At 36.9% G+C, this 115,343-nt stretch carries 121 protein-coding genes, 1 pseudogene and 1 other annotated feature (2 of these 123 cut by a window edge); of the genes and pseudogenes, 90 read left to right on the top strand and 32 right to left on the bottom strand.

The features are described from left to right. From M014_RS0122790 to M014_RS0122780, 3 genes are all read right to left on the bottom strand, one after another. Positions 1 to 1,040: the beginning of a nitrate reductase subunit alpha gene (locus tag M014_RS0122790; RefSeq protein WP_026593755.1), read on the bottom strand. Its footprint begins 2,644 nt before the window's first position; the window shows 1,040 of its 3,684 coding nt (coding positions 1-1,040); the start codon lies at positions 1,038 to 1,040; its stop codon lies off the left edge, out of view. A gap of 214 nt (positions 1,041 to 1,254) precedes the next feature. Next, complete coding sequence (locus tag M014_RS0122785; protein ID WP_026593754.1) at positions 1,255 to 1,947, bottom strand: Crp/Fnr family transcriptional regulator; 693 nt, start codon at positions 1,945 to 1,947, stop codon at positions 1,255 to 1,257. A 167-nt stretch (positions 1,948 to 2,114) separates the two neighbouring features. Beyond that, on the bottom strand, positions 2,115 to 2,786 hold the full coding sequence (locus M014_RS0122780; protein WP_026593753.1) for an NAD(P)H-dependent oxidoreductase: 672 nt from the start codon (positions 2,784 to 2,786) through the stop codon (positions 2,115 to 2,117). A gap of 139 nt (positions 2,787 to 2,925) precedes the next feature. On the opposite strand from M014_RS0122780, the gene M014_RS0122775 reads away from it, so the two are divergent. The 3 genes from M014_RS0122775 (at position 2,926) to M014_RS0122765 (ending at position 5,521) form a co-directional block, all read left to right on the top strand. Continuing rightward, a complete protein-coding gene (locus tag M014_RS0122775) occupies positions 2,926 to 3,252 on the top strand; it encodes a winged helix-turn-helix transcriptional regulator (RefSeq protein WP_026593752.1) in 327 nt (108 codons plus the stop codon). A 225-nt stretch (positions 3,253 to 3,477) separates the two neighbouring features. Further along, positions 3,478 to 4,491, top strand: a complete 1,014-nt coding sequence (gene moaA / locus M014_RS0122770; protein WP_026593751.1) for a GTP 3',8-cyclase MoaA — start codon at positions 3,478 to 3,480, stop codon at positions 4,489 to 4,491. Positions 4,492 to 4,507: 16 nt separating this feature from the next. After that, entirely contained in the window at positions 4,508 to 5,521 is a 1,014-nt protein-coding gene (locus M014_RS0122765) for a molybdopterin-synthase adenylyltransferase MoeB (RefSeq protein ID WP_026593750.1), read from the top strand. Positions 5,522 to 5,551: 30 nt separating this feature from the next. Here the strand turns inward: M014_RS0122765 and moaC are convergent, their stop codons facing one another. Next, positions 5,552 to 6,043: a cyclic pyranopterin monophosphate synthase MoaC gene (moaC, locus tag M014_RS0122760; protein WP_026593749.1), complete on the bottom strand. Its 492-nt coding sequence runs from the start codon at positions 6,041 to 6,043 to the stop codon at positions 5,552 to 5,554. Between the two features lie 95 nt (positions 6,044 to 6,138). Here moaC and M014_RS0122755 point away from each other — a divergent pair, with 95 nt between their 5' ends. From M014_RS0122755 to M014_RS0122735, 5 genes are all read left to right on the top strand, one after another. Further along, entirely contained in the window at positions 6,139 to 7,428 is a 1,290-nt protein-coding gene (locus M014_RS0122755) for a molybdopterin molybdotransferase MoeA (RefSeq protein ID WP_026593748.1), read from the top strand. Next, positions 7,392 to 7,913 carry a molybdopterin-guanine dinucleotide biosynthesis protein B gene (gene mobB, locus M014_RS0122750; RefSeq protein ID WP_026593747.1) on the top strand — a complete coding sequence of 174 codons (522 nt, stop codon included), beginning with the start codon at positions 7,392 to 7,394 and terminating at the stop codon, positions 7,911 to 7,913. The genes M014_RS0122755 and mobB overlap by 37 nt, the downstream gene beginning before the upstream one ends. Beyond that, entirely contained in the window at positions 7,910 to 8,380 is a 471-nt protein-coding gene (locus M014_RS0122745) for a molybdenum cofactor biosynthesis protein MoaE (RefSeq protein ID WP_026593746.1), read from the top strand. Before mobB ends, M014_RS0122745 begins: the two co-directional genes overlap by 4 nt. Beyond that, on the top strand, positions 8,377 to 8,610 hold the full coding sequence (moaD, locus tag M014_RS0122740) for a molybdopterin converting factor subunit 1 (RefSeq protein WP_026593745.1): 234 nt from the start codon (positions 8,377 to 8,379) through the stop codon (positions 8,608 to 8,610). The genes M014_RS0122745 and moaD overlap by 4 nt, the downstream gene beginning before the upstream one ends. A 91-nt stretch (positions 8,611 to 8,701) precedes the next feature. Next, positions 8,702 to 9,871, top strand: coding sequence for a nitrate/nitrite transporter (locus tag M014_RS0122735; RefSeq protein ID WP_026593744.1), 1,170 nt, complete (start codon positions 8,702 to 8,704; stop codon positions 9,869 to 9,871). Between the two features lie 84 nt (positions 9,872 to 9,955). Here M014_RS0122735 and M014_RS0122730 read toward each other — a convergent pair whose 3' ends face one another. After that, positions 9,956 to 10,450: a CarD family transcriptional regulator gene (locus tag M014_RS0122730; protein WP_170833606.1), complete on the bottom strand. Its 495-nt coding sequence runs from the start codon at positions 10,448 to 10,450 to the stop codon at positions 9,956 to 9,958. Between the two features lie 231 nt (positions 10,451 to 10,681). Between M014_RS0122730 and M014_RS0122725 the strand changes: the two genes are divergently transcribed. The 4 genes from M014_RS0122725 to M014_RS0122710 all read left to right on the top strand — a co-directional run bounded on the left by M014_RS0122725 (position 10,682) and on the right by M014_RS0122710 (position 12,113). After that, entirely contained in the window at positions 10,682 to 10,918 is a 237-nt protein-coding gene (locus M014_RS0122725; RefSeq protein ID WP_026593742.1) for a DUF2553 family protein, read from the top strand. Position 10,919: 1 nt separating this feature from the next. Then, entirely contained in the window at positions 10,920 to 11,102 is a 183-nt protein-coding gene (locus M014_RS0122720; RefSeq protein ID WP_026593741.1) for a sporulation protein Cse60, read from the top strand. Between the two features lie 258 nt (positions 11,103 to 11,360). Continuing rightward, a complete protein-coding gene (locus M014_RS0122715; protein ID WP_026593740.1) occupies positions 11,361 to 11,789 on the top strand; it encodes an SRPBCC family protein in 429 nt (142 codons plus the stop codon). Further along, complete coding sequence (locus tag M014_RS0122710) at positions 11,790 to 12,113, top strand: ArsR/SmtB family transcription factor (protein ID WP_026593739.1); 324 nt, start codon at positions 11,790 to 11,792, stop codon at positions 12,111 to 12,113. Positions 12,114 to 12,179: 66 nt separating this feature from the next. Here M014_RS0122710 and M014_RS0122705 read toward each other — a convergent pair whose 3' ends face one another. Next, entirely contained in the window at positions 12,180 to 13,610 is a 1,431-nt protein-coding gene (locus M014_RS0122705) for an MDR family MFS transporter (RefSeq protein WP_026593738.1), read from the bottom strand. 107 nt (positions 13,611 to 13,717) lie between these two features. Continuing rightward, the gene (locus tag M014_RS0122700) at positions 13,718 to 14,989 is read right to left on the bottom strand and encodes an NAD(P)/FAD-dependent oxidoreductase (protein WP_026593737.1); all 1,272 of its coding nucleotides are present in this window, start codon (positions 14,987 to 14,989) and stop codon (positions 13,718 to 13,720) included. Positions 14,990 to 15,139: 150 nt separating this feature from the next. On the opposite strand from M014_RS0122700, the gene M014_RS0122695 reads away from it, so the two are divergent. Continuing rightward, the gene (locus tag M014_RS0122695; RefSeq protein ID WP_026593736.1) at positions 15,140 to 16,792 is read left to right on the top strand and encodes a putative polysaccharide biosynthesis protein; all 1,653 of its coding nucleotides are present in this window, start codon (positions 15,140 to 15,142) and stop codon (positions 16,790 to 16,792) included. 42 nt (positions 16,793 to 16,834) lie between these two features. Beyond that, entirely contained in the window at positions 16,835 to 17,569 is a 735-nt protein-coding gene (locus M014_RS0122690; RefSeq protein WP_026593735.1) for a pseudouridine synthase, read from the top strand. A gap of 82 nt (positions 17,570 to 17,651) precedes the next feature. Here the strand turns inward: M014_RS0122690 and M014_RS0122685 are convergent, their stop codons facing one another. Then, entirely contained in the window at positions 17,652 to 17,873 is a 222-nt protein-coding gene (locus tag M014_RS0122685) for a DeoR family transcriptional regulator (protein WP_000805512.1), read from the bottom strand. 357 nt (positions 17,874 to 18,230) lie between these two features. Here M014_RS0122685 and pepV point away from each other — a divergent pair, with 357 nt between their 5' ends. The 4 genes from pepV (at position 18,231) to M014_RS0122665 (ending at position 24,068) form a co-directional block, all read left to right on the top strand. Further along, the gene (gene pepV / locus M014_RS0122680; RefSeq protein WP_026593734.1) at positions 18,231 to 19,637 is read left to right on the top strand and encodes a dipeptidase PepV; all 1,407 of its coding nucleotides are present in this window, start codon (positions 18,231 to 18,233) and stop codon (positions 19,635 to 19,637) included. Between the two features lie 105 nt (positions 19,638 to 19,742). Then, positions 19,743 to 20,297, top strand: a complete 555-nt coding sequence (gene thpR, locus M014_RS0122675) for an RNA 2',3'-cyclic phosphodiesterase (protein WP_026593733.1) — start codon at positions 19,743 to 19,745, stop codon at positions 20,295 to 20,297. Between the two features lie 350 nt (positions 20,298 to 20,647). Continuing rightward, on the top strand, positions 20,648 to 22,789 hold the full coding sequence (gene pulA / locus M014_RS0122670) for a type I pullulanase (RefSeq protein WP_026593732.1): 2,142 nt from the start codon (positions 20,648 to 20,650) through the stop codon (positions 22,787 to 22,789). Between the two features lie 481 nt (positions 22,790 to 23,270). Next, the gene (locus tag M014_RS0122665; protein WP_026593731.1) at positions 23,271 to 24,068 is read left to right on the top strand and encodes a phosphotransferase family protein; all 798 of its coding nucleotides are present in this window, start codon (positions 23,271 to 23,273) and stop codon (positions 24,066 to 24,068) included. A 5-nt stretch (positions 24,069 to 24,073) separates the two neighbouring features. Here M014_RS0122665 and M014_RS0122660 read toward each other — a convergent pair whose 3' ends face one another. Next, entirely contained in the window at positions 24,074 to 24,352 is a 279-nt protein-coding gene (locus M014_RS0122660; RefSeq protein WP_026593730.1) for a YtzH-like family protein, read from the bottom strand. A gap of 274 nt (positions 24,353 to 24,626) precedes the next feature. Between M014_RS0122660 and trmB the strand changes: the two genes are divergently transcribed. The 7 genes from trmB (at position 24,627) to M014_RS0122625 (ending at position 31,407) form a co-directional block, all read left to right on the top strand. Beyond that, on the top strand, positions 24,627 to 25,280 hold the full coding sequence (gene trmB / locus M014_RS0122655) for a tRNA (guanosine(46)-N7)-methyltransferase TrmB (protein WP_026593729.1): 654 nt from the start codon (positions 24,627 to 24,629) through the stop codon (positions 25,278 to 25,280). Positions 25,281 to 25,354: 74 nt separating this feature from the next. Next, on the top strand, positions 25,355 to 26,218 hold the full coding sequence (locus tag M014_RS0122650) for a YtnP family quorum-quenching lactonase (protein ID WP_026593728.1): 864 nt from the start codon (positions 25,355 to 25,357) through the stop codon (positions 26,216 to 26,218). Between the two features lie 307 nt (positions 26,219 to 26,525). Then, complete coding sequence (locus M014_RS0122645) at positions 26,526 to 28,094, top strand: fatty acid--CoA ligase (RefSeq protein WP_026593727.1); 1,569 nt, start codon at positions 26,526 to 26,528, stop codon at positions 28,092 to 28,094. After that, complete coding sequence (locus M014_RS0122640; RefSeq protein ID WP_026593726.1) at positions 28,094 to 29,233, top strand: acyl-CoA dehydrogenase family protein; 1,140 nt, start codon at positions 28,094 to 28,096, stop codon at positions 29,231 to 29,233. Before M014_RS0122645 ends, M014_RS0122640 begins: the two co-directional genes overlap by 1 nt. Continuing rightward, the gene (locus M014_RS29420; protein WP_155924361.1) at positions 29,230 to 29,370 is read left to right on the top strand and encodes a hypothetical protein; all 141 of its coding nucleotides are present in this window, start codon (positions 29,230 to 29,232) and stop codon (positions 29,368 to 29,370) included. The genes M014_RS0122640 and M014_RS29420 overlap by 4 nt, the downstream gene beginning before the upstream one ends. Before the next feature lie 16 nt (positions 29,371 to 29,386). Beyond that, entirely contained in the window at positions 29,387 to 30,259 is an 873-nt protein-coding gene (locus M014_RS0122630) for a 3-hydroxyacyl-CoA dehydrogenase family protein (protein WP_026593725.1), read from the top strand. Further along, positions 30,256 to 31,407 carry a thiolase family protein gene (locus M014_RS0122625; protein ID WP_026593724.1) on the top strand — a complete coding sequence of 384 codons (1,152 nt, stop codon included), beginning with the start codon at positions 30,256 to 30,258 and terminating at the stop codon, positions 31,405 to 31,407. Before M014_RS0122630 ends, M014_RS0122625 begins: the two co-directional genes overlap by 4 nt. A 157-nt stretch (positions 31,408 to 31,564) precedes the next feature. Here M014_RS0122625 and M014_RS0122620 read toward each other — a convergent pair whose 3' ends face one another. Further along, positions 31,565 to 31,876, bottom strand: coding sequence for a PepSY domain-containing protein (locus M014_RS0122620; RefSeq protein ID WP_026593723.1), 312 nt, complete (start codon positions 31,874 to 31,876; stop codon positions 31,565 to 31,567). A gap of 142 nt (positions 31,877 to 32,018) precedes the next feature. Here M014_RS0122620 and M014_RS0122615 point away from each other — a divergent pair, with 142 nt between their 5' ends. The 13 genes and pseudogenes from M014_RS0122615 to M014_RS27425 all read left to right on the top strand — a co-directional run bounded on the left by M014_RS0122615 (position 32,019) and on the right by M014_RS27425 (position 45,612). After that, the gene (locus M014_RS0122615) at positions 32,019 to 33,092 is read left to right on the top strand and encodes a M42 family metallopeptidase (RefSeq protein WP_026593722.1); all 1,074 of its coding nucleotides are present in this window, start codon (positions 32,019 to 32,021) and stop codon (positions 33,090 to 33,092) included. Positions 33,093 to 33,405: 313 nt separating this feature from the next. Continuing rightward, complete coding sequence (locus M014_RS0122610; RefSeq protein ID WP_026593721.1) at positions 33,406 to 33,915, top strand: DUF84 family protein; 510 nt, start codon at positions 33,406 to 33,408, stop codon at positions 33,913 to 33,915. Between the two features lie 83 nt (positions 33,916 to 33,998). After that, positions 33,999 to 34,313 carry a thioredoxin family protein gene (locus M014_RS0122605; protein ID WP_026593720.1) on the top strand — a complete coding sequence of 105 codons (315 nt, stop codon included), beginning with the start codon at positions 33,999 to 34,001 and terminating at the stop codon, positions 34,311 to 34,313. A 79-nt stretch (positions 34,314 to 34,392) separates the two neighbouring features. Beyond that, positions 34,393 to 35,205, top strand: a complete 813-nt coding sequence (locus M014_RS0122600; protein ID WP_026593719.1) for a DUF1444 domain-containing protein — start codon at positions 34,393 to 34,395, stop codon at positions 35,203 to 35,205. Further along, positions 35,202 to 35,816, top strand: coding sequence for a YtpR family tRNA-binding protein (gene ytpR / locus M014_RS0122595; protein ID WP_026593718.1), 615 nt, complete (start codon positions 35,202 to 35,204; stop codon positions 35,814 to 35,816). Before M014_RS0122600 ends, ytpR begins: the two co-directional genes overlap by 4 nt. Before the next feature lie 235 nt (positions 35,817 to 36,051). After that, the gene (locus M014_RS0122590; RefSeq protein WP_026593717.1) at positions 36,052 to 36,999 is read left to right on the top strand and encodes an N-acetylmuramoyl-L-alanine amidase; all 948 of its coding nucleotides are present in this window, start codon (positions 36,052 to 36,054) and stop codon (positions 36,997 to 36,999) included. 47 nt (positions 37,000 to 37,046) lie between these two features. After that, positions 37,047 to 37,214: pseudogene (locus M014_RS28815) on the top strand (aminoglycoside phosphotransferase); the annotation flags it as partial. Positions 37,215 to 37,745: 531 nt separating this feature from the next. Continuing rightward, positions 37,746 to 41,492 (top strand): DNA translocase FtsK, encoded by a 3,747-nt coding sequence (locus M014_RS0122580; protein ID WP_026593716.1) that lies wholly within the window; start codon positions 37,746 to 37,748, stop codon positions 41,490 to 41,492. Between the two features lie 60 nt (positions 41,493 to 41,552). Next, entirely contained in the window at positions 41,553 to 42,671 is a 1,119-nt protein-coding gene (locus M014_RS0122575) for a nicotinate phosphoribosyltransferase (RefSeq protein ID WP_026593715.1), read from the top strand. A gap of 251 nt (positions 42,672 to 42,922) precedes the next feature. Further along, a complete protein-coding gene (murC, locus tag M014_RS0122570; RefSeq protein WP_026593714.1) occupies positions 42,923 to 44,233 on the top strand; it encodes a UDP-N-acetylmuramate--L-alanine ligase in 1,311 nt (436 codons plus the stop codon). 119 nt (positions 44,234 to 44,352) lie between these two features. Further along, positions 44,353 to 44,901 carry a GNAT family N-acetyltransferase gene (locus M014_RS0122565; RefSeq protein WP_026593713.1) on the top strand — a complete coding sequence of 183 codons (549 nt, stop codon included), beginning with the start codon at positions 44,353 to 44,355 and terminating at the stop codon, positions 44,899 to 44,901. Continuing rightward, positions 44,898 to 45,389, top strand: coding sequence for a GNAT family N-acetyltransferase (locus M014_RS0122560; RefSeq protein ID WP_026593712.1), 492 nt, complete (start codon positions 44,898 to 44,900; stop codon positions 45,387 to 45,389). The genes M014_RS0122565 and M014_RS0122560 overlap by 4 nt, the downstream gene beginning before the upstream one ends. A gap of 31 nt (positions 45,390 to 45,420) precedes the next feature. Next, the gene (locus M014_RS27425; RefSeq protein ID WP_035415693.1) at positions 45,421 to 45,612 is read left to right on the top strand and encodes a hypothetical protein; all 192 of its coding nucleotides are present in this window, start codon (positions 45,421 to 45,423) and stop codon (positions 45,610 to 45,612) included. Between the two features lie 137 nt (positions 45,613 to 45,749). Here the strand turns inward: M014_RS27425 and M014_RS0122550 are convergent, their stop codons facing one another. Then, positions 45,750 to 46,865, bottom strand: a complete 1,116-nt coding sequence (locus M014_RS0122550) for an aminopeptidase (RefSeq protein ID WP_026593711.1) — start codon at positions 46,863 to 46,865, stop codon at positions 45,750 to 45,752. A 143-nt stretch (positions 46,866 to 47,008) separates the two neighbouring features. Here M014_RS0122550 and M014_RS0122545 point away from each other — a divergent pair, with 143 nt between their 5' ends. From M014_RS0122545 to M014_RS0122510, 8 genes are all read left to right on the top strand, one after another. Next, entirely contained in the window at positions 47,009 to 47,557 is a 549-nt protein-coding gene (locus M014_RS0122545) for a DUF948 domain-containing protein (RefSeq protein ID WP_035415657.1), read from the top strand. Position 47,558: 1 nt separating this feature from the next. Beyond that, on the top strand, positions 47,559 to 47,885 hold the full coding sequence (ytxJ, locus tag M014_RS0122540) for a bacillithiol system redox-active protein YtxJ (protein WP_026593709.1): 327 nt from the start codon (positions 47,559 to 47,561) through the stop codon (positions 47,883 to 47,885). Positions 47,886 to 48,176: 291 nt separating this feature from the next. Beyond that, a complete protein-coding gene (locus tag M014_RS0122535; protein WP_026593708.1) occupies positions 48,177 to 49,247 on the top strand; it encodes a bifunctional 3-deoxy-7-phosphoheptulonate synthase/chorismate mutase in 1,071 nt (356 codons plus the stop codon). 272 nt (positions 49,248 to 49,519) lie between these two features. After that, entirely contained in the window at positions 49,520 to 50,518 is a 999-nt protein-coding gene (gene ccpA, locus M014_RS0122530; protein WP_026593707.1) for a catabolite control protein A, read from the top strand. A 519-nt stretch (positions 50,519 to 51,037) separates the two neighbouring features. Further along, positions 51,038 to 51,349 (top strand): hypothetical protein, encoded by a 312-nt coding sequence (locus tag M014_RS0122525; protein ID WP_026593706.1) that lies wholly within the window; start codon positions 51,038 to 51,040, stop codon positions 51,347 to 51,349. Between the two features lie 72 nt (positions 51,350 to 51,421). Beyond that, positions 51,422 to 53,452 (top strand): hypothetical protein, encoded by a 2,031-nt coding sequence (locus M014_RS0122520; protein WP_026593705.1) that lies wholly within the window; start codon positions 51,422 to 51,424, stop codon positions 53,450 to 53,452. Between the two features lie 2 nt (positions 53,453 to 53,454). Then, complete coding sequence (locus tag M014_RS0122515) at positions 53,455 to 54,102, top strand: putative bacteriocin export ABC transporter (RefSeq protein WP_026593704.1); 648 nt, start codon at positions 53,455 to 53,457, stop codon at positions 54,100 to 54,102. A 249-nt stretch (positions 54,103 to 54,351) separates the two neighbouring features. Next, entirely contained in the window at positions 54,352 to 54,624 is a 273-nt protein-coding gene (locus M014_RS0122510; RefSeq protein ID WP_026593703.1) for a DUF3917 domain-containing protein, read from the top strand. Positions 54,625 to 54,674: 50 nt separating this feature from the next. On the opposite strand, the gene mscL is transcribed toward M014_RS0122510, so the two are convergent. After that, positions 54,675 to 55,073 (bottom strand): large conductance mechanosensitive channel protein MscL, encoded by a 399-nt coding sequence (mscL, locus tag M014_RS0122505; protein WP_026593702.1) that lies wholly within the window; start codon positions 55,071 to 55,073, stop codon positions 54,675 to 54,677. A 267-nt stretch (positions 55,074 to 55,340) separates the two neighbouring features. On the opposite strand from mscL, the gene M014_RS0122500 reads away from it, so the two are divergent. The 3 genes from M014_RS0122500 (at position 55,341) to M014_RS0122490 (ending at position 58,824) form a co-directional block, all read left to right on the top strand. Beyond that, on the top strand, positions 55,341 to 56,798 hold the full coding sequence (locus tag M014_RS0122500) for a sensor histidine kinase (protein WP_026593701.1): 1,458 nt from the start codon (positions 55,341 to 55,343) through the stop codon (positions 56,796 to 56,798). Between the two features lies 1 nt (position 56,799). Continuing rightward, positions 56,800 to 57,489, top strand: a complete 690-nt coding sequence (locus M014_RS0122495) for a response regulator transcription factor (RefSeq protein WP_035415654.1) — start codon at positions 56,800 to 56,802, stop codon at positions 57,487 to 57,489. 249 nt (positions 57,490 to 57,738) lie between these two features. Then, on the top strand, positions 57,739 to 58,824 hold the full coding sequence (locus M014_RS0122490) for a hypothetical protein (RefSeq protein WP_026593699.1): 1,086 nt from the start codon (positions 57,739 to 57,741) through the stop codon (positions 58,822 to 58,824). Positions 58,825 to 58,853: 29 nt separating this feature from the next. Here M014_RS0122490 and M014_RS0122485 read toward each other — a convergent pair whose 3' ends face one another. The 4 genes from M014_RS0122485 to acuA are packed head-to-tail and all read right to left on the bottom strand — an operon-like array spanning position 58,854 to position 62,222. Continuing rightward, the gene (locus M014_RS0122485; protein WP_026593698.1) at positions 58,854 to 59,711 is read right to left on the bottom strand and encodes an alpha/beta fold hydrolase; all 858 of its coding nucleotides are present in this window, start codon (positions 59,709 to 59,711) and stop codon (positions 58,854 to 58,856) included. 53 nt (positions 59,712 to 59,764) lie between these two features. Further along, the gene (locus tag M014_RS0122480; protein WP_081811109.1) at positions 59,765 to 60,931 is read right to left on the bottom strand and encodes an acetoin utilization protein AcuC; all 1,167 of its coding nucleotides are present in this window, start codon (positions 60,929 to 60,931) and stop codon (positions 59,765 to 59,767) included. Next, positions 60,928 to 61,572 (bottom strand): acetoin utilization AcuB family protein, encoded by a 645-nt coding sequence (locus M014_RS0122475; protein WP_026593696.1) that lies wholly within the window; start codon positions 61,570 to 61,572, stop codon positions 60,928 to 60,930. Before M014_RS0122475 ends, M014_RS0122480 begins: the two co-directional genes overlap by 4 nt. A 17-nt stretch (positions 61,573 to 61,589) precedes the next feature. Beyond that, positions 61,590 to 62,222 carry an acetoin utilization protein acetyltransferase AcuA gene (gene acuA, locus M014_RS0122470; protein WP_026593695.1) on the bottom strand — a complete coding sequence of 211 codons (633 nt, stop codon included), beginning with the start codon at positions 62,220 to 62,222 and terminating at the stop codon, positions 61,590 to 61,592. A gap of 177 nt (positions 62,223 to 62,399) precedes the next feature. On the opposite strand from acuA, the gene acsA reads away from it, so the two are divergent. From acsA to M014_RS0122450, 4 genes are all read left to right on the top strand, one after another. Further along, entirely contained in the window at positions 62,400 to 64,118 is a 1,719-nt protein-coding gene (acsA, locus tag M014_RS0122465; RefSeq protein ID WP_026593694.1) for an acetate--CoA ligase, read from the top strand. A gap of 99 nt (positions 64,119 to 64,217) precedes the next feature. Continuing rightward, positions 64,218 to 64,775, top strand: a complete 558-nt coding sequence (locus M014_RS0122460) for a maltose acetyltransferase domain-containing protein (protein ID WP_026593693.1) — start codon at positions 64,218 to 64,220, stop codon at positions 64,773 to 64,775. Positions 64,776 to 64,968: 193 nt separating this feature from the next. Then, positions 64,969 to 65,194 (top strand) — a binding site (T-box leader). A 67-nt stretch (positions 65,195 to 65,261) separates the two neighbouring features. Next, a complete protein-coding gene (tyrS, locus tag M014_RS0122455) occupies positions 65,262 to 66,518 on the top strand; it encodes a tyrosine--tRNA ligase (protein WP_026593692.1) in 1,257 nt (418 codons plus the stop codon). Between the two features lie 127 nt (positions 66,519 to 66,645). Further along, complete coding sequence (locus M014_RS0122450; protein ID WP_026593691.1) at positions 66,646 to 66,777, top strand: hypothetical protein; 132 nt, start codon at positions 66,646 to 66,648, stop codon at positions 66,775 to 66,777. Positions 66,778 to 66,901: 124 nt separating this feature from the next. On the opposite strand, the gene rpsD is transcribed toward M014_RS0122450, so the two are convergent. Continuing rightward, positions 66,902 to 67,504 (bottom strand): 30S ribosomal protein S4, encoded by a 603-nt coding sequence (rpsD, locus tag M014_RS0122445; protein WP_026593690.1) that lies wholly within the window; start codon positions 67,502 to 67,504, stop codon positions 66,902 to 66,904. A gap of 349 nt (positions 67,505 to 67,853) precedes the next feature. On the opposite strand from rpsD, the gene megL reads away from it, so the two are divergent. Continuing rightward, positions 67,854 to 69,044, top strand: coding sequence for a methionine gamma-lyase (megL, locus tag M014_RS0122440; protein ID WP_026593689.1), 1,191 nt, complete (start codon positions 67,854 to 67,856; stop codon positions 69,042 to 69,044). Between the two features lie 41 nt (positions 69,045 to 69,085). On the opposite strand, the gene M014_RS0122435 is transcribed toward megL, so the two are convergent. Continuing rightward, positions 69,086 to 69,565 carry a GAF domain-containing protein gene (locus tag M014_RS0122435; protein ID WP_026593688.1) on the bottom strand — a complete coding sequence of 160 codons (480 nt, stop codon included), beginning with the start codon at positions 69,563 to 69,565 and terminating at the stop codon, positions 69,086 to 69,088. Between the two features lie 149 nt (positions 69,566 to 69,714). Between M014_RS0122435 and refZ the strand changes: the two genes are divergently transcribed. Further along, positions 69,715 to 70,353 carry a forespore capture DNA-binding protein RefZ gene (refZ, locus tag M014_RS0122430; protein WP_026593687.1) on the top strand — a complete coding sequence of 213 codons (639 nt, stop codon included), beginning with the start codon at positions 69,715 to 69,717 and terminating at the stop codon, positions 70,351 to 70,353. Between the two features lie 46 nt (positions 70,354 to 70,399). On the opposite strand, the gene M014_RS0122425 is transcribed toward refZ, so the two are convergent. Further along, positions 70,400 to 71,344 carry a DMT family transporter gene (locus tag M014_RS0122425; RefSeq protein ID WP_026593686.1) on the bottom strand — a complete coding sequence of 315 codons (945 nt, stop codon included), beginning with the start codon at positions 71,342 to 71,344 and terminating at the stop codon, positions 70,400 to 70,402. 138 nt (positions 71,345 to 71,482) lie between these two features. Between M014_RS0122425 and M014_RS0122420 the strand changes: the two genes are divergently transcribed. From M014_RS0122420 to M014_RS0122385, 8 genes are all read left to right on the top strand, one after another. Beyond that, a complete protein-coding gene (locus M014_RS0122420; RefSeq protein WP_026593685.1) occupies positions 71,483 to 72,310 on the top strand; it encodes a LysR family transcriptional regulator in 828 nt (275 codons plus the stop codon). Between the two features lie 223 nt (positions 72,311 to 72,533). After that, positions 72,534 to 74,243, top strand: coding sequence for a septation ring formation regulator EzrA (ezrA, locus tag M014_RS0122415; protein ID WP_026593684.1), 1,710 nt, complete (start codon positions 72,534 to 72,536; stop codon positions 74,241 to 74,243). Positions 74,244 to 74,453: 210 nt separating this feature from the next. Beyond that, positions 74,454 to 75,596 carry a cysteine desulfurase family protein gene (locus M014_RS0122410; RefSeq protein ID WP_026593683.1) on the top strand — a complete coding sequence of 381 codons (1,143 nt, stop codon included), beginning with the start codon at positions 74,454 to 74,456 and terminating at the stop codon, positions 75,594 to 75,596. A 6-nt stretch (positions 75,597 to 75,602) separates the two neighbouring features. Next, positions 75,603 to 76,814 (top strand): tRNA uracil 4-sulfurtransferase ThiI, encoded by a 1,212-nt coding sequence (thiI, locus tag M014_RS0122405; RefSeq protein WP_026593682.1) that lies wholly within the window; start codon positions 75,603 to 75,605, stop codon positions 76,812 to 76,814. Positions 76,815 to 77,052: 238 nt separating this feature from the next. Then, positions 77,053 to 77,250: an alpha/beta-type small acid-soluble spore protein gene (locus M014_RS0122400; protein ID WP_017153881.1), complete on the top strand. Its 198-nt coding sequence runs from the start codon at positions 77,053 to 77,055 to the stop codon at positions 77,248 to 77,250. A gap of 154 nt (positions 77,251 to 77,404) precedes the next feature. Then, positions 77,405 to 78,991, top strand: a complete 1,587-nt coding sequence (gene mbcS, locus M014_RS0122395; RefSeq protein WP_026593681.1) for an acyl-CoA synthetase MbcS — start codon at positions 77,405 to 77,407, stop codon at positions 78,989 to 78,991. 119 nt (positions 78,992 to 79,110) lie between these two features. Next, positions 79,111 to 79,536, top strand: coding sequence for a VOC family protein (locus M014_RS0122390; protein WP_026593680.1), 426 nt, complete (start codon positions 79,111 to 79,113; stop codon positions 79,534 to 79,536). Between the two features lie 90 nt (positions 79,537 to 79,626). Next, a complete protein-coding gene (locus M014_RS0122385; RefSeq protein WP_026593679.1) occupies positions 79,627 to 81,189 on the top strand; it encodes an amidohydrolase in 1,563 nt (520 codons plus the stop codon). A gap of 69 nt (positions 81,190 to 81,258) precedes the next feature. Here the strand turns inward: M014_RS0122385 and M014_RS0122380 are convergent, their stop codons facing one another. Then, entirely contained in the window at positions 81,259 to 82,062 is an 804-nt protein-coding gene (locus M014_RS0122380; RefSeq protein WP_026593678.1) for an NAD kinase, read from the bottom strand. Between the two features lie 193 nt (positions 82,063 to 82,255). On the opposite strand from M014_RS0122380, the gene M014_RS0122375 reads away from it, so the two are divergent. From M014_RS0122375 to M014_RS0122355, 5 genes are all read left to right on the top strand, one after another. After that, on the top strand, positions 82,256 to 82,894 hold the full coding sequence (locus M014_RS0122375; RefSeq protein WP_026593677.1) for a DUF2953 domain-containing protein: 639 nt from the start codon (positions 82,256 to 82,258) through the stop codon (positions 82,892 to 82,894). 9 nt (positions 82,895 to 82,903) lie between these two features. Continuing rightward, positions 82,904 to 83,299 carry a GerW family sporulation protein gene (gene ytfJ, locus M014_RS0122370; RefSeq protein WP_026593676.1) on the top strand — a complete coding sequence of 132 codons (396 nt, stop codon included), beginning with the start codon at positions 82,904 to 82,906 and terminating at the stop codon, positions 83,297 to 83,299. A gap of 180 nt (positions 83,300 to 83,479) precedes the next feature. Then, positions 83,480 to 83,980: a thiol peroxidase gene (gene tpx / locus M014_RS0122365; protein WP_026593675.1), complete on the top strand. Its 501-nt coding sequence runs from the start codon at positions 83,480 to 83,482 to the stop codon at positions 83,978 to 83,980. A gap of 217 nt (positions 83,981 to 84,197) precedes the next feature. Then, positions 84,198 to 85,184: a class I SAM-dependent methyltransferase gene (locus tag M014_RS0122360; protein WP_026593674.1), complete on the top strand. Its 987-nt coding sequence runs from the start codon at positions 84,198 to 84,200 to the stop codon at positions 85,182 to 85,184. Between the two features lie 296 nt (positions 85,185 to 85,480). Beyond that, a complete protein-coding gene (locus M014_RS0122355; RefSeq protein ID WP_026593673.1) occupies positions 85,481 to 86,674 on the top strand; it encodes an acetate kinase in 1,194 nt (397 codons plus the stop codon). 22 nt (positions 86,675 to 86,696) lie between these two features. On the opposite strand, the gene M014_RS0122350 is transcribed toward M014_RS0122355, so the two are convergent. Beyond that, entirely contained in the window at positions 86,697 to 87,134 is a 438-nt protein-coding gene (locus M014_RS0122350) for an NUDIX hydrolase (RefSeq protein WP_026593672.1), read from the bottom strand. Between the two features lie 109 nt (positions 87,135 to 87,243). On the opposite strand from M014_RS0122350, the gene M014_RS0122345 reads away from it, so the two are divergent. Continuing rightward, positions 87,244 to 88,077 (top strand): EcsC family protein, encoded by an 834-nt coding sequence (locus tag M014_RS0122345; RefSeq protein ID WP_026593671.1) that lies wholly within the window; start codon positions 87,244 to 87,246, stop codon positions 88,075 to 88,077. A gap of 29 nt (positions 88,078 to 88,106) precedes the next feature. Here M014_RS0122345 and M014_RS0122340 read toward each other — a convergent pair whose 3' ends face one another. After that, positions 88,107 to 88,757 (bottom strand): YitT family protein, encoded by a 651-nt coding sequence (locus tag M014_RS0122340; protein ID WP_026593670.1) that lies wholly within the window; start codon positions 88,755 to 88,757, stop codon positions 88,107 to 88,109. A gap of 868 nt (positions 88,758 to 89,625) precedes the next feature. On the opposite strand from M014_RS0122340, the gene M014_RS0122335 reads away from it, so the two are divergent. Next, positions 89,626 to 89,832 (top strand): hypothetical protein, encoded by a 207-nt coding sequence (locus M014_RS0122335; RefSeq protein ID WP_026593669.1) that lies wholly within the window; start codon positions 89,626 to 89,628, stop codon positions 89,830 to 89,832. Positions 89,833 to 89,845: 13 nt separating this feature from the next. Here the strand turns inward: M014_RS0122335 and M014_RS0122330 are convergent, their stop codons facing one another. Next, positions 89,846 to 90,163 carry a radical SAM protein gene (locus tag M014_RS0122330; protein ID WP_026593668.1) on the bottom strand — a complete coding sequence of 106 codons (318 nt, stop codon included), beginning with the start codon at positions 90,161 to 90,163 and terminating at the stop codon, positions 89,846 to 89,848. 166 nt (positions 90,164 to 90,329) lie between these two features. Between M014_RS0122330 and M014_RS0122325 the strand changes: the two genes are divergently transcribed. The 4 genes from M014_RS0122325 to M014_RS28800 all read left to right on the top strand — a co-directional run bounded on the left by M014_RS0122325 (position 90,330) and on the right by M014_RS28800 (position 94,707). Beyond that, positions 90,330 to 91,535, top strand: coding sequence for an argininosuccinate synthase (locus tag M014_RS0122325; protein WP_026593667.1), 1,206 nt, complete (start codon positions 90,330 to 90,332; stop codon positions 91,533 to 91,535). Then, complete coding sequence (gene argH, locus M014_RS0122320) at positions 91,532 to 92,920, top strand: argininosuccinate lyase (protein ID WP_026593666.1); 1,389 nt, start codon at positions 91,532 to 91,534, stop codon at positions 92,918 to 92,920. Before M014_RS0122325 ends, argH begins: the two co-directional genes overlap by 4 nt. Before the next feature lie 214 nt (positions 92,921 to 93,134). Further along, on the top strand, positions 93,135 to 93,476 hold the full coding sequence (locus M014_RS30395; protein ID WP_026593665.1) for a serine hydrolase domain-containing protein: 342 nt from the start codon (positions 93,135 to 93,137) through the stop codon (positions 93,474 to 93,476). Then, positions 93,445 to 94,707: a serine hydrolase domain-containing protein gene (locus M014_RS28800; protein WP_081811108.1), complete on the top strand. Its 1,263-nt coding sequence runs from the start codon at positions 93,445 to 93,447 to the stop codon at positions 94,705 to 94,707. Before M014_RS30395 ends, M014_RS28800 begins: the two co-directional genes overlap by 32 nt. A 44-nt stretch (positions 94,708 to 94,751) precedes the next feature. On the opposite strand, the gene M014_RS0122305 is transcribed toward M014_RS28800, so the two are convergent. After that, positions 94,752 to 95,321: a DinB family protein gene (locus tag M014_RS0122305; RefSeq protein ID WP_026593664.1), complete on the bottom strand. Its 570-nt coding sequence runs from the start codon at positions 95,319 to 95,321 to the stop codon at positions 94,752 to 94,754. A 346-nt stretch (positions 95,322 to 95,667) separates the two neighbouring features. Between M014_RS0122305 and M014_RS0122300 the strand changes: the two genes are divergently transcribed. Next, positions 95,668 to 96,009: a zinc ribbon domain-containing protein YjdM gene (locus M014_RS0122300; RefSeq protein WP_026593663.1), complete on the top strand. Its 342-nt coding sequence runs from the start codon at positions 95,668 to 95,670 to the stop codon at positions 96,007 to 96,009. 70 nt (positions 96,010 to 96,079) lie between these two features. On the opposite strand, the gene M014_RS0122295 is transcribed toward M014_RS0122300, so the two are convergent. Continuing rightward, positions 96,080 to 96,259, bottom strand: coding sequence for a hypothetical protein (locus M014_RS0122295; protein WP_026593662.1), 180 nt, complete (start codon positions 96,257 to 96,259; stop codon positions 96,080 to 96,082). A gap of 169 nt (positions 96,260 to 96,428) precedes the next feature. Beyond that, on the bottom strand, positions 96,429 to 96,887 hold the full coding sequence (locus tag M014_RS0122290; protein WP_026593661.1) for a universal stress protein: 459 nt from the start codon (positions 96,885 to 96,887) through the stop codon (positions 96,429 to 96,431). A 149-nt stretch (positions 96,888 to 97,036) separates the two neighbouring features. Here M014_RS0122290 and M014_RS0122285 point away from each other — a divergent pair, with 149 nt between their 5' ends. From M014_RS0122285 to M014_RS0122245, 9 genes are all read left to right on the top strand, one after another. After that, positions 97,037 to 97,828, top strand: a complete 792-nt coding sequence (locus tag M014_RS0122285) for an SDR family oxidoreductase (protein WP_081811117.1) — start codon at positions 97,037 to 97,039, stop codon at positions 97,826 to 97,828. 136 nt (positions 97,829 to 97,964) lie between these two features. Further along, complete coding sequence (gene ald, locus M014_RS0122280) at positions 97,965 to 99,098, top strand: alanine dehydrogenase (RefSeq protein WP_026593659.1); 1,134 nt, start codon at positions 97,965 to 97,967, stop codon at positions 99,096 to 99,098. A 245-nt stretch (positions 99,099 to 99,343) separates the two neighbouring features. Further along, positions 99,344 to 99,778: a hypothetical protein gene (locus M014_RS0122275; protein ID WP_026593658.1), complete on the top strand. Its 435-nt coding sequence runs from the start codon at positions 99,344 to 99,346 to the stop codon at positions 99,776 to 99,778. Then, complete coding sequence (locus M014_RS30390; protein ID WP_255301461.1) at positions 99,768 to 99,899, top strand: hypothetical protein; 132 nt, start codon at positions 99,768 to 99,770, stop codon at positions 99,897 to 99,899. Before M014_RS0122275 ends, M014_RS30390 begins: the two co-directional genes overlap by 11 nt. Positions 99,900 to 100,152: 253 nt before the next feature. Continuing rightward, on the top strand, positions 100,153 to 100,587 hold the full coding sequence (locus M014_RS0122265; protein WP_026593657.1) for a hypothetical protein: 435 nt from the start codon (positions 100,153 to 100,155) through the stop codon (positions 100,585 to 100,587). 323 nt (positions 100,588 to 100,910) lie between these two features. Then, positions 100,911 to 101,243: a cupin domain-containing protein gene (locus tag M014_RS0122260; RefSeq protein ID WP_026593656.1), complete on the top strand. Its 333-nt coding sequence runs from the start codon at positions 100,911 to 100,913 to the stop codon at positions 101,241 to 101,243. Then, positions 101,240 to 102,034: a GNAT family N-acetyltransferase gene (locus tag M014_RS0122255; RefSeq protein WP_026593655.1), complete on the top strand. Its 795-nt coding sequence runs from the start codon at positions 101,240 to 101,242 to the stop codon at positions 102,032 to 102,034. The genes M014_RS0122260 and M014_RS0122255 overlap by 4 nt, the downstream gene beginning before the upstream one ends. A 2-nt stretch (positions 102,035 to 102,036) precedes the next feature. Beyond that, the gene (locus tag M014_RS0122250; protein ID WP_026593654.1) at positions 102,037 to 102,381 is read left to right on the top strand and encodes a DUF6176 family protein; all 345 of its coding nucleotides are present in this window, start codon (positions 102,037 to 102,039) and stop codon (positions 102,379 to 102,381) included. Positions 102,382 to 102,762: 381 nt separating this feature from the next. Continuing rightward, on the top strand, positions 102,763 to 102,969 hold the full coding sequence (locus tag M014_RS0122245) for a hypothetical protein (protein WP_026593653.1): 207 nt from the start codon (positions 102,763 to 102,765) through the stop codon (positions 102,967 to 102,969). 12 nt (positions 102,970 to 102,981) lie between these two features. Here M014_RS0122245 and M014_RS0122240 read toward each other — a convergent pair whose 3' ends face one another. Continuing rightward, positions 102,982 to 103,815, bottom strand: a complete 834-nt coding sequence (locus M014_RS0122240; protein WP_026593652.1) for a DUF2785 domain-containing protein — start codon at positions 103,813 to 103,815, stop codon at positions 102,982 to 102,984. A gap of 429 nt (positions 103,816 to 104,244) precedes the next feature. Then, the gene (gene pepQ, locus M014_RS0122230; RefSeq protein ID WP_026593651.1) at positions 104,245 to 105,342 is read right to left on the bottom strand and encodes a Xaa-Pro dipeptidase; all 1,098 of its coding nucleotides are present in this window, start codon (positions 105,340 to 105,342) and stop codon (positions 104,245 to 104,247) included. 148 nt (positions 105,343 to 105,490) lie between these two features. Between pepQ and M014_RS0122225 the strand changes: the two genes are divergently transcribed. Beyond that, positions 105,491 to 106,174, top strand: coding sequence for a metal-dependent hydrolase (locus M014_RS0122225; protein WP_026593650.1), 684 nt, complete (start codon positions 105,491 to 105,493; stop codon positions 106,172 to 106,174). 40 nt (positions 106,175 to 106,214) lie between these two features. Here M014_RS0122225 and M014_RS29800 read toward each other — a convergent pair whose 3' ends face one another. After that, complete coding sequence (locus M014_RS29800) at positions 106,215 to 106,373, bottom strand: hypothetical protein (RefSeq protein WP_090687867.1); 159 nt, start codon at positions 106,371 to 106,373, stop codon at positions 106,215 to 106,217. 247 nt (positions 106,374 to 106,620) lie between these two features. On the opposite strand from M014_RS29800, the gene M014_RS0122215 reads away from it, so the two are divergent. Beyond that, positions 106,621 to 107,934 (top strand): DRTGG domain-containing protein, encoded by a 1,314-nt coding sequence (locus M014_RS0122215; protein ID WP_026593649.1) that lies wholly within the window; start codon positions 106,621 to 106,623, stop codon positions 107,932 to 107,934. A gap of 406 nt (positions 107,935 to 108,340) precedes the next feature. Beyond that, positions 108,341 to 108,601: a DUF3949 domain-containing protein gene (locus tag M014_RS0122210; RefSeq protein WP_026593648.1), complete on the top strand. Its 261-nt coding sequence runs from the start codon at positions 108,341 to 108,343 to the stop codon at positions 108,599 to 108,601. Positions 108,602 to 108,615: 14 nt separating this feature from the next. Here M014_RS0122210 and M014_RS0122205 read toward each other — a convergent pair whose 3' ends face one another. Beyond that, on the bottom strand, positions 108,616 to 108,921 hold the full coding sequence (locus M014_RS0122205; RefSeq protein ID WP_026593647.1) for a YtpI family protein: 306 nt from the start codon (positions 108,919 to 108,921) through the stop codon (positions 108,616 to 108,618). A 275-nt stretch (positions 108,922 to 109,196) separates the two neighbouring features. Here M014_RS0122205 and M014_RS0122200 point away from each other — a divergent pair, with 275 nt between their 5' ends. Further along, positions 109,197 to 110,129 carry a DHH family phosphoesterase gene (locus tag M014_RS0122200; protein ID WP_026593646.1) on the top strand — a complete coding sequence of 311 codons (933 nt, stop codon included), beginning with the start codon at positions 109,197 to 109,199 and terminating at the stop codon, positions 110,127 to 110,129. A 44-nt stretch (positions 110,130 to 110,173) separates the two neighbouring features. On the opposite strand, the gene ytrI is transcribed toward M014_RS0122200, so the two are convergent. Both ytrI and M014_RS0122190 read right to left on the bottom strand, forming a co-directional pair. After that, the gene (gene ytrI, locus M014_RS0122195) at positions 110,174 to 110,677 is read right to left on the bottom strand and encodes a sporulation membrane protein YtrI (RefSeq protein ID WP_026593645.1); all 504 of its coding nucleotides are present in this window, start codon (positions 110,675 to 110,677) and stop codon (positions 110,174 to 110,176) included. Further along, on the bottom strand, positions 110,674 to 111,012 hold the full coding sequence (locus M014_RS0122190) for a YtrH family sporulation protein (RefSeq protein WP_026593644.1): 339 nt from the start codon (positions 111,010 to 111,012) through the stop codon (positions 110,674 to 110,676). Before M014_RS0122190 ends, ytrI begins: the two co-directional genes overlap by 4 nt. A gap of 117 nt (positions 111,013 to 111,129) precedes the next feature. On the opposite strand from M014_RS0122190, the gene dnaE reads away from it, so the two are divergent. Further along, positions 111,130 to 114,459 carry a DNA polymerase III subunit alpha gene (dnaE, locus tag M014_RS0122185; protein WP_026593643.1) on the top strand — a complete coding sequence of 1,110 codons (3,330 nt, stop codon included), beginning with the start codon at positions 111,130 to 111,132 and terminating at the stop codon, positions 114,457 to 114,459. Positions 114,460 to 114,592: 133 nt separating this feature from the next. Further along, on the top strand, positions 114,593 to 115,343 hold the 5' portion of the coding sequence (locus tag M014_RS0122180) for an NAD(P)-dependent malic enzyme (RefSeq protein ID WP_176527668.1). Its footprint extends 458 nt past the window's final position; 751 of the gene's 1,209 nt are visible here — the first part of the coding sequence; it begins with the start codon at positions 114,593 to 114,595; its stop codon lies beyond the right edge, outside the window.

Genomic DNA, 115,343 nt, shown 5'->3' with positions numbered 1-115,343 from the left:
TTGAGTGTGACAAAGAATGGGAAATCAGTATATTGTTTTGCGTAATTTGTGAAGTATTCCACTTGTTTATCTACGTAAAACTCTTGTAGGATGACGTGCCCCATTGCCATCGCAAGTGCACCGTCTGTACCTTGTTTTACGCTAATCCAGTCATCAGCAAATTTTGTGGATTCCGCAAAGTCAGGGCTTACGGAAACAACTTTCGTTCCTTTATAGCGCACCTCTGCTAAGAAGTGGGCATCTGGTGTTCTTGTCATTGGTACGTTTGAACCCCAAGTCATAATGTAACCTGAGTTATACCAATCACTACTTTCTGGTACGTCGGTTTGATCACCCCAAATTTGCGGGGAAGCTGGTGGCAAATCAGCGTACCAATCGTAGAAGCTAAGCATCGGTCCACCCATAAGCTGCATAAAGCGACTACCAGCAGCATGGCTCAGCATTGACATGGCTGGAATTGGTGAGAAACCAACGTTTCGGTCTGGACCGTACTTGATTACTGTATAAAGTAAAGAAGCGGCAACAAGTTGTAATACTTCATCCCAATTTGCACGGATGAATCCACCTTTACCACGTGCCTGCTTGTAAGTACGTGCTTTTTGAGGGTTTTCTACGATACTTTTCCAAGCGTCTAATGGTGATTTATGATTTTGTAGCTCCTCTTGCCACATATTCCAAAGAACACCGCGTACATATGGATATTTCACGCGAAGCGGACTATAGATGTACCAAGAAAAACTTGCTCCACGCGGACATCCCCTTGGTTCGAAGTCTGGCATATCAGGACCAGTGGATGGGTAGTTAAGTTCTTGACCTTCCCAAGTCACAATTCCATCTTTTACGTAAATATTCCAACTACAAGAGCCAGTACAGTTAACGCCGTGTGTAGAACGGATTACTTTATCGTGTTGCCATCGTTTTCTATACACATTTTCCCATTCGCGATCTTCGTATGTTTCTTGTGTATGATTATCGTTATAGCGATCTATTGGAGAAAAATATTTTAAACGTTTCATTAATGCTGAAGGTTTCTTTTTCATACTGTTCACTCCTTTATTGCGTCTCTCTTGCTTACTTTCACTATAAGAGAGCGTGCAAAATAGAGATGTGATATCTATCACAGTTCAACAGATTGTCAAAAAATCAGATTCGTAACATTTTATGGGAAAGGTGTGATATTTTACACATCACAAAATGTAGGTTTTTTGTAGAATCAAGGAGAAAGAAAAAAGAGTAGCATCTCAAATAGAGAGGCTACTCAATACTACAAATAGAGGCAGGACAATCTTCACAAGCAATTTCACATTTTAAAAATTGCAAATTATGAATCGTAATCTTTCCCTTATGAATAGAAATAATTCCTTGTTTTTTTAAATCATTTAACATACGGTTTACACTTTCACGTGAGGTTGCACAGAAATTCGCAAGCTCTTGGTTTGTTAAAGGTAGATCGATAAGAATGCCATTCTCTTTTAATATTCCATAACTGTTTGTCATGCGAATAAGTGTGGAGTAAAGAGCTCCTTTTTTTCCATGTAACACTAAATCACGAAATTTTGTTTGCATCCTTCGTAAATGTTCACTAATCCATTTCATAAATTCAAATGCGAGAGCAGGTTTTTGAAGCAATGCCTTTTCTAAAGCATCTCGTTTAATGACGCCAACCTCAACATCCTCGAGGCATTTCGAATTCAATAAATATTTTGCATTCTCCGTAAATAATGTTAATTCTCCAATAATATCGTGTTTCGAACAAATGCGAAGTGTTAACTCTTGGCCATCAGCGCTAATTTTACTAATTTGTACTTTTCCAGAGTGAATAATATAGAGTTCTTTCGCTTCCACGCCTTCTTGGAAAATATAATGTCCTTTATTAATCTGTGCTTTATATTCAACAGATGCAAGGAGTTCTTTTAAATCGTTTGATAATGCCGTACGGTTTGTCACAGCAATCACCTTTCTTTTTAAAGCAGTCTACTTCTTATTGTGGATGTAAACATGGTGAAAATGCAAGAAATTTCTTTTTATTTATAAGTGATAAAGTGATTTTTAGCTGTGAACAAGTTTGCTTTTCATGCGGAAAAAAGAGTGTCTTTTGTAGACACTCTTTTACATTACTTAATCCATTCAACAATCGTATCCATTGATTGACGAGTTTTATCATGTTTCGGTTCTTCTGCGCGATAACCGAAAGCAACTAGAACAGAAACACCGAATGATTCATCTGAAAGAATACCTTCTTCCTTTAAAACAGCTTCTACTTTTTCTTTATTGAATCCTTCAATAGGACAAGAATCAATGCCGATTTGGGCAGCGGCAGTCATCATATTTCCGAGAGCGATATAGGTTTGTCTAGAAGCCCAATCAAACATGGCACGGTCGCTTTCTAGTAATTGAAAATCAGACTCTTGAAATTCTTTATAAAAACCACGTTTCATCGTTATCACTTCTTCAGGGAGGTGTTGAATGTTTTTCATAAAGTTAGAAATATAGGATGAGTTATAAATCATCTCTTCTTTTTTACGAGCTAATATAATGACAAAGTGACTTGCTGTTGGTAATTGTTTTTGTGCACCCCATGCTACAGGGAGTAGTTTGTTGCGCAATTCTTGGTTTTGAATGACAACAAATCTCCAAGGCTCGAAGCCGAATGAACTTGGAGAAAGACGACCAGTTTCTAAAATAAAATGAAAATCCTCATCAGAGATTTTTTTATTTACATCAAATTCTTTACATGCATGTCTAAATTGATACGCTTTTAAAATTTCTTCTTTTGTAGGTTTCATTTAAACAACCACCTTTTTTAATTTACTTTTTTATAGTAAGTTGATTACAAAATTGATTCTACAATAGTACAATGAATGATGTAAGTACGCACATTTTTAGCATATAGTATCAATTTGTATACTAATGGAGAGTGAAAATATGGAACAGAAACATATAAATCGTTGTTCAGTAGAAGTAACGCTTGATGTAATCGGTGGAAAATGGAAAGGTGTTATTTTGTTTCATTTGATGAATGCTGAAGAGATACGCTTTAATCAATTTTTAAGATTGATGCCTGGTATTACACAACGCATGTTAACAAGGCAGCTTAGAGAGCTCGAGGCTGCAGGTGTCATTCACCGTGAGGTATATAAAGAAGTTCCACCAAAAGTGGAGTATTCTTTAACGAAATTCGGAAAATCTCTTACACCAATTATTACTCTTATGCGTGAGTGGGGAGAAGAATATCGTACACAAATAAAGTAGTTGTATCTGAAATGTGAATAAAATTTGAACGAATTTGTGAAGAATTTTTGAATGAAGAAGGCGATGTGAGAAATATCACAACGTACCTTCTTCTTCTTTTCTATGATGGAGGCAACTAAAAAACATAGAAAATGAATAAAGAGCTTAAGCAAAAACATCGCAGTTTAAAAATATATTATAATAGAATGAAGACAGATAGAATTTAGCAGAAAAGGAGGGGTGACGATGCACGAGAAGATTACAGATTCTTTAGGGCGTCCACTTCAAGATTTACGCATCTCTGTCATTGATCGTTGTAATTTTCGGTGTACATATTGTATGCCAGCTGAAGTATTCGGAACTGATTATGCATTTTTGCAAGAAGAATTTTTGCTTACATTTGATGAGATTGAACGATTAGCAAAATTATTTGTAAACCTAGGTGTAAAGAAAATTAGATTAACAGGCGGTGAACCGCTGCTCAGAAAAGATTTACCCAAGCTTATTGAACGGCTTGTGAAGCTTGAAGGTTTAACGGATATTGGACTTACAACAAATGGTATTCATTTAACAAAACAAGCAAAGGCGTTAAAGGAAGCGGGATTACACCGAGTGAATGTTAGTTTAGATGCGATAGAAGACGAGGTATTTCGCAAAATTAACGGCCGGAATATTAGTACAAAACCTGTGCTAAAAGGGATTGCAGCAGCAAAAGAAGCTGGACTTGATGTGAAAGTGAATATGGTTGTGAAAAAAGGAATGAATGATAGTCAAATTCTTCCGATGGCCTCTTATTTTAAAGAGCAGGGAATTCCGCTTCGCTTTATCGAGTTTATGGACGTTGGCAGTACGAACGGATGGAATTTTGAACAGGTCATTACGAAACAAGAGTTGATTGAAAAGATTAGCAGGGTATATCCGATTGAACCTGCAGAACCTCATTATTTTGGAGAGGTTGCGAAGCGCTATCGTTATGCCAGAAGTGATGCGGAAGTTGGATTCATTACCTCAGTTTCTGAATCTTTCTGTTCTTCTTGTACAAGAGCACGGATTTCGGCAGAGGGGAAATTTTATACGTGTTTATTTGCAACGAAAGGAAAGGATTTACGGACGCTCCTTCGAACAGGAATTTCTGATTCCGATTTATTAGAGGCAGTGAAAGCTGTATGGGAATACCGGACAGATCGGTATTCTGATGAGCGAACTGAAGAAAGTGCAAATAATCGTCCGAAAATTGAAATGTCTTATATCGGAGGATAAGAAAGGGGGATGCAGCGTGCAGGAGCGTTATTCAAGACAAATATTGTTCTCGGGAATTGGCGGGACAGGACAAAGGAAAATAAGAGAAAAGCATGTACTCATTATTGGTGCCGGTGCACTAGGAGCAGCAAATGCAGAGGCGATTGTGAGGGCGGGAATTGGAAAACTGACGATTGCAGACCGCGATTATGTTGAGTGGAGCAACTTACAAAGGCAACAGTTATATACAGAAGCAGATGCAAAAGAGTATAAGCCAAAAGCAGTTGCAGCGGCTGAACGTTTAAGGCAGTTTAATTCTGAAGTAGAAATCGTACCGGTTGTAACGGATGTAGCGGTGCAAGAAATGGAAGAGCTCATTCAGAATGTAGATTTAATATTAGATGCGACTGATAATTTTGAAACACGTCTTCTCATTAATGATATTTCACAAAAATACAATATTCCTTGGATATACGGAGGATGCGTTGGAAGCTACGGCGTCACATATACAATTATTCCGGGGAAAACACCGTGTTTTCGTTGTTTGATGGAGCATCCATCAAGCGGCGCGACATGTGATACGGCTGGAATTATACAGCCAGCTGTACAAATAGTTTCCAGTCATCAAGTGACAGAGGCACTTAAAATATTGGTAGAAGATTTTGGGGCGCTTCGTGAAACGATGCTGTCATTTGATCTTTGGAACAATCAGTATATGGCGTTTAAAGTAAATAGACAGAAAAAAGATACGTGTTTATCTTGTGGAAAACTGCGCACGTATCCAAGTATAGCGTTTGAATCGCAAATGAAAACCGAAGTATTATGTGGACGAAATACGGTGCAAATCCGTCCGGGAGTGCCACAAATTCTTAACCTAGAAGAAATTAAAAAGCGCTTACAAAAAAGTGTGGATGTACAAATGACACCGTACTTATTATCGTTTCTGATTGATGAATATCGTTTTGTGTTATTTACAGATGGTAGAGCGTTTATTCACGGAACGAATGATACGACGGTGGCGAAGGGATTATATGCAAGATATATAGGATGAACCTAAAGGAAAACCTTTAGGTTCAAAGGATTAGGAATGTGGATTTCTCGCGTAGTCTCCACTCTTCCCGCCTGTTTTTTCAAGTAAATATGTCTCGCCGATAATCATACCTTTATCAACAGCTTTACACATATCATACACAGTAAGAGCGGTCGCAGAAGCTGCTGTTAAAGCTTCCATTTCAACGCCAGTACTACCTTCTGTTTTGACCTTTACTTCAATAAGCAGACGATATTGTTCTTTCGCTGTTTCCCAGTCGAAGGAGACATCTACTCCTTTTAGAAGTAAAGGGTGGCACATCGGAATAATATCAGAAGTGCGTTTTGCAGCCATAATACCAGCAATTTGTGCGACGGCTAATACATCGCCTTTACCAATTTCATTACGGGAGATTTTATCATAAATTTCTTTTGTAACTAAGATGCTAGAACGAGCAATTGCTGTTCGCACTGTTACTTTTTTATCGCTAATATCGACCATTTTTGCACGGCCTTGGTCATTAAAGTGAGTGAATGAAGACATGGGATTCCTCCTTGAAGTAATTGCTATTATGATTAGCATTGTACAATATAAAGTGTAATCAAGATGTGATATTTTGCAAATATGGGGTGAAAACAATGTTAGAAAAACGAGTACCAATTCCAGTTGCTGAAGCAGTAGCGAGGGTGATGAGGTATGCTGAGCAAGGTGAAACAGAAAAAGTTTCTATTACCGAAAGCTACGGGAAAATTCTTGGAGAAGATGTTGTAGCAGATCATGATGTCCCTCATTTTGATCGTTCTCCCTATGACGGATTTGCGATTCGAGCAGAAGATACGAAAGAGGCGAGTCAAAATCATTCGATTGAGTTTGAAGTGATAGGAGAAATCGGAGCTGGTTCTGTTTTTACAGATGAAGTAAAGAGCTTCGAGGCAGTTCGGATTATGACCGGGGCAGCGATTCCAAAAGATTGCGACGCAGTTGTTATGTTGGAGCTGACAGAAGGATTTGAAAGAAACGGAAAAACATATATGAAGTTAAAACGTTCTTTTCAAGCTGGTGATAATGTTTCATTTAAAGGTGAAGATGTAAAACAAAATCAAATACTTGTGAAAAAAGGCACGAAGATTAACCCTGGTGTAGCGGCGCTTTTAGCTACATTTGGCTATAGTTCAGTAAACGTGATAAAACAGCCTGTAGTTGGGATTATAACAACTGGAAGTGAATTGTTAGAAGTACATGAACCACTTCAGCCAGGAAAAATTAGAAATAGTAATTCTTATATGATTGCAGCTCAAATCACTAAAGCCGGCGGGAAAGTCAAATATTATGGGCAACTTGCTGACGATTTAGAGGTTTGCTATGAAGCTGTAAAAGCGGCACTGGATGAAGTGGATATATTGATTACAACGGGCGGTGTTTCGGTAGGTGATTATGATTACTTGCCTGAGATTTATGAAAAATTAAATGCCAATGTTCTTTTTAATAAAATTGCGATGCGACCAGGGAGTGTAACGACTGTAGCTGAAGTAACTGGGAAGCTGTTGTTTGGGTTATCCGGTAACCCGGCCGCTTGTTATGTCGGATTTGAATTACTTGTTCATCCGGTTATGCAAACATTCCTTCATGCGAAAGAACCACATGCATATCGTACAGATGCCGTATTACAGAAAGATTTTCCAAAGGCAAATCCATTTACACGATTTGTAAGGGGAAAGGCAGAGTTTATGAATGGCCAGCTACAAGCTATGCCAGTAGGACTCGACAAATCAAGCGCAATTTCTTCTCTTGCGGAAAGCAACGCTTTAATTGTACTACCAGGAGGAACAAGAGGATTTGAAGCTGGAATGATAGTTTCAGTGTTATTACTAGAATCAAGCCAAGGAAGTGAGTGGCCGTGGGCAGAACCGCTCCAATCTTACAAATAGTCGGCTATCAAAATAGCGGCAAAACGACGCTCACTGAGAAATTGATTGAAGCTTTTTCACATGAAGGTATGAAAGTTGCCACAATTAAGCATCACGGACATGGGGGCTATCCTGAGGTACCGCAAAAGGATAGTGAACGTCATAGGCAAGCGGGTGCGATTGTTAGCAGTGTAGAAGGAGCTGGATTACTATCACTTTCTTCTCTTCGGGATAAGTGGTCTTTGCAGGAAATCATTCGATTATATGAGTTTTTTGAAATAGATCTTATTTTAATTGAAGGATATAAAACAGAAAATTATCCAAAGGTAGTTTTGCTTCGTTCAATTGAGGATATTTCTTTATTAAATCAAGTAGAAAATGTGATGGCGGTTATCACCTGGAATGACGCCATAGAAGGTTTACGAGAAACATATAAAACTTTCCATATAACAGAGGAAGAAACTTATATGAAATGGCTCGTACAAACAGTAAGGGGTGCAAGATGACACATAGGTATTATGAAGTAGTAGATACACCAATTTCAATTGAAGAGGTTACAAATAAAGTCATTCGCCGTGAATGTGGTGCTGTGACAACTTTCACTGGTACTGTAAGAGAATTTACGAAAGGGCGCCGTACGTTATATTTAGAGTACGCAGCCTATAAGACAATGGCTGAAAAAATGCTTGCAAAAATTGGAGATGAAGTGAAAGAGAAGTGGCTTGGGACACACGTTGCGGTTACACATCGCATCGGCACACTTCAAATTTCGGATATCGCCGTTGTTGTTGCTGTATCAACACCGCACCGGAAAGCTGCGTATGAAGCGAATGAATACATCATGGAACGCATTAAACAAATTGTTCCGATTTGGAAAAAAGAGTTTTGGGAAGATGGCGATTCATGGATTGGTGATCAATTAGAAAAAACGCCTTATCCAAATGGAGAACCTGGAAAGGAGATGAGAAAATGATTCAAGTATTATTATTTGCGCATTTACAAGAAGAAGCCGGAACAAACGAGCTAAAAATGGACTGTGAAAATATTACCGTTGCAGAATTAAAGGATATGATTGCAAAAGAACATCATATCGCAGTTTCAGAGCAAATTATGGTTGCTATCAATGAGGAATATGCAAATGAAGATGACAAAATACAATCTGGTGATGTTGTCGCATTGATTCCGCCAGTGAGCGGTGGTTGATTTTTTCCAGTCTAATCACGGAAGTACGTGATTAGACTGGAGGGAATTAACACATATTGTGAAATATTGAACAAAATAGGGGGCGGAAAGGATGAAAAGTCCGAATTTTCAGTTAGGTTTGCAAACTTCTAATCTTATTATTGGCTTTATGGTATGGGTGATTTTATCTTCGCTAATGCCATTTATTAAAGCAGACATTGCGTTAACAGCAGGACAAATTTCCCTTGTTACAGCAGTACCCGTTATTTTAGGATCGGTGCTTCGAATACCAATTGGTTATTGGACCAATCGTTACGGAGCGAGAAAATTATTCTTTATAAGCTTTATTATTTTACTATTCCCTGTCTTGTATATTAGTATTGCGAATTCGATGATGGATTTAATTATTGGCGGTTTATTTGCAGGGATTGGCGGAGCTGTATTCTCTGTAGGGGTAACGTCCTTACCGAAGTATTATCCAAAAGAGCGTCACGGTTTTGTAAATGGTATTTACGGTGTAGGAAATGCAGGGACAGCAGTTACATCTTTCTTAGCACCTGTTATTGCGACTTCATTTGGATGGAGAGCAACTGTCCAATCCTTTTTAATCTTACTTGCTATTTTCGCACTTCTGAATTTTTTACTAGGTGATCGTAATGAGAGAAAAGTGAACACACCATTAATGGAACAGTTAAAAGGTGTATACAAAAATGAAAAACTTTGGTTCTTATGTATTTTCTATTTCTTAACTTTTGGCTCATTCGTTGCATTTACAGTATACTTACCAAATTTCCTAGTATCTCATTTCGGACTTGAAAAAGTAGATGCAGGTATGCGGACAGCTGGATTCATCGTATTGGCAACGATTATGCGCCCAATTGGTGGTTGGCTCGGTGATAAATTTAATCCATTTAAAATTTTAATCTTCGTATTTATTGGTCTCACATTATCTGGAATTATTTTATCGTTTATGCCAAGTATGAACGTATATACATTTGGTTGCTTACTAGTCGCATTCTGCGCTGGAATTGGAAATGGAACAATCTTCAAACTAGTACCAATGTACTTTTCTGAGCAAGCAGGGGTTGTAAATGGACTTGTCGCAGCTTTAGGGGGTTTAGGAGGATTTTTCCCGCCATTAATATTAACGTTACTATTCCAACTAACAGGTCATTATGCAATTGGATTTATGGCACTGTCAGAAGTGGCGCTTGCATGTTTAATTATTACAGTGTGGATGTACAGTCAAGAGAAGTTGTTAGTGATGTTAAATGGTAAATAATACAAGAAAAAGATGTCTGTAAGTAGACATCTTTTTCTTGTTTAGGCAAAAAAAAATAGCCGAATGCTATTTTAAATTTGTATATTAATGATTGATTGTATCTTGAAGGAAATCAGTTGCTTGATTTTCTGAAAGATCTTGCACAAGTGCAACTTCACTAACTAAAATTCTGCGCGCGTTGTCTAACATTTGTTTCTCACTTGCATTTAACGCTCTTTCTTTATTGCGGTGAATTAAATCACGAACAACTTCAGCGCCGTCTAGGAGATTCCCGTTTTTCATCTTCTCCATGTTTATATTGTATCTTTGTTTCCATGAGAGTGAGTGGTCAGGTTCGCCATTATGAACATCAACTAATACATCGTTTAATGTATCTTTGTCAACAACAAAACGTATACCTGAACTTTTAACTTTATCCACAGGAATCATCACTTGCATATCACTAATAACCATGTGTATTACACAGTACTGACGTGTTTGTCCTAACACTTCTTTATCCTCAATTGCTTCGACTATTCCTGCTCCATGCATAGGGTAAACAATCTTATCACCAATTTGAAACAAATCATCCACCTCCATATGTGGTAACTACTCTTAATGATAACACATGTGTATAAAAATGTCAAATTTTATATAATATCATAAAAATGACATTCGAGTCAATAATTTTTGTGGCGATTTTTAGGGTGTTTTTTGTAAAAGATAATTGTTCGTAAAAATAAGAGGCATATCCACTCATTTTTAATCATAAAATGCAAAATCGTTAATACAATATACCTAAATCCGTTCTTTTTAAAGGAGGGAGAGAAGGTGGGGCGCACAATTAAAATTGATATTACGAATAGGGTAGTAGCAAGATTTAAATCAAATTATTTAGAATTATATACAAGTAAATTTATGATAGGTAAGTTTTATGTCTATACTGAAGATAAGCAATATGTATTAGAAGACGGATATATATATGAAGATGGTAAGTTTTATCGCATCATAGATACGCACCGTGGCAATAATGGAGCGGCGGAGAGCTGTGATCTAGGATGGTGTTAACATGATCCGCGTTAAGGTGTTTGATGAAAGTCATGAAAAGGACTTAGAAGATTCCGTAAATGTGTTTTTGAAGAAGCTGGATGATGAACAGTTTGTAGATATTAAATATCAAGTTGGTGTATCGATTAATGACGATGAAAATCAAATTTATTGTTTCTCGGCGATGGTAGTCTATAAAACATAAAAAAGAGCTGGGGATCCAGCTCTTTTTTATGTTTTAAGTAGACATTATATGGATTGGTAAAGTGTTCATAATGGATTGTAGGGCCAGTTTTTCTTTTCTAGCTGGAACTGTTTCACTGGTGTTTGTCCTGTTGAAAAAATGTTGAGAATTTCTCAACAGGCAAATGGAGATCTCTTGACGTGAAACTAAAAGGTGTTATATTATAAAGCGAAACCAAAAGGTGTTACATTGTAACAGCCTATATAAAGGAGAAATAGTATGGATCAGCAAAATACATTACAAGATATTAAACAAACAGTTATTTTTGAAGCGCCTATTCAAAAAGTATGGAATGTAGTATCAACTTCAGAAGGGATTACGTCTTGGTTTATGCCAAATGACTTTGAGCCGAAGGTAGGACATGAGTTTCATGTACAATCACCTTTTGGACCATCTCCATGCAAGGTGTTAGAAATTGATGAGCCTTATCGTTTATCTTTTTCATGGGATACAGATGGTTGGATCGTTTCATTTATTTTGAAAGATTTAGGGGATAAAACGGAGTTTACTCTTATTCATGGTGGATGGAAGCAGCCTGATACAATTCTTCCGAAAGCAAACGAGAAAAGTTCTATTATTCAGGGTAGAATGGCAGGCGGCTGGGTAGCGATTGTAAATGAAAAACTGAAAAGGGTTGTTGAAGGATAAGTGTCCTCATCAGCAGCGAAATATGATGTCTTTCAAGCAATTGCTGATCCAACCCGTAGAGAAGTACTCCGGTTATTAACAGAAAAAGAATTACCAATTTCTAAAATAACAGATCACTTTCCAATGAGTCGTACAGCTGTAGCGAAACACCTTTACATTCTTTCAGAAGCGAAATTAGTAAGCGGAAGAAAAGTTGGGAGAGAAAAGATATATAGGTTGCAACCTGAGCCGTTAGCTGAATTACAAGAATGGCTTTCCTATTATGAACAGTTTTGGAACAATAAATTGTCCATGCTGAAATATGTGGTGGAAAATGAGGAATAAGTGTTGTGAAATATGAACGCTTGATAAATAGAAAAGGATGATCGTTATATGCGATCATCCTTTTTTTTACTGTTCAGCCGTCTGACTGCTAGGCTTTAATAGAAGCCAACCGATAAATAGTGTAAGAAGTGCGAGCACAAATGTACTCATATAAATAACATGGACACTAGAAGCTAATGCTTCTTGTGATTTTGTTACGACATTTGCTGTGCCGTGCCCGCCTGAGATAAGGTCCACGTTTTGTATTCCTTGTTTATGAATCATCGTATTAAAGATTGTTCCGAAGATAGCGGCACCTAATGTTTGGCTAAATGTATTAATAAATGTGTTTAAGCCGACTGCTGTACCGCGTGTATGTGCAGGAACAGCTGCTTGTATGGTTACCATATAAATTGGTGTAATAAGCCCCATTCCTAGGCCGAATAGTCCAACAGCAACATAAATTAGAAATGCTGGTGAATGAATTGATAATGTGAATAATAAGAAGGTAGCGACTGATAAAATGCTAGCTCCAAGTAAAATGATTTGTTTCGTTTGTAACTTACCAACTAAATTCCCAGAGAAAATTGCACCGAATGTCCACATAACAGGAATTGGCATAAGAATAAGTCCTGCTTCTGTTGCATTTTTTCCTAATACACCTTGGCTCCAAATTGGAAGGTACATTGTAATACTAATAATCATGGCGCCAGCAATCAATGTTAGGATGTTTACAGTTGATAACGTACGATTAGAGAAAAGTGTTAACGGAATTAATGGTTCCGGGGATTTTCTCTCAACGAATAAGAAAATAAGGAATGAAACAGCCGCAAAGATTAAAAGACCTATAATTGTAATGTCGCCCCAGTTTTGCTTACTGCTTCCTGTTAAGAGTGCATAGAGTAACGCGATTGTACTTAGTGAGAAGATGATTGCACCAGGATAATCGATATGGTGTTTTGCTGGTTTGATTGACTCTTTGTAAGAAATTGCAATCATCGCACAAGCAAGAATTCCAAATGGAACGTTTAAGAAAAAGATGTAGCGCCAAGAAAGAGAATCAACTAAAAATCCACCTACTAGCGGTCCAACAACACCTGAAACGCCCCAAACAGCACTCATCCAGCCTTGTGCTTTTGCACGGTCTTTCGCTTCACTATATAAGTCTCCGATAATCGTCATTGTAATTGGCATAACAGCGCCGGCACCTATACCTTGAAGAGCGCGAAAGAAGATTAATTGTTCCATCGATGTCACGATTCCGCATAGTGCAGAACCGATTAAAAAGATGGCTGCGCCGATGAGCAGTACTTTTTTACGTCCGAATAAATCGGCTAGTTTTCCGTAGATTGGAGTCGAGACTGCAGTTGCGAGCATATAAATCGCATATACCCAGCTAACAAGTTCAACGCCTGATAAATCACTCGTTATACGAGGGATTGCTGTACTAACAATCGTTCCTTCCACAGCGGAAAGAAACGTCATTAACATTAAAGATATCATGACTTTTTTTCTCATATGTTTTCCCCTTTATAATATTCAACAATATAAAATATAAAGCTACTAAGCTACATAAGGCAACAAAAAAGAAACAGGAGTGGAAAAAATCCCCTCTTGTCTCTTTTTTAGTACTGCACTTTTGCATTTTGCCCAGCAGTTGTTCCGGCAATCCGGCCTGTCACAAGAGCGGAAGTAATATTATAGCCGCCTGTATAGCCATGAATATCAAGAACTTCTCCGCAGAAGTATAAGCCATTCATTAATTTAGAAGACATTTCTTTCGGGTAAATTTCTTTAACAGAAACGCCGCCGCCTGTTACGAAAGCTTTTTCAAGTGGCTGTGTACCGTTTACTGTTACTTTGAATTCTTTAAAGTCTTTCACAAGTGCGCGAATCTTTTCGTGAGAAACTTGCCCAGCTTGTTCGCTACCGTCAATTCCGTTTCTTTCTAATAAGAATAGGAAATAACGTTCAGGAACATATCCTTTTAACACATTTTTGATTCCCTTTTTCGGTTCTTCTTTCATTTGTTTCATCATGCGCTGGAAGAGCTGTTCACTATTTTCTTCTGGCAGTGCATCGATGCTCATTTCGACCGCACGCATTTTAAATTTTTTCATCGTTTTTACAACGAATTGGCTACAGCGAAGAGCAGCTGGACCAGAAATGCCAAAGTGGGTAAAGAGCATGTCCATTTTATGAGAAATGACAATTTTTCCTTTTGGATTTAATACGCTTAAGTTTACATCGCGTAAAGCAAGACCCTGCAGTGTACGGTCACGGATAAATGGTTCATTTGAAGTAATTGGTACCTCTGTTGGGAAAAGCTCAGTAATTGTATGCCCAGCTTTTTCAGCCCAAGCGTAACCATCTCCAGTTGAGCCAGTATGAGGAACAGATTTCCCGCCAACAGCAACTACCACATGATTTGTTTCAAGCACTTCACCTGTTTGGAGTACAACGGCTTTCGTTTGTCCGTTTTCATATTCAACAGTTTCAACGGGTGTATTTGTACGCACCTTAACACCGAGTTCTTTTAGACGTATTAATAACGCATCAACAACAGATTGCGCTTTATTAGATACAGGGAACATGCGGCCATGGTCTTCTTCTTTTAGCTTTACGCCAAGCTTTTCGAAGAATGTAATAATATCTTCATTATTAAAAATAGAGAAAGCGCTGTATAAAAAGCGACCGTTTCCTGGTATATGTTTTACAATTTCATCAAGTGGTAAACGGTTTGTGACATTACAGCGCCCGCCGCCAGAAATTGCAAGTTTACGTCCTAATTTATTTCCTTTATCAAGAAGCAAGACACGCGCGCCTTCTTCCGCAGCACCGATTGCGGCCATTAATCCTGAAGGGCCGCCCCCGATGACAATCACATCATAATGCATAGTATATCGACCTCATTTTCTACATTTCCTGCCTAAAAGAATAGCATGTTTTCGTAGAAAAGAAAAATTCAGTGAGGTACTGTTTCTCTGAAAAATTGTGGTACAATACAAAGGTTAGAGTTCAGCGTTATATATGTAGGAGGATCATCTATGTCCGATTCAAAATTTCTGCGCGGAACGCTTATTGTGACGTTAGGAACTTTTTTAGTTAAGTTCTTAGGCATGATTTACGTCTTTCCATTTCATGCATTAGTTGGCACAGAAGGCGGAACGCTCTATACGTATGGATACATTCCATATACAATCTTTTTAAGTATTGCAACGGCGGGAGTGCCGCTTGCTGTTTCAAAGTTTGTTTCCAAATATAATGCACTTGGAGATTATAAAACGAGCCGGAGAATGTTCCGTTCGGGAATGGTTATGATGATTGCAACAGGGATTCTTTCTTTCCTAGTGCTTTACATGACTGCGCCATTATTTGCACACGCAATGCTCGGGAAACAAAGTGTACACAATAATATAGAAGACGTTACAATGATTATTCGTCTCGTAAGTTTTGCGCTTATTGTTGTACCTGCAGCAAGTTTAATTCGTGGTTTCTTCCAAGGTCATCAATCAATGGGACCGACGACAGTTTCACAAATTATTGAACAAATTATCCGCATTGTCTTTTTACTAGCGGGTAGTTTTATTGTTATTAAAGTGATAGGTGGCTCGGTAGCAACCGCTGTTGGAGTGGCAACTTTTGCAGCATTTGTTTCAGCTGTGGGAGCGCTTGGTGTGTTGATTTGGTACTGGTTAAAACGTAAAAAACATCTCGATCAATATTTAATTGAACAAACTGTACCAGAATCAACAGTAAGTACACTTCAATTATTTAAAGAATTATTTGCATATGCAATTCCTTATGTTGTCATTGGATTAACAATTCCTTTATATCAACAAATTGATACATTAACATTTAACTCTATTATGCAAGCGATTGGACAAGGGGATATTGCAGAGAGAGCACTTGGTATTTTTACGATGTGGACGCATAAGTTAATTATGATTCCTGTGTCGCTTGCAACGGCGTTTAGTTTAACGCTTGTTCCAGCAATCACAAAATCATTTACAGAAAAACAATTTCGTTATTTAAAATTACAAATTACGCAAACATTCCAGGCAAATATGTTTTTAACATTACCAGCGGTAGTTGGTATTTCTACGCTTGCGTATCCAATTTATACAGCGTTTTATGAAAAGGATCCATTAGGTGGACAAATCCTTATGTGGTATGCACCAGTTGCGTTATTATTTGCTTTATTTACAGTGACTGCGGCAATCTTACAAGGGATTAACCAACAAAAACATGCGATTATTGCGCTTGGCATGGGCGTTGTTTTGAAGTTTTTATGTAATGTGGTTTTAATCCGTTACTTCGGTACAATTGGAGCTGTTTTAGCAACAGGTATTGGATTCTTAGCTTCTATTTTATATACGAATAAACAAATTCGAAAACATGCACACTATTCATTCGGTGTTGTATATAAACGAACATTCCAAATTGCAATATTAACAATTGTGATGGTCGTTGTCGTAAAACTATCACAAGGACTTCTATCCTTTGTGATTTCACCTGAGAGCCGATTTGGTGCACTTATTACCGTTGCAGTTTGTGCAGGGATTGGTGGCCTTACTTACGGACTTTTAGCAATCCGCACAGGAGTACTAGAAAGAGTATTTGGCGGGGAAGCTTTAGAAAAGATACAGCGTAAACTTGGTCGTAGATTGAAATTAAAGATGAAGTCAAAAGGGGCGTAATACACGTCCCCTTTTCTATGATAAATAAAGAAGGTGAAAGAATTGAGATTAGATAAATTGTTAGCAAACATGGGATACGGAAGTAGAAAAGAAGTAAAGAAATTATTAAAGGATGGCGTTGTAAAAATTGATGGAATGCCAGTAAAAGATGCGAAGTTTCATGTGAATGTAGAGGAGCAAGAAGTTACAATTCATGGAGAAGTTGTTGAATACAAAGAATTTGTATATTTAATGATGCATAAACCACAAGGCGTTATTTCTGCAACAGAAGATGACAATCATGAAACAGTTGTTGATTTATTAGAACTTGAAGATGCGATTTTTGAGCCGTTTCCAGTTGGAAGACTTGATATTGATACAGAAGGTTTTCTACTATTAACAAATGACGGTAAATTAGCGCATCAGTTATTATCTCCGAAAAAGCATGTGCCGAAAAAATATTATGCACACGTAGCTGGAGTTGTAACAGAGAAAGATATAGAAGAATTTGCAAAAGGTGTTATTTTAGATGATGGCTATGAAACAAAGCCGGGCGATCTTACCATTTTGAAAAGTGACGATGTTTCTGAAATCGAGCTTGTGATTACAGAAGGGAAATTCCATCAAGTGAAGCGTATGTTTGAAGCGGTTGGGAAAAAAGTTGTCTACTTAAAGAGAACAGAGATGGGACCTTTAGTATTAGATGAAGAATTAGAGCTTGGTCAATACCGTGAATTAACAGATGAAGAAGTAGAAATGTTAAAAACGTATCAAATTCAAACAGAGAGTCAAGAGTGAGACCGATTCCAAAAATAGAAAGAACCCCTTTCTGATTTCACAGAAAGGGGTATGTATTATATTTTAGATACAATTGTTTTCGTTACGAGGTCATTCTCACTTTCTTTCCTGTTGTTGTCCACTTACCGCGGCAAGGGCTATACACGAGTTCATTAAATTGCAACACATTCAGATCACGTTGTATCGTTCGCGGTGTGATCCCGAACTCATCTACAAGGTCTTTCGTCGTTACCGTACCATTCTCATTGATGTACATATAAATTGATTTAATGCGTGTTAGCATACGAGTAGTCGTAGGTTTCAAGAGAAAACCACTCCTCTACTAGTTTTTTTGACCCCATTCAGGAAAGAAGGTCTTTACTTCCATTGTACTCCACTAGACAAATTTCATGCTTAAACCTAGTTAAATTTTACAAAAGTTTAACAAATATGAAAATAGAAAAATATTGGTAGTTGACATTCTATGTCTCTTCTATCAACTATCACATAAATTTCTACGTAAACCGCCAAATTCCTGCAAATTTTTTTAAAAAATAAAAGAAAAATTAATGTGAAATATCTGAAATATTGTAATTGTTCGTCATTTATTCTTCTCTTATTGGCATATCTGATTTTCGTTTGCTATGATGAAGGGGAGAATATAGAAGAAGGTGAATACGTGATGACAGCAATTAATTGGACAGAAGAAGTTGAAAAACGAAAAAATGAATTAATTCATGACGCACAACAATTTTTGCAAATTAAAAGTGTATGGGAAGAAGAAACAGCAAAAGAAGGTGCACCGTTTGGAGAAGGTGTAGCGAAAGCACTATCCTTCATGTTACAGAAAGGGGAAGTAGAAGGATTTACTTCTAAAAATTTAGAAGGGTATGCAGGGCATCTTGAAATGGGACAAGGAGAAGAATTGGTTGGTATTCTTTGTCATGTTGATGTTGTTCCAGAAGGAGATGGATGGACAACACCTGCATATAGCGCTGATATTCGTGATGGAAAGATTTTTGCACGTGGTGCAATTGATGATAAAGGGCCAACAATGTCTGCTTACTATGCAATGAAAATTGTAAAAGAATTAGGCTTGCCGCTTTCAAAACGCGTACGCATGATTTTAGGAACGGATGAAGAAAGCAACTGGAAATGTGTCGATCATTATTTTAAAAATGAAGAAATGCCAACGCTTGGGTTTGCACCAGATGCTGATTTTCCTATTATTAATGCGGAAAAAGGGATTTCTGATATACAAGTTGTGCAAAAGAATAGTGAAACACAAGGCGGGGAATATGAACTTGTTTCATTTTCTTCAGGGCGTCGTTTAAATATGGTTCCTGATTTTGCAGAAGCAGTGATTACGACCGAAAAGGTAACGGAACTTCGCGCTGCTTACGAACAATACTTACAAACTGTTAAGAAAACAGGAAAAGCAAATGTAGAAGGAAATACTGTGAAGTTACAAGTGGAAGGGATTTCAGCTCACGGTTCTACTCCTGAAAAAGGTGAAAATGCAGGTCTCTTATTAGCGAACTTTTTAACAACGCTTGCTCTTGATGGTAAAGGTGCTTCATTTGCGGCATTTGTTACAGAAACATTTACGAATGATACGCTTGGAGAAAAAGCAGGGATCTCTTATAAAGACGAAATTAGCGGACCGTTAACGATCAATGTAGGTCGCCTTTCTTTTACAAAAGAAGAAGGTGGAAACTTAGGTTTAAATGTACGCTATCCAGTAACAACTAATTTTGAAGAGACAGTGCAGAAATTAAAAGACTATGTCGGTCAGAAAGGCTTCCAAGTAGCTGATTACTCTAACTCACGTCCACATCACGTTGATAAAGATCACGTTTTAATTCGTACATTGCAACGTGTATATGAAGAACAAACAGGAGAGAAAGCAGAGCTATTAGCAATTGGTGGCGGTACATATGCTCGTTCATTAAAAGCTGGTGTTGCATTCGGTCCACTATTCCCTGGAAAAGAAGAACTTGCGCATCAAAAAGATGAGTATATTGAAATTGAAGATCTATTAAAAGCAACAGCAATTTATGCGCAAGCAATTTATGAATTAGCGAAATAGGCTGATTGTATATTGAGATATGACCGCTCTCCATTCGGAGGGCGGATTCTTTTTTGAATGAGATACAAAAGAAAAGCAACAATAACAAGAAAGGAGAAGATATAAATGGTTCCACATTATTTTTTAGCAGTTACCTTACCGGATCATATAAAAGAAATACTTGCAAATTATAAAGAGGAAGTGAAGGACAAGTTACCATTTCGCTCGTGGGTACATAAGGAAGACTACCATATTACACTTGCTTTTTTAGGGAGTGCGGCGCAGGAACAATTGCAAGGAATAGAGAAAGGGTTACAAATCCTTGTGAATACAGCAGAATTAGATCTGACGCTACAAAATTTTTCTACATTCGGTCTAGTGGAGAGTCCACGTATATTTTGGGCTGGATTAAAAGAAAATCGAGCATTATTTGATTTGCAAAAACAGGTGCATGCTATTTGTGAGAGAAATGGTTTTTCACTTGAAACACGTCCTTATCATCCGCACATTACTGTTGCTCGTAAGTGGGGTGGAGAAGAAAATTTTAATCTTAAAGATCTGAAGCAACTGGATGCAGTGTTGTTTCAGGCGGATACCATTACATTGTACGAGTCTCACGTCCATCAAATTCCAAAGTATAAGCCAATTTATGAAATAAAGTTACAGAAACTTAAAGTATAAAAACGTTTCTTACGAATGTGAATATACTATAGAAAATAGTAAGCTTGTGTGTACATGAATACGAATTGAAAGACCAACATAAAACTATTCCTTATACGGGAGAGAGGATCTGCTTAAGGATAGAAACGGACAGTGCTTTTTTTAGCCCCCCTGCCATGTGAAAACAGAAGTAGAAAATGAGTGGAAATCTCTTTCTGTTCGACATAGCCGCAATTTATCCTCTTTATACGCGGGCGGAAGATCTCTACCTCAAGATTCAGAGAGAAATAAGAAAGATAGGTGGGGGATGAATTCTCCCATCCCCGCTTATGGAAGTTTCATTTTAATTTCGAGAATGATGGTGATTTTTTATGCTGAAAGTAAAGCGTCCATTTGAAGCCTATTTAGATGAAATGAATAAAATTACAATTTTGCTCCCGCATGCGTACGGAACCAGCCGAACATTTTGTATGCAGGAAGGAAATCATGTATGGGAGCTTAAAGTTTCTCAAATCATTTCTCTTCCAGATGCAACGAAGTATGAATGCTGTGTAGAATATCCACTTGATGTGGGGAAGTATTACACAGTGAGAGATGAGCGAAATGAAGAAACAGACTTACAAATTGGAGCGGTTATTCGAACAGCTGTATTTGATGAAAAATACTATTATGCTGGTGGAGACTTAGGAGCTTGTTATAGGAAAGAAGAAACAGCTTTTAAAATGTGGGCACCCACTGCAAGACTTGCGAAAGTAAGGATTTATAAAAATGATAAAGAGTATGCGGATTATGAGATGCAAAGAGGAGAAAATGGTGTTTGGTCTTATATTTTACAAGGAGACTTGGAGCTCGCTAGGTACACATTTCTCGTTTGTATTAATTTAATTTGGAATGAAGCTGTAGATCCATATGCAAAATCCGTATCAGTCAATGGTAAGTATGGAATTGTGATTGATCCTCTAAAGACATATATAAAAGAACAAACTGCATTACCTAAACTGGAATCTTTCGCTGATGCAATCCTTTATGAATTGCATATTCGTGATGCCACTATGCATCCAAATAGTGGCGTAGCAAAAAAGGGGACATATGCAGGGTTAACAGAAGAGAATACGAAAGGAAAACTTGGGACAAAAACGGCCTTCTCCTATATAAAAGAATTAGGAGTTACACATGTTGAAATTTTACCTCTTCATCATTTTGCTGGAGTAGATGAAAAACGGCCGTTTGCGGCGTATAACTGGGGCTATAATCCACTATATTTCAACGTACCAACGGGAGTATATGCAAGCGATCCTACCGATCCTTATAATCGAATCAAAGATTGTAAAAAACTTATTGAAAAATTTCATGAACATGGAATCCGTGTGGTTTTGGACGTTGTATATAATCATGTATATGAACGAGAAACATCATCTTTTGAAAAGCTTGTACCAGGATACTATTTTAGACATGATGAAAATGGCATGCCATCAAATGGAACAGGAGTTGGGAATGATCTAGCATCTGAGCGGAAAATGATGCAGAAATTTATAATAGACTCTGTTTTATATTGGCTTACTGAATATAATGTTGATGGTTTTCGATTTGATTTAATGGGAATTTTAGATGTAGAAACGATGAATGAAGTAGAAAAGGAAGTAAGAAACATAAAAAAGGATGCGCTGTTATTAGGGGAAGGCTGGGAGCTACAAACACCGCTTCCGGCAGAAGAGAAGGCTACGCTTAACAATGCGAATAAAATGCCACAAATCGCGCAGTTCAATGATCAATTTCGTGATGCGATAAAAGGCAGCACGTTTGATGTAAGTAAACGTGGCTTTGCATTTGGAGGAAGCGTAGACCCTGTGCATTTGCAATATGTGTTAATGGGAAGTCTGGCAAATGAAAAAGGAGATGGGTTATTTTTAGAACCGATTCAAAGTATTAACTATGTGGAATGTCACGACAATATGACGATGTGGGATAAACTCGTGCGCAGCAATCAGGAAACGGAAGAAGTGCAAAAAAGGCGCCATCGTTTAGCCACCGCGATGACATTACTCTCACAAGGAATTCCGTTTTTACATGCAGGACAAGAGTTTTATCGTTCTAAGAAAGGAAATGAAAATAGTTATAATGCGCTTGACGAAATTAATCAACTCGATTGGGATCAAAAAGAGAAAGAAATAGAAACAATTGCTTATATACAAGGGTTAATTGCAATTCGTAAGACACATGGAGCGTTGCGCTTACAGTCAGCGAATCTTATAAAGAAGCATATGACATTTTTACAAACATCTCCTACTGTTGTTGCTTATCATTTACAAAATGTAGGGGAGTTCGGTCCTTGGAAGGAAATTGTGGTGTTGTTTCATAGTGGTATGCAAATAGAAACGATTTTACTGCCGAAACATGAAATGTGGTGCGTATTAGCAGACAGTGCAAAAGCAAAAGTACAGCCGATTTCTTCATTTCAAGGAAATGAACTTCAAATGGCTCCGATTAGCTCGTATATATTGGCGATAATGTGACAAATCGCTACTTGACGATGCGAATATAATAAATGTAGAATTGACAAAGGTGACGATTTTGATAAGTTGTCATTGTATTATTGGTTTTGTAAAATATAAAAGAATAGACGGTTAGTTTGTCTTGATTTCTTGGCCCATACCAAGTTTTCTTTTATCAAAAAAAGCAGGAAAACTCCATCCTTAAGGAATATGCGTAGTATAGTTTTGGTGGATGAAGATGAATTGCTAGTAACTGTCTTTATATAAAATATTAAAAAAGTAGTTCCAGGGGGCATTTGCCAGTGGAATAGAGGGGTTGTGCCATCAGGCAATTAACTCCACTTGTGTTAACCATCTGTTAGTGTAGGTGCACGAGAAATCATCGCTTCAAGATTCAAAGGATCTAGGTCGCGGGAGTTTTCATATGAATCCACAACATGTTCAAAAGGTGTTGCGGTTTTTCATTTTATGACTATAAAAGATAAGGATTTGTTAACGGGTAATGAATATGGAATGGTTGGAACAATTATTAGGAGAAGAGTGGAGTCTTATACCCGCTGGTGGGGCAACGGGCGATGCATATATTGCGCAAAATGGACAACAAAAGCTATTTTTAAAGCGGAATACATCGCCTTTTTTAGCGGTATTGTCGGCAGAAGGAATTGTTCCAAAATTACTTTGGACAAGAAGAGTGACGAACGGTGATGTGATTTCAGCTCAAAAATGGCTTCCAGGACAAAAGCTAGAGCCAGAGGATATGAAACTTGAGCGTGTTGCGAAGCTTTTAAAAAAAATACATTCGTCTAAAGCACTTGTGCAGATGATACAAAGGCTTGGAAAACAGCCCCTGCATGCGCAGGAGTTATTCGAGCAATTGTATTTTGTTTTAAGAGGAGACTTAAGAACGGATGAAACGATTCAGACAGGACTTCGATATTTAAAAGCTACATTGAAAGATGTTGAATATGATGAGTTTGTTGTGTGCCACTGTGACGTCAATCATAACAATTGGTTATTATCGGACGAAGATGAATTATTTTTAATTGATTGGGATGGAGCGCTTATTGCGGATCCTGCTCTCGATCTTGGCATGTTATTATATTGGTATGTTCCGCGTCACGAATGGGACGAATGGTTAGCGTATTATGGAATTGAAATGAATGAATCATTGGTTCATCGTATGAAGTGGTATGTAGTGGCACAAACTATTTTATCTGTTCAATGGCATACAACAAAAAAGCAGCAAGCAGAAGCTGAATATTGGCATCAATATTTACAGCAACTACTTGCTTCAGAATAAATACTTTAAGAAAAATTGTCCATTCCAGAAATCCATTGCGTAAGTTGTTCTTGATTACTAGAAATATGGTTGTCTAAATCAGGAGAATATTTACCCGATTGACTATAGTAATATACATCATTTAGCATCGCTTTTACGTCGCTGTTCACATTATCGTTTGCAAGCAATGATTGAATGAGCCGTTCTAATTGTTCGCATTCAGAAACCGTTCCACAGCAATCACTTTGGTGATTGACTAGAATATCTTTTAAAATTTCTAATTGATGTTGTTGATTAATCGGCACGATTGGATCATCCTTTCGATTGTTGTTCAATTTGAACAAGTAAGAGAAATTTTCTATTTCGCCAAGGAGTAGCTAATCATTGGCTAACGAAACGTTTCAGCAGGAAAGTTTCGTTCTATGCTCTTGGTAGTTTGTATCAAAATGGAACACCTTATACTTGAAAGAAACGGACCGAGTGCTCGTACGTACTTGGTTTTTTGTTTGATAGAATAATTAAAAAAGAAAGAAGGAAGGAACCTTCTACAAATAGTCTAGTAAAGAGAGGAAGACATCTATGCGTTTAAGACATAAACCATATGCAATGGATCAAATTAATGAGTATTCACAGTTTGTAATTGGAAACCCAGAGGAGCGTTGTGGCAATTGGAAAGAGGTATTTGGAAATGACCATCCAATCCATATTGAAGTAGGAACAGGTCGCGGTCGTTTCGTTTATGAGATGGCAAAAGCAAATCCACATATTAACTATATTGGAATTGAAAAATTCACAAGTGTTATCGTAGATGCGCTTGATAAGTTAATTGAAGAAGAAGTACCAAATTTAAAATTAATTAATAAAGATGCTGAAGATTTAACAATTTTCTTTGCAGAAGGCGAAATTGACCGTGTATATTTAAACTTCTCAGATCCATGGCCAAAAAATCGTCACGAGAAGCGTCGTTTAACGTATAAAACGTTTTTACGTAATTATGAAGAAGTGCTAGTAACGGGCGGGGAAATTCATTTTAAAACAGATAACCAAGGTTTATTTGAATACTCGCTTATGAGCATGGCCGAGTATGGTATGTTGTTAACGTTCTTGAGCCTGGACCTTCATAACAGTGACTTTGAAGGAAATATTATGACCGAATATGAAGAGAAATTTTCTAATAAAGGACATCGTATTTATCGTGTTGAAGCGAAATATCGTACGGAACCTGTGCAATAATGCACAGGTTTTTTGTTGCGGAAAACATTCTGAATTTTGTGTTAAAATTAAAAGGGAAAAAAGGGGGAATAGAAATGGAATGTTTACAAATTGGAGAAATCAAAGTGACATGGCTAAGTGGTGGGAATACCCACTTAGACGGAGGTGCAATGTTTGGTGTTGTACCAAAAGTCTTATGGTCACGTAAATATAAATATGATGATACAAATCATATTTATTTAAGAACAGATCCGTTGCTTGTACAAACGAAGAAAGGAAATATGCTCATTGATTCAGGAATTGGAAATAATAAAATGACTGAAAAAATGAAGCGGAATCAAGGTGTAACAGAAGAATCGTCAGTTGAACATTCTCTAGTGGAGCTCGGTCTAACAGCCGAAGATATTCATTACGTATTAATGACACATCTTCACTTTGATCATGCATCAGGATTAACAAAATGGGAAAGTGATGAGCTTGTTCCGACGTTTCCAAATGCAAAAGTGTATGTGTCAGAGACAGAATGGAATGAAATGAGAAATCCTAATATTCGCTCTCGTAATACATATTGGAAAGAAAATTGGGAGCCGATTGTAGAGCAAGTTGTTACTTTTAAAGAGGAAACGCAAATTACAGATGAAGTAAGCATGGTGCACACAGGTGGGCATAGTGATGGACATGCTGTTATTGTTCTCGAAAGTCAGGGAGAAACAATGCTTCATTTAGCTGATCTACTGCCAACACATGCTCATCAAAATGTATTATGGGTGATGGCATATGATGATTATCCAATGACTTCAATTGAACATAAGCAAAAATGGATGAAGTATGGCGCAGAAAAGAAAGCGTGGTTCACCTTTTATCATGATGCATATTATCGCGCTGTGAAGTGGGATGAGGAAGGGATTATGATTGAGAAGGTAGAACGAATAGAGGAAAAAGTATCAAGTGAAGTGTAAGTGACTGCCTTTCTACTAAAAAATTGAAACTGCTTATGTTCTCTTTCAATTACAAAATACTTTGTTGTAAGAATTTGTCCTGCTATTCAAGAGAAGTAAGGCCCTTATCTCAACGTTCAGCTAGAGCAAAAAAGATAGATAGGGCGGGCTAATAATCAGTGGGAGATGAAAAAAACCACTGATTAAAGTTCCGCGTTATCGAAAGAATTACTTTTAAAATATTCTGAAAATTGATATAATATCTCCGAGTTACTACATTGCTACATGCTCTATATGAGAAGCGTTTTATTTGAAAGGGGGAAATATATTGTATATAACGATTGGAAAATTACTTGAACTGACTACTGGAAAGTATCCGAATCAAGAAGCAATTGTTGAACCGCAAAAAAATATTCGCTGGACGTATACAGAATGGAATGAACAGGTAAATAAGCTAGCTCATGCACTCCAAAAAAGTGGTATACAAAAAGGTGACCGCGTTTCGACATTTCTCTTTAATAGTAGCGAACTAGCAACCACATGTTTCGCTTGTGCGAAAATTGGAGCCGTATTTAACCCAATTAATTTTAGACTAAAACCACAGGAACTTATTTATATATTAGAAGATGCTTCTCCAAAAATCGTACTTTTTGAAAAACAATTATCCTCTCAAGTACAAAGTATTCATAAGCAATTCCCTCATATTCAGTTCTGGTACATTGATCAAAATCGTCCATCGTTTTCTATTTCCTATGAAGAGAAACTATCCAATGCGTTACCGAAATTTGAAGCAGTAGAAGTAAAAGAAGATGATATTTGTTCTATTATGTATACAAGTGGAACAACCGGTTATCCGAAGGGTGTACTTCACCGTCATCGAGAAATTATTGACCACAGTTTGATGGGAATTGCGTATTTACATTACAACGAGAATAGTCGTGGTCTTGTAACAGCACCGATGTTTCATTGTGCGGAGCTGCATTGTTGTTTCGTGCCAAGGGTGCATAGCGGTGGTACAAATATTATTCTGCACCATTTCGATGCCAAGAATGTTCTTGAAACGATTGAAAAAGAAAAGATTACTGTTATGTTTGCAGCACCTACAATGTGGAATATGATGTTGCAGGAAGACTTAATACAGTATGATCTATCATCTCTTCGGTACGGTTTATATGGAGCAGCTTCAATGGCACCGGCACTTGTAAAAGCATGTGATGAAAAATTGAATGTTTCATTAGTACAAGCTTATGGTATGACAGAAATGGGGCCTGCAATTACTTTTTTACGAGAAAATGAGCAGATTACTAAAGTAGGTTCTGCAGGAAAAGCTGCCTATAATCATGAAATTCGCGTTGTTCGTCCAAATGAAGAAGGGCCATCTGAGCCAGATGATATATTACCACCGTATGAAATTGGAGAAATTATTGTGCGAGGTTCCTGTTTGATGAAAGGGTATTACAACAATGAAGAGGCGACAGCAAAAGCGCTCTATAAGGGCTGGTACCATTCAGGTGATTTAGGTTATGTAGATACAGATGGTTATTTGTATGTTGCAGATCGTGTTGACGATATGGTTGTTAGTGGCGGAGAAAATATTTATCCGCGTGAAGTCGAGGACTTTTTGTATACGCATGAAAGCATTTTAGATGTTGCAGTGCTCGGCGAGAAAGATGAGCTTTGGGGAGAAAGTGTTCTAGCATACATCGTTTCAAAAGATCAGTCTCTTACCGAAGAGATATTAGATGAGTACTGTAAATCAAGTGATAAGCTTGCTGATTATAAACGTCCACGTCGCTATATATTTGTTGAACAACTGCCCAGAAATGCGAGCGGTAAAATTCAAAAATTTATTTTACGTAGCCAAGTGACAGAAGTGGAATCCAAGGAGAGGATATGATGAAGCATAAGTATTTACAGGAAGAGCATCACATTTTTCGTGATGCTTTTCATAAATTTTTAAAAAAGGAAGCATATCCATACTATAACGAATGGGAAGAAGATGGGATAATTCCTCGTTCTTTCTGGACGAGTATGGGGAGTAAAGGTTTTCTTTGTCCAATGGTAGATGAGCGGTATGGTGGAGCTGGTGCTGATTTTGGGTATTCGGTTATCGTCAACGAGGAACTTGAAAAGGTTGGATCGAGTCTAATCGGAATTGGTTTACACAATGACATTGTCGTTCCATATTTCATGCAGTATGGAACGGAAGAACAGAAGAAGCGCTGGTTACCAAAATGCGTAAGCGGTGAATATATAACTGCAATTGCAATGACGGAGCCAGGAGCAGGTTCGGACTTGGCGAGTATTCGAACAACGGCAAGGAAAGAAGGGGATTATTATGTCGTAAATGGTGAAAAAACATTTATTACAAATGGTATTCATGCAGATTTAGTTATCGTTGTTTGTAAGACAGATATCAACGCTGCTCATAAAGGCATGAGTTTACTCGTTTTAGAAAGAGGAATGGAGGGATTTAAGAGAGGGAAACAGCTTAAAAAGGTTGGCTTACATAGTCAAGATACAGCAGAACTTATTTTTGAAGATGTAAAAGTCCCTGTTTTGAATTTGTTAGGGGAAGAAGGAAAAGGTTTTTATTATCTTATGGAAAAGTTGCAACAAGAACGTCTCATCGTTGCAATCGCCGCGAAAACAGCAGCGGAAGTAATGTTACATATAACGAAAAAATATGTCCAAGAGCGAAAAGCGTTTGGGAAAAGTATAAGTGATTTTCAAGCGGTACAATTTCGATTAGCAGAAATGTATACGGAAATTGAGATTGGTAGAACATTTGTAGATGACTGTATTATAGGTCATATGAATGGTGAGGACATCGTAACGAAAGTATCGATGGCAAAGTGGTGGTTAACAGATCTCGCAAAAAAAGTGTCAGCAGAGTGCATACAACTACACGGTGGATACGGATATATGGAAGAATACGAGATTGCGCGGCGTTATCGTGATATTCCAGTCAGCGCGATTTATGCTGGAACGAATGAGATTATGAAAAATATAATTGCGAAAGGTATGGGCTTATGATGTTGAAAGGAATAACAGGTGCTGATTCTTCTCACTACTTACCAGGCCTATATGCATTGTTTGCTAATATTCAACACTATTTCAAAACATATTGTCTTGTTGTTGGAATGTATGCTGTGGAAACAAAAAGAAAATGATTAAAGGGGGAAAATAATGATTCAAAATATCGCGGTAATTGGTGTAGGAATTATGGGAAGTGGAATTACCCAAGCGTTAGCAATGGGCGGTAAAGATGTGAAAATGTATGATGTATCAGAAGAAAATTTACAAAAGGCTTATGAAACGATCAACAAAAGCCTGAGTCGTTTCGTGCATGCAGGGCGTATGACTGAGGAAGAGAAAAAACACATTCTAAATCATATTACTCCTACAGTTATATTGGAAGAAGCTTGCCAGAATGTAGAACTTGTTATTGAAGCAGTACCAGAAATATTACAGTTAAAGAAGGAGATTTTTCAAAAACTAGATTCGTATACATCACAATCTACTATTTTAGCAACGAATACATCTGAGTTAAGTGTAACTGCGATTGCAAGTGTGACAAGTCGTCCAGAGAAAGTAATAGGGATGCATTGGTTTAATCCCGCTCCTGTTATGAAGCTCATTGAAATTGTACGAGGAGTAGTTACGGCGGAAAGTACGATACAAGCAGTAAGAGCAATCTCAGAAGAAATAGGGAAAGAAACAGTTGTTGTAAAAGATACGCAAGGATTTGTGACCACGCGGGCAATTGCTATTCATATGTTAGAGTGCATGCGTATGTATGAAGAGGGAATTACAAGTAAAGAAGACATTGATAAGGCGATTAAGCTTGGTTTGAACTATCCAATGGGGCCATTTGAATTAGCGGATTATATAGGACTCGATACGCTGTTATTTGCGAGCGAAGGGCTAATAGAAGCATTTGGTGAGAGGTTTAGAGCGCCACAAATACTTGTGAAACTTGTAGAGGCGGGGCATCTTGGAAGGAAGACTGGGAAAGGTTTTTATGATTATTCAAAAGGGAAAGTGGGGGAGAAAATATGAAGCGAGACGTTGTTATTGTTGAAGCTGTACGTACGCCAGTTGGGAAAAGAAATGGTGCGTTTCGTGAGTTACACCCAGTACAGCTTGCGGCAGTTGCGCTGGATGCAGTAACAAAACGGGGGAATATAGAAAAAGGTCTCATAGAAGATATTGTTATGGGGTGTGTAACGCCAATTCACGAGCAAGCATTTAATATTGGAAGACTTTCAGCACTTGAAGCAGGTTTTCCTATAACAGTTCCAGCGGTAACGATTAATCGACTTTGTGGTTCTGGACAACAGGCTATTCACTTTGCGGCGCAAGAAATTAAATCAGGCGATATGGACATTACGATTGCAGCTGGTGTTGAACATATGACAAAAGTTCCTATTTTAACTGATGGAAATGAGCGAACCATCCCAAGTAGTCTTCATGAAAAATATCAAATTGTACATCAAGGTGTATCTGCTGAGATGATTGCCGAAAAATATGGAATTACCCGTGAACAGTTAGATACTTACGCGCTAGAAAGTCATAGACGAGCAATTCAAGCGATTGAATCTAGACGCTTTCAGCGAGAAATCGTACCACTGAGTGGTGTAGATAAAGAAGGCAACGAAATATTAGTTGAAAGTGATGAGGGACCAAGAAGAGATACTTCGTATGAAGCATTAGCAAATTTAAAAACAGTGTTTAAAGAAAATGGAGTGATTACAGCAGGGAATGCAAGCCAAATTAGCGATGGTGCTGCAGCAATTTTGCTGATGGATAGTGAAAAGGCGAAAGAACTAGGTTGTAAAGCACGTGCTCGTATTGTGAATCAAGTAGTTGTTGGTTCTGATCCAACGACAATGCTTGACGGCGTTATCCCTGCAACGAAAAAAGTACTGCAAAAATCCAATTTAACAATTCAGGATATAGATGTTATAGAGATTAATGAAGCATTTGCATCGGTTGTTTTAGCATGGCAAAAGGAGATGGAAGCAGATTTACAAAAGGTAAATGTTAATGGTGGTGCGATTGCACTAGGTCATCCACTTGGGGCAACGGGTGCAAAATTAATGACTTCTCTTCTTCATGAATTGGAGCGGAGGCAGGGAAGGTACGGTCTGCTGACAATTTGCATTGGACATGGGATGTCAACAGCGACGATAATTGAAAGAATATGAAAAGGCGTGCAGAAATTCATCTGCACGCTGTTATCCTTCTACTGTCTGTAAATACCCCGATGGGTGAGGCGTACTAATCATCAAATGATATGGAAAACCACTACTAATCAAAGTTTCGCTTTATTTAATACTGTCTCTTCGGATTAGCCGAGTTCCTTTACGCCGCCGTTACTTCTAAAACAGTACCTGTTTTTGCATCTACTAAAAATTCAAATCGTTCTTGTATATCATTTAAAATTGTTGTAAGACCGCCGCGATATACTTCGTATGCGACATCATATTTTTCAAACGTCTCTGGAACCATATGTACCCAAGAGCCAGTAATTTCGCCTTTATGACTGAGTGCTTGTTTCACCATTTTCAATGCTTTTTCTGAAGAAATATGGGATTGTTCTTGAACTTTGTTTGCAACAAGATAACCAGCCGCAAAACCAATGCCAACCCCAGCTAGTAAACCTTTCCAGTTCATATATTCACCTCAATTCTATAAAATAGTGTATCGATGATAATTATAATGCAATTTTAACTAAAAAAGAAGAAACTAGAAACATTTCGAAAATTTCGTTACAATAAAAGAGGAATTCTACTAAGGTTTGAAAGAAGGGAACTTCGTGAATAAAGAGACATTAGAATTATTTCGTACGTTAACAGAACTACAAGGTACATCAGGATTTGAACATGATGTACGCCGTTTTATGAAACAAGAACTAAGTAAATATGCAGATGAAATTGTTCAAGATGGTTTAGGTAGCGTGTTCGGTCTTAAAAAAGGGGATGAAAATGGCCCGCGCGTACTTGTAGCTGGTCATATGGATGAAGTCGGCTTTATGGTTACGCAAATTACGAAAAACGGAATGATTCGTTTTCAAACGCTAGGCGGTTGGTGGAGTCAGGTACTATTAGCACAGCGTGTACAAATTATGACGAAGAATGGCCCGGTTATTGGGGTTGTTGGATCTATCCCCCCTCATTTATTAAGTGATGCGCAACGTGCAAAACCGATGGATATAAAAAATATGTTAATTGATATTGGTGCAGATAGTTACGAGCAAGCACTTGACATTGGTGTGAAACCAGGACAACAAATCGTTCCAATTTGCCCATTTACACCAATGGCAAATGAAAAGAAAATTATGGCGAAAGCTTGGGACAACCGTTACGGCTGTGGCCTTGCGATTGAATTATTAAAAGAATTAAAAGATGAAACTCTGCCGAATACATTATATTCTGGTGCAACTGTACAAGAAGAAGTTGGTCTTCGCGGGGCACAAACGGCTGCAAACATGATTCAGCCAGATATTTTCTATGCGCTTGATGCAAGTCCAGCAAATGATGCATCTGGAGATAAAACGCAGTTCGGTCAATTAGGAAAAGGGGCGCTTCTTCGTATTTATGATCGTACAATGGTAACACATAGAGGAATGCGTGAATTTATTTTAGATACAGCAGAAACACATAACATCCCGTACCAATATTTTGTTTCACAAGGTGGTACAGATGCGGGCCGGGTACATACGAGTAACTCTGGTATTCCGTCAGCAGTAATTGGTGTTTGCGCTCGTTATATTCATACACATGCTTCTATTTTACATGTTGATGATTATGCTGCAGCGAAAGAATTGATTACGAAACTCGTGAAAGCAACGGATAAAACAACATTAGAAACAATTAAAAATAACGCTTAAAAGAAAGGGCCAGTTTTGGCCTTTTCTTTTCGTATAAATATAAAACCCCTTTTTTTAGGTGGAAGAGAGTGTCCGTTCATGCATAGTAGCGGTTTAGTCTCAGGGCATGTGAATCTAAAAAGAGGAAACGAGATGGGATTTCTTTTGTTTTCATAGTCGCAAATTATATGTTGTGAAAACGAAGAGGATATATCATGAAGGGCGGAGATAAAGTCATCCTTTTTCCTACATACAGAGTTAAAATCAAAGAAAGAACAAGAATGTTAATTACCTTTTGTTTTTTGTAGCGCTGATTTATATAGAGGTGAAGAATATGAAAGTAGTAGTTGGATCGAAAAACCAAACAAAAGTAGGTGCCGTAAAAGAAGTATGGAAAGAGGCGAACATTACAGCCATTTCTGCTTCTTCAGGAGTAGCGGCACAACCATTTTCTGATGAAGAAACGATGCAAGGGGCAATCAATAGAGCCAAGCGAGCACTGGAGAAAGAACAAGCTGACATCGGTATCGGTCTAGAGGGCGGCGTCATGAAAACAGAGCATGGCTTGTTTATGTGTAACTGGGGCGCTTTAGCAACAAGTACAGGTAAAATATTTGTAGCGGGCGGGGCACGTATTAAGTTGCCAGATGATTTTGTTGCTCCTCTTGAAAGTGGGAAAGAGCTAAGTGAAGTTATGGAGGAATTTGTAAACCGAAAAGACATCCGTAGTCATGAAGGTGCAATTGGAATCTTCACAGATCATTATGTGGATCGTACAGGATTATTTGTCCATGTTGTAAAGTTGTTAGTTGGGCAATATAAGTATGACGAAAAACAAGCATAAATCTTGCAGCATACGTGATGTATGGTAGTATAAAAGAAAGATTACATATGAAAAGATACACTTCGTTAGAGGAGGAAATATAGATGAAATCATTAGAAAGCATGGAGCAATTCCAAGAACTAAAAAATGAAGGGAACGTTATTTTTATGTTCTCAGCAGAATGGTGTCCAGATTGCCGTTTTGTTGACCCATTTATGCCAGAAGTAGAAGAGAAATATAGCGATTTCTCATTCTACTATGTAGATCGTGATGAATTTATTGATCTATGTGTAAAATTAGACGTATTTGGCATTCCGAGCTTTGTAGCGTACAATAAAGGAGAAGAAACTGGGCGCTATGTAAACAAAGATCGTAAAACACAAGAACAAATCGAAGCGTTTATTGAAGGTTTAAAATAAGGCGATCAGCCAATTAAATTGTAAAAACAACCTCTACCTTCGCGGGGGAGGTTGTTTTTTTGGAAGGGAGGCAAACGAGATGAAAATGACAAGCAAAAAAATGAAAGAAGCACTAATGAACAGGCTAGTTCGTCCAGAATGGGACTTTCATTATGATACCGAAAAAGATGTGCTTCGTATTGAACAAAAGGATACGAAGAAGGGAATTAATGTATCGCTTCCAGGAGTTGTAGCAAAATGGGAAGTCAAAAAAGAAGTAGCGATTGAAGATGTCGTCTATTACGTACAAGAGGCATTAGTTGCGATGCATAAAGAAGAAAGTAGCACAGCAAAAATTCTGCCGGTAATTCGCTCTACATCTTTCCAGAAACAAGCGGAAGAAGGCAATCCCTTTATCATGACAGATCATACAGCAGAAACGCGCATTTATTATGCATTAGACTCTAATAAAACATATCGATTAATTGATGAGCGTTTATTACAAAAGCTAGGACTTACTGAGCAGCAAGTACGTGAAATGGCATTGTTTAATGTCCGCTCATTAAGCTATACATTTAAACAAGATGAAGTGGCTGGGAATACATTTTATTTTTTAAACACAAATGATGGCTATGATGCGAGTCGTATTTTAAATGAATCGCTATTACAATCGATGCGCGAGAAGATTTCAGGTGACATGGTGGTGGCTGTTCCGCATCAAGATGTATTAATTGTTGCTGATATCGTCAACGAAATCGGTTATGATATTATTGCACAAATGACAATGAAGTTTTTTGCCGAAGGTCATGTTCCGATCACATCACTTTCATTCGTATATGAAGATGGCAACTTTGAACCAATCTTTATTTTAGCGAAGAATCGGAAGAAGACAAATGGAAAAGAGAAAGGATGAACATAGTGAACGTTTTTTATAACCTTGAAGGAATTGGCGACACATTAATCGTTGCCTTACAAGATATTACATTAGAAAACCGTACATTTGACCGCAAAGGAGATGTTGCTCGCGTTTATGATCGTGAAAGCAACGTAACAGGAGGATTTAACATCTTTAATGCGTCTTCTTATGTAGAAGTAAAAGAAACTGGGAACATTACTTTAACAACTGAGCTTGTAGAAAAAATCAATGACATTTTAGCGAAAAACGGCTTTGAAGAAAAAGTAGAAGCAGACCTTACGCCAAAATTTGTTGTTGGCTATGTAGCTGAAAAAGAAAAACATCCAAATGCAGATAAATTAAACATTTGTAAGGTAGAAATCGGTACAGATACATTACAAATCGTATGTGGTGCACCAAACGTTGATGCGGGACAAAAAGTTGTTGTTGCAAAAATCGGCGCTGTAATGCCAAGTGGTATGTTAATTAAACCAGCCGAGCTTCGCGGTGTTCCATCTTCTGGAATGATTTGCTCTGCACGTGAATTAGAGCTTCCAGATGCTCCTCAGGAAAAAGGGATTCTTGTACTAGAAGATAGATATGAAGTTGGACAAGAGTTTAAATTTTAATTGATATAGAAAAAGTGGCCTCATTATAAAATGAGGCTATTTTTTTTGGCTTAAATATTCTTATATTGTAACGCTTTTCCTAAAAATCCATGTTGTATTTCAAAAACAAATTAGTTAAAATTTAGAAAAAATAGAAGGCAAGAATATATGAAACAACATCCAAAAGTGAAAGAACTTCTGGGGCTTTATGTTGAAAAATTTGTAGAGTATGCACAAAATAGATGGGAGAGAAACGATGAAATATATAAAAATGATGTGTGCAGTTATATTACTTGGAATATATATGAGCGCATGCTCGAAGGAACAAGAACAGAAAACATCATCTCCTGTACAAGAAGAGAATAAAAAAGTTGTAGAACAAAAGAAAGAAGCACCAATAGAGAAGCAACCTGAGGAAAAAGAGAAGAAAGCAGAAACAGAATTACCGGTGGGACAAAATGGAGACCAAGAGAAAAAAGTTGAACAAGAGCCACCTGTGGAGCAAAGTAAAGAACAATTGCCGCCAGCTGAACAAACTGAAGCAAAAACAGATGCTGAGAAAAAACAAGGAAAGTTTCTTATTGTGATTGATCCAGGGCATCAAGAGAAAGCAAATTTAAATTTAGAACCAATTGGTCCAGGTGCAACTGAGAAAAAATATAAAGTGACTGATGGAACGACAGGTGTTGTGACGAAAAAGAGAGAATCCGCTCTTACACTTGAAGCTGCTTTTATATTAAAAGAGAAGCTTGAAGCAAAAGGCATGCAAGTACTTATGACAAGGACAACACATGATGTTGATATAAGTAACAAAGAGCGAGCTACATTCGCGAATGAGCATCAAGCAAATGTATTTTTACGCCTTCATGCAGATGGATCTGAAAACCAGGCACAAAAGGGTTTTGCTGTGTTGACGCCAGCCGAAGGAAATCAATATACAAAAGATATTTATGCAGAAAGTTTACAAGTTTCTCAGATTATCGTGGAGAAAATGAAAGAAAATAGTCAGGTGAAAGTAAATGGGATTAAGTTTCGTGATGATCTTTCTGGTTTCAACTGGTCAAAGGTTCCAGGAGTTTTACTTGAGCTAGGGTTTATGTCGAATCCTGAAGAAGATCAAAAACTATCAGATAAGCAATATTTAGAAGCTTTACTGCAAAGTGTAACGGAGAGTATAGAAGAATATCGGAAGAGTAAAGTTTAGGTATATATTAAGCAGTTCAGATAACATAGAGAAACTGTATAAAATAAAGAGTTAAATTGTTTTTTGAATTCTACGGTGAGGATATGGAAGAAGAGTATTTGGAGATAGTATTGCTACGATTAGAAGGGGGATGTAAATACATGAAAAGAAAAGCAAAAGAAGGCGATATAAATTTTCAAAAGATGATAGATGAAGGGCACCTTGAACATTATTAAAATGATATTAAATTCATTCGTGAACATGGAAAAGAGTGGATTTAATGAAATAAGTCGTATACAAAAGTAAAGCTCAAAGTCATATAGGGACTTTGAGCTTTTTTTGCGTGTTATTTACTACGCCAATTAACCCGTGAATGAATATGTTATGTAGCTCGTTATTTTAGATTTTCTCCACAATAACTGAACTACTTATATATAAATATAGATGAAAACATTTCTTTTTGTTTAGAAGAGGTTAGTACCTTGTTTTGCTCCATGCCGAGTGAAACCAAAAGGAGAAAACAAGTGTAGGTCTTCTTTTATCCTGCATTAAAGAGCAGCAAGACCTCTGCCTCAGGATTCAAAGAGAAACAAGGAGGATAGGTCTGGGATGAAGAAAATCCTAACTGATTAAAGTATCACTTTATATTGTACTTACTGAAAACTGGAATATGATGGACAAAAGGCAAGGGCGTAATTTTACCTGCACTTTTTGCTGAATGCTGATACAATAAAGGATGTTACTATTTAGTAGAAAGAGTGGTAAGCATGTTAGATTGGATGAAAAAGCTGTTTAACAAAGAGGAACATCAAGAAGAAAAAACAGCGGTGAATAAAGAAGTACCGAAGAACACTGAAAGTAAGTCGAAACGTCCTCGTGTAAACCACTACACTGAAGCAAGAGAAGCGCAAATGGCTAGTCGAAATTCAGGTGTGAAATGTCGATTTCCGTTAGTGCCTGATGATGGATTTGATGAGGAGAATGTGGAAGAATCAACACATGTTGAAGAATCAGCATATGTTGAAGAGCAGCCACTGCCGAGAGTAATAAACGTGGAGAGGCGCGGGCCGAGATATGTAGAAGAACCAATCCATACATTTGCCCCTCAACAAGTTGAACAAGAAATTGAGCCAAAGCCTTTCATACCAAAAAAATCTGTGCCAACACAAGAAAGCAATCGAAGACCATTTCGCCCAACAGAGATGATTTCACCGATCTTTGGATATAAACGTCCGTCTATGGAGAAAGAAGAGGTGAAGACGGAAGAAAAAAGGCAGGAAGATCTTGAAATATCGGTTGAAGGAAAATCGGTCGTCGATGCATGGCTAGAGAAAAAAGGATACTCACTGGCGAATTTATCAGACGAATCTTTTATTCCTTCAAAGGAACGAGAGCAAAGCTTTGATGATGATCGACAACAAGAAAGTAAAAAAGAAGAAAAATCCGTTGTTGATCAGTGGCTAGAGAAAAATGGTTATGATTCTGAACGTTCATTTACTGCGGTAGAGGAGAAAGAAAAGACGGATGTTTCTCCAGACTCTCGTCCATTTGCAACGGATGGCTTGTTACATAAAGCAGTTGGACAGGATAACAAGAAGGAAGAACATGCTCTTCATAACGGACAGGTAGTTGGACAAGAGCCAGATGTAGTGGTGTTATCACAAGATGATATCGGAGAAAATGAAGAATCTCTACAAAATCAATTACAAGACTCTATTGTCAAGAACATCAATACAACGTCAATGGAAGAGATTGAATATAAGAAAGAAACAGAAGAACAGCTAGTAGAGAACACTGTTTTAACAGAATGTGTTATTGAAGAAGCAGAACCAGCGACTGAAGTAGAAGAAGAGGAAGAAGCAGAACCAGCGACTGAAGTAGAAGAAGAGGAAGAAGCAGAACCAGCGACTGAAGTAGAAGAAGAGGAAGAAGCAGAACCAGCAGCTGAAGTAGAAGAAGAGGAAGAAGCAGAACCAGCGGTTGAAGTAGAAGAAGAGGAAGAAGAAGCAGAACCAGCGGCTGAAGTAGAAGAAGAGGAAGAAGCAGAACCAGCGGTTGAAGTAGAAGAAGTGAAAGAAGCAGAACCAGCGGCTGAAGTAGAAGAAGAGGAAGAAGTTGAACCAGCACTGGAAGTTAAAGCAGAGGAAGAAGCTGACATAGCAGAAGCAACTGCTCAAGTAGTAGTTGAAGAACCAGCAGAACCACAGAAGGTTGTTTCTAAAGTAGAAAATGATATTTGTGAAACATCTTTAGCAGCAGAAGAGCACACGAAGGAAGCTGTTCAAAGCTTTGCAAATGTATTAATTGAAGAAGCAGAAGAAAAGCAAGAAGTGACTGTAGAAAAGCCCGTTGAGAAAACTGTAGAACCAAAACGTGAGAAAAAGCGTCATGTGCCGTTTAATGTTGTGATGTTAAAACAAGATAGAAGAAAGTTGATGGAGAGACAGGTGGCAGGAATGAAAACGCCGCAGACTCCTGTACAACAAGTAGAAGAAGCATCACAAAGAAACGAACAACTAATGCAGCAAGTTGTAGTGGAACCGCAAATGGAAGAGAGACCAACGCAGCAAGTTGTAGTGGAACCGCAAATGGAAGAGAGACCAGTGCAGCAAGTTGTAGTGGAACCGCAAGCGGAAGAGAGACCAACGCAGCAAGTTGTAGTGGAACCGCAAATGGAAGAGAGAGCAATGCAGCAAGTTGTAGTGGAACCGCAAGCGGAAGAGAGACCAACGCAGCAAGTTGTAGCGGAACCGCAAATGGAAGAGAGACCAGTGCAGCAAGTTGTAGTGGAACCGCAAGCGGAAGAGAGACCAACGCAGCAAGTTGTAGCGGGACCAGAAGTAGAAGAGAGACCAACGCAGCAAGTTGTAGTGGAACCGCAAGCGGAAGAGAGACCAACGCAGCAAGTTGTAGCGGAACCGCAAATGGAAGAGAGAGCAATGCAGCAGGTTGTAGCGGGACCACAAGTAACAGAGAAGCCAGTTCAGCAACCGGAAGTGAAGGTACCTGTTGCAAATGCAGGAGTACAAGAAAAAGCATATGTTGTAGCTAAAAGAGAAAATGATATGCGTAATGTGCTGCAAACACCGCCTGAATATACAATGCCACCATTAACCTTGTTGACGATTCCAACTCAAGCAACATTGGATAATACAGAATGGTTAGACGAACAGAAAGAATTATTGGATACGACGTTTAATAATTTCCATGTTGGGGCTCAGGTTATCAATGTTTCACAAGGACCGGCTGTAACTCGCTTTGAAGTACAACCAGACCCAGGAGTGAAAGTAAATAAAATTACAAACTTAAGCGATGATATTAAGTTAAGTTTAGCAGCAAAAGATATTCGAATTGAAGCGCCGATTCCAGGGAAAAGTGCAATTGGAATTGAGGTTCCAAATAAAGAGAGTAAGCCAGTATTTCTAAGAGAAATCTTGAGAAGTCCTGTGTTCACGAAGAGTGAATCACCGCTTACAGTTGCACTTGGACTTGATATTTCTGGAGCGCCGATTGTAACGGATATTAGGAAGATGCCACATGGACTGATTGCTGGTGCGACTGGTTCAGGAAAAAGTGTGTGCATTAACGCGATTTTAACAAGTATTTTATATAAAGCGAAACCGCATGAAGTGAAATTGATGTTGATTGATCCGAAAATGGTTGAGCTTGCGCCATATAATTCTGTTCCACATCTTGTAGCACCTGTTATTACAGATGTAAAAGCAGCTACAGGGGCGTTAAAATGGGCTGTAGAAGAAATGGAGCGCCGTTATGAATTGTTTGCCCATGCTGGTGCACGTGATTTAACTCGTTATAATACAATTGTGAGTGAGCGAGAAGTTCCAGGGGAGACATTGCCATATATCGTCATTGTAATTGATGAGTTAGCGGATTTAATGATGGTTGCACCTGGTGATGTTGAGGAAGCGATTTGTCGTATCGCTCAAAAAGCGCGTGCTTGTGGTATTCACTTATTAGTTGCAACGCAGCGTCCGTCTGTGGATGTTATTACAGGGTTAATTAAATCAAACATTCCAACGCGTATTGCGTTTACAGTATCATCTCAAGTGGATTCCCGTACAATTATTGATATTGGGGGCGCGGAAAAATTACTTGGCCGCGGTGATATGTTATTTTTAGGAAACGGTACGTCTAAACCAGTTCGTGTGCAAGGGGTATACGTATCGGATGATGAAATTGAAAAAACGGTTGACCATGTGAAAAAGCAAATGAAGCCGAACTATTTATTTAAGCAAGAAGATTTATTGGCGAAAACAGAGCAACATGAGGCTGAAGATGAACTGTTTTTTGATGCATGTCAGTTTGTTGTAGAACAAGGGGGAGCGTCCACATCTTCTGTACAGAGAAAATTCCGCATCGGTTATAATCGCGCGGCACGTCTTATTGAAGAGATGGAAGCACAAGGAATTATTTCCGAAGCAAGGGGAACAAAACCGAGAGATGTCCTTATTTCAGAGGATGAGTTTGCTGCGATGCAGGAAACGAATGTATAGGAAGTGGTTTTGCTGTATACTAAGAGAAAATGTTGGATAGTAAAGTAGGGAGTAAACGAAATGAAAGAAATTGAATTAAAATTAAAAGGTGAAATCAATCGACTAACAAATAAAACATTTAAATTTGATGAACGAGTTGGAGAAGGCTGGTTTTCTGCCGTTTACTTTTTAAAAACTCGTGATATTATTCAAGAATTTCGCCCAAAAAGTATTGTAACAATGCAATTTTTCCAGAAAGAGCATGCGGTACTTTGCGGAACAGATGAAGTAATCGCATTGTTACAAACGTTTGCTACACATCCTGAAGAACTTGAAATTCATTCTTTAAAGGATGGTGACAATATTAATCCATTTGAAACAGTTTTAACAATTACAGGGCCTTATGAATATTTCGGGTTTTTAGAAGGTGTAATTGATGGGATTTTAGCTCGTCGTACATCTGTTGCAACAAATGTGTATAATGTTGTACAGGCTGCTCGCAGCGGTGAAAAAGAAAAACCTGTTATTTTCATGGGAGACCGTGATGATCATTATACACAGCAAGCTGGTGATGGGTATGCTGCGTATATTGGTGGTATGAGCGCACAAGCAACGCATGCAATGAATGAATGGTGGGGCAAAAGTGGAATGGGGACAATGCCTCACGCGTTAATTCAAATGTTTAATGGAGACGTTGTAGAAGCTGCAAAGGCGTATCATAAAAAGTTTCCAGAGGATGATTTAGTTGTACTGATTGACTACAACAATGATGTTATTACAGATGGGCTTCGCGTTGCACGCGAATTTGGTTCAGAATTAAAAGGTGTACGCATCGATACATCACGTACAATGATTGATCAATATTTCATTCGTCATCCAGAAGTGCTTGGAACATTTGACCCACGTGGTGTCAATCCATCACTTGTTTTCGCTCTTCGTAAAGCGCTCGATGAGGAAGGATTCCAGCATGTAGATATTGTTGTAACTGGTGGATTTGATGAAAAGCGTATTCGTGAATTTGAAGCGCAAAATGTTCCTGTGGATCTATACGGAGTAGGGAGCAGTTTATTAAAAATGAACATTGGTTTTACAGGTGATAATGTAGAATTAAATGGAAAACCAGAAGCAAAAGCTGGACGCAAATATCGTCCAAACCCACGTTTAGAACGTGTTCAATTAGAAAAAAGAGAAGATATGTAAGAAACAGAAAAACTGATAGGTGATTGACCCTATCAGTTTTTCTGTTATCATAGTATAACGGATTGTTTTTTGCTATAATAAGTTTGTTGTGGACATATAAGAAGTACGTACGTGTTTATCCTGATTGGCGAGAGCTGATGAAAGTTCCGCTGTATCAAAAATGTATGATGATTACCAAAATAAGAAAAGATTCATATACTGTCTTATAGATAGGCCGTTGTATTAGTTCGAAATGTTGGAGGTTCTTTAAGATGACAGTTTACCATTTTGTAGGAATTAAAGGAACAGGAATGAGTTCATTAGCACAAATTCTTCATGATATGAAGCATACTGTTCAGGGTTCTGATTTTGAAAAACGTTTCTTTACACAAGTTGCTTTGGAAAAGCGTGGTATCTCCATCCTTCCTTTTGATAATAATAATGTAAAAGAAGGACAAGTGATTATCGCAGGAAACGCGTTCCCTGATACGCATGAAGAGATTGTAGCAGCGAAAGAATTAAATATTCCAGTACATCGTTACCATCACTTTTTAGGGGATCTTATGAGTAAGTATACAAGTGTTGCTGTAACAGGTGCACATGGAAAAACATCAACAACTGGTTTGTTAGCCCATGTAATGCAAGGTGCACACCCGACGTCTTACCTTATTGGAGATGGAACAGGGCATGGGGTAGAAAATAGTAAGTATTTTGTGTTTGAGGCATGTGAATATCGTCGCCATTTCTTGTCGTACTATCCAGACTATGCAATTATGACAAATATTGATTTTGACCATCCAGACTACTTTACAGACATCAATGATGTATTTAGTGCATTCCAAGAGATGGCACTTCAAGTGAAAAAAGGAATTATTGCATGTGGTGATGATGAAGAACTTCAAAAAATTCAAGCGAAAGTACCTGTTATTTTCTATGGATTTGGTGAAGATAATGATTTCCAAGCTCGTAACATTCAAAAGAGAACAGATGGCACTGTATTTGATGTGTTTGTTCGTAATACGTATTATGAAACATTCAAAATTACAGGATACGGCAATCACAGCGTATTAAATGCATTAGCAGTTATTGCGCTTTGTCATTATGAAAATGTTGATGTAGAAGCAGTGAAACATCAATTAACAACCTTTGAAGGTGTAAAACGTCGCTTTAATGAAAAGCCGATGGGAGAACAAGTCATCATTGATGATTATGCGCACCATCCAACAGAAATTAACGCAACGATTGAAGCGGCTCGTCAAAAACATCCAGAGCGTGAAATTGTCGCTGTATTCCAGCCGCACACATTCTCACGTACAGAAAAGTTCTTAGATGAGTTCGCAGAAAGTCTAAGCAAGGCTGATCAAGTATACTTATGTGATATTTTCGGATCAGCACGTGAAAACAAAGGTGAATTAACGATTCAAGACCTGCAACAACGCATTGATGGTGCAGAATTGATTACAGATACAACAACGGATGTATTAAAGAAACATAAAAACGGCGTTCTTATTTTCATGGGCGCAGGCGACATCCAAAAATTCGAAGCAGCTTATGTGAAAGAAGTGCAAGTTGCAGAGAAGTAATAAGGAGGAGACGTGCAGCGGTGGTTGCACGTCTTTTTTTGTTTCTATAGCGAATGTGGGTTAACAGATTCTTCGAAAAAATGTTAGAATAATAAGAAAATAAAAAAGGGGATGGAGAAATGTTCACACTTCGAGTCGATGATGAAATTGAACTTCAATTACTAGAAAAACATCATAAAGAGGAACTATATCAATTAATTGATGAAAACCGTAATCATTTAAGAAGGTGGCTTCCATGGGTGGATGGGACAAAATCTGCTGATGCGTATGATGAAATTTTTCCAATGTGGCTAAAGAAATTTGCAGAGGGAGACGGTTTTGAGAGCGGTATACGTTATAAAGGAAAGCTTGTTGGGATGGTAGGTATTCATCCAGTGACCTGGAGCAAGAAAGCGACGAGCCTTGGATATTACCTTGCAGAAGATGCAGGAGGAAAAGGGATTATGACGCGAAGTGTAAAGGCTGTACTTCGCTATGCGTTTGAAGAATTAAAATTGAATAAAATAGAAATACGTTGTGGGGTAGAGAATCAAAAAAGTCGTGCGATTCCAGAACGTCTTGCTTTTCAATTAGACGGCATTCTGCGTGAGGAAGAATGGCTGTATGACCATTTTCATGACATTGCTGTATACAGTGTACTAGCTTCAGAATGGGAGAAAATCCGATGAACGATTCGATTTGTATTACTCCGTATGAGAGTAAGTTTCAAAGTGAAGTAGTGGGTCTCATTGTTCACATTCAGCAAAAAGAGTACAATGTGCCAATTACGAAAGAAGAGCAGCCTGATTTATTAGAAATAGAAAAGTTTTATCAAAGGGATAATGGGGATTTTTGGGTAGCGACGTATAAAGGGAAAGTTGTGGGAACAATAGCTTTATTAGATATTGGAAACAATCAAGTAGCTTTAAGAAAAATGTTTGTGAAGAAAGAATTTCGCGGGAAGATGTGGAAGACAGCAAGTTTGTTACTACAAACAGCAATTTCTTGGGCAAAGGAAAAGAACTTAGAAACTATCTATTTAGGAACAACAGTCCAGTTTTTAGCGGCGCATCGCTTCTACGAAAAAAATGGATTCCAAAGTGTGAGTGTGGAAGAGTTACCGAGGAATTTCCCAATACTTGAAGTGGATAAAATATTTTACAAATATCCTCTTTAATTAATAGGATAATTAGGAAAGGGGTGATGATATGAGCTTTCCTATCCAAAGAAGCAAGCCTATAATGATTTTTGTAAGTGTGATGTTGATTCTTATGGTTGCTTTGCCAGTTGGAATGCTCATTGTAAACAAAGAAAACTGGGGATCAGCACGAATTGGGATGGCCTTTGTAGGCATTTTAGCAGTTGTACTTTTGTTTTATTACCATTTTCGTCAAATTTGAAGCAAATGGTAGGAAGTAGAGAAATAATATCGCTTTTTTTAATATATCGACCGTCTCTCGCAATATATCGATAACATGGACTATTCGACAAAACAAGTGAAAAAAGCTCTCCTGTCAAAGGAAGAGCTCTTTTTCACTTATTTTAAGTTCTCAGGATTTAAAGCTTCTAATTCAGATACAACGAAGCGTCCGTCTTTACGGATTAATACATCGTCGAAGTAAATTTCACCGCCGCCGTATTCAGGACGTTGGATACATACTAAATCCCAGTGGATGTTAGAGTTGTTGCCGTTCCATGCATCGTCGTAAGCTTGTCCAGGAGTGAAGTGGAAGCTACCATCAATTTTTTCATCGAATAGGATGTCGCCCATTGGATGTAAGATGTATGGGTTTACGCCGATTGCAAATTCACCAACGTAGCGTGCGCCTTCATCTGTATCGAAAATTTTGTTAATGCGTTCTGTATCGTTTGCAGTTGCTTCAACAATCTGTCCATTTTTAAATGTAAGTTGTACGTTTTCAAATGTATAGCCGTTATATGGTGACGGTGTGTTGTAAGAAACTGTACCGTTAACAGAATCGCGAACTGGTGCAGAGTATACTTCACCGTCTGGAATATTTAAATGACCAGAGCATTTAATAGCTGGAATGTCTTTAATAGAGAATGTTAAGTCAGTTCCAGGACCAACAAGGTGAACTTTATCTGTTTTGTTCATAAGTTCAACAAGGTTATCCATTGCTTTGTCCATTTTACCGTAATCTAAGTTACATACTTCAAAGTAGAAGTCTTCGAATGCTTCTGTGCTCATTTTTGCAAGCTGTGCCATAGATGCATTTGGATAGCGAAGAACGACCCAGCGAGTTTTCGGAACGCGAATGTCTCTATGAACTTTTTTGCCAACTGTTTGACCGTGGATTTTCATGCGTTCACTTGGAACGTCAGCCTGTTCATTAATGTTATCACCAGAGCGAAGGCCGATGTAAGCGTCCATATCTTTCATTACGCTTGCTTCATAGGCAGCGATTTGCTCGAAGTGTTCTTCAGTAGCACCCATTAATAAAGAGCGATCAACTTGATGGTCTTTCAATGAAACGAATGGGAAACCACCAGCTGCATATGCCTCTTTCACAAGTGCAGTTACAAGTTCTTTTTGCAAGCCAAAGTTTTCAATCAATACTTTTTCGCCTTTTTGTAGGCGAATGGAGTAGTTAATTAAATTATACGCTAACTTTTCAATACGTGGGTCTTTCATATGTAAAAGCCTCCCTACTAATTATGTATCCTTTCTTATTGTAACCTACTTAGTGGAATTTGTTGAATAATTTATGTTACAGTTAACAAACAAGTATGAAAATTCTAATGAAAATGTAAGGGTTAGAACGAAACGGAAAATGATTGTATAATAGGAGAAAGTATGAAAAATATAAAGGAAGTGATGAAATGCAAGTTCTTTTATATGTAAGTGCAGCTATTATCGCAGTTGCTTTTGCTATATTAGTGGTATATGTATGTAGAACACTACTATCAGTTCAGAAGACATTAGAAAACGTTGCAGGTACACTAGAAGGCTTAGAAAAGCAAATGCAAGGAATAAGCGTAGAGACGGAGCAATTATTACATAAGACGAACGCGTTAGCTGATGATATTCAGCAGAAATCTCAGTCGTTAAATAAAGTAGTAGAAGGCGTAGATGGAATTGGAACGACAATTCATTCTTTAAATACGAAACTTCGCAATGTATCAGATTCTGTAACAAATGAAATTGAGAATAATGCAGACAAAGTTGCGCAAGTTGTACAATGGAGTAGCGCAGCGATTGAAGTGTATAATCATTTTCGAGCTACTAGACAAGAAAAAAAACTAGAAAAAGCAGAGAAGAAGTTAGAGAAGGTAGAGAAAAAAGAGAAGCGCTCTAGACTTCCAATTCGTATGAGAGGTGAATAACATGGACATGACAAAAATCGAAACAATGGAAGAGTTTGAAGCATTAGTAGAAACAGCGGAACCATATATTCTTTTTAAACATAGTATAACGTGTCCAATTAGCCAAGGAGCGTATGCTGAATTTGAGGCATATTGTCATGATGAAAAAGAAACGCCTGCTTACTATTTATACGTGCAAGATGCAAGAGATGTTTCGAATCGTATCGCAGAGCATTTTGGTGTTAAACATGAGTCACCACAAGTATTATACATAAAAGATGGTATGGCGGTATGGCATACATCCCATTGGAATATTAAGAAGCAAACTTTAGAAGAGAATGTGAAGTAGGAAGAAGGAAGAAGCAAGCGTAGATGCTTGTTTCTTTTTTTAGGATTTATAATTAGCAATCATAAACTTGATGTATCTAACGATAAATTCGACTTTAGGAATCAATAATGAAGTTATATAAAAGCCATATAAAAAAGTTGTGGAGCATATTTTCTTTAAGTGAAAGAGAACGATTTTACCTGTAGTGTATATCATGTGACAACCTAACATCTATCGGATATAATAAATTATCTTAACTACGATAATAAGGTAATTTCATATATATACAACTTTGAAAGAGGTGGCTATCTTATGGCATCACAAGAATTAGATCTTTTACGTTCTCAAATTGATCAAATAAACCTACAAATTTTAGAATTACTAAACGAGAGAGGTCGTCTTGTTCAAGAGGTCGGTAAATTAAAAGAAGTGCAAGGTGTGAAACGATTTGATCCTGTACGTGAGCGTAATATGCTTGATTTAATCGCTGAGAAGAATGATGGGCCGTTTGAAACATCGACTCTTCAACATATTTTCAAACAAATTTTTCAAACAGGTTTAGAATTACAAGAAGATGATCACCGTAAAGCGCTTCTTGTTTCACGTAAGAGAAAATCAGAAGATACAATTGTTGATATAAAAGGTGAAAAAATTGGTGATGGCAATCCGCATTTTATTATGGGACCATGTGCGGTGGAAAGTTACGAGCAAGTGCGCCTAGTTGCTGAAGCAATGAAGGAGCACGGATTAAAGCTAATGCGCGGCGGTGCATTCAAGCCTCGTACATCTCCTTATGATTTCCAAGGTCTTGGCTTAGAGGGCTTGAAGATTTTACGTCAAGTGGCGGATGAATATGATTTAGCGGTTATTAGTGAAATTTTAAATCCAAATGATATTGAAATGGCATTAGATTATGTTGATGTGATTCAAATTGGAGCTCGTAATATGCAAAACTTTGAATTACTTAAAGCGGCAGGATCGGTGAACAAACCAGTATTATTAAAGCGTGGTTTATCAGCAACGATTGAAGAGTTTATGTATGCAGCAGAATATATTATCGCACAAGGTAACGGAGAGATTATTTTATGTGAGCGCGGCATCCGAACTTATGAAAAGGCAACACGTAATACGCTAGATATTTCCGCTGTGCCTATTTTGAAGAAAGAAACACATTTACCTGTCGTAGTGGATGTAACACACTCTACAGGGCGACGTGACCTCTTATTACCAACTGCAAAAGCAGCGATGGCAATTGGTGCTGATGCGGTTATGGCTGAAGTACACCCAGACCCAGCTGTTGCATTATCAGATTCAGCGCAGCAAATGGATATTCCAGAATTCAATGAGTTTATGAAAGAGCTAAAAGCATTTCGTGCTAGATAATCAGAAGTGCTTATAAGGTCTATGCGATACTTGTTGCATAGACTTTTTTGCGGGAAATATCCTTTTTTACATGAAAAATACGAAAATAGGAGAAAAGAAGCGAATTTTTTCGAAACTTTTGCGGGAAAATATTGTATGAGCCTGTATTTTTATCGTATCATTAGTAAAAGGACTCGGGAGTGACATCTTCAAATAGAGTTGATGTCTTTTTTTCATTTAAGTGAACCGATACATAAGGATAGATAATATATATAGAAGGAGTGTGTGAAGAGATGAACGTAACAATCTATGATGTAGCGCGCGAAGCAAACGTTTCGATGGCAACCGTATCACGTGTTGTAAACGGTAATCCGAATGTAAAGCCTACAACAAGAAAGAAAGTATTAGAAGCAATTGATCGTTTAGGGTATCGCCCAAATGCAGTAGCACGTGGACTAGCAAGTAAAAAGACAACAACAGTAGGTGTTATTATTCCAGATATCTCTAATACGTTTTATGCAGAACTTGCACGTGGAATCGAAGATATCGCAACAATGTACAAATATAACATCATTTTAAGTAACTCTGACCAAAATAGAGAAAAAGAATTTCATTTATTAAATACAATGCTTGGTAAACAAGTGGATGGTATTGTATTCATGGGTGAAGATATTACAGATACGCATGTAGAAGAATTTAAAAAGTCTCCAGTACCAATCGTCTTAGCAGCATCATTTGATGAGGAAAATGAAACATCATCAGTAAATATTGATTATACACAAGCTGCTTATGATGCAATGAAGCATTTCCTAGAACAAGGCCATAAGCGTATCGGTTTCGTATCAGGTCCTTACATTGATAAAGCGGGAAGTGCAAAGAAATTACAAGGTTACAAAAAAGCTTTAGAAGAAGTAGGTATCGCTTATGATGAAAATCTTGTAATTGATGGAGATTACACATACGATTCAGGTCTAGAAGCATTTGAAAAGCTTTGGGAACTTGATGAAAAACCAACAGCAATCTTTGTATCTTCAGATGAAATGGCACTAGGTGTAATTCATGCAGCACAAGACGTTGGTTTAAACGTCCCAGAAGATGTAGAAGTACTTGGTTTTGACAACACACGTCTTGCGTTAATGGTACGCCCGCAACTTTCAACAGTTGTACAACCAATGTATGACATCGGTGCAGTAGCAATGCGTCTGTTAACAAAATATATGAATAAAGAAAAAGTAGAAGATCATACAGTTATCTTACCTCATCGTATTCAATTTAGAGATTCAACGAAGTAAGAATAGGAAAACTCACAGCGTGGTGCTGTGAGTTTTTTTATTATCCATGCTTCCTTTTATAAATGATACTAGCTTACGATGGAAGTCGATATGTAATCGATGAGACCATTGATAATGGAGATATGTTGGAATTCTGCGTAGGACATGTTTTCATACATTTCAGGTTGAAAAACATTCATTTTGTTCTTTTAACGTTTTATTGTATTAGATTGGATTGGGGTCACAAGTGAAAAGTATATTACAACAATGATTAGTGAAATTTATGCCTTTTGGAACGATTCTCTCACGGGTGGAATGATATCTTAATATAATACTGAAAAGAAAACTTGGAAATAAAAATGCTATCGTATCTATTTTTTGTAAGGTTTTTATTAGAATATTTTAGTTTACACGTGCTTTGTCAATATTTGTTCTATTGAGAAAAGTTGTATTTTCCATTTTTAGAAAAAAATCACAAATTTTGAAATTATGTTATATTGAGTGCGGGGAAAAGGGACAATAAATATAGGGGTGGATACGATGAAAAAAATGAATCGAGTTATCATTGCGTTTTTAACAATCATTACGTTTGCAATCCCGGTAGGAATTGTTTCGGCAGCATCAGTAGCGAATGGGGAGTTAATTTATAAAGGCGGACAAACAGATTCAAAAGTATACTCTGATATTAGAGATGCGATACCTACTAATAATAATAAATATATGGTATGGGCAGCTGTAAAAGTTTGTGGCAACACATATTCATCTGGATGGAAAGCAGATCAAGCCTATAAAGATGCGGACAGAAAATGGTATTGTGATGAAACTTCACATTACGATTATTATAAAAGATAATATTTAAAAATTTTTGCCCTTTTCCCTTCCTAACAATACTTTCGGATTGAATATGATGTGCAGGAGGATAGTATGAAAAAACTATTGTTTATCTTTCTAATTGGGCAGCTATTTCTGCTATCTTATATATTTAATAAATCTGTTTATGATATATATGAGTTGAATAATTTAGGAGATTCATCTCTTGATGGTTACATTGTAGAAGATGTTTCAGGGCATAAATTGAACGAGTTATATGAGAAAATGAATTCGGCATGCTTGTCGAATAATACGTGTCAATTACAACTCGTTAAAACACCTGTATCTAAGCATAATGAGTTTATTTATGATATATATCATAGTCAAGAAAAAGATATAAATAAGCCGAAATCAATTTCATCTGATACAGTTTTAAATTATCACCCATTAACAAAAGAAGATTTTGTTGATAGTAATGGCGTGTTTTATACGAATTTATCATTGGATCGATTAAATGATTTATCAAAGGCAATAGGAATTACTATTAACCCGTATCATAATGATATTGCTTATAGTCAAATTGTTACATACAATGTTTTAAACTTTGTCATTCTCTTTATACTGACACAATTGGTTTTAGTGATTTACACATTTACAAGAATCAAAGTAAATGCGATTAAAAAGATGCTCGGTTATTCGAAATTTAAAATGGTACAAGCGTCATTAAAAGATTTTATAGTGATGGAAAGCGTGATACTTGTTATTACGTTAGGTGTTCATTTTCTATATTATGTATTCGTTGGTAGCGTTGTATCACGTTATTTTTATTTATTGTTAGTGTTTTTAGTACTAGTGATCGTAATAAATGTTGTCATGTTACTATTTACGCAAATTAGTTTAAGATTTATCGATATAAATTTGATGATAAAGAACAAAGTATATTCGAACAGATTAAATTATATTTTATATGTAATTAAAATCCTGCTAATATTATCTATCACAGTTTCGGTTTCCTCGTTTATCTCGAATTACAGAGAATATAAAGCTAAGTCGAGAGATTTAGAGCGTTATACGAAATTAGAGGGGTATTTTACATCGAATGGCTTTAACTCTAATGAGGATGAAAAAGCACGCAAAAATCCGAAAATAATCGCAGAATATGGTGATGCTGTTCAGAAAATGTATCGTCATTTTGATGAACAAGAAAAGTTATACGTGAGTGATGCTTACATTCTCGAATTATTAAAACCAACATATTTAGAAATGAACGGATTAACAAAAGAGGATTTATATACTTCTATAAAAGATAATTACATAGTAGTTAATGAAAGATATATAAATGATTTTATGAAAATTAAGAATGAAACAGGAGCGAAAATAACAAATTTCCATGTAACAAAACCTACTATCCTGGTGCCAACTAAGTATAAGTCCGAGGAATCAAAAATTAAAAAGATGTATATTGAACAATACAATCAGTTGCTGAACTATAATGAAAATTTTGGAATTCCTAAATCCGACTCGAAGAACATTGATAATGTAGAAGTTATCTACATTGCTAATAATCAAGAACATGAATTGTTAGGTAAAAATATGTCTGAAGATGATTCTGATATGAAACTTAAAGATACAATTATTATGATCGATCAAGGAAACTTTGGTAGCTTATATTATTATGATCAGTTAAGTTCGGGTAACGTTTATTTTCATTTAAACCAAAGAGATGAATTTAACCAAATACTTGCGAAGCATCATTTGAATAAACTCGTAAATGTTGGCACGCTGTTAACGCCTTATATGGATAAAGTGCATTTTGTAGAATTTATTATGTACAATTCTTTAGTCTTTACGTCACTATTCTTATTCACATTAATCTTTGTAATTTGTATTTCAAATTATGTGGATATCATATCGAATAGTAAAAGGTACGCAATTCAATATATGTATGGCTATAGTATAATGAAAACATTTAAATTACATTTGATCGTATATGCGATGTTGCTAAGTATGATCGTTATGAATATATTTATAGAATTTAACGTTCCTTTCTATATTTGCATACTCGTAATAGATTTTATTGTTTTATTATATTTATACAAAAAGATTATTAAAAACGATATTCACAAAATCGTTAAAGGTGGATAAAGATGGAGATTATAAAACTCGTGAACGTGTCTAAAACATATGAGAAAGAAGAAGTACTCTCAAATGTTAATTTAACGGTAGAGAATGGTGAAATGATTGCAATTACTGGAGAAAGTGGAAAAGGAAAAACGACACTCTTAAATATTATTGGCTTAATTACGAAAAAAGACAAAGGGGATTTATTGTTATTTGATACAAAAAATCCGTCGATTCATTCGAAAGAAGCGATGATGTTCAGAAGAGAAAAGATAGGTTATTTATTTCAAAATTATGGGTTAGTGGATGATGAAACGGTAAAATGGAATTTAAATTTAGCCCTAGAATACAAGAAGTTAGGCAAAAAGGAGAAAATCGAAAAAATCGATGTGCTTTTGAATGAATTTAAACTATCTCATTTGAAAGAAAAAATGGTCTATCAATTAAGTGGTGGAGAGCAGCAACGAATTGCACTCATACGATTAATCCTACAAGAAAGCGATTTAATACTAGCAGACGAACCAACTGCTAGCTTAGATGCCGAAAATGAAAAAGTAATATTGCAGTATTTGGAACAATTAAATAAAAAAGGAAAAACAATCGTGGTTGTGACACATAATCAAGATATCTTACCTTATTTTTCGCGTGTCATTCGTTTACATGAATTGTCTTAAAGGAAGAAAAAAGTGCAGAGTTATGAGTGGAAACCTCCAAAACTCTGCACTTTTCTATTGCCCAACATAACTGGTTCTTTTATTTGTGTAAATAAAAATAAAGTCTTAATTATTTTCAATAAATGCCCATAGTTCATCCGTATTACACAGATTATTATCCCCTGTATTGTACATGATCCAAAATCAAATTTCCCTATAATTACGCAATGTCATGTATAATAGAAAGAAAAGGCTTGTGGGGGGGAAGAGATGATTATTCTTTGGATAATTACGCTTTGTATGACCGCTTTTTTTGCATATATGACGTTAAAACAAAATGGCCTAAAGCGCTTTGTTCCAGGAAGTATTCTTGCAGGAATTGCCCTTATCACGTATGTAGCTTCTATTTTTATTGAAAGTATTTCAGTCAATGTAAGCACGGGCCTCGTATTTGTTGCGATTACACTATTTGCAGGTTCGATTATGGTACTCGTGGTTGCTGGTATTATTTTATTCATTCATATGAATTCGGAAACGTTATAAAATATAAAGAAAGGCATGTCCCACGAGGGGCATGCCTTTTGTCCGTTCAATTATGCGTTGTCTTTTGAAGCATTTTGTTGTTTCAATAAGTCGCGAATTTCGCCAAGAAGTACTTCTTCTTTTGTTGGTTCTGGAATTTTTTCTACTTTTTCTTCTTCTTTTTTGAATGCTAGTTTATTAAATAGCTTAATGAATAAGAAGATAGAGAATGCGATGATTAAGAAATCAACAACCGTTTGAATAAACGCACCATATTTTACAACAGCGCCTCCAAATTTAAAGGAAAGCCCTGTGAAGTTTATTCCTCCAAGTAGTAATCCAACTAATGGCATGATAACATCTGCTACTAATGAAGAAACAATTTTACCAAATGCACCACCAATTACAACCCCGACAGCTAAATCCATAACATTCCCTTTTAAAGCGAACTTTTTGAATTCGTTCAACATGTGTAATACCCATCCTTTCCACGATTCAGTATAAAATTTATAATTCCTATCAACATATTCTATAGAAGTTTTTGTTAGAAATAAAGAGAAAATGGGAATGAAAGTAAATTCTGAAAAATGTATCCGTTTTATTTTATACCTTAAAATATAAATATTAATTTTTCATAAACTGCTGCTAAAATAACTATAAAATCGCTTGAGTATTCGGAAATATCTTCTTATGCTTATGAATAACATAGGAAAGTTTATAAAGTGAGGAATTGAGTCATGTCTATTAAAACAAGGTTTCTGTTGTCTTATATTGCAGTTATTTTTGTTTCAATTACTCTGTTGTTAGTTATGGGTTTTTTGATTATTTTTTCTATAACAGGGAATTTGGAGTCAGTGAAAAATTTCTATAAGAGTTCGTATATTCAAAGGCCACTGACACCAGAGGAAGAAAATGCTTTTCTTGAATTGAAATCAGCAGCTAAGCAGAATCAATCACAACTATTAGATGAAGCCATGATGCCGTCATTAGAGAAAGAAGATGTGAAAATAGTTGTAAGAAAAGGAGACGCAATTTCATATGCGTCAAAAGCAATTGGAAGTTCTAATTTAAAAGAAGCTCTTCCGAAATTTGAAGCAACGAATATTAATAGTCGTGGTACGGTTGAATTAAATGACACATTTTATCGCTACGTAAAGTTTGATTTTTATTTTCCTCATAATGAAGAAGGAAGTATATTTGTATTGAATAAGCAAAGTTCGTATGTGGAACTAACCGAAAAGCTATTTCCCATATTATTTATATCGTTATTACTGTTGGCTATTTTCATCATTGGATTATTAAGTTATTTCGTTTCAAGAAGTGTAATAAAGCCTATTCTTATATTGAAGGATGCAACTGGAAGAATTAAAGAAGGGGATTTACATTTTCAAATTCCAGTTACGTCTCATGATGAAATTGGTCAATTAAACCAAGCATTTGAAGAAATGAGGCAGAAACTAAAAGAATCAATTGAAGTGCAAGCACAATATGAAGAGAATCGAAAAGAACTTATTTCGAATATTTCCCATGATTTAAAAACACCCATTACATCTATTATTGGATATGTAGAAGGAATAAAAGATGGAGTTGCAAATACACCCGAGAAGATGAACAAATACTTAACAACAATTTATACAAAAGCAACACATATGGATATACTTATTGATGAACTCTTTTTATTTTCAAAATTAGATTTGAATCGTGTGCCATTTCAATTTGAAACGATAGAACTGTATACGTTTATGGAAGATTTAATAGAGGAAATGCGAATGGACTTGAGTAAGTATGGAATTAACTTGCACTTACAATCACTTAAAGCTTCGCAATTCTATGTAATAGCTGATCGTGAGAAAGTAAAACGAGTTATATCCAACTTAATTCATAATAGTGTGAAGTACATGGATAAACCGCAGAAAGAAATTACGGTTACATTATTAGATGAAGAGAATGCGGTAATTGTGAGAGTTACAGATAATGGATTGGGTATAGAATCTGATAAACTTCCATATATTTTTGAACGTTTTTATCGTGCAGAACAATCCCGTAATTCTAGTACAGGTGGAAGTGGACTTGGTTTAGCCATTGCAAAGCAAATTGTTGAAGAACACGGCGGAAAGATTTGGGCGGAAAGTAAATTAGGAGAAAGCACAAGTATTTTCTTCTCATTGAAAAAAGTACAGGAATGTGGTGAGTAGAGTGAAGAGGATTTTACTAATTGAAGATGAGGTAAGTATTGCAGAATTACAGCGAGATTATTTAGAGATTCATGATTTTCACGTGGATGTACAACATTCAGGTGAAACAGGATTGCAATGCGCTTTACAGGAACAATATGATCTAATTATTTTAGATATCATGCTTCCAAAAATGAATGGATTTGAAATTTGTAAACAAATACGTGCTGTGAAAGATATTCCTATTTTGCTTGTTTCAGCTAAAAAAGAAGACATCGATAAAATCCGTGGGCTTGGACTAGGGGCTGATGATTATATTACAAAGCCGTTCAGTCCAAGCGAATTAGTTGCAAGAGTAAAAGCACATATTGCCCGTTATGAAAGATTGTCTGGAAATATGATCAAGCAGAGAGATATGTTACACATACATGGGATTTCTATTGATCAACGAGCGAGAAAAGTATTCATAAACAATGAAGAAGTTGCTTTTACAACAAAAGAATTTGATTTACTTACATTTTTTGTGCTGAACCCGAATCAAGTGTTAAATAAGGAACAGTTATTTGAACGTATTTGGGGATTAGATTCAGCTGGAGATTTAGCTACAGTTGTTGTTCATGTGCGGAAGTTACGTGAAAAAATTGAAAGAGATCCTGCTAATCCGCAATATATTGAAACGGTGTGGGGAGCTGGATATCGCTTTAACGTATAGTGAACCTGTCAAAGTATTGACAGGTTTTTTATGTTTAAGGGAAGTAAGGTCAACAGAATTAAAAATATATTACCTTTATTTAATCTTTTTTTAAGAATTTATTTATTGGCAATTTATACTTGCCATCTACTATAGGTATCACAGGAACAAAGTGAACAGATAAGAAGATATGAGGAAACAGGTATCTGTTATATGTGCACGAGGTGGTTGAATATGAAATGAAAATAATTATTTGGAGGTTTGATGAGGATGAAAACAATAAAATTTTTAGTACCAGCTATGATTGGCTTTACAGTAATGGTAACAGGATGTGCGCAAGGGGAAACGAAAGCAGAAGCAAAACAGGAGACAAAACAAGAAGCGAAAAAAGAAAAGAAGAAGCAAGAAGCGCAGATTACAAAATTACAGCCATTAAACGCGATGACATTGCAACTGACATTTTCTAAACCTTTATCAAAAGAAGAGGTGAAATTAGAAAATTTAGAGGCAATTAAGAAAAATTTTGTTTTTGATAATGGTTTAGAAATTGTGAATGTACCACGATTAAAAACAGGTGCCACAAGTACATATATTGTACCTGTTACAGTTCAAAAACCCGGTACAGCATATAAGGTGAGTTATAAAGGTGGAAGAAAAGAGAAATTCGAGGCGAGTACTGAAAAAATTAATGTTCGCCAAGCGAAACAAGTGACAAATGATACGTTTGAAATTGAATCATTTTTAGAAGATGGCGTGACAGATTATGCAAACATTATTGAGGCATACAAAGCTGGAAGAGGAGATCAAGCGTTTCAATTAGATGAAGAAAATAAAGATAAAGAAGGAAAACAATATCAAATTATTTCTTCACTACGTGATCGAAAACTAACCATTACATCAAGTGCAGGAGAACAAATTGTAGTAGGGTATGTTCCGTTTACACAAGCCGCAGATGGCAGACAAGCACCTAAGTTTCGTCTACCTGCTGGCCAAACGTTACAACCAGGTGTGACGTATACAATAACATCGGATTGGGCGACGATTAAGAATCCGACTTTTACTGCGGAAACTATTGAGCCACTTGCGATTCAAAGCGCTGAAGCGATAGATAATAAGTCAATCCAAATTACATTAGGGAAAGATCCAAGTATGGAACTGTTTGCTGGCCGAAAAGTAGAATTACAAGGTGAAGATGGAAATCGAGTAGAAGCACAATATCGTTTTTCTTCTCGAAAAGGAGCAGTAGGAATCTTTGATTTACAAAATGGTGCAACGTTGCAGCCAGGTAAGAAATATACAGTTGTACCGATGAATGGCTGGGCAACTGCAAATCAGGTGGCGTTTGTAGCGAAATAAAGAAAAGTTTTAAACCAGCAGCAAGTGATTTAGTACTTGCTGCTTTCGTGCTGTAATGATTTATAGAAGGTTTTAATGATAGATGCAAAACGATTGCTTTCTTCTAAAAAAGGATAATGGTTACTATACTCAAATGGAATAAATATAGAATTTGGTATACTTTCGTGCATCTCTATTGAATATTGCAAGGGGCACTGAACATCGTGTTTCCCACAAATAATTAATGTGTTTACTATGATAGATGAAAGCTGATCTTTCAAATCAAAGTGTAGATATTCTTTAGCAAAAGCATTCATTCGACTTACTGCCATTATTTTATAAATAGGTTTTGAAAAATATATTTTGTAGTGTTCGGGTTCATATAAAGATAACTTTGTTCGCTTGGTTGATAATGCACTTCGCTCTTCTTGTGTAAGATGAGAGAGTTTCAGTTCTTCGATAATGTCTTGCATATATTGAAATTGTGGATGGTCTGGATGATAAATACAATCTGGTGTTTTTGTGTAGTTACTAGCAGCGGCACCGACAACAACTAAGGATTGCAAGGAGTCTGGGAAAGTAATAGCGTATAGCAGTCCAAGCATCCCTCCTGTAGAATGACCAGCGAAATGCCATGATGAAAATTGTAATGTTTCTTTTATAGCCTCTAAGTCTTTAATTGTCTCACTCATGCTTAATTCATTTTCCCTTGTAGCTTTCGTAGAACGACCAGCATCTCGCAAGTTGATAAGAAAAACACGGTGAGTAAGAGTAAAGCTCTCCGCAAAATAATCACCGGTTTCGTTAAATTGTGAGTAATGATGAGTAATACAAAGTGGTTCTCCGCTGCCTTTTATAAAGATTTCAAAAGTACCGCGTTTCGTATGTATGAGTTGTCCTTTCCACATAAGATATCACCTTTCATGAAAAAGAATAGGAGAAAACCTCCTATTCTTGTAAATTAATATAAAGCCTTTTTCGTATTATTCCGAATAATCTCGAGGCATTTTGCCACTGTTAATGCATTTTTTTCTTCAATTTCTGGTTTTCGAGGGATGGGGTTATACATGTTGTTAGGGTCTTCCCATGTAAGCGGAAGTCGGGTAGGTGCTTGTCCTTTCCAAGTTTCAATCCATTCTGGAGGGAGATAACCTGAGATGTTTTGGATGTTGTTCATTTCGAGCCAAATGAGTGCCCATGCTCTTGGAACGACGCGCCATATGTCGTAGCCGCCACCGCCAACCGCAATCCAGCGTCCATCGCAGTACTCATTGGCGATTTCATGAGCAAGCTTTGGAATTTCATGATAAATTTGCATCGTTGCACAAAGGTGAGTAAGGGGATCATAATAATGTGCATCGGCTCCGTTTTGCGTTAAAATGATATCCGGTTTAAAGTAAGCTGCGACTTCTTTTACAACAGTGCGATAAGAATGTAAAAAAGATTCGTCTTCTGTAAAGGCATCGAGTGGAACGTTAAAAGAATAACCGTAGCCCATGCCTTGGCCGCGTTCATTTACAGCACCGGTTCCAGGAAATAAATAGCGCCCGGTTTCATGTAGTGAAATGGTGCAGACGTTAGGGTCATCATAAAAAGACCATTGTACACCATCACCGTGATGGGCATCTGTATCAATGTATAAAACGCGCAAGCCATATTTTTTCTGCATATATTTTATAGCGATAGAGCTATCGTTATAGATACAAAAACCGGATGCTTTACCTCGGAATCCGTGGTGCAGTCCACCGCCTAAATTTAATGCATGCTTTACTTGACCTGAAAGTACGGCATCTACAGCTGTTAATGTCCCACCAACAAGTAAGGCACTTGCTTCATGCATATTGGGAAACATGGGTGTATCTTCTGTCCCAAGACCATATGAAATTGCGACTGATTGTTCTAATTTTCCTTCTCCAGCACGTTTTACCGCATTTATGTATTCCTCTGTATGAATGAAAGCAATCTCCTCATCTGTTGCCATTCGCGGTGGAATGACTTGAGAAGGATGAATAAGCCCGCTTTTTTCTAATAAATCGTAAGTGAGTGTAACGCGGAGCTGATTAAAGGGATGTTCAGGGCTAAAGGAATAGCCCCGAAAATCATCTGAATAAATGAAGGCGCTCGTCATGCTTGCATCCCCATTATATTTGGCCATAAAACATGGTAGCCTTTTTTCTCTAACGCTTCAATCACTCTTAGCGGATTCATTGTTTGGATGCGGAAAACGAGTACTTTCTCATTCTCATCTTTTGCTGGATAGACGAGAACGCTCACAATATTAATGTGTAATTCACTAAAAATCGCAACGACTTTTCCAAGAATACCAGGTTCATTTTTTACTTGAATTTCAATTTGTGAACTTGGTTGATGAGCACCTGTTAGCTTGACGAGTGTATGCAATACTGTGGATTCCGATATGATTCCAACAAGTTTACCACCCTTTGTAACAGGAAGACAGCCGATTTTATTTTCAAAAAATAGCGTTGCAATTTCCTCAACAAAATCGAGAGGATGGCATGTCATAACAGGTTGTTTCATAATTAATTGAATCGGTTGCTTAAGCATATCCTTTGAAACTTCTTCATCGAGAATTGAGGGACTTGCATCACGTACGTCGCGGTCGGAAATAATGCCGACTACGTTGTTGTTATGACCAACAATTGGAATGTGACGAATGCCCTTTGTACGTATTGTTCGAATTGCGGTTTCAATTGTGTCATCTGGTTGCAGTGTAATTACATCATGATTCATAATTTCTTCTACAATCATTCCATATGCCCCCTTTCTTAGTACATAAACCGATTTTGAAAGCGTAAGCGGTCAAATGCTTGGATGGAGTTTGTATCAACACGGTTGCCAATGCGGACCATTAAGCAGTTAGCAGGGTGAGAACAAATTTCTGGGTCATCCGTTGCCATCCATTGTAAGCCACCAGCATTCATCATTTTCTCCATCACTTTTCGGTATTCCCAAACATTTAAACCAGTTTGTTTTAAATCCCAGTGCCAATAATATTCAGTCGTTAATATAATATAATCTTCCATATGATCATCCATCATAGAAACTTCTAATAGATTTTTTCCAACAGAGCATCCGCGAAATGCTGGAACGACCTCAATTGCTCCAAGTTCAATTAAATCGTCCATTTTTCCTTCTGACCATCGTTCTAATGGATCCGGATATAGGTATGTAACATAGCCAACAATCGTTTGATCATGTCTAGCAATAATGAGACGAGCTTCTGGTAATTTAGAAATTTCGACAATTGCTTTATATTGTTGTTCGGCAGGACGGAATGCAACTAAATCTGGATGAAATTCATACATTTCAAGATTATGGGTGGACACAGGACCTTCGATAATTAAGGTTCCTTTTGCTGTTTTTAAGTTTCTTGCATTATATATTTTTTTATGAATCAATGTTTTGCTCACCACCTTGAGGGTTTGTGAATCTACTTTATATCGTATCTTACAGTATATGCGATGTGAATCGAATTTTGTCAGTAAAAATTTGTCTAAAAATCAACAAAAATACTGAAAATTTTAAATAATGTTATTATAATAGATAATAGAATACATAGGAGGGGGATGTAAAGTATGAAAGTAGAAACACTTCCTGTTATTAAAGGAAAAAATAATTTGCTTGATTATAAAGAAGCATATGCAAATTTCAACTGGGAAGAGGTTAATAAAAACTTTTCTTGGTTTGAAACAGGCCGAGTAAACATGGCATATGAGGCAATTGATAGACATGCGAAATCTGATCGAAAAAATAAAGTGGCCCTGTATTATCAAGACGGATCGCGTAAAGAGAAATATACGTTTAAAGAAATGAAGGAGTTCTCCAACAAAGCGGGAAATGTCCTGAAAAACTATGGTGATGTAGAAAAAGGCGATCGCGTCTTTATTTTTATGCCGCGTTCACCAGAATTATATTTTGCACTTCTCGGTGCAGTGAAATTAGGAGCGATTGTTGGCCCGTTATTTGAAGCATTTATGGAAGGAGCAGTACGAGATCGCTTAGAAGATAGCGAAGCAAAAGTGCTAATTACAACACCTGAATTGTTAGAGCGTGTTCCGCTTAATGATTTACCAGCGTTAAAAACAGTCTTTCTTGTTGGAGAGAATGTAGAAGAAGGCGGAAAACTTGTTGCGTTTAATCCATTATTTGAACAAGCTTCTAATAAATTGCAAATTGAATGGTTAGACCGCGAAGATGGATTAATTCTTCATTATACGTCCGGTTCTACAGGGAAGCCAAAGGGCGTTCTCCATGCGCAAAATGCGATGGTGCAGCATTATCAAACGGCAAAATGGGTGCTCGATTTAAAAGAAGACGATGTATACTGGTGCACAGCTGACCCAGGCTGGGTGACAGGAACTGCCTACGGCATTTTTGCACCGTGGTTAGTAGGTGGATCAAATGTCGTTTTAGGAGGTCGCTTTAGCCCAGCGGCATGGTACGAAGCGTTGCAAGATTACGGTGTAACAGTTTGGTACAGTGCACCAACAGCATTCCGCATGTTAATGGGAGCTGGCGACGGAGAAATTAAGAAGTACGATTTATCAGCACTACGTCACGTACTAAGTGTTGGTGAACCATTAAACCCAGAAGTAATTCGCTGGGGAATGAACGCATTCGGCCTTCGAATTCATGATACATGGTGGATGACAGAAACAGGAGGACAAGTAATCTGTAACTATCCTTGTATGGAAATTCGCCCTGGTTCAATGGGGAAACCAATTCCAGGTGTGAAGGCAGCAATTGTTGATAATGAAGGGAATGAAGTGCCGCCATATACAATGGGGAACTTAGCGATTGCTAAGGGATGGCCATCAATGATGCGCGCTGTTTGGAACAATCCGCAAAAATATGAGTCTTACTTTATGCCAGGAGATTGGTATGTATCGGGTGACTCTGCTTATATGGATGAAGATGGCTACTTCTGGTTCCAAGGACGTATTGATGATGTAATCATGACGTCTGGTGAGCGCGTTGGCCCATTTGAAGTAGAAAGTAAATTAATTGAACACTCTGCAGTAGCAGAAGCGGGTGTAATTGGTATTCCAGACCCAGTGCGCGGTGAAATTATTAAAGCATTTATCGCGCTACGCGCAGGATATGAAGCATCTGATGAATTAAAAGAAGAGATTCGTCAATTTGTGAAAAAAGGCTTAGCAGCTCATGCAGCGCCGAGACAAATTGAATTCCGCGATAAATTACCGAAAACGAGAAGTGGTAAAATTATGCGACGCGTGTTAAAAGCGTGGGAGTTAAACTTACCGACAGGTGATTTATCAACGATGGAAGATTAAGAAGGAAAGGTCTGAATGTATTATTTCGTTCAGACCTTTCTTTTTTTGTGTTATCATAAGGAAAATAACTTATATATACGTGTTTGGGGGAAGGGAATCATGAAACCGGAAAAAGAAAAGATGATCCAAGGTGAAATGTACGTACCAGCTGATCCAGTATTAGTACAAGACAGGGAACTGGCTCGTATATTAACAAGAAAATTAAATGAAACACCGGAAACAAAGTCTGAAGAACGTAGTTTGCTAGTAAAAGAATTGTTTGGATCCACAGGTGACAACATTCACATTGAATCTTCTTTCAAATGTGATTACGGCTATAACATTCATGTTGGTGAAAATTTTTACGCGAACTTTGATTGTGTCATTTTAGATGTATGTCCAGTTACTATTGGTGATAACTGTATGTTAGCTCCTGGTGTACATATTTATACGGCTACACATCCGCTTGATCCAATCGAGCGCATAAGCGGTGCTGAATTTGGTAAACCAGTTACAATAGGAAATAACGTATGGATTGGCGGACGAGCGATTATTAATCCTGGTGTCACAATTGGTGACAATGCCGTTATTGCTTCTGGTGCAGTTGTAACGAAGGATGTTCCTGAAAATGTTGTAGTTGGTGGGAATCCTGCGAAAATCATTAAAAAAATAAATTGAATTTTGAACCAGTTGTCTCCTTTGTTTGTATAAGTTTATGATTGTCTTTCATGTTTCACTATTAGCTGGTGTTCCAATTCTTTCTCTTATTACGATATTAATCGCGAGTTTGTAAAGGAATGGAAGACTAAGAAACTTCCACCTCTATTTGACACGCCTATACAAATAATGATATAAAGAAAAGTATATAAATAATTGAGCGTGGAAAGGGAGAAGTAGTGATCATTTCCCTGTTTTAGAGAGCTGATGGTCGGTGAAAATCAGCACATAGATGATCGCGAATTACGCCCCTAGAGCATCTTTTTTCGATTGAATCGTATTCAAAAGGGAAAAGACGGTGCTGAGCCGTTATGTGAATGAGGTGGTAGGCTTTTGCCTGCAACTAGGGTGGTAACGCGATAATCAAAATCGTCCCTTATTTGAGGGGCGATTTTTTTATGTTTTCAAATTTCGCGCTCGATTAATTTAAAGGAGAGTATGTAGGATATGGGTATTTTACAAGATCTTGAATTTCGCGGACTAATTAATCAGCAAACAGATGCTGAAGGTTTACAACAATTATTAGAAAAAGAAAGTGTAAAATTATACTGTGGCTTTGACCCAACAGCGGACAGCTTACACATCGGTCATATGCTACCAGTATTAATGTTACGTCGTTTCCAATTAGCTGGTCATCAACCAATCGCACTTGTTGGTGGCGGTACAGGAATGATCGGAGACCCAAGTGGTAAAAAAGCAGAACGTACATTAAATACGAAAGATACCGTTGCTTACTACACAGAAAGCATTAAAAATCAGCTTTCAAACTTCTTAGAGTTTGAAAATGTAGAAAACCCAGCAACAATGGCAAATAACTATGACTGGCTTGGGAATTTAGACGTAATTACATTCTTACGTGACATCGGTAAAAACTTCGGTTTAAACTACATGTTAGCAAAAGATACAGTTGCATCTCGTTTAGAAACAGGTATTTCATTTACTGAATTTAGTTATATGATTTTACAATCATACGACTTCTTAAATCTATATCAACAACAAGGTTGCCGTCTGCAAATTGGTGGTAGTGACCAATGGGGTAACATTACAGCGGGTCTTGAATTAATTCGTAAATCAGAAGAAGATGCGAAAGCATTCGGTTTAACAATTCCACTTGTTACAAAATCTGATGGTACGAAGTTTGGTAAAACAGAAGGCGGCGCGATTTGGTTAGACCCAGAAAAAACAACGCCTTACGAGTTCTACCAATTCTGGATTAACACAGATGATCGCGATGTTGTAAAATACTTGAAATACTTCACGTTCTTATCTCATGAAGAAATTCTTGAGCTAGAAAAACAAGTAGCTGAAGCACCAGAAAAACGTGCAGCGCAAAAAGCTTTAGGTTCTGAAATGACAAAACTTGTTCACGGTGCAGAAGCATTAGAACAAGCTATTAAAATTTCTGCAGCTTTATTTAGCGGTTCTGTAGCTGAATTAACTGCAAGCGAAATCGAGCAAGGTTTCAAAGATGTACCATCTGTAGAGCGTAGTGCAGAAGATACAGTATTAATCGATTTGCTTGTTGAAAGCAAAATTTCACCATCAAAGCGTCAAGCACGTGAAGATGTGACAAATGGTGCAATTTACGTAAACGGTGAGCGTACACAAGCATTGGATTATGTTGTAACAGAAAAAGACCGCATCGAAGGTAGATTTACAATTATCCGCCGCGGTAAAAAGAAATATTTCTTAATTCGTTACTAATAAAAAGCTTTGAGGAGATTTATCCTCAAAGCTTTTTTGTTTTAATCTCCTTTTCATGTTCATACGAAAATCACATGTAAGGAGTATCATAAGAGTATAAGTAAAAAGAAAGGAGTGGTAAAACAAAATGTCACTAGAAGCGCTCATCATCTTTTCTTTGCTAAATGCGGGGCAGCTTGCTGAGAATACAAAAGGTGATATACATACAAGTCCAAAGGATGCCTATGTGTATGTGGAGAAACAAGAAGAAAATAAATAATATTATTATATATATAAGGAAATTCAAAAAGGAGGATAAAGATAGCTGCTTGCTATCTTTATCCTCCTTTTTAAACAGCACTATAAGAACGAAAAAAGCCGATCCAAAGATCGGCTTTTTGTCATTAACGAGAGTAGAACTCTACGATTAATGCTTCGTTGATTTCAGCAGCTAATTCAGCGCGCTCTGCATGGCGAGTGAAAGTAGCTTCTAATTTGTCAGCATCGAAAGTTAAGTACTCAGGTACGAAGTTGTTAACTTCGATTGCTTCTTTGATTACAGCTAGGCTGCGAGATTTTTCGCGAACGCTAATTGTTTGACCTGGTTTAACACGGAAAGATGGGATGTCTACGCGAGCGCCATCTACCATGATGTGACCGTGGTTTACTAATTGACGAGCAGCGCGACGAGTGCGAGCTAAGCCCATGCGGTAAACTAGGTTGTCAAGACGAGCTTCAAGAAGGATCATGAAGTTTTCACCGTGTTTACCTGACATTTTACCTGCTTGGTCAAATGTGCGACGGAATTGACGCTCAGTCATGCCGTACATGTGACGAAGTTTTTGTTTCTCTTGTAATTGTAAACCGTATTCAGAAAGTTTCTTACGTTGGTTAGGACCGTGAGGACCTGGTGCGTAAGGGCGTTTTTCTAATTCTTTACCTGTGCCGCTTAGAGAGATTCCAAGACGACGAGACAGTTTCCAAGCTGGACCTGTATAACGAGCCATAGTTGACTCCTCCTTTAGTGTTTTTATTTTCGTAAAATAAAAACAGGCGTAATTGATATTTACGGGTATTTTGTTTTCATGTACCTTCGCTCCAGCAGCTGGGAGTTACGAGATACACCTCACAACAGAGGAACAAAATACAAACGATAAACTCATATTACAAGGCTGCCTTTTTATTTTACACAAACGCTATTATATCTTTTTGCTGGAATTTCGTCAAGCGAGTTCTTTTTTGTTTTATTCATGGAAATTGTGGAAATTGCAAGAAGGAATTCGAAGCCGTATGAAAGAAAGGATAGCAACATAGAGAAAACGCTTACATAAAATAGAGCATAAGGGGGATGTTTGTATGAAAAAGAAACATATAGAAACAGCGCTTATTCATCACGGGTATGATTCCAAGCTGCATAAAGGGAGTTTAACGCCACCACTATTTCAAACTTCAACGTATACATTTGAAACAGCGCAGCAAGGAGAAGCGAGTTTCGCTGGGCAGGATCCATCTTATATTTATTCGAGACTTGGAAATCCGACTGTGGAATTGTTCGAGGATCGCATGGCTGTTTTAGAAGGGGGAGAATCGGCGCTAGCGTTCGGTTCTGGAATGGCAGCGATTTCGGCGACACTTCTTGCGTTTTTACGTGCTGGAGATCATATCATTTGCTCGAATGGATTATATGGGTGTACGTACGGTTTTTTAGAAGTACTAGAAGAGAAATTTATGATTATCCATTCACTATGTGATATGGAAACAGAAGAAGAGATTGAGTCAAGCATACGTCCGAATACGAAAATAATATTTGTTGAAACACCAATTAATCCAACAATGAGACTGATCGATTTAGAGAAGGTTATTAAAGTGGCAAAACAAAATGAATTGCTTGTCATTGTCGATAATACATTTTGCTCACCTTATTTACAAACACCTCTTACACTTGGGTGTGATGTTGTTCTTCATAGTGCTACAAAATATATTGGTGGCCATGGGGATGTTGTTGCAGGTGTGACGGTTTGTAAAACGAGGGAACTAGCTGAACAAATTCGCCCGATTCGAAAAGATATTGGGGGGATTATGGCACCTTTTGATGCGTGGCTCTTGCTACGTGGGTTAAAGACGCTAGCTGTACGAATGGATCGACACTGTGAGAATGCAGAAAAAGTAGTAGAGTTTTTGCGGAATCACGAAAGTGTTGCATCAGTTTGGTATCCAGAAGGAGAACTAGCATCTCACCAAATGAAACGCGGGGGCGGTGTGATTTCATTTACGATTAAAGGTGGAAAAGAAGAAGCACAGGCGTTCATGAATGAGTTGCAATTCATTACAATTGCAGTGAGTCTCGGTGACACAGAGACGTTAGTGCAACATCCAGCAACGATGACGCACGCTGTTATTCCAGCGGCAGTACGACATGAAATGGGGATTTTTGATAATTTAATACGCTTGTCTGTCGGATTAGAATCATGGGAGGATATTGTTTCTGATTTAGCGTACGCGTTACAGAAGCTATCGAATACATTTTCTCATGTGAATGGAGAATGAAAAATGAGCCATCGATTTACGGAATCGATGGCTCTTCTCTTTTACATATGTTTTAGGAGCGTTTCCACAAATTTCTCTAAATAGTGTTGATCTACTTCATCGAAACGGTTTTTTTCGGGACTATCAATATCTAGTACGCCGATGACGTTGCCTTCTTGTATAATCGGTACAACAATTTCGGAATTAGAGGCGCTATCACATGCGATATGCCCTGGGAATTGATGAACATCGGCAACAAGCTGTGTTGTTTTTGTTTCAGCTGCTACGCCGCAAACACCGCGCCCAAATGGGATGCGAACGCATGCTGGCATTCCTTGAAATGGTCCAAGTACAAGCCCTGTTCCTTCTGTTACATAAAAGCCAACCCAGTTAATACGCTCTAAGAATTGATTTAAAAGAGCTGAAGCATTTGCTAAGTTAGCAACTACATTTGATTCACCAGTTAACAATGCATCAAGTTGCTTAATTACCGTTTCGTATTGCTCTTCACGTGAGCCTGTATAACTTTCTTTTGTAAACATGGAAACGTCACCCTTTCTATCGAGAAATGTAAAATCATAGCAAAATACGCTGTATTTCATATGACTTTGTCGATAGAAAATTAAAGGAATTTGTCTTAAAAGTCAAGAAATTTAAACTATGGCTGTTCAGAGTGAGAGGAAGTGAGCACGTGAAGCAGACGAAACAAAAAGTAATTGATGCGGCAATTTCGTTGTTTTACACGAAAGGGTATGATGGGACATCGGTGCGCGATATTGCAAAGCGGGCGAATGTGAATGTGGCTAATATTTCATATTATTTTGCTGGAAAGAAAGGTTTATTAGAACAGCTTATAACGGATTTTTTAGAAGGATATATCGGAGTAATTGAGAGGGCTTTTGAACAAAGAGAGTACTTACCAGCTAAAGAAGTGTTGAATCAAATTGTACGAGGCATTTTGCGCTATCAGTTTGAACATCGGGAACTTACTCGATTCTTTTACCGTGAGCTTTCACTTGATACAACGTTAATCCGGGAAGTGATGACTGTTTATTTTTCTAAAGAAAGATATTATATAGAGCAAATCATTAAGCAGGGACAAATGCAGCAGGAGTTTCAGAAAGTGTCTTTTACAATGTTTATGACGCAATTAAAGGGTATGATAAACATGCCATATTTATATCCGCAATATATAACAGAAGTTTTGCATTCGTTTCCGTCAGAAACATTCTTTTTGGAAATGTATACGAAAGAAGTAGAGCAATGGATGGAACAAACATTATGTAGACTACATATGTATTATCCTCTGCCGCGAGCAGTTCATATGTAGAATACCCCCGCCATATTGTAGGTGGGGGTATTTTGTGGCGTGTGTTTCAAGGCTTAATTTCCTCTTGTATACGTTCTTGTTTTCGTTGCCATAAGTTGTTGCATAGTAAAGCGATAATTGTAATTATCGCTCCAATTATTTCAATTCTTTCAATTTGATAGCCCCGAAAAATGGAACCTATAAGTGCGAGCACAGGGACTAAGTTCATAAATAAGATGCCGTTAATAGATGAAATAAGGCGATTTCCCATGTTCCAGCAAAAGACGGCGACAACACCAGCGATAATGGACATATACAATAGTTCAAATCGAACTGTAGCGATTGTATAAAATGTAGGTATGGAAATGAATTTCATATATGTTAGTACAATGACAGTACAAACTAACGAAATGGATCCAAATAAACATGTGAGTGTTGTATAGCGAAGTGGCGACCAAGTTGGAAAATGAGAACCGCCGTTTGTGTAAATAACCCAACAAATAACGCCAGAGAGCATAAGTATATTTGTTGAAACATGTCCTGCTGCTCCAAATAACATATGAATATTACCTTTGGAAATAACAAGTAGCACACCTATCAGTGCACAAAACATACAAAGGAATGTATAGTTTTGTGGTTTTTTCTTCTTTAAGACCCATTGTAATAATAAAGCGAGTATTGGCATAAGAGACTGAATCATGGCTGCGTGAATAGCCCCAGAAGGTCCTGCCAATTGCTGTCCGTAGAAAACAAGAAATCCGTATCCAGCAAAACCGACTGTACCATAGAATAATAAATAGAAAGCTTGTTTTTCTAAGTGAAAGGCGCTTTTTCCTTCAATTATGAAGAGAAGAATAATAAAAATGATAGCTGCTGATCCGTAACGAAAAGTAGTGAAAAAGAATGGATCAATAAATTGCAGAGCGCTGGCCATAACTGGAAACATAAATCCCCAAGCTGTTACAGCGAGTAAGCATAAAAGAGAGCCAAATAGTATTTGTTTTTTATTCAAGAGTATCTTTCTCCTTCTTATTTCGATATAGTGAGTTCATAAAAATAAGCATGAGATGAGTATAGCGCTCACTTTCTATGGACAGGAAATATTGATTTGTTATAGCGGTTATAACTTTTGGTTAGAGGTGTATATCAGATGGATTTTGAAGCAGTGCAATCGTTTATTGAAGTGAAACATACGAGAAGTTTATCGAAAGCGAGTAAACGTCTGCATATTTCACAGCCAGCCCTTAGTAAACAAATTCAAAGATTAGAGGCGGATTTAGAAGTTAAATTATTAAAACGTTCTACACAAGGAGTGGAGTTAACAGATGCTGGAGAGCTATTTATAAAACGTATTGAGCCAATTATAGAACAAATAAATGAAGTGAAGGGAGAGCTGAAAGAGTATCAAGAAAAGAAAAAGATTTCAATTGGAGTATTGCCAAGTTTAGCTGCTCATTACATATCAAAATGTAAGAGTATATTAGAAACATACGAAGTAGAGTGGCAAATTGAACATACGAAAGTGTTAATGGAGTTATTCCGTGAGAGAAAGATTGATGCAATGTTAATTGATTCGGAAGTGGAGGGAGCCAAGTTTGCAAAAGAAGTAAAAAGAGAAAGTATTGTTTGCGTGGTTTCAAATGAACATGCGTATAAAGACGAACATACGATTCAAATAAAGAATTTACAGCATGAAAAACTTATTATTTATCCGGAAATTTGTGATATCAGAAAAATGATTATGACAACATTCAAAGGAATGGGTGTTAAACCTACTATTGCTGTAGAAACATCATACGCAGAGCCGATGCTTGCGATGGTTCGGGCTGGCCTTGGTATTACGTTATTACCAGAAATTGCAGTGAAGCAAGCTATGCAAGCTGGGATTCGTGTTATGCATGTGGAACCAACGTTAACGAGAGTAATTTATTTTATATCACATAGGGAAGAGATGTCCTTATTAAAGGCGTTACAGTAAATATTTGAAAAAGAGATACAGAAATTTTTAGGAAGTAATATTACAAACGGATCAAAAGAAACATGAAATTTTAAAAAAAACTAGGTCAAAAACACGTCATTACATGATATGATTAGTACATTGTTAGTTGTTAAATATAGGGGATTCCCCTTTTTGTACATAATGCCTTCCATTTCATAAACGGAACGGACAAAAAAAGAGATATAATAGGAGGCTAATTTACATGGATTCTATCCTGACGATCGTTATCATCGTAGTAAGCTCTATTCTAGTGCTGCTCATGATAGAGCTCGTGATAAGAAATCGTTTATATAAAGATATTGAAGCACTTGAGCAGTGGAAACAAGAAATAAAAGATAAACCTGTTGCAGATGAGTTGAAACGGGTTAAGGATTTAAATATGACTGGCCAAACAGAAGAACTGTTTGGGAAATGGCGTGAAGAATGGGATGAAATTGTTACAAACCTTCTACCAAAAGCTGATAAAACATTAGAAAGCGCCCAAAAGTCAGCCTCACAATTTTCCTTCCGAAAAGCAAAGCGTTTGATGAGTGAATCCATTCGTGATTTAGATGAAGCGGATAACCGCATTACGGAGATTTTAAATGAGTTGCAACAATTGTTAGAGAGCTATGAGAAAAATAGTTCGGAGATTGAAGAGTTACGTGATACATATCGTAGTATGAAAAAAAGTGTACTTGCTCATCGTCATATGTTTGGAAAATCTGAACAGAAAATTGAAGAGTTACTTGATATAGAACTGGCGAAATTTCAAGAATTTGATGAGACAACAGAAAACGGTGATTATTTAAAGGCGCGTGACATTGTAAAAAGTTTGGAAGATGGATTAGCGAGCTTAGAAGTTATCATTCATGAAGTTCCTGATCTATTAGTCGAGTGTCAAGCGACATTACCAGTACAATTAGATGATTTATTACAAGGTCATGATGATATGAAGCGTCAAGGATATGTATTAAATCATTTAGAAATCCCTAAAGAATTACGAGATATGAACAAACAACTACAAACATGTCTGATTGATTTGGAAGAACTTCATATAACAGAAGCTAATGAGAAAATAGAGGGATTAAAAAAGCGTCTGGATACGTTGTATGATCAATTAGAACAAGAAGTGCATGCGAAGCATTATGTAGAGAAAAAATCAGTTACAGTTTATGAAGATTTAGAGGAAATTCATGAAAAAGCAATTGAAACAAAATCCGAAACGCAATTTGTGAAACAAAGCTATCAGTTGCAAGATAAAGATATTGAGTCACAAAAATTGATTGAAAAACAAATGCATATTTTAATGAAGCGCTTTGAGGTATTGCAATTACGTATTGCTGAGCAAGATATTGCTTTCTCTGTCATTCGTGAAGAACTGGAAGAGATTTATGAGCAATGTGAAACATTAAAGGTCCTTCATGTAGAATATAAAGAGATGTTGCAAACGATGCGTAAAGAAGAATTTGAGGCGCGTGAAAAGTTACAAGAAATGCGTCATATGATTGTAGAAGCAAAACGCTTTATGCAAAAGTCTAACTTACCAGGTCTTCCAGAAAGCATTATGGAAGATTTACAAAGAGGGCAAGAGGCAATGCAAGGTGTTTATGGACAGTTAGAATTAAAGCCGCTGAATATGCAGGTTGTAAATAGCATGTTAGAAGAAGCATATGCAATCGTAAATGGTGTATATGAAAAAACGCAGGAGTTAATTGGACAGGCGTATTTAGTAGAAAAGCTAATCCAGTATGGTAATCGTTATCGTAGTCATGATACGGATTTATCCCAAAGCTTAGAGAATGCAGAGAGATTGTTCCGTGAATATGAATATGATGCTGCATTAGAACAAGCAGCTTCTGTTTTAGAACAACTTGAACCTGGTGTTGTTCAAAAGATTGCTGAATTTGTAGACAGCGAACAAACCCCTTGATGAAAAAGGGGTTTGTTTTTTTGTGCTGGATTTGTGTAAATTCTAGAGTGATATTGCTATAATGAATAGCGGAATACAGCAGTGTTTTTCGTTTCAAAATATAAAATTATGCTTGTATATTAAAAAATGAAACCTTTGAGTATGTTTAGCGTAATTACACGTGTTTGTGATATGATTATATGATGTGACAGCGCTGAAAGGAGAAGAACGATGATCTATTTTGATAATAGTGCGACAACGAAACCATATCCAGAAGTCCTTCAATCGTATGTAACGGTTGCAGGAAAATACTTTGGGAATCCTTCTTCTATTCATTCGCTCGGGGGAGAAGCAGAGCGTTTATTAACACAATCAAGAACGATTGCAGCGCAGCTTCTTCATGTTAAACCTTCCGAAATTATTTTTACATCGGGTGGAACGGAAGGAAATAACCTTGCGATTAAAGGAATAGCGATGAGGAATCGCTCTCGTGGTAAACATATTATTACAACAAATATTGAACACGCGTCTGTGTTTGAAGCATATAAACAATTAGAAGGGCTCGGTTTTGATGTAACATACTTACCTGTAAATGAACATGGTATTGTATCAGTAGAAAATGTAAAACGAGCGCTTCGTGAGGATACAATTCTTGTTTCAATGATTCATGTTAATAATGAAACAGGAGCGATTCAGCCTATTTCTGAAGTTGGTAAATTGCTAGCGAACTATCCGAAAATAAGATTCCATGTAGATCACGTGCAAGGGATCGGAAAAGTACCACTTGATCTATATGCTTCGTATATTGATCTTTGTTCGATATCGGGACATAAATTTCATAGCGTAAAGGGAACTGGACTTTTATATGTACGCGATGGAGTAAGATTAGATCCGATTTTATCAGGTGGTCAGCAGGAGCTCCGTTATCGTTCTGGTACAGAGAATTTACCTGGTATTGTGGCAATGGTAAAAGCATTGCGTATGACAATGGAACATATGAAAGAAAAAAGTGACCGTTTACAGAAGTTACAAGCAGAGCTTGTCCGTTTCTTCGAGGGCATGGAAGATGTAACGATTAATACATCCCTTCAATATGCAGCACCGCATATTTTAAATGTATCATTCGTTGGTTTAAAACCAGAAGTAGTGGTTCATGCTCTAGAAGAACGAGACGTATATGTATCAACAAAATCAGCTTGTTCTTCAAAAGTAAATGAAGTAAGCCGCGTGTTAGAGTCAATGGGCGTGCCGCGTGCAGCAGCAGCAAGTGCAATTCGCATTAGTTTAGCATCTGAAAATACGATGGAAGAAGTAATGCAATTCGAAGAAATTATAAAAGAAACATTACCAAAATTATACGAAGTGATGAGGTAAAGAAACATGATGAAATATGAATATATTTTAGTGCGTTACGGTGAAATGACGACAAAAGGAAAAAACCGTTCTAAGTTTGTAAACACGTTAAAAGAGAACGTGAAATTTAAATTGAAGAAATTCCCAAACATCAAAATCGATGCAACACATGATCGCATGTACATTCAATTAAATGGTGAAGATCATGAGGCGATTGCAGAAAGATTACAAGACGTATTTGGTATTCATAAGTTTAATTTAGCGATGAAAGTACCATCAGAACTAGAAGAGATTAAAAAAGGTGCGCTAGCGGCTTTCTTACAAGTAAAAGGCGATGTGAAAACATTTAAAATTACAGTGCACCGTTCTTATAAACATTTCCCAATGCGAACGATGGAATTACTTCCTGAGATTGGCGGGTATATTTTAGATAATACAGAAGACATCACAGTGGACGTTCACAATCCAGATGTAAATGTTCGCGTAGAAATTCGCAGTGGTTATAGCTACATTATGTGTGATGAGCGCATGGGCGCAGGTGGATTACCAGTTGGTGTTGGAGGAAAAGTTATGGTGCTTCTTTCTGGCGGAATCGATAGTCCAGTAGCTGCGTTCTTAACAATGAAGCGCGGTGTATCAGTGGAGGCTGTTCACTTCCATAGTCCACCTTTTACAAGTGAGCGTGCGAAGCAAAAAGTAATTGATTTAGCCCAAGAGTTAACGAAATACTGCAAACGTTTGACGCTTCACCTTGTTCCGTTTACGGAAGTGCAAAAAACAATTAATAAAGAAATTCCATCTAGTTATTCTATGACAGTAATGCGCCGTATGATGATGCGTATTACAGAGCGCATTGCAGAAGAGCGTAATGCACTTGCAATTACAACGGGTGAAAGTCTTGGACAAGTAGCGAGCCAAACGTTAGATAGTATGCATACAATTAATGAAGTGACAAACTATCCAGTAATTCGTCCGCTTATTACGATGGACAAACTAGAAATTATTAAAATTGCAAATCAAATTGGAACATATGATATTTCGATTCGTCCGTATGAAGACTGCTGTACAGTATTCACACCAGCGAGCCCAGCGACAAAACCGAAGCGTGAAAAGGCAAATCGCTTTGAATCAAAATATGACTTTACACCACTTATTGAAGCTGCTGTTGCTAATACAGAAAAAATAGTATTACAAACAGTAGAAGTGGCTGAAGAAGAACAATTTGAAGATCTTTTCTAAAAGTGCTTGTTCAAAAGGAGGATAAAGAGAGCTGAGCAGTTCGAGACGCGGAGGTCAGGAGGATGCGGCGTGTAGAGTGAACTACATGAGTACTGGACTGGCGACGAAGGGGAAGAAATACGGCAGTTATCTTTACCGGACTTTTTGAATATCTTTTGAAACCATAAATTACCATATCTGAAAATGTATGAAGTCCTATGGTTTATCACACTCTATACTCACAAGGAGGTGATACCATATGGCACGAAGCACAAATAAATTAGCGGTTCCTGGTGCTGAATCAGCATTAGACCAAATGAAATACGAAATCGCTCAAGAGTTCGGTGTTCAACTTGGAGCTGATTCAACATCTCGCGCTAACGGATCTGTTGGTGGCGAAATTACAAAACGTCTAGTTTCACTAGCTGAGCAACAATTAGGCGGTTTCCACAAATAATCCCATATATGATGGCTTAGAAGGAGCGGATTTTCCCGCTCCTTCTTTTTTGTCGAAATACCATTAAAAAATTTGTCAAAAGAAGAGGGTTCAAAATTTACTGAAAATTCTTTATTATATAAGGGAGACATAGAGATTAAGGAGGATGATTGTTATGAAGAGAGAGGAATTATTAGCGCCGCCGTCTTACAATTTAGTTGCGGAGATAGAAAAATATACAAATGAAAAAGAGAAACTTGCTTTAATTTGGCAGGATGACAAAGGGAATAGACGAGAGGTTACATACTTTGAATTAATAAAAGGTGCGAATAAAATTGGAAACGCTTTTATAAAGAGTGGCTTACAAAAAGGGGACAAGCTTCTCATTATGATGCCACGGCTAATTGAAGCGTATATGACATACATTGCCGCAATTAAAGCCGGATTTGTAGTTATTCCAAGTTCAGAAATGCTTCGCAAAAAAGATATTGAATATCGCATTCAGCACGGAGAAGTAAAGGCAATTGTCAGTTATGGGCCGTATATCGAACAATTTGACGGTGTAGAGATGGTGGAGTCTCTTCAAAAGTTTGCGCTGAGCGAGCAGTCAGTAGATGGCTGGATCAATTTAAAAGACGTATTAGAAATAGAAAGTGACGAATTAGAGATGGCTAAGACAGACCGAGAAGATATGGTCTTTTTATCTTACACATCAGGAACAACAGGAAATCCAAAGGGCGTCGTTCATACACATGCTTGGGGCTACGCGCATTTACGTACAAGCGCTCCAAATTGGCTCGGAATAGAAGAGAATGATGTTGTATGGGCAACGGCTAGTCCAGGTTGGCAAAAGTGGATTTGGAGCCCGTTTTTAGCAACGCTCGGTTCTGGAGCAACAGGATTTGTATATCACGGTAAATTTGAACCGAAGACATATCTACAGTTATTAGATGATAATAAAGTGAACGTGCTTTGTTGTACGCCGACAGAGTATCGCTTAATGGCAAAAGTAGAGAACCTGCAGCAATATAATCTATCAGCGTTACATAGTGCTGTATCGGCAGGAGAGCCGCTGAACCGAGAGGTAATAGAAACATTCCAAAATCATTTTCATGTTACCGTCAGGGATGGCTATGGCCAAACAGAAAATACATTACTTGTTGGCGTTATGAAAGGAATGGAGATTAAGCCAGGGTCGATGGGGAAACCGACGCCAGGTAATCATGTAGATATTGTAGATGAAGAAGGAAAACCTGTATCCATTGGAGAAGTAGGAGATATTGCTGTTCATATTGAAACGCCAGCACTTTTTAAGCAATATTATAAAGATGATGAGCGGACAGCGATGCAATTCCGTGGCGATTATTATATTACAGGTGATAAAGCGAAAAAAGACGAAGAAGGTTATTTTTGGTTTGAGGGACGCGGTGATGATATTATCATTAGCTCTGGTTATACAATTGGGCCATTTGAAGTCGAAGATGCACTTGTGAAACACCCGTATGTAAGGGAGTGTGCTGTTGTGGCAAGTCCGGATGAAATCCGCGGAAGTGTCGTAAAGGCATTTATCGTTTTAAGAGAAAATGTACAAGAAAAAGAAGATACACTGATTCCTTTACTTCAAGAACACGTTAAAGAATTAACTGCACCATATAAATACCCTCGCAAAATTGAATTTGTAGACGAACTACCAAAAACAATTTCCGGAAAAATTAGACGCGTCGAACTTAGAAAACAAGAAATGGGATTAGGGCTAAAGTAAGAAAAAATGGATTTAGATTGTTGCAAGTGCATGTAAAGTTATGATATTATTTGATAGAACGTATGTTCTTTTTTGGGTTTAAAATGACTACTGAAAAATTGAAAAAAGAGGTGTTTTTTATGATTTTAGGTATTAATCCGTATTTAGTTTTGGATGGTAATGGACAAGAAGCAGTGAAGTTTTATGAACATGCATTGGATGCAAAAGTTGAAGTCATTCAAACTTTTGGAGAAATGCCTGAAACTCCAGGATTTACTGTTCCAGATGAGGTGAAGGAACGCGTTTTACATGCGCATTTAAAAGTAGGTAATACAGACCTTATGATTTCAGATACATTCCCAGGTAAACCACACGAAATTGGATCGCAAGTAACGATAGCGATTAGATTAAGCGATGCAGAAAAGGCAAAAGAAGTATTTGGAAAATTACAAGATGGCGGTCAAGTAATTATGCCAATTCAAGAAACTTTCTGGAGCCCGGCGTATGGACAAGTAAAAGATAAATTTAACGTAGAATGGCAAGTAACAACAATCCCGGCTAATTAAAATTCATTTTTGGAAAAGCACCATGTTTGTAAAGTGGTGCTTTTTTTCTACACTTAAATTTCGTAGACTAAAAGAAAAAGGGGGGAGAAGATGGGGGAGATTTGGTTCGGTGGACATATTTATACAATGAGTGAAGAGAACGAAATGGTTGAAGCTGTGTATGTAGAAGATGGGATGATTATAGATACGGGGAATAAAAAAGAGTTAGAAAGTCGTTATGAGCCTGAGCGGGTACATAATCTAGAAGGAAGAACGATGATTCCAGGCCTTGTGGATAGTCATATGCACCTTATTGGGCATGGAGAAAGGTTACTTCGATTAGATTTATCTGCATGCACGTCGTATCAGGAAATGCTTTTGCTCGTTAGAGAGCGGGTTAACGAAGTGGCAGAGGATATTTGGGTTATTGGTGAGGGCTGGAACGAAAATAATTTCACAGATACTAAAAACGTCCATGTCCGTGATTTAGATGCGATTTCGAAAGAACATCCTATCTTATTAAAACGTGTTTGTCGACATGTTACATGGGTGAACTCTTACATACTTGACAAAGCAAATATAACGGTTGAGACGAAGGACCCAAAAGGCGGGAAAATTGGCCGGGATTCATCAAATGAATTAACAGGTCTTTTATATGAACAAGGCCAAGAATTAATTAAGCATCTTCAGCCTGAAATAGATGAAACATATTTACGAAGAGCACTAGAAACAGCTATTCGAGATTGTTGGAAGTACGGATTAGTGGGTGGACATACAGAGGATTTAAATTATTACGGCAGTTTTCGAAAAACGTACAATGCGTTTCCATACGTTATAAAAGAAACGCCTTTTAAAGCACATTTACTCGTTCATCATGAAGTGGCGGAAGAACGAAAAGAATATGAAAATGAGCATTATATTGAATTTGGAGCCATGAAGATTTTTTCTGATGGTTCTTTTGGCGGAAGAACGGCTTTATTAAGTGAACCGTATGAAGATGAGAAGGAAAGAAATGGAGTAGCTATTTTTTCTCGTGAAGAGCTCGCGGAATTAGTGAAGAAAGCACGTAATCTACGGATGCCAGTTGCGATTCATACAATCGGTGATTTATCCCTTGAATATGTAATTGATGCACTGGAGTTATATCCTCCCGGAGAGGGGCTGCGTGATCGTATTATTCATTGTCAACTTGCTCGTGAAGATTTAATTGAACGTATGAAGAACTTACAAGCAATCATTGATATTCAGCCTGTATTCGTCTCGTCTGATTTCCCATCTGTTATTGAAAAACTAGGAGAGCATCGTCTTCGTTATGCGTATGCTTGGAAAACATTGCTCCGTGCAGGTTTGCATTGCGGCGGTGGATCAGATGCCCCAATCGAGCAAGTAAATCCGTTTTTAGGGATGTATAGTGCCGTAACGCGCCGAAGTTTTATGGATGGAACATGTTATATACCAGAAGAGCGTCTATCGGTATTTGAAGCTGTTTCACTCTTTACGACCGGAAGTGCATATACGATTGGAAAAGAAAACGAGCGTGGTAAAATCGCCCAAGGGTATGAAGCGGATTTCACCATAATGGATCGTAATGTATTTGAAATTAAAGTAGAAGATATAAAAAATATACAAGTTACGGCAACTGTAATAGATGGTCAGATTGTGTATCAAAAATAATAGCGACCGTTCGAAAATATGTGACGCAAAAATGAGTGCTAGGGAATCTCCTAGCACTCATTTTTCATCTTATAAAAACGTTCTCTGTACTTTTTCCCAGAACGAATTATTTTTTAGTTTTACTGTTTTAATTTGTTTATCACTTAAACGAACAACTGCTTTCTCGACTTGTTTAATGCTAAGCGCTTCATTATCCATTCCGATAACAGGGTAATCATTACCGTCTGGAGCAAGCTTTAACGTTAATGTACGTTCATGATTTAAGATGAACGGTGATCCAAGTGTACGGTATGTGTTGTTATTTAAAGAAGCAAGTTCGCTTATTTGGAAGCATGGAATCAATGGATCAACAACTGCGCCGTGCAATGATTTATTATAAGCTGTACTTCCTGTCGGTGTAGAGATGACTAAACCGTCTCCTCTAAATGTTTCGAAATATAAATCATCAACATGTACATCAACTACAAATGTTTTAATGATGCTAGAGCGTAAAGAAAACTCGTTTAAACAATGGAAAGATGTGTCATGATCAACATCTATTTGAATTGTTGGATATTTTCGCACTTCAATTTCATTTTGTGTAATTTCTTGAAGGGCTGTATCGACATGGTCAATGTGGAAATCACAGTAGAAAGAAATTTCATCTTTCGTAGAAACCCCTGCATATAAGCAATCTTCTCTAAAACCTGTTTTACGAACGGCTTGTAAGAAGGTGCCGTCATCTCCAACACTGACGATAGCGTTTGCATTTTTTGGATGATCTAATATGGTAAATCCATTTTCCTCTAAAATACGACATATTGGCTTCATTTTTTCGACAAGCGTTGCTTTGTCATCACCATAAAAGAAAAATAAATTGCGGCGATCTGTCATTGTGTATCCCTCCATTGCAGTCAAATTTAACGTGGTGCTCCATTAGAAAAATTCTGATGGTATGCTCAAATAATATATTTCGATATAAAATGTCAAAATCCCTCTTTGTTTTTAGAAAAATTTTTATATTCAATCTTATAACTACTTGTTTAATCCTGTTTGAACCTGTCGATAATGGATGTGGAGTGAAAGGATGATACAAATGAAGTGGTTTGTGATTGGAATTGGAATTCTTCTCTTGCTCGTTTTACTTATACTATTGTCGAAACTATCGCTTAAAGTGACGTTTTTATATTCAGAAATGGAGAAGCAATGTTTATTTCAAGTGAAAATATGGATGATTCGATATACATTTGATGTGCTGGAAAGAATTGAAAAACAACAAAAAAAGACCGAACAAAAAATTGAAAAGGCAGAGAAAGATGGCGGTATAGAAAATAAAATTATGGCGCAACTTGATAGTGTCGGGGAACTGATAAAAAAGCTTCAAGAAATCCATACTATCATTAAAGGTTTTCTTAAAAAAGTGAAAATCAATAAGTGGAGATGGCATTCGCAAATTGGAACTGGGGATGCAGCTAGTACTGGAATTATTACTGGATATGCATGGGGAATAAAAGGAATGACTGCGGGGGCCTTGGGACAATATACACATGTTATCGATGTACCGGAGTTTGAGATTACACCTGTGTTTCAAGGGAAGGGATTTGCATCGAAAGGTGAATTAACAGCATCCTTTCATATATATCGTGCCCTAGTAGCAGGGGTGAAGTTACTCTTGTTTATGAGAAAACAAAAATCTGGTATAACAGAAAAATCTGTACAAGCATAGGGGGATAAAATGGATCATCCAATTCAAGGTTTAATGACAACTGCAATGCAGCATTTAAAACAAATGACTGATGTAAATACAATTATCGGCGATCCAATTAAAGCGGCTGATGGGAGCGTCATTTTAACGGTTTCTAAAGTGAGCTTTGGGTTTGCTGCTGGCGGGAGCGAGTTTGGAAAAGTAGAAAGCTCCGGTCGTCATCCATTTGGAGGAGGGAGTGGTGGTGGTGTCTCCATTAACCCAGTCGCTTTTCTCGTTATAAATGGACAAGGCGTAAAAGTATTACACTTAGATCAACAGACACATGTGATTGATAAAATCCTTGAGTTAGCACCGCAAGCTGTTGATAAAGTGAAGGAAATGATGGAGAAGCGAAAAGGCGACGAACCAGAATTTGAAATATAGAGGATGAATTTCTGAGAAGAAGGGCTAAATAAAGGCCCTTCTTTTTTTGTGCTGAATTATGAAAGTGGCATCTTTTTTGAAAAAATATATAAGTTGAGTTAGTTTCATTTGTATTTTAGAATCATTATGACTATTATTAACACTATACATACTTTGTTTTATTAAAAGGAGGATTTTCAAGTGACAAACGTAACTTTTAAAGGTAACCCAATCACTTTAGTTGGAACAGAAGTTAAAGTTGGCGATCAAGCGTCAAACTTCCAAGTGCTAGCAAACGACTTATCTCCAGTAAGTTTAGAAACATACAAAGGTCAAGTGAAATTAATTAGTGTTGTACCATCTATCGACACAGGTGTATGCGATGCGCAAACTCGTCGTTTTAACCAAGATGCAGCTGGTATTGAAAACACAAAAGTATTAACAATTAGTGTAGACCTACCATTCGCTCAAAAACGCTGGTGTGCAGCGAACGGCTTAGAAAATGTAGCAACACTTTCTGATCACCGTGACCTTTCATTCGGTGAAGCTTACGGTGTAGTAATGAAAGAGCTTCGTTTACTTGCTCGTGCAGTATTCGTAGTAGACAGCAACGACAAAGTAGTTTACGTAGAATACGTAAGCGAAGGTACAAGCCATCCAAATTACGAAGCAGCATTAGAAGCAGCAAAAGCTGCTAAGTAATGTAAATGAAGGCGACCTCTATGTAAGAGGTCGTTTTTTCTCATATAGTGCCGAACGCGGATGTACTGAAAAAGCGCTGATATATAAGAAGAAACAGTCGATATAAAATTAAAATCTGAAAAGGGAGCTCTTAAAAAGGGGTCGCTTTTTCTTTTGGCAAAAAATTAGATTGTGGTATGATATAAGTTATGTGTAATTGACAGAAGGAGGAATGTACGTGAGTCAGGCAGTAGAAACATTATTTTCTATTTTTGATTCTTCTACCGTAATTTTACGTAAAGAATTGGATGTAACCTATTTAGAAGCGCTTGTGGAAACAGGGGATAATCTGTTTGAAGGAGCGGTTCTACAAGAAGAATTATCTGAATCAACAATTGAACGGTTGAATCGTGAATATAGTAAGTTTAATGAAGAAAAATATAAAGGCGAGGAAATTCGCAAATCATTTCAACTTGCGATTCTAAAAGGAATGAAAGAAGGCGTGCAAGCCAATCACGAAATGACGCCTGATGCAGTTGGAATGTTTATGAGCTACTTATTCCATAAATTTATGAAAGATCAAAAAGAAATCGTTGTTTTAGATCCTGCGATTGGGACAGGGAACTTAATGACGACAATTTTTAATGGTGCTCAAGAAGGTGCAACGATAAGTGGATTTGGTGTAGATGTGGATGATTTACTTGTTAGACTTGCTTTAGCGAATGCGAATTTACAAAAGCAAGCAATCGAGTTCTTCAATCAAGATGGACTAGCACCGCTTTATATTGACCCAGTAGATGCAGTTGTTTGTGATTTACCAGTTGGATTTTATCCAAACGAAATTGGCGCAAGTGAATATACTCTTAAAGCAGATGAAGGAATGTCTTATGCACATCACTTATTTATTGAACAAAGTGTGAAACATACAAAAGAAGGTGGCTATTTATTCTTCTTAGTACCAAACTTTATCTTTGAAAGTGATCAAGCGCCAAAATTACATGCATTTATTAAAGAAACAAGCTTTATTCAAGGACTATTACAGCTTCCTGTTTCCATGTTTAAAAACGAGAAAAATGCAAAAAGTATATTTGTTCTCCAAAAGAAAGGTCCAAATGTAACAATGCCGAAACAAGCTTTGTTAGTGGAATTACCTAAATTTTCCAATATGAAGGCGATGGAGAATATTATGGATCAATTAAATACTTGGTTTGCAACGTATAAATAGTAATATATGTAACAGGAGTACTCTTAGATATAGTACAGTTTTGTATTGTATGTAATAATTTTTAATATATACAAGATAAAACTGAATTTTTTTGAAATCTGTAATATATATTTTTTCTTGGTGTTACAATTTTTTCACTTGAAATATATGTCGTACGATGTTTAAATTAAATTCGTGAGTATAAAATTTACTGGGGATGAAACGTTTTCATCTTTGGTATATTTAAACAGATAAAATCGAGCGGTTTGTGGTCTCATCCACACAACTACCAAGAGAAAAAAGGGGCGAAAGACTAGATGTCAAAAATCATCGCGATTAATGCAGGAAGCTCTTCCTTGAAATTCCAATTATTTGAAATGCCAAGTGAAACAGTATTAACAAAAGGTTTAGTAGAACGTATCGGTTTAGAAGATAGTATCTTCACAATTACTGTGAACGGTGAAAAACAAACAGAAGTAACAAATATACCAGACCATGGAGTAGCAGTTAATATGTTACTTAACAAATTAACTGAAAACGGAATCGTGAAATCTCTTGATGAGATTAGCGGTATCGGTCACCGCGTTGTACACGGCGGCGAAAAGTTTGATGATTCTGCTTTAATTACTGACGAAGTATTAGCGGAAATCGAAAATTTAAGCGAATTAGCACCACTTCATAATCCAGCACACGTTGTTGGTATTAAAGCATTCCAAGCGGTACTTCCAAACGTACCAGCAGTTGCAGTATTCGATACAGCATTCCATCAAACAATGCCGGAAGAATCTTTCTTATACAGCTTACCATATGAATACTATGAGAAATATGGTGTTCGTAAATACGGTTTCCACGGAACGTCTCATAAATATGTAACACAGCGTGCAGCTGAATTATTAGGTCGTCCACTTGAAAGCTTACGTTTACTTTCTTGCCACTTAGGTAACGGTGCAAGTATCGCAGCTGTAGAAGGCGGAAAGTCTATCGATACTTCTATGGGCTTCACTCCACTTGCTGGTGTAACAATGGGTACACGTTCTGGTAACCTTGATCCTGCGTTAATTCCATACCTAATGGAAAAAACAGGACAATCTGTAGAAGAAGTTCTAAACGTATTAAACAAGAAAAGTGGTATGCTAGGTCTTTCTGGATTCTCTAGTGACTTACGTGACATCGAACAAGCGGAAAAAGAAGGAAATCACCGTGCAGAGGTAGCGTTAGATATATTCGTAGAGCGTATTCATAAATATATCGGTTCTTATGCAGCTCGTATGAAAGGTGTAGACGCAATCATCTTTACAGCTGGTATTGGAGAAAACAGTTCTCTAATTCGTGAGCGTGTATTAGAAGGCCTTGAGTTTATGGGAGTATACTTCGATCCGAAACGTAACAATGTTCGTGGCGAAGAAGCATTCATCAGCTTCCCTCACTCTCCAGTGAAAATTATTATAATTCCAACTGACGAAGAAGTTATGATTGCTCGTGACGTATTACGTCTTGGAAATATTGGTTAATATATGAATAAAAGACGGGATCCTATAGGATTCCGTCTTTTATTTTTGTTGCGAGAAAATGCATGATTCCATTTGGATACAAAGTTTTTTCTTGCCCGAGAAATGCTGTAATGGGAATCCACTTTGCATATGCACTTCGTTCGTTATCTTGCATAGGTATCATTTCACTTCCATATAATGATGTATCTGTAAAATGAAGCGAGTACAATTGAATAATCTCATGTCCGGCTTCCTCATCTACATAAAAGATATTTTCAAGACATCCTAAGTAAGTTGTAATTTCTACTTGTGCATTAATTTCTTCCTTAAATTCACGAATCACTGTTTGATCTGATTTCTCTCCAAATTCAATAGAACCGCCGAGTGGCCTGTAATATGTTTGAATTTCTGTTTGATATTCTTGAACAAGAATACGCTTGTTATGGAGTAGGATTCCAAATGCCTTTGCGCGTGGGTACATATTATAACCTCCTATATATTGGATAAATATATGTTTAGCCTATCAGATTTGTAAAGAAAAATCTGAAATATGTTACAATAGAACAAAATTGAGCGAGGTGGTTGTTACGATGCAATCGAAGCGAGAACAAGCCATTTTACAAGAGGTTAAAAATTGGGAAGGACAGCTATTGGAACAGGAGTCAACCGATTTTCAAAAGATGTTTGATAAGTGGTTGCATACTTCAGTCGCAAAGGTTCCGGAGAAAAAGCGAAAAGAATTTTTTGCGAAAGCAGACGGATGGTTATTTCATCTTCATGCATTGATTCAGAGTTCACAATCGCAGCTTGATGCGCGAAATCGTATTTTAGGAACAGCGCGGTTGTTTGATGAATCGATTGAACAGCTGGGAGAATTGAAAGCATTATCCATTGATCAACTAACATACATAGCAGAGCAACAGACCGCGCGTCATCGTTTATATTCTTTTGTACAGGGAGGAGCAACTGGAGTCGGTGGTTTATTATTGTTGACAGCCGATTTTCCGGTCATGATTGCGTTAAATGTAAAGGCAGTTCAACTTATTGCAACATCATTTGGTCATGATGTGAACAAGCCATATGAAATGATGCTCGCTTTAAAAGTATTCCATGCTGCCTTACTGCCAGCAAGGCTTCAGCAATATGCTTGGTATAACTTGCTTCAGGAGCTAGAACAAGAGGATTCGTTCTTTTATGAAGGGGAAGAAGAAGTATTAAAACCAGCTTCTACAGAAATTTTGTTAAAACAAATTTTGAAGACTTTTTCTATTTATGCGCTTCGACGTAAACTATTTCAAGGTATTCCTGTATTAGGGATGGCGATTGGTTCTACGGTGAATTACCGTCTAACAAGGAATGTAACAGAATTTGCAACCAGGTTCTACCAAGTGCGTTACATAGTAGAAAAAGAAAAAAGAGCATAAAAAAAGCGAGAGGCCAAGGCCTTTCGCTTTTAGTTTGTTGCATGTTGTTTTGATATTGGAATAGATACTGTTTTCTTTTCTTCTGCTGGATAATAAATTAAATCAAGCGTCTTTGCCTGCACAGCAATTGAAAGAATAGTAAAAGCAATTTCTGTCCAAGTTAAATAATATAATGAAAGTGTAAGTACAATCGCATCAAAGACGAAGAAAATCTGACCAATTGTAAATCGAGTTTTTTTACTTAGTACAATTGTTAAAATATCGTCTCCACCGGTTGAACCACCAAATCGCAATATAAAACCGAGTCCAATCCCAGCCAGCGCACCACCTAGTACTGCAGCTATCCATAAATGATTTGATAAATCTACTGTAAATGGAGAATAGTTTTCCATTAAAGAATAAAATACTCCGAATGAAATCGATCCTATAAATGAATAACCAACCATCTTTTTACCTAAAAATGTAGCACATAGCAAAATAATCGGGATATCCATTATTACAGTTGAAATTGACGGTGAAATATCAAAAAAGTTTTGGATAAATAGTGCAATTCCTACAAAGCCACCTTCAGTTAAGTGGTTTTGAAAATGAATGTGATATAGTGCTGCTGATAAAATAAATGAACCGATTAAAAGCATAAAAATTTCTTTAATAATTTGTCGACTTTGGATGTTCCTCATCGTTATTCCTTCTTTCCGTAGTTAGTAGTTCTTTTCATCTTGTAAACTAACTACGAGCTCATATAGCCTTCAGTTAGTTTACATCAAACTAACTACGCTATATATCGCTGAAGAAATAACGAATAATCCTCTCGTCCATCAATTCTCCCTACTTTCGTTTTAGTTTAAGTCTAAAAACGACTAAACAAAACTTTGAGTAGGATTGGTTATTTAGCAATCCTGCCTTCTTCTTCGTTTTGTTTAGTAATTATCAATAAAGGCCTAAACAAAACGCTATGTGTAAGAAGAGTCTTTTCGTTGCCAAATTATCCTTCGGGCAATCATAATTTCCCCACTCTCGTATTTTTTTTCGCTAGACTAAAGTATCTGAGCAAAAAAATACGCTACGTGTAAGATTCGTCAATTCGATGCCACATGCTCCTTCGAGCGATCATGATATCAAAATCCTTTCTGTAAAAGATTTTATATTATTATATCATACTTTCAAAAAATGTATGCGGATGGAAACCGACAATAACCGGAGAAAAATTACATAATTTGTAATTTTATAGGAAGTATGCTGCTATTTTTAAATATTTTTGCAAAATAGTCCTATTTGTTTAGGAGTTGGGAGAGGATGTCCAATAAGTAATAAGAAAGAAGTACTGAAATTTACGCACTTGTTTCCTGTTTGTCACTTTTTTCTTTGAAAAAAGCATCCCAGTTAATGGGGGATAAAAATTAAACTTCCTGTAGAGTCATGTTTCTGTACAAATTCTTTTCGTTAGTATATGACGCGGGGAATGTATATTGTGTTATTTTTTTACAAAAATAAGTTTGTATGAGAGTATATTTGTATAGATGGATGAATGGTAAGGGAGGAGATAGTATGTTCAAAGATATGTTCAAAAGAAAAGAATTAGTATGTTCTCTTTGTCAAAAAAAAATTCAATATGAAGAAGAATTGGTTGCCTTTGTAAAGTTACCAAAAGAAAGGAATCTGTTAGTAGGTCCTTTTGATGTATGCTTAGCGAAATCAGCGGAAAATATATATTGCAAGCCTTGTTATGAAAAAAGCATGACCCACAGTAAATGAGGGCATGCTTCTTTTATTGATGCGCTTTTCCCTCAGACACATGTTGAGTAAGACGATACCATAGCCATAAATCGTTAATGATAGAGGCAAGATCGGCAATCTCAGAATTGAGTTTACAAGAAATCTCAAAATTTTCCTCGTTATTTAAACGCTGTTGTTTTTGGTTAATATGATATTCCAGTTCTTTTATACGATCAGGTATTTTTCCACGAATTTGTTCCCATTTTAATAAAATTGCATGCTGCATGTTTTCAGGGATATCTTCCCATTCTTCTTGTAGTTCAGGTACTTCTATTCCTAGGTGTTCATCGTATATAAAATATTGTTCCATATAGACACCCCCATTTTCTGTTTCCATTGTACCGAAAAAAAGAAAGAAGTTCGATGAAATTGTTAGAATTTTTTTTGTTAATATCCCTTGATTCATTTTATAAAAGGTGTTAAAGTTTGAATTATTATTAATTATAATGAATATTTATTCTTTAGGGGGATATAAAATGGAGAAGAAAAAAGTTGTGTTAGCATATTCCGGAGGTCTTGATACTTCCGTTGCAATTAAATGGTTACAAGATAAAAATTATGATGTTATTGCGCTTTGCTTAGATTTAGGGGAAGGTAAAGATTTGGATTTTGTAAAAGAAAAAGCACTTTCAGTAGGCGCAGTTAAATCTTACATGATTGATGTTCAAGAAGAATTTGCGAATGAATATGCATTGATGGCTCTACAAGGTCATACGTTATACGAAGGGAAATATCCACTTATTTCTGCATTATCTCGTCCGTTAATTGCAAAAAAACTTGTAGAAATTGCGGAGCAGGAAGGAGCAAGTGCTGTCGCACATGGATGTACAGGAAAAGGGAATGACCAAGTTCGTTTTGAAGTTTCTATTCAAGCATTAAATCCGTATTTAGAAGTAATTGCGCCAGTACGTGAATGGAAATGGTCACGTGAAGAAGAGATTGCGTACGCGAAAGAAAATGATGTCCCGATCCCAATCAATTTAGATAGCCCGTTCTCAATTGACCAAAACTTATGGGGACGCAGTAATGAATGTGGAATTTTAGAAGATCCGTGGGCAGCGCCTCCAGAAGATGCATATGAAATGACATTAGCATTAGAAGATACACCGAATAAACCAGAGTTTGTGGAAATTGGATTTGAAGCAGGGGTACCAACAACATTAAATGGCATTTCTTATTCACTTTCAGAACTAATCAAAACGTTAAACACTCTTGCTGGAAAACATGGGGTTGGGCGTATTGATCATGTGGAAAACCGCCTTGTTGGGATTAAATCACGTGAAGTATATGAATGCCCAGCAGCAATGACGTTACTTACAGCACATAAAGAGTTAGAAGATTTAACGCTTGTAAAAGAAGTAGCTCATTTTAAACCAATGATTGAGCAAAAATTAACGGAATTAATTTATAACGGTTTATGGTTCTCGCCTTTAAAACAAGCGCTTGTTGCTTTCTTACAAGAAACACAAAAAACAGTAACAGGTACTGTACGTGTGAAATTATTTAAAGGTCATGCAATTGTAGAAGGACGTAAATCAGAATACTCTCTATATGATGAAAAATTAGCAACATATACAGTGGATGATGAATTTAACCATGATGCTGCAGTTGGCTTTATTTCTTTATTTGGTCTTCCAACAAAAGTATACAGCCAAGTAAATCAGAAGAAGGTGGAAGCGTGAGCAAACTTTGGGGAGGCCGTTTTACAGCAGAAGCAGAAGAGTGGGTCGAGGAGTTTGGAGCTTCCATCTCCTTTGACCAAAAATTAGTGGTAGAAGATATAGAAGGAAGTATCGCTCACGTTACGATGCTTGCGAAGCAGGGGATTGTGACAAAAGAAGAAGCAGAGAAAATTAAAGAAGGCCTTCAACATTTATTAGAAAAAGCGAAAATAAATGAGTTAACTTTTTCAGTAGATGCTGAGGATATTCATTTAAACATTGAAAAAATGTTAATTGAACAAATTGGTGACGTTGGTGGAAAGCTTCATACAGGAAGAAGTCGTAATGATCAAGTTGCGACAGATATGCATTTATATTTACGGAATAAGGTGAAAGATATTATAAAGGCAACGAAACAACTGCAATCGGTTCTTGTTCATCAAGCAGAGAAGAATATTGAAACAATTATGCCGGGGTATACACATTTGCAACGTGCACAGCCAATTTCGTTTGCTCATCATGTACTTGCATATTTTTGGATGTTAGAGCGCGATGTAAATCGTTATGAGGATTCAGTGGGGCGCATTAATATTTCTCCGCTTGGTGCGGGTGCTCTTGCGGGAACTACATTTCCGATTGACCGTTCGTATAGCGCAGAGTTGCTCGGTTTTGAAGGAATCTATGAAAATAGTTTAGATGCAGTGAGTGATCGTGATTTCATACTAGAATTTCTTAGCAATTCGTCCATACTAATGATGCATTTATCACGCTTTTGTGAAGAACTCATTTTATGGAGCAGTCAGGAATTTCAATTTATTGAAATGAGCGACCAGTACGCAACGGGAAGCAGCATTATGCCGCAAAAGAAAAACCCTGATATGGCTGAACTCATTCGTGGTAAAACAGGGAGAGTATACGGCAATCTATTTAGCTTGTTAACGGTAATGAAAGGATTGCCGCTTGCTTATAATAAAGACTTGCAAGAAGACAAAGAAGGTATGTTTGATACGGTGAAAACAGTAGAAGGCTGCCTGCACATTATGGCTGGCATGCTAGAAACGATGACTGTAAACAAAGAAAAAATGGGGCAAGCCGTAACACAAGACTTCTCCAATGCAACAGAAATTGCTGATTACTTAGCAAACAAAGGACTTCCATTCCGTCAGGCGCATGAAATTGTTGGAAAGCTCGTTCTTCATTGTACGCAAAAAGGAATCTATTTATTAGATGTACCGCTAGAAACATATCAAGAAATGAGTTCGTTATTTGAAGAAGATTTATATGAAGTTCTTTCGCCATATGCAGCGGTAAAACGTCGTAATAGTGCAGGTGGAACAGGATTCGAACAAATTCAAAATGCACTGGAAAAAGCGAAGGTGTTAGTGGGAGAGACTGTAAATTTATAAGGATGAGAGGATACTCCGCTCTATATAGGAGCGGGGTATCCTCTTTTTTTACTAGAAAAAATAATAAGTGTGTTAAAGGAGAAAGGAGTTTCGCAATCTTAAGTTGAAATTTGGGTAGGTGGAAGATTTAGTAATGTAAGGAGCGTCTATTATGCCAACTTATTAAAGAGTTTACTTCAAATGAAATTCAAAAAGAATAGGGAGGTAATGCCCTGTGTTATCTATAAAAGATATTGAATCGCATATAGAACAACAAGTACAGAACAAAACAGTACCGGGGTTTGCACTATCAATCATAAATGAAACAGAAATTTTGTATGAAAAGGCATTCGGTCTCATGAACTGGGAAGAATCGAATCAGAAGGTTACGACCGATACATTGTTCCGCGTTGGATCAGTTAGTAAAAGTTTAACAGGGACTTTAATAATGAAGCTCGTAGAAGAGGGGATTTTAGATTTAGATGTTCCAATTTGTACGTATATAGAAGAGTTTACCAGAATACGCTCGCACCATAACTCTTCGTATGTTGCTAAGTCATACCGCGGGTTTACCTGATGGAGGAGATATAGAGGGACCTCGTGATCAGGCAGGATGGGTATCTTATATAGAGGAAATAGTTCCTAATTTGAAACTAGTAACTCCACCTGGCATCCTATATTCATACGGAAATCATGCTTATAATCTTGCAGGATATGTAGCTCAATCTGTATGTAAAAAGCCGTTTGCAGAGCTCATGAAGGAATATGTATTAGATCCACTTGGAATGACTAGAACAATGTATGATCCGCTTGAAGCGATGACGTATCCTCTTGCTTTAGCCCATGAAAAAACAGAACAAGGCGATTGGAAGGTACAACATAAATTTGCAGAAAATGTAACGAATTATCCTTCCTTTTTTGGAATGTCGACCATAACAGATTTATCTCGCTTTGCGATGATGCATTTAAATAAAGGGATTTTAGATGGTAAGACCTTTTTAAGGTCAGAAATAATTGAGGAAATGCATAAGAAGCAAGTTGATAACTACACTTTAAACGAGTTTGGTAGCTGTTTAGGTTTGATAATAGAGAAAGAGCGAGGCTGCGAAATGCTTTGGCATAGCGGAGCGATAAGCACATATAAATGTTTTTTAGTATTGTTCCCAGAGAAAAAGCTAGGATTTGTGACGATGGCGACGCAGGATTATGGGTGGGAAATTATAGAGATGTTAATGAACCAATTCATAGGACAAACTGTTAAACCTAAAATCACTCCTGTTCAAGTTGATTCGGATTGTTGGAGAAACTATGAAGGGGCGTATTTAGGTGCAAAAAGAGGATTTGTCAGTATAACAATTGAAGATACTGCTCTTATGATGGAGTGGAATGGAGAAAAAATGCAATTAGAACCTGTTCGAAAGGATTTCTATATAGCGCGTCATAATGGTGAGGTAGTATCGATAGGGTTTCGAGTAATGGATTTAAGAACAAAGTATATCGTTATTAATGGAAGCCCTTGTAAGTATACAGATTTACAAAGAAAGCATGTTCAGGCAGTAGAATGGAAGGATTATGAGGGAACATATTCAGCAGGCGTATTTGAGTTTAGCTTCTTAAAAAAAGAAGGTAAACCAGTATTTGTAGATGAAGACCAGCACTATCCTTGTTTTCCAATCAACGCTTCTATATTTTACGCAGGAGAATATGGACTTCTTCGATTTGCAAAGAATACAAGCGGATCTCCAGTATTATCTATTCAAGATGCATGGCATTTGGAATATGTAGGAGAAGAAGTAAAGATAAAGTGAAACTTAAATCAGTGAGGGATTCAGGTCTCACTGATTTAGTGTTTTTATACTTCTAGACTACGTGCATGCATCGTTTTATAGATATTTTCAATGATTAAAAAATGATGTTTCTCATGTATCGCTAAAAGTTGAATGGCTTGAATTAGGTTGGGATACTTAGCGAGTGGATCCAAAAATACAATGTGCCCCGCGATATTTTCTTCTATATTTTGAACGCATATTTTGATTGCATTTGTTTCGTTAACTAGCAATTGTTCCAGTTCTTTACCATCCATAGAATAATAGATTTTTTTGGATGGTACTAAAATCCAAGGAGCTTTCATTCCTTTCCCATTTTTTTCTTTGTATACTGCATAGATGTCATGTATTTCAGTTGCAAACGGGGCATTTCTTCTTATTTTGGCATAGGGAAGAAGTGTGAAAGAAAACTTAATTGCAACTTTTAGCATTTTTGCAATTAAGTACAGGTGGTAGAGATGTTCCCCAATTGACCATTTCCCATTTTTATTTCGATGCCATAGTTCTTCTTGCGGAAGTGATTGTAGTTTAGGGAGAAATTGAGATCTTTGTTGATTTAATGTGTGAAAATGTTTTGATATACTTTCAGATTTCATGTACCAGAACCCCTTAGTTCATTTTCCTAATTATACCATCATTATAATTGTTTTGTATTTTGGAAGGGGAATCCATGCTAAAACAACTCTTCATCTGGAATAGTATGTTTAGAAATCTAAGTTTACCGCATTGCCATCAACGTAAAGAAGGAGAGCACACTATATGATGTGCTTTCTTTTTTAGAAAACGTGTTCACATAAAGTTGGCTTGTCAATCTGAAAATACTATGGCAGTATATAAGGAACATCCCTATTTTTCGTGAGTTTCCAGTTCGTAATTGTTAAGTTTACGTAAGTATGAAAAAGGGAATTGAGAGTAATTTTTATAATGGAGGAAATAAAAAATATGCAAAACTTACCGAACTGTCCGAAATGTAATTCAGAATATACGTATGAAGATGGAAGTCTATTTGTTTGCCCAGAGTGTGCGCATGAGTGGGCTCTAGGGTCAGAAACTGAAAATAGTGAAGACAAAAAGGTTGTTAAAGATGCAAATGGAAATATCTTAAACGATGGTGATGCTGTAACAGTAATCAAAGATCTTAAAGTAAAAGGAACTTCATCCGTTATAAAGATAGGTACAAAAGTAAAGAGTATCCGTTTAGTTGATGGAGATCATGATATTGATTGCAAAATTGACGGATTTGGAGCTATGAAATTAAAATCTGAATTTGTTAAAAAGGCATAAAAAGAATCGTATATAAATGATTAAAAAGACGTTCAGTAAGGTGGTTTTGCCAATTACTGAACGTCTTTTCTTATTCGTATTTATGCCGATTTTCTGTAATACGAATATATTCAATATCCATTAAATCACGGAGGAGTGCACCATGACTCAGCTCAACACCATGCTTTTCTTTAAAATGAGAGCAGATTGTGTCGAGCATTTCAATTTCTTCATCATTTACATCTAAAATAATTCGTTCGGAATCGCCCATGTAGCATCCCTCGTTTCTTTTTTTCTTAGCGTAACCGAACAGATATATTCTATCCTTCGATTTTTAAGTTAATCGAATGGGAGCAAAGATATATTTTGTTATTTGATATTTGAATACACAAAAAAGCATCAAGCCTACATGAGCTTGATGCTTTTATATTTTTGATAAATTATAGTTCACCTTGCTCTTCTTCACCACGGACAACAAGGACATCGCATTTCGCATAGCGAATAATATGTTCAGAGACGCTACCGATTAAGAAGCGTTCTACAGCGTTTAAACCAGTTGCACCACACATAATTAAATCTACTTTATGTTTTGGAGCAATTTCTTTTGAAATTTTAGATTTTGGATTACCGAATTCTAATACAGTTTCTACTTTTTCAAGACCAGCTTCAGTTGCAGTCTTTTTGTAGTCTTCTAATAAATCTTCTGCAAAGAGATTTGCACGCTCAGCAATTGCTCGGCTATATGCTTCTACAGCAGAGTATGCTTTTACATCAACGATATGAGCGATTGTTAATGTTGCGTTGTTGCGCTTTGCAACTTGAATTGCTTTTTTAAAGGCTTTTTCTGCTTCTTTGGAACCGTCCACTGCAATTAAAATATTTGTATATGTATTATTCATAGTAGATTCCTCCCAATTCTTTTTTATAACCTTTTTACAACTTAATTATAAAGCAAAATATGGTAATGTGCTTGTCGAAAACGTTACAGAATTTTGAAAAATTTATTTCGATTCTTTTTAGTTGTAATTGATGGGATAACTTGTTACATATTGAGTATAGGAATAAAAAGGAGGCTATTTTTGTGAGACACGCGCTCATTACAGCCGGTACGAAAGGTTTAGGAAAGCAAGTAACAGAAAAATTATTGACTGAAGGATATTCAGTAACCGTAACATATCGCAGCGATATAAGAGCTGCCAAAGCAATGAGGGAAAAATATGAACATATAGCAGAACGACTGCAGTTTGTGCAAGCAGATGTCACGAAAAAAGAAGATTTACATAAAATGGTAGAAGGAGCAATTGACCGTTTTGGCAAAATTGATTTTTTAATCAATAATGCAGGTCCTTACGTATTTGAACGTAAAAATTTAATTGATTATGAAGAAGATGAATGGAATGAAATGATACAAGGGAATTTAACAGCAGTGTTTCGTTTATTAAAACTTGTCGTTCCGATCATGAGAAAAGAGCGTTTTGGCCGTATTATCAATTATGGGTTTCAAGGAGCGGATAGTGCACCTGGTTGGATGAACCGTTCCGCATTTGCTGCAGCAAAGGTAGGACTGGTCTCATTAACAAAGACAATTGCTTATGAGGAAGCAGAATACGGAATTACATCAAATATGATTTGTCCAGGAGATATTATTGGTGAAATGAAAGAGGCAACGATTCAAGAGGCACGTATGATGAAAGATGCCAAGACACCAATTGGTAGATCTGGAACAGGTGAAGATATCGCTCGCACAATTGCATTTCTATGCGAGGAAGATTCTGATATGATTACGGGCACAATCATTGAAGTAACAGGGGCCGTTGATGTTATTCACAGACATCGATAAAAATAGATAAAATCTATAGGAAAACTCGAGATATTTTTTGTCAAATATTGAGATATTATGTTAAAATATAAGAGCATAGAAAGCGCTTTAAAAAAATGATTCAGGGGTCATTTCATAACTCAAGGGGGAATTAAGAATGCGTATCGGTATTCCAACAGAAATTAAAAACAATGAAAACCGCGTGGCAATGACGCCAGCTGGTGCTGTGCATTTAGTACACAATGGTCATGATGTTTTTGTTCAAAAGGGTGCAGGTTTAGGATCTGGCTTTACAGATGAAGAATACGTACAAGCTGGGGCAAAACTTGTTGAAACTGCTGAAGAAGCATGGAATCAAGAGATGGTTATGAAGGTAAAAGAGCCAATTGAAAGTGAGTATGGTTATTTCCGTGAAGGTTTAATTTTATTCACATACTTACACTTAGCTCCAGAACCAGAATTAACAAAAGCTTTAATCGATAATAAAGTAGTAGCAATTGCTTATGAAACAGTACAATTAGACAACCGTTCTTTACCACTACTTGCACCTATGAGTGAAGTAGCTGGTCGTATGTCTGCACAAATTGGTGCACAATTCCTTGAGAAAAACAAGGGCGGTAAAGGCATTTTACTTGCAGGCGTTCCGGGAGTAAAACGTGGTAAAGTAACAGTTATCGGCGGTGGTCAAGCTGGTACAAACGCGGCGAAAATTGCGGTAGGTTTAGGTGCTGATGTAACGATTATCGACTTAAGTGCAGAACGCCTTCGTCAATTAGATGATATTTTCGGTAACCAAGTAAAAACTTTAATGTCTAACCCTTATAACATTGCAGAAGCTGTAAAAGAATCTGATCTTGTAATCGGTGCAGTATTAATTCCAGGTGCAAAAGCGCCAAAACTTGTAACAGAAGAAATGATTAAATCAATGGAAACAGGTTCTGTTGTAGTAGATATCGCAATTGACCAAGGTGGTATTTTCGAAACAACTGATCGTATTACAACTCATGACAACCCAACTTATGAAAAACACGGCGTTGTTCACTATGCAGTTGCAAACATGCCTGGTGCGGTTCCGCGTACATCAACTCTTGCGTTAACAAACGTAACAGTACCATATGCAGTACAAATTGCAAACAAAGGTTACAAAGAAGCTTGCTTAAGTAACTCTGCATTATTAAAAGGTATTAACACGTTAGACGGCTATGTAACATTTGAAGCAGTTGCAGAAGCACACAGCTTACAATACGCTGATGCGAAAGAGCTTCTTGATAAAGCTCCTGCTTTATCATAATAAAAAAATTGTGAGACCTTCCTTAGATAAGGAGGGTCTTTTTGTATGTAGTAACTCAAGTGTCTTCTACAAAAAGTTAGACCTCGATTTAACAAAATATTCAATATGTTTTTATAACGTATGATAGACAAAAAAATTTTAAGAATGATACGATAGGATTTGGGGAATTATGTTTATTTCATATGTGATTTATAATAAGTAACGAGAATTATAGAATAAAGTAAATTGGTCTAGGGGGGGATCCAATGGGGAGGAAAAGTAGTAAGAAAAAACAGAAGAGACAACCTAAACAACAGCATGTATTGCAACAAAAGGAAGTAGTTATAGAGCAACATGAGAAACCAATTGCCATTATACTTAAAGTACTTAGAATCATTACTATTTTTCTGTATTTAGGATTCTGTGTTTACATCTATTTTAAAATGAGTCAGTCACATCTAACTAAGGGGTTTTTTGGGGAGTTATTAAAGATATTTGTAGGAATAGTAGAAATGGTGTTGTATGGCTTTTTATTTCTATATATATGGACACCAAGTGATAAAGGTGAACAGGATAAGAGCAAGGCGAGAAGGAGAAAAGGTTCATCAAATTCATCAAGTGGATTTGTAAACTATAGCGATAACGATTGTAGTAGTTCAGGTGATAGTGGAGGAGGAGATTGCGGAGGCGGTGGAGATTAAAAAAGTAGTCCGCCTTAAAATGTTTCATTATTTGGAATGGTACGAGGCGATTTTGAAAGAAGTTGCCAATAAAATGAAACATTCAGCGGTGGAGCTTTCTCCATCCACCGCTGAATATTAGCCTTCACCAACTGGACTTTGACGAGCAGTCCATCTCTTACTAATTTTTTCTGTCAGGGAGCTTTGAGACGAGGGGTATTACTGCTCGTAAATATTAGGATAAAAGGGATGCTCTTTAATTTTTACTCGTAATACGAGATAGAGAGCATCTTTTTGTTTTGAAAATCTAAAAATTGGAATTTTTTCTTGTTAATGAGATTCCTCTTATGGTAGTTTGGGATTATATAAATAAGTAGATTTAAAGAGGGGATGTCATGGGGAGAAAGAGTAGGAAGAAAAAACAGATAAAACGGCAGAAATATATAAAGAAAAAGCAGGAACAGAATATACCATTTCAACAGAAGCTGGCTTTTCGTATAGAGGGAATTGCTAGGTATATTAGTATGGTTTTATATGTGATTTTGTGTATGTATTTGTTAGGTGTATTTTATCAAATCGAGATAAGACCTGAATTTTTGGAAGACATCTTTCAGGGGATTGTTTTTTTGGCACCATTCGGTATGTTTTTTGTATTGTTTGACAAAGTATGGCCAAGCCGTGAAAGTAAAAATGATAAGAAAAGGCAGCAGAAAAGAAAACGATCTTCCTATGCTTCAAACTCGTCAAGTGGATTTGTAAACTACAGCGATAATAATTGTAGTAGTTCAAGTGATAGTGGTGGTGGAGATTGCGGGGGCGGTGGAGATTAAAAAAGTAATCTATCTTAAAATGTTTCATTATTCAGAATGAAACGTTAGAACTTGAAAGAGATTACTAGGATGGAATAGTGTATCGCAGAAAGGAAGCGCAGTAATAAATTTAACAAAAGAGCCAGAAGAAAGAATACAAAAGAGAAATGATTTGAACGAGAGGAGAAGCTATCGTTAGTTTAGAGCAAACTGTACGAGAATTAAAAGAAGAAGTGAAAAAAGTAAGGAAACAGAAATAGAAATGTTTTTTGATCTTTGCAATTGTAATTGTACTTGGCTGGTTTTTGCGGAAATAATAAATAACTTAGGGGATGGGAAGAATGATGGAGAAAGTAAATCTTTTAGAACTCACAAAAGAGATTACAGAGCAGCACAAAAATTTTGTTGTCTCGAATATAAATAATCATTGTTTGCGGATTGCTGTGTTTATGGGAGAATATGATTGGCACTTTCACTCGAATTCGGATGAATTATTTATAGTACTCGAGGGAGAATTGCTGATCGATTTTCAGGATAAGGATACAGTTGTTCTAAAACCGAATGATTCTATTTTAATTCCAGCAGGTACTATCCACCGCACAAGAGCACTACAGCGAACCGTTAACCTCTGTTTTGAAAATTTAGAAGCGGATACTGTTATTGTGGAGAATGTATGAGAAAGTTAGTGTTACCAGAGTATCATAAGATTCTTCCGGTTTTAGAAGAGAACAAACAGACAGCTACTTTTGCCTATGCAGTATGTGATCAAACGATAGATGGTGAAATCTTTGTAAATGATAGATTAACAGCAGGAATGATTGCGACTGCTAATGGTATTTACTATTTGTTTGGAGATACATATGATCAGGAATTTCAATGTACTTTGTTTTCTCACATTGAAAGTAATGTTTTAACAACAGAGAAACGATTCACATTATTTGTGTCTAGCTTAGATTGGGAAAACATTATTGAAAATCATTTCAAGGATGTATTTCGGAAAATCCCTCGAAAAAAATTTCTATTTCAAAGAGAGTGCTTTGAAGATGGAAAAAGAGAAGTAGATGATTTTACGTACCAGGTCATACGTGTCGATAAAAATGTAATAGAAAAAAGTACGGAATTTACGGAGCAGTATTATAAAGAGTATTGGGGATCAAAAGAAACGTTTTTGAAGCGTGGTTTTGGTTTTTGTATTGTACAAGGTCAAAAGGTAGTGGCGGAGTGTATTTCAATTTTTAGAGGTGATGATTTTGCGGAAATTGATATTGCAACACATCCAGACCATCAACGGAAAGGGCTTGCTGGATTAGTCGCAACTTCTTTCATAGAACATTGCATACAAAATGGAATTACACCGTGTTGGGATTGTAATAGCGATAACATTTCTTCACAAAATTTAGCTGGTAAATTAGGTTTTTGTCATCCGATAGAATATGTTTTATATGTACGAAAAAAGATGAGGGAATAAACATGAAGGTCGAATTAACAAGATTTAAAGTGAAACCAGGAAAAAGTCATCGTGTGGATGAGTGGATGAAACTTCTCAATAATCATATGAAAGAAGTACTTTTGACATTAAACGACGAAAAAATGTATGTAGAGACAATTTTCCGGGAAATAAGGGATGAGAAAGAGTATTTGTATTGGTATTCGGTACAAGGAGAAGGCGGAATAGATGTCGAAAGTTCTCAGCATGAAATTGATAAAAAGCATTTAGAGTTTTGGTATGAATGTATCGATGAAGAATCGCCTGTTTCCCATATGAAAACAGAAGTTGTTATGATTCAAGATGTTGTTAAAGAAGCGATGAAATAATATTTTTGTAAGTAATAGGAAAAGTTCATCAGAGGAGATGGGTTTTTTGCTTGTAGAAAATTACATATTTCAAGCCTTTCTACTCATATAAGAAATATTGTTAGAGCGCTCAACATGGTGATTCCAACTACATGAATTTGAAGGAATAAAAAGCCCCTCTATTAATTTTCTGCTATAATAAACACTTATTATTATAATTATTAATATAGAGAATTATAAATACAACTACAAATGATTATTCAAGTAGAATTAAAGAATAATTGAAATTAGTTGTGGGGAGTACCATATATAAGAGGGGGAACAGTTGAGAAATATCTATTTCGAAACATTAGTGAGAATAGTTAGAAAATTTATGTTATAATATGGAAAAAGGGGGCCTATATGAAGCAAATACATGGAGCAATTTATATCTACATAACAATGTTTTTTGTTGGAGCGTCTTATGGTTTAGGACATTCATACTCGCACCCAATTTTAACTTTTTTGAGCGGGACATGTATGGCCATCGCGATTTGTGTACACTTTTTCTCAGTTTGGATTGTTAAATTTCAATTAAATATTAGTGAAATGGAAGAAGGCACCTTTTGAGAGGCCTTCTTTTTAATTGTATTGACGAAATCTTTTTAATAAGTTTTCAATCTCGATTTCTGTTTCTTTACATATGGAATTTGTTCGTAATCGGAAGAATAAGCTTCGCAAAAATGATTTTATATTTCTGTATAACGCTTCATAAGGTGCGGTAGATAATTTTGTTTTTTGAACTTCCATTTGATTTATTAAGGAATGTAAGGATGAGATGAGTTCTTTTTTATTTAAACCGTTTTTAAGCATGGCGATGATAGGAGTGACAATTCTTTCATCTTCTTCATAGTTGTAATGAGTTGTATGTACACTTACTTTTTTTAATAGAGTTTGCATTATTTCTGGGTAATATGTGGTTTCAAGCTTTGGATTGTTGACAAGTTCATCGAATGTATCTGAAACATGAGCGATGCTATGAGCCCAACCTTGTTCACTAACATATCCGCGAAAATCATGTTCTTGGTTCATATATATAATTAATTTGTCTTTCACATCTAATATGTCAGACGGTGATAAGAAGTTATGTTTTGTATCGGCGTATATGATTAAAGCAATTAATAGTGTTGTAAATGATCGAGTGAATACTGCATCCTTATCATCTGTAGTGATTTTATAAAATAAATATTGTTCGTTTATACTTTGTGACAATAATTGCGATAATTGTGTGTGTGTAATATGATCATTTGTAATAAGATGGAAAAACGTTGTGTAGATTAATGTATCTCGTAAATAACTATCTGGGGTGCCGATATGCTGAAGCATTTTTGAAATTAGTTTATCGATATCTATCGTGGAATCTATGGTGTAATGATTAGCCTTTATTTCTTCTAATTGTTTTTGAAGTTGTTGCATGCAATCTCTCCTTTTTTTATGTGTTTAGAAAATTCTGTATTTAAATATTATAATAGAAATAGAGAATATACAAGAAATACATACTACAGTAAAAAGAAAGTTATTGGACTTTTCACGATAGTAATAGCATGTATACGTAATGAGAAAGTTGAGAATGAGCATGTGAATGTGCAACAACAAACAGAAAAAGGTGCTATGGAAGGATACGTTATGATGAGAAATGAGACTGTATATTTCATCATGAATAAAAAATCCGAAATGATAGAAGTTATATAAATCAACACCTACATATGGGAATCCAAACAGACGTGATTTTAAATTTTGACGATGAAGGTGTATATAAAGTTGAAATCAGGATAACTGTTAATAGGTTTGAGATAGTAGAGACATAGGATATAAAAAAAGGTAGCGCAGTCGCTACCTTTTTTCTTATTTAACAAACTGTAATTCTTTTGGGAATTTCGTTAAAATTTCTGATCCGTCTTTCGTGATGTAGAGATCATCTTCAATACGAACACCGCCTACGTTTGGTATGTAAATACCTGGTTCAATTGTGAAGACCATTCCTTCTTTTAATGGAGATGGATTTCCTTCTTTTACATCTGGATACTCGTGTACGCTAATTCCAAGTCCGTGGCCAAGGCGGTGCGGGAAGAAATCTCCATAACCTGCATCTGCGATAACAGAGCGAGCAGCACGGTCAATTTCGCCAAGTGTAACACCTGGTTTACAAGCTTCAACCGCTTGTAATTGGCCAGCTAGTACAGTGTTATAAATGCGTGTTTGTTCTTCTGAAATATCGCCAAATGCTACTGTACGTGTAATGTCAGAGCAGTAACCGTCAATGATGACACCTAGGTCAAATAGTACGAAGTCACCGCGCTTCATTTTGTTTGCTCCTGGAATGCCGTGTGGCAATGCGGAGTTTGCTCCTGTTAGTACCATTGTGTCAAAGGACATTTTATGAATGCCTTTTTTCTTCATTTCATGTTCGATGATTGCTAACACTTCTAATTCGCTACGATTTTCTTGAATCGCATTTACACCGATTTCAACAGCGTAGTCAGCCATGGAAGCTGCTTGGCGTAAAATAGAAAGTTCTTTTTCGTCTTTAATTAAACGAAGTTCGCGTACTTTTTCTTCGGCAGATTGGAAAGATGCTTTCGGGAATAATTTTCTTACTTCTTCATAGCGTTCTACATTTAAATGTTCTTTTTCAATTGCCACTTTATTTACATCGATGCCACGGTCTTGAATTGCTTTTGTAATCATATCCCACGGTTTGTCTGTATCAGTGAATCCGATAATTTCATGCGCCCAACCAGCGTTTCTAGCCTGACCTTCTTCCATTTTAGGGCAGATTAAAATTGGTTCTTTTTCTTGGAATACAAATAGACCGAGTAGTCTTTCGTGTGGTTCGCAATGGAAGTTTGTCATATAGAAGATGTTTGGTGTAGAAGTTAAAAATGCAGCTTCTACGTTCTGTTCTTGTAGCCATTGCATTAAGTTTTCTAATCTAGTATTCATAAATTCGCACCCCCGAGATTTTAATTACATATATAACTTTACATCGGATGGAAGCGTTATGACAAGCAAATCGATGTTTGAAAAGACAGGGAATTGTGAAATCATGTAGAATACAAGGTGTGAATGTAAACAAGGGAGGAATATAATCATGAAAGTATCTTATCATGGCCATTCAGTTGTAAAGATTGAAACGAATGGGAAGGTTATCTTAATTGATCCATTTTTAACAGGTAATCCCAAAACAGATTTAAAGGCCGAAGATGTTAAGGTAGACGCAATTATCTTATCGCATGGTCATGGTGATCATGTCGGCGATACAGTAGCGCTTGCGAAGAAAAATAATGCGGTTGTTGTGGCACCATTTGAACTCGCAACATTTTTAGGATGGCAAGGTGTGAATACGCACCCAATGCATATCGGTGGCTCGCATGTATTTGATTTTGGGAAAGTGAAATTTACACAAGCATTCCATGGTTCTAGTTATATTGATGAAGAAAATAAGACGATTACATATACGGGAATGCCGGCTGGAATTTTATTTACGGCAGAAGAGAAAACGATTTATCATGCAGGGGATACTGCATTATTTTCTGATATGAAGTTAATTGGGTCTCTGAACAAAATTGATATCGCATTTTTACCAATTGGTGATAATTTTACAATGGGACCAGAGGATGCAGTATTAGCTGCGGAATGGATTGGAGCAAAAACGGTTGTACCAATGCATTATAATACGTTCCCAGTTATTGAACAGGATCCGCATCTTTTTGTGCAAAAATTAACAAGTAGTACAGGTAAGGTATTAGAAGCTGGGGAAAGTATTACAATATAAAAAGAAGACCCTTCATTTGAAAAGACAAGTGAAGGTTTTTTTATGTGTGCAAAATAGGTTTGAAAGCCGATGCTTGTTTTGGTGTTTCTTTTACTTCTGGTGATGTTTGTTCTGGTGCTTCATTTAATTCCATTGCAACTTTTTTGCCATCAACGAAAGCTAAAAATATAGCACCTACAACTTCTAAAAATTTTTTCATTTTCATTCGCTCCTTCGTTTGACTTCTTGTCTTTATTGTATCTTGGAACGAGAAGACAAACTATCGAATGAGGTGACAGTAGCATTACACTGTTGTAAGAATGTGACTGATAGAATATAAGGGTCATTTTTGTTATAAAAAAAATAGTACAGATACATAAAAGTACAGTGTAACAGTTTCGGAAATATAGTATACTAAAAATACAACACATGAAGAATTTAGGGAAAAGAAAGTATGGTGAAACCATTTGGCTACCAAGCATAATCAAATTTTAGAACATATTAATAGCCTGCCGGTAGGGCATAAAATTTCTGTACGTCAAATTGCAAAAGATTTGAGTGTAAGTGAAGGAACAGCCTATCGTGCGATTAAAGATGCAGAGAATAAAGGATATGTCAGTACAATTGAACGTGTCGGAACGATCCGAATTGAACAAAAGAAAAAGGAAAATATTGAAAAACTAACATATGCCGAAGTGGTCAATATTGTCGATGGCCAAGTACTTGGTGGAAGAGAAGGATTACATAAAACATTAAATAAATTCGTGATTGGGGCCATGAAATTAGAGGCGATGATGCGCTATACAGAAGCTGGGAACTTGCTGATTATCGGTAACCGTACGAATGCCCATCAACTAGCGTTAGAAGCAGGCGCTGCAGTCTTAATTACAGGTGGATTTGATACAGAAGACCGTGTGAAAAAATTAGCGGATGAATTAAAGCTACCGATTATTTCAAGTAGCTATGATACGTTCACTGTGGCAACGTTAATTAACCGCGCCATTTATGATCAGCTTATCAAAAAGGAAATTGTACTTGTTGAAGATATTTTAACACCAATTGAAGAGACGCTATATTTAAAACCTAGTGATAGAGTAGAACAATGGCATGCGTATAATGAAGAAACGATGCATGGGCGTTATCCAATTGTGGATGAAAATAAAAAGGTATTAGGGATTGTTACTTCAAAAGATATGATTGGTATCGCGAAAGAAACACCAATTGAAAAAGTAATGACAAAGCAGCCGATTACAGTAAATGGGAAAATGTCTGTTGCAGCGGCAGCCCGCATGATGGTATGGGAAGGAATTGAACTTCTTCCTGTTGTTGATGAAAACAATCGCTTGCAAGGAATTATTAGTCGTCAAGACGTACTACAAGCGCTGCAAATGATTCAACGTCAACCGCAAGTTGGGGAGACGATTGAAGATATCGTTACAAATCAATTTGTGACACCGAAAGAAGCAAAGCACGAACACAGTTATCAATTTTCTGTGACGCCACAAATGACGAGTTCATTTGGAACATTATCATATGGAGTATTTACAACTGTTGTCACAGAAGCAACGAATCGTGCCATTCGTGCGCAGAAAAAAAGCGATTCGATTGTTGAGAATTTAACAATCTACTTTGTAAAGCCTGTTCAAATCGACAATGTTGTTTCTGTACATCCGCAGGTGTTAGAAATTGGGCGTAAATTTGGAAAGGTAGATGTAGAAGTGCGGCACGGAGGAGAAGTTGTTGGAAAAGCACTATTAATGGTGCAGCTCATTGATCGATAAACATGAAAAAGAGCTGAATGGAGAATCCCTTTTATGACAGGGATATTCATTCAGCTCTTTTTTGTAAAAGGGTATGAATACAGCTAATAGTAACGAAATAGTGGGAAGATTATATTCCATGAAGTAAAGGTGATAGGAGAATCGGGATAGTAATGTTTCGTATACCCAATTTCGTATAGAGCGTTTAGAATGAGTGTGATGATAGGAACTAAGAACATTTTCTTCATGATTACGGAAACACATAAACCTAAATCAATGACGATAAAAAGAACAATGAACAATTACATAAGAACCGGGTCAATTTGGTCAATCAATGAGATTGCGGCTCCTTTTGTTTGGCAGTTTATGGTATAATTGAATTATCAGATAATTGATATATATAAAGAAAAAAAGGATGGTGCTTGATATGTCATCAGAGTTACTCTTTTTTGGTGGTGTTGCATTGTTTTATTTTCTTATGATGATACCGATTCAGTATCTTTACATTAAAGGATTAAACGAGCAAAGACAACTAACAAAACTTTCACAACAAGAACTGTATAAAAATATGTCTTTTGAAGAAGAACAATTACATTTTCATGTGCAAGGCAATCCTTTTAATATTCCACCTGCTTTTGTTGCCTATCTAATTTTGAAAATAAAGAATCACAAAAAAGCATCAGCATGAATAGCTGATGCTTTTTACATTTTTTTATATGCTTCTGCTTCTTCGATTGCAAGAGGCGAGAAGTGTTTATACTGGCGGAATCCATTAAAAACGCTTGCACTGCCAAATAAGATAAATAAGACACCGACGATGATACGTGCAGTCGAGATGTCTAAGAAAAATTGATTTGCACCGAATAATGCAACGAATACACCAAGTGCCATCGCAGATTTTCCAGCAAGCCACCCTTTTTCCATCTGACGATTTGTACGAAAATATTTTGTTTTATAGAAGAGATACAACATAAATGAAATGATAATACAAAAGACTAATACTGGCATAATGTAATCCTCCATTATTTTGTATGTAGATAAATTAAAAACATGAAATATCAAGTCCCTCTTTTTTAGGTGGAAGAGAGGATCCGCTCAAGCATAGAAGCGATTAGTGCCCATTTCATATTCATGCCAAAAGAAAACAAAAGACATTATCTAAACTTTCTAACTATTATTATAAAGCAATTGTCCACATGAATAAATTATTTTCAGTTATAATGAAGGATAAAGTAAGAAAATTGATGACAGAGGTAGAAATTAATAAAAAGGAGATTATACATATGCATGAACAAATTTTAGCGATGATTAAAGAGTTTGATACGATTATCATTCACCGTCATGTCCGTCCAGACCCAGATGCATTAGGTTCTCAGTGTGGTCTTGGGACAATTCTTCAAGAATCGTTTCCAGAGAAAAAGGTTTATATGGTCGGATACAATGAACCAACCTTATCTTATTTACGAGTAATGGATGAAATTGATGATGAGACTTATGCGAATGCACTTGTTATCGTTTGTGATACAGCGAATCAAGAACGCGTTTGTGATCAGCGTTATACAAAAGGAAAGATGCTCATTAAAATCGATCATCATCCAAATGAAGATCCATACGGAGACATTACGTGGGTGGACACGACATCAAGTTCTACAAGCGAGCTTATTTATGAATTGTATTCTTATGGAAAAGATAAAGGTCTAAAACTATCGAAAGAATCTGCACGTCTTATTCTAGCTGGTATTGTTGGAGATACAGGGCGTTTCTTATTCCCAAATACATCGGCAAGAACACTTCGCTATGCAGGTGAGCTTGTTGAAATGGGTGTAGATTTTCCAGAGTTATATAACGAAATGTATAAAACGAAAGAGAAAATCGCTCGTTTAAATGGATTCATTTTACAAAACTTTACGATGACAGAAGAGGGAGCGGCTTATATTAAGCTGACAAAAGAAGTGCTAGAAGAGTTCGATGTCCTTCCTTCTGAAGCATCTGGCGTTGTTGGAGCACTTGGTAATGTTGACGGACTAAAAGCTTGGGTTTTATTTTTAGAGGAAGAAGATGTAATTCGCGTTCGCCTTCGTTCAAAAGGACCGGTTATTAATAAGCTAGCGATGAAGTATAATGGCGGAGGTCATCCGATGGCTTCGGGTGCAAAAGCGTCTTCTTGGGAAGAAGCAGATCGTCTTTTTGCAGACTTGCGTGAGATTTGTAAATAAGAATACTCTTATATAAAACAAGAAAAAGTAGGGACGCTGCGTTCCTACTTTTCTTGTTTTATATTGATGTCAATTTCGAGCACGGTATCAAAAGAGAGTGAGGAAACTTTGAAGCGATAGGTTCGATCATAGTGTTTATATACTTTATTTTCAATTACTTTTTTTAGGAGTTCTTTATTTTTCGCAATGCTTTGTATATTTTTCGTTAAGAGATGCTGTAGGTCATTGTGAATGGATGTTGTCATGTTTTCGAGAGTAAGGTTGTCTAAGTCGTATTTATCATGGTTTGAAATTTTAATTTTAATTTCTTGAATAGTTAAGAGCTGCTTGTTTTCTTCATTTAGTTTATCGTGATCTTCAAGAAGAACATGAAGCTTTTCTTCTTGTTTCTTAATGATTTGTTTTTGTTTTTCGATTGTACTGGCTTGTTCTTGTTGAAAAACACCATATATGTACAAAAAAATAAACCAGCTAAAAATACCACCAACCGCAGCGCCACCCAAAAATAAATACCATCGTTTAGCGGTAGAATCGCTTGGTACTCTCATACATGATCCTGCGTAATCCATTTAATAATAATAAGACCGGTTTGCATGCCGCCTGTTGCGAAAAAGATAAGTAAAATTTGTTTCACAATGTCTCTCATATCTCCTTCGAAAAAACTTCTTTCAAAGCTATAAAATGTGTCAAAAGTCCCGCCGATTGCTGCGACGAGTGCCCAAATTCGTAAATTTTGTGCGAATTGATTAATGGAAGTAAGGGCAGGCTGTCCAATCAGAAATGCCCCAACTCCTCCAATTAAAGAACCACCAAGTATAACCCCAAAGGCAATAAAATAACTAATAATAAGAAGAGAGAAAAAAGTATATTGTCTTACATCCATCGTCATTCTCCTTTCTCTTTCATATATATGGACAAAGTATAAGAAGTATGTTTTGATTTCCGCTTTCCGCATCACCTATAATGAGAGTAGTCAAATAGGTAAAGAGAGGGTACAACAGTGAAGTTTGCGCATTTACAATGTCAAACCGTTTATAGTTTGTTAAAAAGTGCTTGTAAAATTGATGAACTCATCGTTCGGGCGAAAGAGCTGGGCTTTTCATCGCTTGCGATTACAGATGAAAATGTGATGTATGGAGTCATTCCGTTTTATAAAGCATGTAAGAAGAATGGTATACAGCCGATTATCGGATTAACAGCTTCTGTGTTTAGTGAGGAGGAGGAGCGAGCTTATCCGCTTGTATTACTTGCAGAAAATGAAATAGGTTATCAAAACTTATTAAAAATTTCTAGTACGATCATGACTAAGTCTAAAGATGGGATCCCAAAAAAGTGGCTTTCTCATTATGCAAAAGGGTTGATTGCAATTTCACCAGGAAAAGACGGGGAAATTGAACAGCTATTGTTAGAAGGAAGAGACGAGATCGCTGAAGAAGTAGCTCGTTCGTATCAAAATATGTTTGGAAGCTTTTACATGAGTTTGCAGCATCATGCGATTCAAGATGAACTGTTTTTACAAGAGAAAATACCACAATTTATAAACGAGATGAATATTCCAGTCGTCGCGACAAATGATGTCCGTTATGTGAATCAAAGCGATGCACTTGTGCAGGAGTGCTTGCTATCAGTTCAGAGCGGAACAAAGATGACTGATCCAGATAGACCAAGACTCAAAACAGATCAGTATTATTTAAAATCAGCAGTTGAAATGCAGGCTTTATTTTCTCATGAAGAAGAAGCCGTTCAGAATACAGTTCATATAGCTGAGCGTTGCCACGTAGAAATTCCTTTCCACGTTAATCAATTGCCGAAGTTTTCTGTTCCATCTAATGAAACATCAGATGCTTATTTGCGCCGTATTTGTAATGAGGGTCTAAAACAGCGATATAGAACGGTTCAAGATGTACATAGGAAACGTTTAGAACATGAACTTGAAGTTATCTCTCGCATGGGATTTAGTGATTATTTCCTCATTGTTTGGGATTTTATGAAATACGCACATGAACATGACATTTTAACAGGGCCGGGTCGTGGTTCAGCAGCAGGTTCACTTGTTTCTTATGTGTTAGAAATCACAGACATCGATCCAATTGAGTACGACTTGCTGTTTGAACGATTTCTAAATCCTGAACGTGTTACGCTGCCAGATATTGATATTGATTTTCCGGATATTAGACGTGATGAGATGATTCGTTATGTGAAAGATAAATATGGTCAGCTTCGTGTTGCTCAAATAGTTACGTTCGGAACGCTTGCTGCAAAAGCAGCGATTCGAGATATCGCCCGCGTAATGGGGCTTCCACCAAGGGATATCGATATATTTTCAAAACTTATTCCGTCAAAGCTTGGAATCACATTAAAAGAAGCGTATGAAGAATCTAGGTCTCTTCGTGAATTTGTACAAGGAAATCTCTTGCATGAGCGTGTTTTTGAAATTGCGAAGCGCGTCGAAGGTTTACCACGTCATACGTCTATTCATGCGGCGGGAGTCATAATGAGTCAGGAGCCGTTAACGGGGAGTGTTGCGATTCAAGAAGGGCATAACGATGTATATGTAACGCAATATCCAGCAGAAGTGTTAGAAGAACTGGGCCTGTTAAAAATGGACTTTTTAGGTTTACGTAATTTAACGTTACTCGAAAACATTCTTAATTTTATTGTGACTAAAACTGGTAAACAAATTGATATACGGAATTTACCACTTGAGGATGAAAAGACATTCCAGTTACTTGGAAAAGGAGATACAACAGGCGTGTTCCAGCTTGAATCCGGAGGAATGCGGAATGTATTACGTAGCTTAAAACCAAATGAGTTTGAAGATATTGTTGCTGTTAACGCATTATATCGCCCAGGACCAATGGAGCAAATTCCAACCTTTATTGAATCAAAGCACGGAAAGCGTCAAATTCATTATTTACATGCGGATTTAAAGCCGATTTTAAAAAGCACATATGGTGTCATTGTATACCAAGAACAAATTATGCAAATCGCCTCGCAGTTAGCAGGGTTTTCACTCGGGGAAGCTGATTTGCTTCGCCGTGCAGTGAGTAAGAAAAAACGTGAGATTTTAGATCAAGAAAGAATGCATTTTGTACAAGGGTGTTTACGAAATGGATACGATAAGACATCAGCAGAACAAATTTATGATTTAATTGTGAGATTTGCGAATTACGGTTTTAACCGAAGTCATGCTGTAGCCTACAGTATGATTGGATATCAGCTTGCTTATTTAAAAGCGAACTATCCTTTAGAGTTTATGACTGCGCTGTTATCTAGTGCGATAGGTAATGAAGATAAGATTGTGCAATATATACGCGAAACGAAGCGCAAAGGTTTTCGTGTTTTATCGCCGTCTCTTCATAGAAGTAGTTACAATTTCCAAATAGAAGGGAACGCAATCCGTTATAGCTTGCTGTCAATTCGAAATATAGGGATGGCTACAGTGAATGCGGTGATAGAGGAAAGAGAAAGAAATCCATTCCAAGATTTATTTGAATTTTGTCTTCGTATGCCAGCAAAGTTTGTTACGGAGCGTAATTTAGAGGCTTTTGTTTGGGCAGGCTGTTTCGATGATTTTCAAGTTTCGCGAACAACGTTGTTTAACAGTATTAAGGGGGCTCTAGAGTACGCAAGCCTTGCTCGTGAATTAGGGGAAGAAAGTGTCCCAAAATCAGTATATGTACAAGGAGAAGAGCTATCTTTTATTGAACAATTAAATAATGAAAAAGAAGCGCTTGGCTTTTATTTATCCAGTTATCCAACGGCGCAGTACGCAAAGCTTGTAAAAGAACTAGAAATTCCATCGCTTGCGCAAGCGATGAGGCAAAAGCGAAAAGTACAACGTGCAATTGTTTATGTAACAGGTGTAAAAGTCATTCGGACGAAAAAATTGCAAAAAATGGCGTTCGTCACTTTTTGTGATCAAAATGATGAAATGGAGGCAGTTGTTTTTCCTGAGACGTATATTCATTTTGCGGAGAGGTTACAAGAAGGTGCAATTGTTTTAGTGGAGGGGACGATTGAACAGCGAAATCATAAATTGCAATGGATTGTGAACGGTCTTTATCCATTGGAACAAATGGATGTTTACAATGAAATGAAAGAAGCATCGATTTATGTAAAACTACCCTCGCAGTATGAAAAGAGGCTGTTAAATCAAGTTACAAAAATATTGTTTCACTATTCAGGTTTTGTGAAAGTACTAATTTATTATGAAAAGGAACATAAAATGGTACAATTATCTCGTAGTTTATCAATTCATCCAAGTGAAGAATGTTTAGGAGCACTTCGTGAAATAGTCGGTGAGGAAAATGTCGTAGTGAAAATATAATGGACAATTTCCCTATAGTTCGATTATTATAGTAATTGTGTTCGTGGTCAGACCACTTGGAGAGAATAATATCAGCAAGAATAATTTGAGGAGAGTGGATAGTTTGTCAACACTTCGTGAAGAAGCACTTCACATGCATAAAGTGCATCAAGGAAAATTAGAAACTGTATCAAAAGTAAAAGTAGAAAATGCTAAAGATTTAAGTCTTGCGTATTCTCCAGGGGTTGCAGAACCTTGTAAAGAAATTTATGACGATAAAAGTAAGGTATATGAATATACGATGAAGGGAAACATGGTAGCAGTTGTGACGGATGGAACAGCTGTACTTGGCCTTGGTAATATCGGACCAGAAGCATCTCTTCCAGTAATGGAAGGTAAAGCAGTATTATTCAAGAGTTTTGCTGGCGTAGATGCATTCCCAATTGCTTTAAATACAAACGATGTAGATAAGATTATTGAAACTGTAAAATTAATGGAGCCAACATTTGGCGGTGTAAACTTAGAGGATATTGCAGCACCAAACTGCTTTATCATTGAAGAACGTCTGAAAAAAGAAACAAATATTCCTGTATTCCATGATGATCAACACGGTACAGCTATCGTAACAGTAGCGGGTCTTGTAAATGCACTTAAGCTAGTTGGAAAGAAAATGTCTGACATTAAAGTTGTAGCAAATGGTGCAGGTGCAGCAGGGATTGCAATCATTAAACTTTTATATCGCTATGGTGTACGCGACATTATTATGTGTGACCGAAAAGGCGCAATTTATGAAGGTCGCTCTGTTGGGATGAACCCAGTGAAAGATGAAGTTGCAAAATATACAAATAAAAATCGTGTAGAAGGTTCATTAGCAGATGTCCTGCAAGGTGCGGATGTATTTATCG

The sequence above is a fragment of the Bacillus sp. UNC437CL72CviS29 genome (assembly GCF_000482345.1).
In the GTDB taxonomy this organism is placed as follows: Bacteria; Bacillota; Bacilli; order Bacillales; family Bacillaceae_G; genus Bacillus_A; species Bacillus_A arachidis.
This window is presented reverse-complemented; position numbering and strand designations above follow the sequence as displayed.

Bases quoted from the DNA above. Each gene is read 5' to 3' on its own strand.
- M014_RS0122780 (WP_026593753.1), bottom strand. From the start codon at position 2,786: ATGAAACCTACAAAAGAAGAAATTTTAAAAGCGTATCAATTTAGACAT.
- M014_RS0122775 (WP_026593752.1), top strand. From the start codon at position 2,926: ATGGAACAGAAACATATAAATCGTTGTTCAGTAGAAGTAACGCTTGAT.
- moaA (WP_026593751.1), top strand. From the start codon at position 3,478: ATGCACGAGAAGATTACAGATTCTTTAGGGCGTCCACTTCAAGATTTA.
- moaC (WP_026593749.1), bottom strand. From the start codon at position 6,043: ATGTCTTCATTCACTCACTTTAATGACCAAGGCCGTGCAAAAATGGTC.
- M014_RS0122755 (WP_026593748.1), top strand. From the start codon at position 6,139: ATGTTAGAAAAACGAGTACCAATTCCAGTTGCTGAAGCAGTAGCGAGG.
- M014_RS0122745 (WP_026593746.1), top strand. From the start codon at position 7,910: ATGACACATAGGTATTATGAAGTAGTAGATACACCAATTTCAATTGAA.
- moaD (WP_026593745.1), top strand. From the start codon at position 8,377: ATGATTCAAGTATTATTATTTGCGCATTTACAAGAAGAAGCCGGAACA.
- M014_RS0122735 (WP_026593744.1), top strand. From the start codon at position 8,702: ATGAAAAGTCCGAATTTTCAGTTAGGTTTGCAAACTTCTAATCTTATT.
- M014_RS0122730 (WP_170833606.1), bottom strand. From the start codon at position 10,450: ATGGAGGTGGATGATTTGTTTCAAATTGGTGATAAGATTGTTTACCCT.
- M014_RS0122720 (WP_026593741.1), top strand. From the start codon at position 10,920: ATGATCCGCGTTAAGGTGTTTGATGAAAGTCATGAAAAGGACTTAGAA.
- M014_RS0122715 (WP_026593740.1), top strand. From the start codon at position 11,361: ATGGATCAGCAAAATACATTACAAGATATTAAACAAACAGTTATTTTT.
- M014_RS0122705 (WP_026593738.1), bottom strand. From the start codon at position 13,610: ATGAGAAAAAAAGTCATGATATCTTTAATGTTAATGACGTTTCTTTCC.
- M014_RS0122700 (WP_026593737.1), bottom strand. From the start codon at position 14,989: ATGCATTATGATGTGATTGTCATCGGGGGCGGCCCTTCAGGATTAATG.
- M014_RS0122695 (WP_026593736.1), top strand. From the start codon at position 15,140: ATGTCCGATTCAAAATTTCTGCGCGGAACGCTTATTGTGACGTTAGGA.
- pepV (WP_026593734.1), top strand. From the start codon at position 18,231: ATGACAGCAATTAATTGGACAGAAGAAGTTGAAAAACGAAAAAATGAA.
- thpR (WP_026593733.1), top strand. From the start codon at position 19,743: ATGGTTCCACATTATTTTTTAGCAGTTACCTTACCGGATCATATAAAA.
- pulA (WP_026593732.1), top strand. From the start codon at position 20,648: ATGCTGAAAGTAAAGCGTCCATTTGAAGCCTATTTAGATGAAATGAAT.
- M014_RS0122665 (WP_026593731.1), top strand. From the start codon at position 23,271: ATGAATATGGAATGGTTGGAACAATTATTAGGAGAAGAGTGGAGTCTT.
- trmB (WP_026593729.1), top strand. From the start codon at position 24,627: ATGCGTTTAAGACATAAACCATATGCAATGGATCAAATTAATGAGTAT.
- M014_RS0122650 (WP_026593728.1), top strand. From the start codon at position 25,355: ATGGAATGTTTACAAATTGGAGAAATCAAAGTGACATGGCTAAGTGGT.
- M014_RS0122640 (WP_026593726.1), top strand. From the start codon at position 28,094: ATGAAGCATAAGTATTTACAGGAAGAGCATCACATTTTTCGTGATGCT.
- M014_RS29420 (WP_155924361.1), top strand. From the start codon at position 29,230: ATGATGTTGAAAGGAATAACAGGTGCTGATTCTTCTCACTACTTACCA.
- M014_RS0122630 (WP_026593725.1), top strand. From the start codon at position 29,387: ATGATTCAAAATATCGCGGTAATTGGTGTAGGAATTATGGGAAGTGGA.
- M014_RS0122625 (WP_026593724.1), top strand. From the start codon at position 30,256: ATGAAGCGAGACGTTGTTATTGTTGAAGCTGTACGTACGCCAGTTGGG.
- M014_RS0122620 (WP_026593723.1), bottom strand. From the start codon at position 31,876: ATGAACTGGAAAGGTTTACTAGCTGGGGTTGGCATTGGTTTTGCGGCT.
- M014_RS0122610 (WP_026593721.1), top strand. From the start codon at position 33,406: ATGAAAGTAGTAGTTGGATCGAAAAACCAAACAAAAGTAGGTGCCGTA.
- M014_RS0122605 (WP_026593720.1), top strand. From the start codon at position 33,999: ATGAAATCATTAGAAAGCATGGAGCAATTCCAAGAACTAAAAAATGAA.
- M014_RS0122600 (WP_026593719.1), top strand. From the start codon at position 34,393: ATGAAAATGACAAGCAAAAAAATGAAAGAAGCACTAATGAACAGGCTA.
- ytpR (WP_026593718.1), top strand. From the start codon at position 35,202: ATGAACATAGTGAACGTTTTTTATAACCTTGAAGGAATTGGCGACACA.
- M014_RS0122590 (WP_026593717.1), top strand. From the start codon at position 36,052: ATGAAATATATAAAAATGATGTGTGCAGTTATATTACTTGGAATATAT.
- M014_RS0122580 (WP_026593716.1), top strand. From the start codon at position 37,746: ATGTTAGATTGGATGAAAAAGCTGTTTAACAAAGAGGAACATCAAGAA.
- M014_RS0122575 (WP_026593715.1), top strand. From the start codon at position 41,553: ATGAAAGAAATTGAATTAAAATTAAAAGGTGAAATCAATCGACTAACA.
- murC (WP_026593714.1), top strand. From the start codon at position 42,923: ATGACAGTTTACCATTTTGTAGGAATTAAAGGAACAGGAATGAGTTCA.
- M014_RS0122565 (WP_026593713.1), top strand. From the start codon at position 44,353: ATGTTCACACTTCGAGTCGATGATGAAATTGAACTTCAATTACTAGAA.
- M014_RS0122560 (WP_026593712.1), top strand. From the start codon at position 44,898: ATGAACGATTCGATTTGTATTACTCCGTATGAGAGTAAGTTTCAAAGT.
- M014_RS27425 (WP_035415693.1), top strand. From the start codon at position 45,421: ATGAGCTTTCCTATCCAAAGAAGCAAGCCTATAATGATTTTTGTAAGT.
- M014_RS0122550 (WP_026593711.1), bottom strand. From the start codon at position 46,865: ATGAAAGACCCACGTATTGAAAAGTTAGCGTATAATTTAATTAACTAC.
- ytxJ (WP_026593709.1), top strand. From the start codon at position 47,559: ATGGACATGACAAAAATCGAAACAATGGAAGAGTTTGAAGCATTAGTA.
- M014_RS0122535 (WP_026593708.1), top strand. From the start codon at position 48,177: ATGGCATCACAAGAATTAGATCTTTTACGTTCTCAAATTGATCAAATA.
- ccpA (WP_026593707.1), top strand. From the start codon at position 49,520: ATGAACGTAACAATCTATGATGTAGCGCGCGAAGCAAACGTTTCGATG.
- M014_RS0122525 (WP_026593706.1), top strand. From the start codon at position 51,038: ATGAAAAAAATGAATCGAGTTATCATTGCGTTTTTAACAATCATTACG.
- M014_RS0122520 (WP_026593705.1), top strand. From the start codon at position 51,422: ATGAAAAAACTATTGTTTATCTTTCTAATTGGGCAGCTATTTCTGCTA.
- M014_RS0122515 (WP_026593704.1), top strand. From the start codon at position 53,455: ATGGAGATTATAAAACTCGTGAACGTGTCTAAAACATATGAGAAAGAA.
- M014_RS0122510 (WP_026593703.1), top strand. From the start codon at position 54,352: ATGATTATTCTTTGGATAATTACGCTTTGTATGACCGCTTTTTTTGCA.
- mscL (WP_026593702.1), bottom strand. From the start codon at position 55,073: ATGTTGAACGAATTCAAAAAGTTCGCTTTAAAAGGGAATGTTATGGAT.
- M014_RS0122500 (WP_026593701.1), top strand. From the start codon at position 55,341: ATGTCTATTAAAACAAGGTTTCTGTTGTCTTATATTGCAGTTATTTTT.
- M014_RS0122490 (WP_026593699.1), top strand. From the start codon at position 57,739: ATGAAAACAATAAAATTTTTAGTACCAGCTATGATTGGCTTTACAGTA.
- M014_RS0122485 (WP_026593698.1), bottom strand. From the start codon at position 59,711: ATGTGGAAAGGACAACTCATACATACGAAACGCGGTACTTTTGAAATC.
- M014_RS0122480 (WP_081811109.1), bottom strand. From the start codon at position 60,931: ATGACGAGCGCCTTCATTTATTCAGATGATTTTCGGGGCTATTCCTTT.
- M014_RS0122475 (WP_026593696.1), bottom strand. From the start codon at position 61,572: ATGATTGTAGAAGAAATTATGAATCATGATGTAATTACACTGCAACCA.
- acsA (WP_026593694.1), top strand. From the start codon at position 62,400: ATGAAAGTAGAAACACTTCCTGTTATTAAAGGAAAAAATAATTTGCTT.
- M014_RS0122460 (WP_026593693.1), top strand. From the start codon at position 64,218: ATGAAACCGGAAAAAGAAAAGATGATCCAAGGTGAAATGTACGTACCA.
- tyrS (WP_026593692.1), top strand. From the start codon at position 65,262: ATGGGTATTTTACAAGATCTTGAATTTCGCGGACTAATTAATCAGCAA.
- M014_RS0122450 (WP_026593691.1), top strand. From the start codon at position 66,646: ATGTCACTAGAAGCGCTCATCATCTTTTCTTTGCTAAATGCGGGGCAG.
- rpsD (WP_026593690.1), bottom strand. From the start codon at position 67,504: ATGGCTCGTTATACAGGTCCAGCTTGGAAACTGTCTCGTCGTCTTGGA.
- megL (WP_026593689.1), top strand. From the start codon at position 67,854: ATGAAAAAGAAACATATAGAAACAGCGCTTATTCATCACGGGTATGAT.
- M014_RS0122435 (WP_026593688.1), bottom strand. From the start codon at position 69,565: ATGTTTACAAAAGAAAGTTATACAGGCTCACGTGAAGAGCAATACGAA.
- M014_RS0122420 (WP_026593685.1), top strand. From the start codon at position 71,483: ATGGATTTTGAAGCAGTGCAATCGTTTATTGAAGTGAAACATACGAGA.
- ezrA (WP_026593684.1), top strand. From the start codon at position 72,534: ATGGATTCTATCCTGACGATCGTTATCATCGTAGTAAGCTCTATTCTA.
- M014_RS0122410 (WP_026593683.1), top strand. From the start codon at position 74,454: ATGATCTATTTTGATAATAGTGCGACAACGAAACCATATCCAGAAGTC.
- thiI (WP_026593682.1), top strand. From the start codon at position 75,603: ATGATGAAATATGAATATATTTTAGTGCGTTACGGTGAAATGACGACA.
- M014_RS0122400 (WP_017153881.1), top strand. From the start codon at position 77,053: ATGGCACGAAGCACAAATAAATTAGCGGTTCCTGGTGCTGAATCAGCA.
- mbcS (WP_026593681.1), top strand. From the start codon at position 77,405: ATGAAGAGAGAGGAATTATTAGCGCCGCCGTCTTACAATTTAGTTGCG.
- M014_RS0122390 (WP_026593680.1), top strand. From the start codon at position 79,111: ATGATTTTAGGTATTAATCCGTATTTAGTTTTGGATGGTAATGGACAA.
- M014_RS0122385 (WP_026593679.1), top strand. From the start codon at position 79,627: ATGGGGGAGATTTGGTTCGGTGGACATATTTATACAATGAGTGAAGAG.
- M014_RS0122380 (WP_026593678.1), bottom strand. From the start codon at position 82,062: ATGACAGATCGCCGCAATTTATTTTTCTTTTATGGTGATGACAAAGCA.
- M014_RS0122375 (WP_026593677.1), top strand. From the start codon at position 82,256: ATGATACAAATGAAGTGGTTTGTGATTGGAATTGGAATTCTTCTCTTG.
- ytfJ (WP_026593676.1), top strand. From the start codon at position 82,904: ATGGATCATCCAATTCAAGGTTTAATGACAACTGCAATGCAGCATTTA.
- M014_RS0122355 (WP_026593673.1), top strand. From the start codon at position 85,481: ATGTCAAAAATCATCGCGATTAATGCAGGAAGCTCTTCCTTGAAATTC.
- M014_RS0122350 (WP_026593672.1), bottom strand. From the start codon at position 87,134: ATGTACCCACGCGCAAAGGCATTTGGAATCCTACTCCATAACAAGCGT.
- M014_RS0122345 (WP_026593671.1), top strand. From the start codon at position 87,244: ATGCAATCGAAGCGAGAACAAGCCATTTTACAAGAGGTTAAAAATTGG.
- M014_RS0122340 (WP_026593670.1), bottom strand. From the start codon at position 88,757: ATGAGGAACATCCAAAGTCGACAAATTATTAAAGAAATTTTTATGCTT.
- M014_RS0122335 (WP_026593669.1), top strand. From the start codon at position 89,626: ATGTTCAAAGATATGTTCAAAAGAAAAGAATTAGTATGTTCTCTTTGT.
- M014_RS0122330 (WP_026593668.1), bottom strand. From the start codon at position 90,163: ATGGAACAATATTTTATATACGATGAACACCTAGGAATAGAAGTACCT.
- M014_RS0122325 (WP_026593667.1), top strand. From the start codon at position 90,330: ATGGAGAAGAAAAAAGTTGTGTTAGCATATTCCGGAGGTCTTGATACT.
- M014_RS28800 (WP_081811108.1), top strand. From the start codon at position 93,445: ATGTTGCTAAGTCATACCGCGGGTTTACCTGATGGAGGAGATATAGAG.
- M014_RS0122305 (WP_026593664.1), bottom strand. From the start codon at position 95,321: ATGAAATCTGAAAGTATATCAAAACATTTTCACACATTAAATCAACAA.
- M014_RS0122300 (WP_026593663.1), top strand. From the start codon at position 95,668: ATGCAAAACTTACCGAACTGTCCGAAATGTAATTCAGAATATACGTAT.
- M014_RS0122295 (WP_026593662.1), bottom strand. From the start codon at position 96,259: ATGGGCGATTCCGAACGAATTATTTTAGATGTAAATGATGAAGAAATT.
- M014_RS0122290 (WP_026593661.1), bottom strand. From the start codon at position 96,887: ATGAATAATACATATACAAATATTTTAATTGCAGTGGACGGTTCCAAA.
- ald (WP_026593659.1), top strand. From the start codon at position 97,965: ATGCGTATCGGTATTCCAACAGAAATTAAAAACAATGAAAACCGCGTG.
- M014_RS0122275 (WP_026593658.1), top strand. From the start codon at position 99,344: ATGGGGAGGAAAAGTAGTAAGAAAAAACAGAAGAGACAACCTAAACAA.
- M014_RS0122265 (WP_026593657.1), top strand. From the start codon at position 100,153: ATGGGGAGAAAGAGTAGGAAGAAAAAACAGATAAAACGGCAGAAATAT.
- M014_RS0122260 (WP_026593656.1), top strand. From the start codon at position 100,911: ATGGAGAAAGTAAATCTTTTAGAACTCACAAAAGAGATTACAGAGCAG.
- M014_RS0122255 (WP_026593655.1), top strand. From the start codon at position 101,240: ATGAGAAAGTTAGTGTTACCAGAGTATCATAAGATTCTTCCGGTTTTA.
- M014_RS0122250 (WP_026593654.1), top strand. From the start codon at position 102,037: ATGAAGGTCGAATTAACAAGATTTAAAGTGAAACCAGGAAAAAGTCAT.
- M014_RS0122245 (WP_026593653.1), top strand. From the start codon at position 102,763: ATGAAGCAAATACATGGAGCAATTTATATCTACATAACAATGTTTTTT.
- M014_RS0122240 (WP_026593652.1), bottom strand. From the start codon at position 103,815: ATGCAACAACTTCAAAAACAATTAGAAGAAATAAAGGCTAATCATTAC.
- pepQ (WP_026593651.1), bottom strand. From the start codon at position 105,342: ATGAATACTAGATTAGAAAACTTAATGCAATGGCTACAAGAACAGAAC.
- M014_RS0122225 (WP_026593650.1), top strand. From the start codon at position 105,491: ATGAAAGTATCTTATCATGGCCATTCAGTTGTAAAGATTGAAACGAAT.
- M014_RS29800 (WP_090687867.1), bottom strand. From the start codon at position 106,373: ATGAAAAAATTTTTAGAAGTTGTAGGTGCTATATTTTTAGCTTTCGTT.
- M014_RS0122210 (WP_026593648.1), top strand. From the start codon at position 108,341: ATGTCATCAGAGTTACTCTTTTTTGGTGGTGTTGCATTGTTTTATTTT.
- M014_RS0122205 (WP_026593647.1), bottom strand. From the start codon at position 108,921: ATGCCAGTATTAGTCTTTTGTATTATCATTTCATTTATGTTGTATCTC.
- M014_RS0122200 (WP_026593646.1), top strand. From the start codon at position 109,197: ATGCATGAACAAATTTTAGCGATGATTAAAGAGTTTGATACGATTATC.
- ytrI (WP_026593645.1), bottom strand. From the start codon at position 110,677: ATGAGAGTACCAAGCGATTCTACCGCTAAACGATGGTATTTATTTTTG.
- M014_RS0122190 (WP_026593644.1), bottom strand. From the start codon at position 111,012: ATGGATGTAAGACAATATACTTTTTTCTCTCTTCTTATTATTAGTTAT.